This window comes from Rhizobium binxianense, assembly GCF_028994275.1.
Classification (GTDB): Bacteria; Pseudomonadota; Alphaproteobacteria; order Rhizobiales; family Rhizobiaceae; genus Rhizobium; species Rhizobium binxianense.
Window position 1 is genome coordinate 1,799,288 of record NZ_CP118713.1, and the last position, 112,628, is coordinate 1,911,915.

Below are 112,628 nucleotides of genomic sequence, written 5' to 3' on the forward strand. Positions count from 1 at the left end.
AAGCGAGGATTTGCCGGAACCCGAAAGCCCGGTCATGACGATCAGCTTGTTGCGCGGCAGATCGAGATCGATGCCTTTGAGATTATGCTCGCGCGCGCCGCGGATGGAGATCGTCTTCAGTTCGCTCATCGTCTCAGCTTTGGTCCTTTGGGATAACAGCCCTTATTTAGTGATGCCGACCGGCGAGTCGAGGCTGAATGTCGGCAACACTGAAGGTTTTCGATTCTGTTGACAGGATCATAGGGATAAACTAGAACAAAGAAAGAACAAAATTCCTGATGGATGCATGCGGCTTTCTGATGGATAAACATGTGGATTAAATGCCGCCCATGCGCATCGGCGGTCCGTGATGGTTTAAGGTGCGCCGATCGATTGAAACGCCGCCGGGCAGGGCGGCAGGCAGGGTGAGAAGCATGGCTGGTAGCGTGAACAAGGTAATTCTGGTTGGAAACGTGGGTGCAGACCCCGAAATCCGCCGTACTCAGGATGGCCGGCCGATCGCCAATCTTCGTATCGCGACCTCGGAGACCTGGCGCGACCGAAATTCCGGCGAGCGTCGTGAAAAGACCGAATGGCACACTGTCGTCGTCTTCAACGAGGGCCTCTGCAAGGTCGTCGAGCAATATGTGAAGAAGGGCGCCAAGCTCTATATCGAAGGCCAGCTGCAGACCCGCAAGTGGCAAGACCAGCAGGGCCAGGACCGCTATTCGACGGAAGTGGTGCTGCAGGGCTTCAGCTCGACGCTGACCATGCTCGACGGCCGCGGCGATGGCGGCGGGGCGAGCGGCGGCCGTGGCGGCAGCAGCAACAATGATTATGGCGACGACTACGGCGCCCCGGCACCCTCTTCATCGCCGAGCCGTGGCGGTGGCGGCGGCAACTTCTCGCGCGATCTCGACGACGACATCCCGTTCTGATCAACCGCTTTTTCTAGCTTGAAAGACCTGAGAGCATGATGCCGTTGACGGCATCATGCTTTTTTGATCTCGCGGCTGATGCCGCCATTTTCAGTGCGGCGTCGCGCTGATGAGATTGAGCGCCGCTTTCGCGCCGTCGACGACGAATTGCACCGCAAGGGCGGCGAGGATGACGCCGAGGAGGCGTGTCAGGATCGCCCGGCCGGTGACGCCGAGGAAACGGTCGAGCCTGTCGGCGATCAGCAGCATCAGCAGTGTCAGCAACAGATTGGCGGCGATGACGGCGATCAGCTGCGCTTTTCCGACGGAGGTCGCCAGCGTCCCGGCCAGCAGGATCGTCGCCGAGATCGCACCCGGACCGGCAATCAGCGGCAATGCGAGGGGAAAGACGGCGATATTTTCGATATGATCCTTGGTGACAGCCGCCTCGGTGGCCTTCTCCTTGCGTTCCTGCCGCCTCTCGAACACCATCTCGAAGGCGATCCAGAAGAGCAGCAGCCCGCCGGCGATGCGGAAGGCGCCGATCGAGATCCCAAGCACGCCGAGCACGCCGGCGCCGAACAGGGCGAAGACGGCGAGGATGATAAAGGCGATGGTCGAGCCGCGTAGCGCCACCTGCGTGCGCTCGGCCCGGCTCATGCCCGCCGTCAGCCCCAGGAAGATCGGTGCAAGCCCCGGCGGATCGATGGTGACGAGCAGCGTCGTGAACGCGTTGATCAATTGGTCGGCGCTTGCCATCGTCTCTCCGAAACCCCATATGGACAGGTGGTTTTTATGATTGTGAAGCGGGGATTCCGATTTGGCAAATATCCCGCGGCTGCCCCGCGATAGATTTGTCCGGTCCGGCCGCCCAGCTTGTATGTTTTACCCTCTTTAAGCCGCAAAAGCCTGTTCAAAACGCGCTCAGAAATTGGCGTGGGAACAGGCTTTCCGCTATAAATCTTCAAGTGATTCTAGAAGAGATCGTGATCTGTTTTGACTGAGCAAACACCCCCCGGCGGCGGGAAGCTCCCGCCAGGCATCGAGCCCATCTCCATCATGGAGGAAATGCAGCGGTCGTATCTCGATTACGCCATGAGCGTCATCGTCAGCCGCGCGCTGCCCGACGTGCGCGACGGCCTGAAGCCCGTGCACCGGCGCATCCTCTACGGCATGTCCGAGCTCGGCATCGACTGGAACAAGAAATACGTCAAATGCGCCCGCGTCACCGGTGACGTGATGGGTAAATACCACCCGCACGGCAATACCGCGATCTATGATGCGCTCGCCCGTATGGCCCAGCCTTGGTCGCTGCGGCTGCCGCTGATCGACGGCCAGGGCAATTTCGGCTCGGTCGATGGCGATCCGCCGGCGGCTGAACGTTACACCGAATGCCGTCTGGAAAAGGCTGCCCATTCGCTGCTCGATGATCTCGACAAGGAGACTGTCGATTTCCGCGACAACTACGACGGCACGCTCTCCGAGCCGGTGGTGGTGCCCGCCAAGTTCCCGAACCTGCTCGTCAACGGCGCCGGCGGCATCGCCGTCGGCATGGCGACCAACATTCCGCCGCACAATCTTTCTGAAGTCATCGACGGCTGCATCGCGCTGATTAACGATCCGGCCATCGAGCTGCCGGAACTGATGCACATCATTCCTGGCCCCGATTTCCCGACGGGTGCGAAGATCCTCGGGCGTGCCGGCATCCGCTCGGCTTACGAGACCGGCCGCGGTTCGGTCATCATGCGCGGCGTCGCCGCCATCGAGCCGATGCGCGGTGATCGCGAGCAGATCATCATCACCGAGATTCCCTACCAGGTGAACAAGGCGACGATGATCGAGAAGATGGCCGAGCTGGTGCGCGACAAGCGCATCGAGGGCATCTCCGACCTGCGCGACGAATCCGACCGCCAGGGTTATCGCGTCGTCGTCGAGCTGAAGCGCGACGCCAATGCCGAGGTGATTCTCAACCAGCTCTATCGTTACACGCCGCTGCAGACCTCCTTCGGCTGCAACATGGTGGCGCTGAACGGCGGCAAGCCCGAGCAGCTGGCGCTGCTCGACATGCTGCGCGCTTTCGTCTCTTTCCGCGAGGAAGTTGTTAGCCGGAGAACGAAATTCCTCCTGCGCAAGGCGCGTGACCGTGCCCATGTGTTGGTTGGTCTGGCCATTGCCGTCGCCAATATCGACGAAGTCATCCGCGTCATCCGCCAGGCGCCCGATCCGCAGTCGGCCCGCGAAGAGCTGATGACCCGCCGCTGGCCGGCCGAAGATGTCGAGAGCCTGATCCGTCTGATCGATGATCCGCGCCACCGCATCAATGAGGACCTGACCTACAATCTATCCGAAGAGCAGGCCCGCGCCATCCTCGAACTGCGCCTTGCCCGCCTGACGGCCCTCGGCCGCGACGAAATCGGCGACGAACTCAACAAAATCGGCGAAGAGATCAAGGATTACCTCGATATTCTCTCCTCGCGCGTCCGCATCCAGACCATCGTCAAGGACGAGCTCATCGCCGTCCGCGACGAATTCGGCACGCCGCGCCGCACCGAGATTGTCGATGGCGGCCTCGAAATGGACGACGAGGATCTCATCGCCCGCGAGGACATGGTCGTCACCGTCTCGCATCTCGGTTACATCAAGCGCGTGCCGCTGACCACCTACCGCGCCCAGCGCCGCGGCGGCAAGGGTCGCTCCGGCATGACCACCCGCGACGAGGATTTTGTTAGCCGGCTATTCGTTGTCAATACCCATACGCCGGTTCTGTTCTTCTCCTCGCGCGGCATCGTCTACAAGGAGAAGGTCTGGCGCCTGCCGATCGGCACGCCGACCTCACGCGGCAAGGCGCTCATCAACATGCTGCCGCTCGAACCCGGCGAGCGCATCACCACCATCCTGCCCTTGCCTGAGGACGAGGCGAGCTGGGACAATCTCGACGTCATGTTCTCGACCACGCGCGGCACGGTTCGCCGCAACAAGCTGTCGGACTTCGTCCAGGTCAACCGCAACGGCAAGATCGCCATGAAGCTCGAGGAGGAGGGCGACGAAATCCTCTCCGTCGAGACCTGCACCGAGAATGACGACGTGCTTTTGACAACGGCGCTCGGCCAGTGCATCCGCTTCTCCGTAGACGACGTTCGCGTCTTTGCCGGCCGCAACTCGATCGGCGTGCGCGGCATCAATCTCGGCGATGGCGACCGCATCATCTCGATGACGATCGTCGGTCATGTCGATGCCGAGCCGTGGGAGCGCGCCGCCTACCTCAAGCGCTCCGCCGCCGAACGTCGGGCGACGGGCGTGGACGAAGAGGACATCGCGCTGGTCGGTGAAGAAGTCACCGAGGAGGGGCAGCTCTCCGACGAGCGCTACGAAGAGTTGAGGGCACGCGAACAATTCGTGCTGACAGTCTCGGAAAAGGGCTTCGGCAAGCGTTCGTCGTCCTACGACTTCCGCATTTCCGGCCGCGGCGGCAAGGGCATCCGCGCCACCGACACGTCGAAAACTGGCGAGATCGGCGAACTGGTCGCGGCCTTCCCCGTCGATGACGGCGACCAGATCATGCTGGTTTCCGATGGCGGCCAGCTGATTCGCGTGCCGGTCGGCGGCATCCGCATCGCCAGCCGCGCCACCAAGGGCGTCACCATCTTCTCGACGCACAAAGACGAAAAGGTCGTCTCGGTCGAGCGCATCAGCGAGCCGGAGGAGGACGAGACGGAGGAGGCTGTCGAAGGCGCCACAGCCGCCGACGAAGGTGCGACCGGCGAGGGCCCGGTCGCTGATGGCGATCCGGCCGGGTCCACCGAGGAATGATCAAATGAAAGGGGCGGCTTCGAGCCGCCCTTTCTTTTTAAGCCCGAGGACAGCTCTATCCAAAGAAAAAGCCGGACGCTTCGTGCATCCGGCTTTGAATGACCCTGGCGACGGAAGGGTGCCGCTCAAGGGTGGGAAGAGAGGAATGTCAGAACGCTCTATGTTTTTCATTCAGTGCCTTCACCTCTTCACCTTCGCGCCGGAGCGCTGAAATCGTCGAGGTCACAGACACGATGAACATGACGCTGATAAGGGCCGTGAGCACTGTCAAGATCGTGAACATAGGCATTCCTTTCCTGGGGAGTTGCGTTTTCGCCCCTCAGTACTGGCCCAGTACGGCCGTCCGGGCCGAAGCATAGGGACCATAAACCTTTGAGGTATCGACCTTCTGATCATAGAGAGCGACAGTTGCGGTCAGCATGCCCGTGACCATTACCATCCAGAGCACGTTAATCATCGTAATCTTGCCGGGCATTTGTAGTCCTTCCTGCCGCGCTAATCGCATCTATGGGTCGGTTGAATGAACGCATCCGTTTTAAAATGGTTCCGCCGGATGTTGAGGGGGTGTTTACCAACGCCGATCTGAAGCCTCCTTGAATGTCTCGTTCATCTGGCGTTCAGATTCGAAGCTCGGTTTTCGCGCAGCCGGCCTTGGGCGCGCACGATGGCCCCATGCTAGGCAAGCTCCGGCCGCACCCAGGTCACCTCGTAGCGATCGGCGAAATAGCCATAGGCCATCTCGGCGGCGAGGGAGGAAACGACGGCAAGTGCAACAAGCACGATCAGCATGGATGTGGTCTTTCGGGGAGCGCCGGATGCCGGAATGGCATCGGCTGCGTGGATGATTTGAGTTAAGCAGATCCTGTCTGAAACCGCCTTGAACGGGCCATTCATCCGCCATTCAACCGTCCGGGACGATTGGCCAAATCACTTGCGGCAAGGCGGCATCCGTGACAAAAGGCGTCAAACCAACGGTCGGGCCAGATGACGACAGCTTTTTATCCGGGGTCTTTCGACCCGATTACCAACGGGCATGTGGATGTTCTGGTCCAGGCGCTGAACGTCGCCGAAAGGGTGATTGTCGCGATCGGCATCCATCCCGGCAAGGCGCCGCTGTTTTCCTTTGAGGAAAAAGCCGAGCTGATCCGCCGTTCGCTGGCTGAAGCACTGCCCGGCAAAACCGGCGATATCACCGTCGTCGCCTTCGACAATCTGGTCGTCGATGCCGCCCGCACCCATGGCGCCACGCTGTTGATCCGCGGTCTTCGCGACGGCACCGATCTTGATTATGAAATGCAGATGGCCGGCATGAACAGGACGATGGCGCCCGATCTCCAGACCATCTTTTTGCCGGCGGGCACGGCCTCTCGGCCCATTACCGCCACATTGGTCCGCCAGATCGCCGCTATGGGCGGCGATGTCAGCGCTTTCGTGCCGGCCGCCGTCTTGCAAGCCCTCGCATCCAAGCGTCAAAACTAACAAGTACAAAGACTTGCAGGCACAAGACCAGCAAGCGCAAAGACCAGGCGGAACCCGCCGCAATGGAGCCCATATGAAACTCTTTTATCTCGCATTTGCCGGCGTGTTGTATCTTGCCTCCTTCGCCGGGGATGCCTTCGCCCAGTCGGCCGATCATTATCTCACCATCCAGCTGAAGGACGGCCCCGTCGTCGTCCAGCTCATGCCTGAGGTGGCGCCGAAGCATGTCGCCCAGATCGAGGCGTTGGCCAAGAAGGGCGAATACGACAACGTCGCCTTCCACCGCGTCATTGACGGCTTCATGGCCCAGACCGGCGACGTCAAATACGGCAACATGGAAAAGGGCTTCGATGCGAGCCTGGCCGGCACCGGCTCCTCGGATCTTCCTGATATTCCGGCGGAATTCTCCAAGACCCCGTTCGTGCGCGGCACGGTCGGCATGGCCCGTTCGCAGGATCCGAATTCCGCCAATTCGCAGTTCTTCATCATGTTCGCCGACGGCTCCTTCCTGAACGGCCAGTACACCGTCGTCGGCAAGGTCGTGTCCGGCATGGAGAATGTCGACAAGATCAAGCGCGGCGAAGGCCAGAACGGCGAAGTCAAAAGTCCCGACCGGATGATCAAGGTCACCCTGGGCAAGAAGTAAGTTACGAGAGAAACAAGAGGAGAAGACAATGGCCGAGATCAAGGATCCGGAAAACACCATCATTCTGGAAACCACCAAGGGCAAGGTTGTCATTCAGCTTCTGCCGCAGGTTGCCCCCGAGCATGTCGCCCGCATCAAGGAACTCGCCCGCGAGAAGGCCTATGACGGCGTCGTCTTCCACCGCGTCATCCAGGATTTCATGGCCCAGACGGGCGATGTCGAATTCGGCAAGAAGGGTTCGGAAACCTTCAATCCCGGCCGCGCCGGCATGGGCGGCTCTTCGAAGCCGGATCTGAAGGCCGAATTCTCCGCGACGACGCATACGCGCGGCACCTGCTCGATGGCCCGTTCGCAGAACCCGAACTCGGCCAATTCGCAGTTCTTCATCTGCTTCACCGACGCGCCCTGGCTGAACAAGCAGTATTCCGTGTGGGGCCAAGTCATCGAAGGCATGGACAACGTCGACAAGATCAAGCGCGGCGAGCCGGTTTCCGATCCGGACTCGATCGTCTCCATGCGGGTTGCCGCCGACGTCTGATTGTGATTTCTGCTGAAACCCGCCCTTGCGTGACTGCGCGAGGGCGGGTTTCGCTTTGAAAGTGCCCTTATGCGCGTAGACCTTTTCGATTTCGATCTGCCCGATGAACGCATCGCGCTGCGGCCCGCCGAGCCGCGCGACAGTGCGCGCCTGCTCGTCGTCGATCCCAATGCTGCAACCAGCCTTTCGGATCACAGCGTCGGCGACCTGCCGTCCTTCCTGCGGGCGGGCGACGCACTGGTCTTCAACGATACCAAGGTCATCCCGGCCCAGCTCGAGGGCATCCGTCATCGCGACGGCGCCGGCGGCCAGCAGGTTTCCGCAACGCTGCACATGCGCGTCGGCCCCAGCCGCTGGAAGGCGTTTGCCAAGCCCGGCAAACGCATCAAGCAGGGTGATCGCATCGCCTTCGGCCATTCCGGCGAAAGCTGCTTCCTCGGCTCGCTCGATGCCACCGTCGAGGAAAAGGGCGAGGCCGGCGAGGTGACGCTGATGTTTGATCTCTCAGGCCCGGCGCTCGACGAGGCGATCGCCGCCGTCGGCCATATTCCGCTGCCGCCCTATATCGCCGCCAAGCGCCGCGAGGACGAACGCGACCGCGCCGATTACCAGACGATCTATGCCCGCGAGGAGGGCGCCGTCGCCGCGCCCACGGCCGGCCTGCATTTTACGCCTGCGCTGTTCGGGGCGCTCGACAAGGCGGGCATTGAACGCCATTTCGTCACATTGCATGTCGGTGCCGGCACCTTCCTGCCTGTGAAGGCCGACGATACCGACGACCACCGCATGCATCTGGAAAGCGGGTATGTCAGCGCCGAAGTCGCTGCCCGGCTGAACGCCGTCAAGGCAAAGGGCGGGCGCATCGTCTGCGTCGGCACAACCTCGTTGCGGCTGATCGAGAGTGCAGCCGGGGAGAGCGGAGAGATCAAGCCTTGGGCCGGCGCCACCGGCATCTTCATCACGCCCGGTTACCGCTTCAAGGCGGTCGACATTCTGATGACCAATTTCCACCTGCCGCGCTCGACGCTCTTCATGCTGGTCTCGGCCTTTTCAGGCTTCGAGGCCATGCAGGCGGCCTATAAACACGCCATTTCGACAGGCTACCGCTTCTACTCTTACGGCGACGCGAGCCTTCTTTTCCGGAAAGACAAATGACAGAGAACTTCCAATTCACGCTTGACAAGACCGATGCCGGCGCTCGCCTCGGCAAAATCTCGATGCCGCGCGGCGAGATTCGCACACCGGCCTTCATGCCGGTCGGCACCGTCGGCACCGTCAAGGCCATGTATCTCGACCAGGTGCGCGAAACCGGCGCCGACATCATCCTCGGCAATACCTATCACCTGATGCTGCGCCCGACCGCCGAGCGCGTCGCCCGCCTCGGCGGCCTGCACAAGCTGATCCGCTGGGAGCACCCAATCCTGACGGATTCCGGCGGTTTCCAGGTCATGTCGCTCTCCGGCCTGCGCAAGCTCGACGAGCAGGGCGTCACCTTCAAGTCGCATGTCGACGGCAGCCTGCACCATATGTCGCCGGAGCGCTCCATCGAAATCCAGGGCCTGCTCGGCTCCGATATCCAGATGCAGCTCGACGAATGCGTGGCGCTGCCGGCTGAGCCGAGGGAGATCGAGCGCGCCATGGAAATGTCGCTGCGCTGGGCCGAGCGCTGCAGGGTCGCCTTCGGCGAGCAGCCGGGCAAGGCGATGTTCGGCATCGTTCAGGGCGGCGACATCCCGGCGCTGCGCATCCGTTCGGCCGAGGCGCTGAGCCAGCTCGACCTAAAGGGTTATGCGATCGGCGGGCTTGCCGTCGGCGAGCCGCAGGACGTCATGCTGCAGATGCTGGAAACGACGCTGCCTGTGCTGCCTCTGGAAAAGCCGCGTTACCTCATGGGTGTCGGCACGCCGGATGATATCCTGAAATCGGTTGCCCGCGGCATCGACATGTTCGACTGCGTCATGCCGACCCGCTCCGGTCGCCACGGCCTGGCCTTTACCCGCCGCGGCAAGGTCAACATCCGCAATGCCCGCCATGCCGAGGATATGCGCCCGCTCGACGAACAGTCGAATTGCCCGGCCTCACGCGATTATTCGCGTGCCTATCTGCACCATCTCGTCCGCTCCAACGAAGCGCTCGGCGGCATGCTGCTCTCCTGGAACAATCTCGCCTATTACCAGGAACTGATGCAGGGCATCCGCAAGGCGATCGCCGAAGGCCGCTTCGCCGATTTCATGGCGGAAACGCAGGAGGAATGGGCGAGGGGCGATCTCCAACCGGTTTGACCAATCAAATAAGGTTTGATCGATCCAGCGAGGTGTTTGATCAGATCGGGATCAGATGCCCTTGCTGTCCGCATCCGGCATGATCTGCACGCCGTTGATCCGGTAGCTGCCATCCGGCTGGCGGGTGATCTGGTAGATCGCCGTCCAGTCCTTGCCGTCGCGGCCCGAGATCAGCACCTCGTGATAGATCAGCGCACCGTTGTCGATCGAGCGGCTGCGGCCGAAGGCGTAGTTGCCGGGATGATAGACCGGTTCGTAGCTCTTCTTCACCATGGCGAAGAACAGGTTCTTGTCGGGATACATCGCCTTGATGCCGGGGGCGGCGAAGGAGTAGGCGGTCTCGGCGTCGTCCTTGAGGAAGGCCTTGATCTGTTCCTCGATCATCGTTCGCGTCGTGTCGATCGGATCTTCGGCACGGGCCGAGAGAGGAGAGAAGGCGGACGCGGCACACAGAATGAGAACTGCGAGAAAGGCGCGCATGGATTGATCTCCGGCTCCGTCGGGAGCGAGCCCCGATAGAGCGGAAGTGTAAGCGAATTTCAGCGCAAGAAAAGCAGACTTTACGACCAGCGGCGGAAGAGGGCGCTGGCATTCACTCCGCCGAAGCCGAAACCGTTGGTGATGGCATAGTCCATGGTGAGCGGCCGCGCCGTCTTACCGACGATATCGATGCCGTCTGCGGCCGGATCGACCTCATCCAGATTGCGGGTCGGCGGCGCGATCTGGTCACGCAGCGCCAGGATGGTGAAGATCGCCTCCAGCCCGCCGGCCGCCCCGAGCAGATGGCCGGTCGCCGATTTCGTCGCGCTGACGGCAATGCCGCCATTGCGGCCGAAGACTGTGCCGATCGCCGCGATCTCACCCCTGTCGCCGACCGGTGTCGAGGTTGCATGCGCGTTCAGGTGTTTGACCTCGGAGGCGGGGATCTTGGCCTGCCGGAGTGCGGCGTCCATCGCCCTGCGGGCGCCATCGCCGTCTTCGGGGCCCGAGGTCATATGATAGGCATCCGCCGCCGTGCCGTAGCCGACGAGTTCGGCAAGCGGCGTGGCGCCACGGGCAAGCGCGTGTTCGAGTGTTTCAATGACCAGGATGCCGGCGCCTTCGCCCATGACGAAACCGTCGCGCGCCGTGTCAAAAGGCCGGGAGGCAAGCTCCGGCGTCTCGTTGAAACCGGTGGAAAGGGCACGCGCAGCCGCAAAGCCGCCGAGGCTCACCTTGTCGATGCAGGCCTCGGCGCCGCCGCAGATCGCCACATCGGCTTCGCCGGAGCGGATCAGCCGCGCCGCATCGCCGATCGCCTGGACGCTTGCCGCACAGGCCGTTACCGGCGCTCCGAGCGGCCCCTTGAAGCCGTAGCGGATGCTGACCTGGCCGGCCGCGAGATTGACGAGGAAGGAGGGCACGGTGAAGGGCGACAGCCGTCGCACGCCGCGCGTTTCGCCGATCCGCACCGCTTCGGCGATGGCCGGAAAGCCGCCGACCCCTGAGGCGATGATCGTCGCGGTGCGCTCGCGCTCGCCCTCGTCGGTCGGCATCCAGCCGGCCTGCCTGACCGCTTCCTCCGTCGCCGCCATGGCGAACTGGATGAAACGGTCCATCTTCTTCTGGTCCTTGGGCGGGATGTAACGGTCGGGATCGAAGCCGGCTTGCGCGTCCTCGGCGATGCCTGGAACGATGCCGCCGACCTTGGCCGAGAGCTCACCGACGACATCATCAGTCAGCACCCTCAGACCGGAGGCGCCGTCGAGAAGATGTTTCCAGGCCGGCTCGACGCCGGTGCCGAGTGGCGAGACAAGTCCCATGCCGGTGACAACAATGCGGTCCATTCTATTCTCCTTTTAGGCGTCGATGCCGAGATACCAGGCGCGCATCCGGGCGATCCGCTCGTGCACCTCGTCGTCGGCTGCAGGGCCTGCCAGCAGGCTGGTATTTTCGGGTGTCACTTCTTCGCCGGTCCGCGCATCCACAAGCGTTGTCTCGCGCTCTTTGCCCGAAGCGGCATCGCCCAAGAGGAAGGCGAGGTCCTCTTCCGGAATATGCCGGCTTCCCCAGGAAAACAGCGTCATCAGCACCGGAAAGAAATCGCGGCCCTTGTCTGTCAGCACATATTCGTAGCGGGCAGGGCGCTGATGGTAGAGACGCCGTTCGAACAGCCCTTCATCCGTCAGATGTTTCAACCGCCGCGTCAGGATATTCGGCGCCACGCCGAGGCTCTTCTGGAAGTCGTCGAAGCGCGACAGCCCCTGGAAGGCGTCGCGCAGGATCAGGATGCTCCACCAGTCGCCGACGCTGTCGAGGGCGCGTGCCGCCGGGCATTTGAATTGACTGAAGCTTGTTCGCTGCATGGCTATGTCATTATATCAGTGACTATCATCATGCAAGTTACTATCGGGCGTCGCCCTCGAAAATCCGGGCGAGCAGGATGCCGGTGACCAACATGCCGGCGGCGGCGAAGATCGTATCACCCGGCGTGCCGATATAGAGCGGCCCGATATTGGCAAACAGCAGGAAGGCGATGAGGAAATTCACCCAGCCCCAGACGACATTGGCTGTCGGCGAGCCGAGCTTTGCCCGCGGCGCAAAAGGGATGCGGAACGGCCGGCCGCTGACGCCGTTGACGAAATGCGGGATGCCGTTCGTCAGAAAGGCTGCGGCGATGAAATGGGCTATATAGGCGATCCAGGGCAAAGGCTTCTCCGCTGCTGCTCGAGTGGCATCAACGGAAGAATGTGGCGGATATCTGCGGCGGCAAGAGGGGCGCGGGAACGCAGCTGGTGGAAGCGGCCGGAACGGCCGCTATCCCGATCAGAGAAGCTGGAAATCGCTGAAGTGAAGTGCGGGAGACTTGTCGAGGTCGGCGACATGGACTGCGCTGCCCGCGGCACTTCCATCCGCGTCAAAGGAGAGAGTGCCGCCGGTCTGATCGTAGATCAGCCTATCATCGGCCTCGAGCGCTTTCGTTCCCAGAACGAAATTCTCATCCGAAAATTTGGATAGGCTGAGTGCGGCGAAAATCGTATGGTCGAACAACAGCTTGTCGCCCGCAGCAGAAGAGAAATCCCGGATCTTGTCGACGCTGAGATTGTCGGGCTTCACGTCGAAGACGAAGGAATCTGCGCCGCCGCCGCCAGTCAGAATGTCCGCACCGGCTTTCCCGATCAGTTTGTCGTTGCCGAGCCCGCCGGTCAGCTGGTCGGCGCCTTTGCCGCCATTGATCGTGTTGCTTCCGTCGTTGCCTGTGAGAACGTTGGCGGTGTTGTTGCCCGTAGCGCTGAGATTGGCCGTTCCGGTCAAGGTCAGATTCTCGATCGTTCCGGCTGTGCGCTGCAAATCGGCGAGGCTGAAGGAGGTCGCAGCCTTGACAGTGTCCCTGCCGGATGCCCCCGTTTCATCGGCAAAATCGCCCGTATTATCGATCACATAGGTATCATTGCCGGCATGCCCCGACATGCGGTCGGCGCCGGTGCTGCCATCAAGGATATTATTGCCGGAATTGCCGACGAGAACATTGGCCAGCGCATTTCCCGTGCCATTGATATTGGTGGCGCCGGTCAGTGTCAGGTTCTCGATGTTTCCGATCGCATGCGCGGTGTCCTTAAGGCTGAAGCTGATCGATGACATGACGGTATCCGTCCCGCCGCCCTTGCTTTCGTCGACGATTTGCGTGGGGTTGGTTACGGTGAATGTGTCGTTGCCCGCGCCGCCATAGACATGACCGGTTGCCGGCGGCGTGCCGCCGCTGCCTGCGACCTCGATGATAACGGGATGGTCGACGAGCTCAACTGTCAGGGACGAGACATTGCTGAGGCTTTTGATCGCGGTCGACCCGGTCAAGGGATCGAAGACCTTAACAGAACCGAACGAGGTCCCGAGATTGACTTTGACGCCTGTCGTCGCGGCCTGAATCGCCGTGTCGGTGGACTGGTTCCAGATATCGGGCTCGTTCCAGATGATGATCTGGTAGCTTCCATCCGATTTTTCCGTAAGCAGGCTGCGGGCCGAGGACGGCAAGCCGTCGATCGAATAGTTGAGGGTTCCGGCGCTGAAGCTTGCCTTCTGAGCGCCGTCGTCCGCAAGGATTTCGGTCAGGTTGTGGATCGCCGTTGCCGCCGGCTTGGCCGAATAGTCGAGGTGAAAAAGACCGAAATGCTTTTCCTGATTGGTGCCTTGCGGATCGGAATAGGCGTCGAGCAGCTCGTAGAGGAAGGTTTGTTTCGATCCGAGTGCCGCGCCGTCCATCAGCGTATTGAGCAGGAGTTTTGCCTGCGCCGCTTCGTTGACGCCTTCCCAGCCGCCATTGGTGTCGGCGGTGAGCGAGGTATGGTAACCGGTCTCGGTGATCGCAAGCGGCTTGCCCGGATCGGCAGCGCGCTGAACGCCGGATTCTCGGGAGAGCCATGAATATGGCTGGTCGCCATCTTTCGCATAGGTATGGATGGTCGTGTAGTCGGAAGCGGAAGCGACCGTATATCCTGTGAAGCCGAGGACCGGGATATCCTTCAGCAAGGGATCGGCGTTGACGGCGGCAGACAGGTCCTTCTGATAGGCGAGTGCTGCGGCCTGGCCGCTCAGGCCGTGATAGCTGACTGGCCAGTTGTTGACTTCGTTCGGGCCTTCAATGCCGACGACCGAGCCGGGATGGGCTTCGACGAAAGCATGCAGCCGCTGGGCCACGGTGGCGGGGTCGACCTCCCGTTGGGCGCTGAAGACGAATTGCACGCCAGCGTCGGCTGCATTGCCGAGATGGGTTTGTCCGTTGGGGTCGGAAGCAGAGTTGGGAGCGTGATCGCGAACCGTATCGAGGCCAAGATAATCGAGCGCCTTAACGACTTCTCCGACATTGGAATATTTTCCGTCGGTGTAGTCGATGTGCGTATCAATGCCAAAAGAACGGATAATATCATTTATTCTAAGGGCTTGAGCCATAAGCTTTTCTCCCGGTTTGCGAGGGAATGGCGATGGGAATAGATCCCCATTTGTTCAGCCAATTCGATTTAATACACGAGGATGGCTGTGCAGCGCGCCCCGTTAACCATGATATATTGTTCCGAATGTGGTCTGTTTCGGGCCGTATTAATTATGAAATCTGTGCTTGCATTTTTACGATCGGCCGGCCGATCATGCCCCGGCGCCAATTTTCGCTGGGGGATCGAGGTGGATCGGCCTGGCGGTTTCGGGGATGGGCGGGCGCTGACCATGTCGTCACTTGCCGGCGCCTTGCAGACAAGTGCGCGATCCAAGATGGTCTACAATCAATCGCACGACGACTGCGGCAATCGCGAGGGATCGGCGCGAACGTCAGTCATCGCGGTCAATTTCGCGCCGGTTGTCGGCGAGACCAGGGCCAGGCCGATGCAAGATCCAGGTTCGCGGCGGCGATGACGCTGCTGTCGGCCGGAACGCCGATGTTTTTCATGGGCAAGGAAATCGGCGCTCAGAAACCGTGTCGCTACAATGATTTCCTGGAAAACCGGGAGAGTATCCTCGGCGAAGCTGACGGCAACGGGGCAGGGATGATCAGCTGTTATCGCGATCTCATCGCCGTCAGCGTCGGAGAGGCAGCCATTCGCTCCCGCAACATCGCCATCCCCTTGGTGCATGACGAAAATCGGGTCATCGCCTTTCATCGATGGAACAACAGCGAGGATTTCCTCGTCGTGGGATCACTCAACGATGCTCCCTTGATGACGGCTACTGGTTGCACAGCGAACGCCTGGGAAATGACCTTTGGCAGGAGATCTTCAATACCGATGCACGCAAATATGGCGGCTGGAACATCGGCAATCGCGGCGAAAAGACAGAGCCACGGCAGGAGCGCTCAATGTCGTCTGCCGGCGTCAGGCGTGCTGGTCTTTCGCAGGCAATAGCGGGAGGCGGGTGCGGTCAGGCGAAGCCAAGCGGCAGCTTGTCCAGTTTCCTGTCGGCGCCGTAATCGCGCTCGTGCGGCGAGCGGCGGGGGCCGTCGCGGCGGCTGGAAAGGTCGATCCGGTTTTCGGCAAACATCCCATCGGGATAAGTGCCGGTATCATGGCAATCGACGTCGATCTTCGGGGCAAGGATTTTCAGCAGCATAGGGGTTCCTCCGCGGCGCACCACCAACACTCGGAAAGGCCGCTTGGTTCCATTTGTAAACCCTGAATTATTAATAAATTAACCATAATCGCCGGCGAAAACGATCATCGCCTGACGTTGAAATGACTGGCCCATGGAACTCCGGATCTTGATCGCCGTTGATGTGGATGAACACAGGAGGTTCCCATGCAGTTGATCGATACTCGGGTGACACGGACCGGTGACATCTTCACCGTCGAATTCCTGGGCGAAGGGGGCGAATCGATTTCCGTCAAGATCGACAACGCCCATGGCGAACTCGACGATTCCACAGCGGTCGACCACGCCAAGGTCATGATGGTCCATCTGACCGCCTTTTCCGGCCATGAAGCCGACGGCAGCATCAACCGTTACGATGCCTTGAGCAACGGCAATTTCGACGAAGGCAGCAAGGGTTTGCTCGGCCAGCCGAGCGCGCGTTCGGCCCATGATCGCGAAACGCTGGAGGAAGAACTGAACGAAGGCCTTGAGGACTCGTTTCCGGCAAGCGACCCTGTCTCGGCAACGGTATCGTCCATTCCCGCCAACACGCCACGGCATTGATTTCACCGCAGTCTCAATTCCAAATGCAGGCGAAAAGCTGCCCCGGTTCCCGCGGGCGGCTTTTTCTTGCATGACAGATTGATGTCAAAACTGAGAAACAGCTGAAAACCGCGGATGTCTGATTGACATGGGAGCCGTCTAGAGAGGGCCCGGGAAGGGAGCGTCCATGACGCGCTTCCAGGTCTCGGAGACGCGCACCCCATGAAAATGATTCAGGCATGAAAATCATTCAGATTACCGACACGCATTTCAGCCCGAACAAGCCGCATTTCAACGGCAACTGGGCGCCGCTTCTGAGCTGGATCGAAGAGACCGGCGCCGATCTGATCATCCATACCGGTGATCTCACCGTCGACGGCGCCGATAAGGACGAAGATATCACCTTCTCGATGGATCTGATGCGCCAGGTGTCGATCCCGATGCTGATCGTCCCCGGCAATCACGATGTCGGTCACTTCAGGGAAACCGACCAGCCCGTCAACGCCGAACGGCTGGCCCGTTGGCGCAGCCTTGCCGGTGACGATCGCTGGCTGGAGGACGCGGCCGGCTGGCGCTTCATCGGCTTGAATTCGCTGCTTCTCGGCCATGAGGATGACGAGGAAGAGGCCCAGTTCGAATGGCTCGCCAAGGCGTTCGAAGACAGGGCGGGGCGGCGTGTGGCGCTCTTCGCGCATAAGCCTCTGTTCGTCGATGCGCCCGATGAAGGCGATACCGGCTATTGGAGCGTTCGCCCGGCGCAGCGCCGGCGGCTATATGATCTGATATCGGCCCATGACGTGGCGCTTTTTGCCAGCGGCCACCTTCACTGGGCCTGGCAAGGTCGTTTCGACAATACCCAGCTGACCTGGGGCCCGTCGGCTGCCTTCATCATCGACAAGATGGAGCGCGAGATGCCGGGCGAGCGCCTGATCGGCGCCGTCGTTCACGAGTTCGATAAATCGGTCGAAAGCGAGATCGTCGCCGTTCCCGGCATGACCGCACATGTGCTCGATGATGTCGTGCTCGAGGTCTATCCCCAGGCGGTCAAGCCGCGCGAGGCCGTCGAATGAGCGCGCTCTCGCTTCGCGGCATCACCAAGGCCTTCGGCGGCAACCAGATCCTCGATGGCGTCAGCCTCGATGTCGGGGCCGGTGAATTCATCGCGCTGGTCGGCCCCTCCGGCTGCGGCAAGAGCACGCTGCTGCGCGTCCTTGCCGGCCTCGACCACGCCGACCGCGGCGAGATCTCGATCGGCGGACGAGATATGTCCGGTTTGGCAGCCGCCGACCGCAACATCGCCATGGTCTTTCAGTCCTACGCGCTCTATCCGCATCTGACGGCCTCTGAAAATATCGCCGTGCCGCTGGCGATGCGCCGGCTTTCGCGGGTGCAGCGGCTGCCCTTTCTGGGATCGCTGATGCCGGGCCAGCGCGCCACCCGCACGGCGATCGCCCGCGACGTCAGGGAGATGGCGACATCGCTGAAGATCGATCACCTGCTTGACCGCAAGCCCGGCCAGATGTCGGGCGGCCAGCGCCAGCGTGTGGCGCTTGCTCGCGCCATGGTGCGCCAGCCGAGCATCTTCCTGATGGACGAGCCGCTCTCCAACCTCGACGCCAATCTGCGCGTCCACGCCCGCGGCGAAATCGTCGACCTGCATCGTCGCGCCGGCGTGCCGACGCTCTATGTCACCCATGACCAGGCGGAAGCGCTGTCGATGGCGGACCGCGTCGCCGTGATGCTGGGCGGAAAGTTGCTGCAGATCGCCAGCCCTGAGCTCATCTACGACGATCCGGCCCATATCGAGGTCGCCCGCTTTATCGGCCAGCCGCGTATCAACCTGCTTCCGGCCTTTGCCGAAGGCGGCGTCATCCTCTGCGGCGGCCTGCGGCTGATGCTTGAAAATGCGCCCGACAGAAAGATGCCGGTCACGCTCGCCATTCGCCCCGAATTCGTCTTTCTGTCCAAGAACCGGCATGACGGCCTTGCCGCCCGGATCGAACGCGTCGAATTCCTGGGCTCCGAAGTCATCCTCTATTGCCGGCTCGAGGCGATAGGCGAGACCATCATCGCCAAGGTTCAACCTGCCGAAGCCTCCGGCCTTGCTGCCGGCGATCCGGTCGGGCTTCGCTTGTCGCCCGGGCGCACGCTGATCTTTGCCGAGGACGGCAGCCGGCTGGCGGGCAGCGTTGCAACAGGTGATGCCGGGCTCAGCGCTGCTGATGCCGTGCTCAGCTCTGCCGGTACCAGCCCCGCTACCGGCGATTCCCAGCGGGAGAGGGCGCATGGCTAGCGTCACCTCGATGGCCATCCTGGACAATTCTGCCATTGCCCATCGCCGCAGCGAAGCCCGTATCGCCTGGATGCTGGTGCTGCCGGCGATGATCCTGCTTTTTCTTTTCGTGTTGTTGCCGGTCGCGGCTGTCGTCGTACTCGGCTTTACCGACTTCGAACTCGGCTACGGCAAGTTTCGTTTCGTCGGATTCGAGAATTACACGCATCTGATCACCGACCGCACATTCCGCAAGTCGCTGTGGAATACGACGGTCTATACGGCAATCGTCGCTCCAATCTCGATTCTTCTCGGCCTTGGCATCGCCATGCTGATCGAAAGTGAGACCAAAGCGCGCAGCTTCTTCCGCACCGCCTATTTCCTGCCGGTCGCCTCGCTGATCGTCGCCATGGCGACAGTCTGGCAATATATGTTCCACCCGACAATCGGCCCGATCAATGCGCTGCTGGCCCTTGTCGGTCTTCCCGGTCCGAACTGGCTCGGCAGCTCCGGCTCGGTGCTTTACAGCCTGTCGATCATCGGCGTCTGGCAATCGGCCGGATTCAACATGGTGCTATTCCTCGCCGGACTGACCGCGATCCCGCGCGAGCTTTACGCCGCCGCCGAAGTGGACGGCGCCAGGTCCTCTCTCGACCGGTTCCTGCTGGTGACCTGGCCGATGCTCGGGCCGACAACGCTATTCGTCATCACCATCAGCATCACCAATTCAGTCAAGGTCTTCGAGACTGTGAAGACGCTGACCGAGGGCGGCCCGAACAAGGCGTCGGAAGTGCTGCTCTTCACGATCTACCAGGAGGGCTTCGTCTATCTGCGCGTCGGTTATGCCTCGGCGATGACGGTGGTCTTTCTGCTGATCCTGGTGGTGCTGATGTTCCTGCAGTACCGCGTTCTCGATCGCCGGGTGCATTACACATGACGAACGCTTTTTCCCTCGGCAGGATCATCCGTCTCACCTTGCTTTCCCTCGGCGCGATGATCTTCCTGTCGCCCTACGTCTTCATGATCTCGACGGCCGGCAAGGCCCAAAGCGACATCTTCACCTCGTCGCTGTCGCTCATCCCAGCGCACCTGACCTATGTCGAGAATTTCACCAAGGCCTTGAGCCGGGTGCCGATGGCGCAGCTCTTGTGGAACGGTGTCGTCGTCTGCGGGCTGATCTTCTTCTTCCAGGTGCTGGTGGCGATTCCTTGTGCCTACGCCATGGCGAAGCTGCGCTTCGGTGCCGCCCGCGCCATGATGGTGCTGGTGATGCTCGGCCTGCTGGTGCCGATCCATGCGACCGCACTGCCGCTTTATGTCGCCCTCGACCGCGCTACGCTGCTCAACAGCTATGCCGCCCTTGTCGCGCCCTTCACCATTTCGGTCTTCGCGATCTTCATGTTCCTGCAGTTCTTCCGCGCCATGCCTGATGACCTCATCCATGCCGCGCGTCTCGATGGCATGTCGGAACTCGGCATCGTCGCCCGCGTCATCGTGCCGAATGCCTGGCCGGCGGTCACCGCCTTTGCCATCTTTTCGGTCGTCGCACATTGGAACGATCTCTACTGGCCGCTGATCGTCATCAGCAAGCAGGACTACGCCACGCCGCCGCTGGGCCTGATGTATTTCCGCGCCGCCGAGGCCGGCGACGACTACGGCGCGCTGATGGCGGCAACCCTCATCATTACCCTTCCCCTCGTCATCGCCTTCCTGCTTGCGCAGAAGCGCTTCGTCGAGGGCATCACCATGACCGGTCTCAAAGGCTGACCGGTTTCAACCCAGGAGAACGAGCGATGAAACATATCACCCAGCTTCTCGCCGCAGCGGCCGTCACGATGGCAATCGCGCTTCCCGCGCATGCCGAGACGACGCTGACGGTTCATTACCCGATGCCGGGCTTCTTCAAGGACGTGATGGACACGATCTCGAAGAAGTTCATGGAAGAAAACCCCGATATCAAGATCCAGTTCGCCAGCCCCTCGGCGACCTACGAAGAAGGCATCCAGACCGTCCTTCGCCAGGTCGGCACCAGCGAGATGCCTGATATCACCTTCATCGGCCTGAACCGCCTGCGCATGCTCGACGAGCGCAACGTTGCCGTCGACCTCACTCCGCTCGTCCAGAAGGACGGCAACATGGCCGAGCAGGGCTTCTCCGACACGATCCTCAAGCTCGCCCAGGTCAAGGGCAAGCAGGTCGGCCTGGCTTTCGCGACCTCCAACCCGATCATGTATTACAACGCCGATCTCGTGAAGGCGGCCGGCGGCGACCCCGAAAATCCGCCGAAGACCTGGGACGAGGTCATTGCGCTCGGCGGCAAGATCAAGGCGCTCGGCAATGGCGTCGACGGCATCGATTTCCGCTGGCAGGGCGACGACTGGATGTTTTCGGCACTGCTCTTCGGCGCCGGCGGCAAGATGCTGAGCGGTGACGAAAGCAAGGTTGCCTTCAACGGCCCGGAAGGCCAGAAGGCCGTCGAAGTCCTGCATCGCCTGGTCAGCGAAGGCGGCATGCCTGTTTTCACCAAGCCCGCCGGCGAACAGGCTTTCGCAGCCGGCAAGGTCGGTTTCGAGTTCCAGACGACAGGCGCGCTGCGCAACACGATCAAGAATGTCGGTAACAAGTTCGATCTGCGCACGGCAAAGATCCCGCTGATCGATCCGGTGAACGGACATCTGCCGACCGGCGGCAACGCCGTCGTCATCCTGACGCATGATGCCGCCAAGCAGGATGCTGCCTGGAAGTTCGCAAAATTCGCCGCCGGCCCTTACGGCGCCTCCGTCGTCGTGCCCGGCACCGGCTATGTCCCGAACAACGAGCTCGCCGCGAAATCGGCCGACTATCTCGGCGACTTCTACAAGCAGAACCCGCTGTTCCAGGCAGGCCTCAGCCAGATGCCGGTGATGATCCCGTGGTATGCCTTCCCCGGCTCGAACGGCGTCAAGGTCACGCAGACAATCGTCGACAACCTCTCGCGCATCGTCGACCAGTCAGCCGAGCCGAAGGAAGCGCTCGATGACGCAGCCGCCGACGTCGAAGGCATGCTGCCGCGCAGCTGATCAGCCTTATCGAGGCATAGGGCAGGGGCCGCCACGCCGAACGCGTGGCGGCCCCTCCTATTTCGCAGGCTTCAGATAGCGCGCACCGTGCCGCCACGGCGCAGCGTATAGGCGACATCGAGATGGCGGGCAGGGGCGGCGTTCTCCGCCATGTCGAGCAGCAGCGAGGCGGCCGTCGCCCCCATGCTGGCATCCGGCATTTCGATTGTTGTCAGCGGCGGATCGATCAGCCGGCCGATGGCGATGCCGTCGAAACCGGCAACCGAAACATCACTTGGCACCGAAAGCCCCTCGCGCTTCAGCGCGCCGATGACGCCGAGCGCCAGGAGATCGTTGGAGGCGATGATCGCCGTCGGCGCAAGCGCTGTCATCGCGGCGCTGAGATCGAGCTGGTCATAACCGCCGACGAAGGGGATCTGCAGGGCATCGAGCGGTGTCAGCCCGTTCTCGGCCATCGCGTCGAGATAACCCTGATAGCGAAGCCGTGCCCGGTCGGAGGCGGCGAAATTGCCGGAGAGAAACAGAATGCGGCAATGGCCGAGGCCAATCAGAAAGGTCGCGATCTCCCGGCCGGCGCCGCGATTGTCGGCGGTAACGGCCGCCGGAAACTGTGCCGTCGGCAGGTTGTGGAGCAGTACGGTCGGCGGCAGCCTGGCCAGCAGCGCCTCGCTGGTCGAGGGATCGCAGACGGTCAGGATCAGCCCGGTCGGCCGGTCGTTCAGGAGGGCCGCGACGGCATCGGCTTCCCGCGCCGGATCGTAATTCGACTGGGCGATCAAAACGCCATGACCGGCCACCAGCATGCGGTTCTGGATGCTCGACAGCGAGGAGGCAAATACCGGATTGGTGATGCTCGGGATCAGTACGCCGACCACCGGCCTGCGTCCGAGCCGGCCGACGGAGTGATAACCGAGTTCGGCGGCGGCGCGTCGCACCTTGCGTACCATCAGGTCGCTGGCCGGTCCGTTGCGGTTGAGAACGCGGCTTGCGGTCGCGAGCGAACATCCGGCCCGGAACGCGACCTGCTGCAATGTCGCCATCGAAAGCGCCTCGCATGAATCAAATTCGGTGCGACGCGCTTTAGAGGGTTTCGATGACATTGTTCTGACACCTGAGTCCGACAATTGGGGAGGCGGCTTTCGGCTTCTTCCTCATTCACACACATGGAAGTTGAAGCGAAATGCAACCCGTGGAACAGTCGGATCAACATATTCACCCTCCTCATGCGCATCGCCCGGACAAGAATGCCTCACAAACACATGGAATGCTCCGCCACCTGGTGGTTTCTCGCTGCGGTCTCTCTTCTCGCAAACTTCGCCTCGCCGGCCTATGCGGACACCCTGTCCACGCCCTGGCCGCAGACGCAAAGCGATCTTAAAGCCGACCCCAACGTCCATTTCGGCACGCTGGCCAACGGTATGCGGTTTGCGATCATGCGCAATGCCACGCCGCCCGGACAGGCAGCGATCCGCTTTCGCATTGGCTCCGGCTCACTTGAGGAAAACGACAACCAGCAGGGTCTGGCGCATTTTCTCGAGCACATGGCCTTCAAGGGTTCGACACATGTCGCCGAAGGCGAGATGATCCGTATCCTGCAGCGCAAGGGCCTGGCCTTCGGACCTGATACCAACGCCCATACTTCTTATGACGAGACTGTCTACGCACTCGATCTGCCCGAGGTCGATGCCGACACGCTTTCGACCGGCCTGATGCTGATGCGCGAGACGGCGAGCGAGCTGACGCTTGATGCCGGCGCGCTTGATCGCGAACGCGGCGTCATCCTGTCGGAAGAGCGGCTGCGGGATACGCCGCAGTACCGCGCCGGGCTCGGAATCATGAATTCGCTGCTCGCCGGCCGGCGCGCGACCATGCGCCCGCCGATCGGCAAGGCCGATATCATCAGCAATGCGCCGGTGGACCTCGTTCGTGATTATTACCGGGCCAATTACCGCCCCGATCGGGCAACGCTGGTGGTGGTGGGCGATATCGACCCGGCCGCGATGGAACGCGAAATCCGGCAGCGCTTCGGCGACTGGAAGGCCGTGGGTCCGGCGCCGGCACAACCGGATCTCGGCACGCTGGAGACCAAAGGCGAAAGCGCCGACGTCCTCGTCGTTCCCGGCGGCATGACCAACATACAGATCGCCTGGACGCGTCCCTATGACGCCGCGCCCGATATGTTCGCCAAACGCCGCACCCAGCTTATCGAAGATCTCGGCCTTATGGTGCTCAAACGCCGGGTGAGCAACCTTGCCAGCAAGGCGGATGCGCCTTTCATCAGCGCCGGCGTCGGCTCTCAGGATCTTCTCGATTCCGCGCATGTCATCCTGATCGCGGCGAATTCCGAGCCGGACAAATGGCGGGCGGCGCTGACGGCCATTGACCTGGAACAGCGACGTATTCAAAAGTTCGGCGTTTCGCAGGCTGAGATCGATCGCGAAATCCTCGAATATCGCTCGGCCCTGCAGGCGGCCTTGGCCGGAGCCGCGACGCGCACGACCACCGACATCGCCTCCATGCTCGCGAGCAGCGTCGATGACAATCAGGTTTTCACTTCGCCTGCCGAAGACCTCTCGCTGTTCGAAACGATAACGAACGACGTCACTGCGGCCGAGGTCAATCAGGCCCTGCAACACGCTTTCTCCGGCAACGGTCCGCAGGTCGTGTTGCAGACGGCCCAATCGCCGCAGGGCGGAGCCGAGACGGTTCGGCAAGTCTATGATGCTTCGAAAGCCATTGCCGTTTCGGCACCATCCAGTGCAGCCGACGTCGCATGGCCCTACACCCATTTCGGCGAACCGGGCACTGTGGTCGAACGCCGCGCCGTCGACGATCTCGGCTTGACCATGGTGCGCTTTTCCAACGGTGTACGGTTGACCGTCAAGCCGACCAAGCTGCGCGCCAACGAAGTGCTGGTGCGCGAAGATATCGGCCGTGGTCGGCTGGATTTGCCGCGTGACCGTCCGGCCCCGATCTGGGCATCGCCAGCCGTCGCACTGTCCGGCGTCAACGCCATGGATTACCAGGATATACAGAAGGCGCTGACGGCCAACATCGTCGGCATCGACTTCTCGGTTGGCGACGGCTCCTTCAAATTCGACGGTCGTACACGAACGGAAGATCTTGCGACGCAATTGCAGCTGATGACCGCCTATACCTCGGATCCCGCCTACCGCCCCGAGGCGTTCAAGCGTGTGCAGCAGGCCTATCTGAGCGGCATCGATCAGTATCAGGCGACCCCCGGCGGCGTTGTCAGCCGTGATCTCGGAGGTCTCGTGCATTCGGGCGATCCGCGCTGGACCTTCCCTGGTCGCGCCCAGCTGTCCGCCGCCAAGCCGGAAGATTTCGAGGCGCTGTTCCGGCCTATGGTTTCCAGCGGCCCGATTGATATCACCATCGTCGGCGACGTAACGGTGGACGACGCAATCCGACTGACAGCCGAAACCTTCGGCGCTTTGCCGCCGCGCCTGCAGACGGCGCCGAGCAATGATCAGGGCAATGTGCATTTTCCCGCGAACAACAAGCCCGTAGTGCAGACCCATAGCGGCAGGGCAGATAGTGCCGCCGCCATCGTCGGTGCTCCCGTCGGCGATTTGCTCTCCGATCTGCCGCGATCCTTCACCGCCAATATTGCCGTCCAGATTTTCCAAAACAGGCTGATCGACCAGTTTCGTACTGCAGAAGGAGCAAGCTACGTCCTGGAGGGTGATGTTAACCTGTCAAGGGAGCTCCCTGGCTTTGGCTACGCCTATTTCTACGTCGAGACGAACCCGGCAAAGATCGCGCGCTTCTACGCCCTTGTCGACGAGACCGCAGATGATCTCCGGTCGCATGTCGTCTCCACGGACGAGCTCGCCCGCGCCCGCGGACCGATCATCGAGACGTTGAAGCATCAGCGGCAGGGCAACGAATATTGGATTGAATATCTGCGCGGCGCTCAGACGGATTCGCGTCGTCTAGACCGGATACGCGACAATCTCAGCGGCTACGACAAGGTCACGGCCGGGGATATCCGCGCGTTTGCCGCGACCTATTTCGGCCCGGAAAAATTCTGGAAGTTCGAAGTTCTGCCGGCGGCGGTCCGATAGTCGGCAGGGCTGTGTTGCGACAGGGGGCAGGGCGACACCGGGCAAGCCTTGGTCAGGCCTGCCGTCTCCGAGCGATCAGCGATGGAGAGCGTAAGTGTCGTCCTTAAGCTCTTCCAAAAAGTTCTCAAAAACGTCCAAACGGACTAAACAGGTCAGCATCGAATTTTGCTCCGGTCGCGAGCCCTCGCTACTGCAATTTCAGCCGGATATCATCAGGACTATCAGGAATGACCGCCCCACCTTCTTTTCTCGGCCTTCCCCGTCACCTCGCCGATGGGCGTTTGCCCCGTGCGGTGATTATTGCAGCCGCTCACGGCAGCACCTATCCCGGCAAGGACAGCAGCGGCTATGCCCTGGCCGCTGACGCCATCCGCACTGCCAGTCAGGACGATGCCGGGCTCGTCGAACACTGGGATTTTGATCTCGGTGGCCCGCTATTCGATGGCAGGCCGGTCTCATGCATAGACGCCGGAAACATCGAAACCACCATGCATGACAATGCTGGCAACCGGACGCGGATCGAGGTGAAGACACGCGAGGTGCTGGCCCTGCCGGCCGTACCGATCCTGCTCGGCGGCGATTGTTCCGTGACCATTCCTTTCCTCGCCGGCTTTGCGGATCAAGGGCCGCTCTGGATCCTGCAGATCGACGCCCATATCGACTGGCGCGACGAATTGCATGGCGAACGCTACGGCTATTCAAGTCCGATGCGCCGGGCGAGCGAGATGCCGCATGTCGCCGGCATGGTGCAGGTCGGCCTGCGCAGCGTCGGCAGCGCCCGCGCCGCCGACATAGAGGCGGCGCAGCACTATGGCAGCCGCTTCGTGACCGCTCGCGAGGTTCACGCCGAGGGCGCAGAAGCGGCTCTCCGGCATATTCCGGAAGGCGCCCGGGTCGTTGTCACCCTCGATTGCGACAGCATCGATCCCGGCATCCTGCCTGCTGTGGCGGCGCGTACTCCTGGCGGCCTCACCTACACTGAGGTGATCGACCTGATCGCCGGTCTCGGCAGGCGGGCGAGGATTGCGGGATTCGACCTTGTCGAATTCTATCCTCCTGCCGACATTGAAGGCCTGTCGGCCCTGACCGCCGCGCGCCTCCTCGTCAATGCGATCGGCGCCATCGTCCGGCAGGATTGAAACCTGCTTCCTCTTGCAGTTGGTGCTTTTCAAATTCCAAAATAGGCGACCTTGCCCAGACGTGGCTCCGTCCCAGCCAGCAGCCGCCGAATGTTGGCGCGATGGCGCACAATCACGTAAATGCCGCCTGCGATCACCAGCAGCCGATAGGGCAGCGGCTGCTCCAAGACAAAGACAAGAACGAAGGCCGTCAACGCCGCCAGCATCGAACTTAGGGAAACAATCCGAGAAATGGCCAGCGCAAGGCCAAAAGCCGTCGCAGCGCCTAGACCTACTGGCCATGACATCGCCAGCAACACGCCGAGCCCCGTCGCAACGGATTTGCCACCTGTAAAATTCAACCAGATCGAACGGCCATGCCCCAGCATTACGGCAAGCCCCGCCAGGCAAACAGTCCAAGGCACCAAGCTTTGCAGATCAAGTGCCGCCGGTGGCGTGGCTGAGGCCGTCGAAAGCCAGGGATAAAACCAGCGCGCAAAGACGACGGCTCCCACGCCTTTCAGCACATCGACCAGCAGCACCCCCAAGGCAGGCCATTTGCCGAGCGTTCGCAACACGTTCGTCGCTCCGGTGGATTTGGAGCCATGCTCCCGAATATCGATGCCCTTGAGCAGTTTGCCCGCCAGATAGCCCGTCGGTATGGAGCCAAGGAGATAAGCGATCGCCAATCCCACCAAAATCGCTATCCAAAACACCATGGAAGTCACCTCGATGCTATTTTTCAGGGAGTTATTGATGGTCGTTCTCGTCGTCAGCCGTGCTACCGCTTCATAGGCGCCATAAATCAGTCGGCGGCGCGAAGCGAAAAGCTTTGCCGCTACCCGACAAACCATTGATATCAGTGTTGCCCTTCGTCAACATCAGCAACGATCCCGAGCAGGATTCCTTCGCTGATGGGATGGGATCGAATTCGACCCGAGAGGGTCGGGAAGGGCCTCGAACACATTGCCAAGGCCCTCCGGCTGAACCCGTTTCCGGCAAGCTGGTACGAGCCGCCGTCGAGACATTGCGCCGGGACGAGACCAATCGGACGAGCTCCCGCCGTTTCCTGGCAGCAAGCCTTGCCCAACTCGGCCGGCTCGACGAGGCGCGCGGGGAGGCCGAACTCTTCCTCGTCGCCAACCCCCATTTTTCAACCCGCCACTGGGCGACGACCGAACCCTTCCGCGACACCGCGACGCTTGCGCATTTTGTCGAGGGTTACCGCAAGGCCGGCCTTCCCTGACGCGCCATGTCATCGAGCCGAGAAACGATCACGACAATCATGCGCTTCAAACAGCCATATTCGACGCTGCCGACATCACTTCTCGAGGCGCCGGGCCGCCGAACATATGGCGGCCGCCATCCTCGACTTCGGTGAAGCACCAGCGCACGACACCATCGCGATCGAGCAAGAATTCGCCGACAAGCTGGCCGTGGCCGGTAGCAATCATCTGCGTGTCATCCTCGGTGAATTCATAACCATCCGCCTTGTCGAGATAGTCCACCGCCGCCATCACGTCCATCGGCTCGGGGAGTTCACCCGGCATGTCGATGCGCATCGAGGTCACCGTGCTCATGCTGAGCTTGTGCGGCCAGTCATTCTCGTCTTCCGTGAACTGGACATTCGGCAGGCCGAAGGCCCTGTGCGATACCCGTTCCGGATCCGAGGCCGCCAGCAGATTGGGAAGCGGATGGTAGCGGAAATAGAGGCGGGCGCGCTCGATCGGTGTGTTGACGACGGTCAGGCTGTCGATGCCCTTCTCCTGCAATGCATCGGTGAGTTCCGCCATGGCGGCGATCTGTCTGCGGCAGAAGGGGCAATGCAGTCCGCGGAACAAGCCGACGAGCACCGGCTTCTGGCCGCGAAAATCGTCGATGGCGATCTTGCCTTGGCGGGTGATCGCATCCAGCACCACGTTCGGCGCGCGATCTCCAGGCTGCAACGGTCTTTCCGAGTGGTTCTCCTGCATGTTTAGTTCCTCCCTTTATACGATTGAATTGATTGGATTAAGCGATTCAGGCAATCCTCGATACGAGGACGCTCAGTCGAGAAACGGCAAGACGACCAGTGTGCCTGGATCGAGGTTGTGGCGCATGCACACATCCTGTGCCAGCGTGAAATACCGTTCCGCCTCGTCCATATCGTCATGCTCGAGGCTCAGTGTCGCCAAGCCATCATAACACGGAAACAGCAGTTGCGGCTCGTCAATTTCCTTTGCGACCTCAAGAGCTTCCTCGTAATACTTACGGGCTAGCTTTGGCTGTCCGTGGCATTGATGAATCTGCCCGAGGACGATCAGCGGTACGGAGAGATGGTCGCGCTGATCGAGCGCCCGGTCGATTTCGACGGCCTTTTCGGCTGCCGGCACGCCCTCGGCGGCGCAGCGATCGGTGAAGGTACAGCAGGAAACCGCCAGATTGGCGAGAAGGCGCGCCTGAAAGCCGAGATCACCGATACGGGTCGCAACCTCCAGCCCGCGCCGGCAGATCTTGATGGCGCGGGCCGGATCGACGATCGTGTAGAGAACGCCGAGATTGGAATAGGCGCGACAGGCGGCACTTTGCAGATCGGCCTTTTCGGCAACCGAGAGGCTGTGCTCCACTTCCAGCACGGCATCGCGGCGGCGACCGAGCCGTGCAAGAGCTGCACCCTTGGTATTCAGTGCCTCCGCCATCGCGCGCGCCGCCTCCCGTCCGGCCTCGGTCGTTCCGTCGATCGGCAAGGTTTGCAGGCATTGCAGCGCCTGCGTCGCCCAATCGGCGGCGGCCGCCTGATCGCCCATGCGGAAGGCCAGATGGCCGCGCTCCTGCAGGAGATGCGCATGTTCGACCGGCGCATCGATCGCCGCGATCATCACCTCGGCCGCGGCGCAATGTGTCTCGGCCTGGTCACGGCGCCCTGCATCGAGATGCAAGCGGCCGATCTTGCGCAATATCCTCGCTGCGGCGATCCGGTCGTCTCTGGCGCGATGGATTGCGAGCGCCTGCTGATAGTGGTTCAAGGCATCGTCGCGGCGGCCTGCAGGAGCGCAGAGATCGGCAAGACGCTCCAGCAGCGCCAATTGCTCAGCCGTCGCCTCCGGCTCGTTTGCGAAGACCGCAAGGGCCTGGCGGTAGAGGCGCATGGCATCGTCATTGGCGTAGGTCTTGCGCGCCAGGTCGCCCGCCGCCATCAGATAGCTGGCGCCCTTGGCCTTTTCGGCGGTCAGGCTGAAATGATGGCCGAGCTGGGTCAGATGCTCAGGCCGCTCGGGCGTCAGGCCATATTGGCGCTCCAGAACCCGGCCGATCCGAAGATGAAGCTCCATGCGTCGTTGCAGCAGGAGATTGTGGTAGACGACATCGTGCATCAGCGTCTGGCTGAAGCGGTAGCCCGGCGATATCGCGGCATCGGGCCCGCGCAATTCCTCTGTGATATTGGCATCGCAGAGATAATCCAGCGCCGCGTCGACGGCGGACGGGTCGGCAGTGATGGCGCGGAGCAGGGCGGTATCGAACTTCGGGCCGACCACCGCTGCCTCCTGCGCTAAGCGTCTGATCTCCTGCGGCAGACGATCGACACGGGCAAGCAGCAGTGCTTGCAGGTTGACGGGTATATCGACGTCCGTGTCTTCGGCGGCGAGGTGCCAGCGCTGACCATCATTGTGCAATGTGCCCATGTCGATCAGCGCCCGAAGGATTTCTTCGATGAAAAGCGGATTGCCGCCGGCCCGGTCGAGAATGCGTTTGCGCATCGCGACCGGCAACTTGCCATGACCCTCACCGAAAAGGGCGGCAAGCAGCCTCTGCCCATCGGCTGCGGCAAGGGGGCCGAGGCGTTGTACGGTGACGTTGACGCGATGGGAGTCCAGCGGGTCGGTCTGCGATGTCGGCCGGTAGATCGCCAGCAGCATCAGCCGGCTGCGCTCCAGCCGATCCATCATGAAGCGAAGCACCTCAAGCGAGGCGGCGTCAGCCCAGTGCAGATCCTCGATGACAAGCAGCAGCGGACTTTGCGCCAGCCGCCGCTCGAAGACGGTGCGGACCGCATAGAAGATCTGTCGCCGCAGCTGCTCCGGCTCGATGTGCCGCAACGCACCGTCGGGATCACCGAGACCCAGGACGTGCTGAAACAGCGGCAAAAGTCCCTCGACGTCCTCCTGGGTGAGATCGAGCGCACGGAACCCCGTTGCCAGCAGCTGCCGTGTCCGGTCGAGATCATCCCGCTCGCCGATGCCGTAAGCGCTGCGCACGACCGCGGCGAGCGTGCCATAGGATTGTTCTCCGAGCGGGGAGCAGGTTGCCTTGCGGATGGCAAGGCCCTGGAAACGGTCAGCCGTGCCGGCGATCGCGACGAACTCGTTGGCGAGCCGCGACTTGCCGATACCGGCTTCGCCGATCAGACGGACGAGCTGGGCCGCACCGCCGCAGGCGAGATCGAGGCATGTCAGCAGCCGCGACAGCTCCGTATCCCGTCCGATCATCGGCGCCTGAAGGCCGAGACTTTCCAGCCCGCGCGCCGTATGAGGCGCTTCCAGCAGCCCTGTCAACCGATGGACGAGGACATTTCCGCTTTTGCCGCGCAAGGTCTGCGCACCGAGACTGTCGAAGGCAAAGGCATGGCGGGTGAGGCGATAGGTCAGCGGCCCGACCAGGATATCGTTTTCACCGGCCATGGATTGCAGGCGTTGGGCGGTGTTCACCGTGTCGCCGGTCACAGAGTAGGATTTTGTACTGACCGCGCCGAAACCGCCGGTGACAACAGGGCCGCTGTTGATGCCGATATGCAGACGCAGCGGCACGCCGGCGCGTGCGTGCCAGCGCTCGCCGACCTCAGCGGCCCGACGGATCATATCGAGTGCGGCACCGAGCGCCCGTACCGGATCGTCCTCATGGGCGACCGGTGCGCCGAACAGCGCCAGCAGCGCATCGCCGACGAACTTGTCGACGAAGCCGCCATAGGCCTCGACCGCCTGCGTCATCTCTTCGAACAATTCGTTCTGCAGCACCCGCATCACCTCGGGGTCGATCTGCTCGCTCAGCGTCGTGAAGCCACAGAGATCGGCAAAGAGCACCGTGACCGGCCGCCGGTCGGCATCGCCCGCCGATTTGGACGGCACCGCCTCGACGCTGAGCTTCGATACGGATTGGACCTTGCCTTCGATCGATGCGCCGCATCGGGGGCAGAAGGCGAAATCGGGCTGACAGGGATTGCCGCAGGCAGCGCAGGGGACAGGTTGCCTTGTGCCGCATTGCGGACAGAAAGCAAAACCGCTCTGAATATCGACACCGCAGCCGGCGCACTCCATCGCACGCGTCCCACGAAAGCCCGATCCGTCACGGCGTTTTCACCGGTAACCAGCGGACTTTAAACAGAGGCAGCATGAACCTGCTGCCTGGGGCCTGCAAGCACTAAACAAAGCGGCAGAACGACGATCGGCGTTTGAAGTAAGCCCCGTCTGCCGCACCTCGATCATCGTCACGGTGCCGCCAATGTTCACAGAGCCCTTCGACGCGTCTTTTGGAAAGAGGGCCGCGGTCCGGGCGCGATCCAAAATTAAGCCTGAAAACAAGACGTAGTTGCAAAAGAATGAGCCGAAGTTCTAGTCTGCAGGCGTCTGGGGAACTTCAAATGTCAACTTTGTCTCGCGTAGTTTTAGCTGGCGCCCTGTCCACGGCACTTGCTTCCCATTGCTTTGCCGAGGGCCCGACTTCCTCCGGCACCGGTTTCGCTGTAACCGGTGACGGGTGGCTCATGACAAACGCTCACGTCGTCCAAGGCTGTGAGCGGATCGAAGTGAAAGGGAAGGGCGATGCTTCAGATCCTCGCATTGATGCGACGAATGATCTTGCCCTCGTAAAAGTTCAGTCAAACGCTCCACTCAAACCGGTGGTCTTCCGTCAAGCGCCGACTCGTCTTGGAGAAGACATCGTCGCCGTCGGTTATCCGTTGGCGAGCTTGCTCGCGGATTCCGTCAAGGTCACGACCGGCAACGTCAATGCGCTTGCCGGACTTCGAAACGACACACGCTACATTCAGATTTCAACGCCGATTCAGCCAGGTAATTCCGGCGGCCCGATTGTCGATCGCGACGGATTCTTGCTTGGGATAACAAGCGCTACATTCTCGAAGCAAGCCGCTGACGAAATTGGCATCACGGCGCAGAACGTCAACTTTGCGATCCGCGCATCGGTTGCTGATCTCTTCATGCAATCGCAGAGCATAGTTGGTCAATCCGGTGATCGTGCTGCCGACCAGAAAACGATATCGACGGCCGATCTTTCTGAGAAGGTAACGCCTTCGGTATTTCAGATTCTGTGCTATGGAAAACCCGAGGAGCGGGCGTCGAACATGCCTTCGGAAGCGGCGACAAATTTACCTACGCCGACGGTGCCATCCGCTCTCATAGACGCCCGAGGTTACGACGCAATCGGATTCGACTATCGGACCGTCAAGGACGTGACTTTTGCCGGCTGCCATGAAATCTGCGAAAGCGATCGTCGATGCAAAGCGATCACCTATAACACGAAGTACGGCGTCTGCTTCCTTAAAGACAATGTAGTGGCCCTTATCCGAAACGGCGATGCGGTGGCAGCGTATTCGTCGGTGAAGGCAGCCGACGTTATCATGTCTGACTTCACCAGTTACAGCGGCATGGATCTACCGGGTGGCGACTACAAGCGGCTCCGCGAAAGCAACTATCTCCAATGCTTTACGGCCTGCATTGGGGACAATTCATGCAAAGCCTTTTCTTACGTGCCAAAGAAGTCCGAGTGCTGGCTCAAGGATGCGTTAGGACGTCCTAAGGCAACTAAGGGAGTCGAACTTGGTGTCAAGTGACCCGGCCTTGTGCCGTACCGACGCCGCATCAGTTCCATCCGGTCGTCTCCAGATCTCGTTCAAGCCGGGGAGAGTAACATTCCAACTTTGCAGAAACAGGACACTTCAACTTTGCGGCTACAAACCATGCCATGTCAAAATCGCATAAGACAGATTATGGAACATAAGAATGCTATTTGATTACAATGGCATGCCTTCGTCTTCTCCATCGTCCCGCGCCTGGACGTGCCCTTATAGAGTGGCTCGACGCGGCTATTCCTGCGGTGTTGGGATGACTTTTGATGGCCTCTGGAGTTCCGACGCGGCGGCGGTTGCCGCTGCATCCGTGCCGCTGGAGACATGAACCGTCGGAGTTGCGAACTGGATGCCTTTTTCCGCGAATGTCTTCTTGAGCATGGCGAGTGCCTTTCGGCGAACGGCGAATTGTTCGCCGGGTTTCGCCATGAACTTCAGCCGTATCTGCACACCATAGTCCGCCATCTGCTCAATTCCCTGCATTTTCAAGGGCTCGATGATGTTGGGCCCGAGTTCGGCATCCTCCAGAAGCTCGACGCCGATGCGCTTGATGGTCTTGCGGACCTCCTCGAGGTCGCTGTCATAATTCAGGGTAAGCGTAATGATGTCGATCACCCAGTCGCGGCTGAGGTTTTGCACCGCGCCGAGTTCGCCGAACGGAACGATGGTGACCGGACCGCGGTGGTGTCGCAGGCGGATCGATCGCAGCGAGAAACCTTCGACCGTCCCTTTATATTTCGCCGCTTGAATGTACTCACCGATGCGAAAGGCGTCGTCGAACAGATAAAAGACGCCTGAGATGATGTCCTTGACGAGTGTTTGTGCCCCGAAGCCGACGGCTATGCCGACGACACCGGCGCCCGCCAGCAGCGGTCCGATCTGGACGCCAACGGCATCCAGGATCATCAGGAAACCGACAGCTCCGATCGCCAGGAACAACACGTTGCGAAGAATGGGCAGGAGGGTATTCAACCGCTGACGCCGGCGCACCTCGGGGCCGTCCTGATGCCCCGCCTCTGCGCTTCGCGAGGCCACCGCCATCTGGCTGTCGATGAGGGTGCTTGCGAGTTTCCAGATAACGTCGGTCACCAGCAGCACGATCACGATGCGGATTCCTGCGCGGATCAACCGCGTGGTCACCGTTTCGGCTGCGGCGAGGTCACCGAGATTGACGTTCCACGATCGGGCAATCAGGAGCGCGGCAACCACAATGAGGCCGTTACGCAGCGTTTGCATGATGACGACAGACCATCCGACGATGGTGGGATCTTCGACCGCCTGCCCCTCCCCGGATTGTATGATGCGCCGAATGATATCACGCGCCACCGAAACGGTAAGCGGCAGAAGCGTGATGACGAACACCGTCCAGAATGCACCGCGGAGCCCGGACACCCATAGCAGCCACGATAGGATGATGCTCGCGCTGAAGCCGACACAGACCAGCCGGTTCACGGGTGGCCCGTCGGAACGAAAGTGCCGCAGCCAGATCATGACGATCAAAGCGATTGAAACGACACCGAACCATGCCGCAGTAAAGAGATCGACCAGGATGGGCAAAGCCCCGATCGTCCGGATCACCTCGATAATGGCCCAGCCAGCCGCCAGCACTGCGACGATTGCGAGGAGCCAGTAGTACCAGAACCAGGCAAGCGATGTGACAAGCGTCAGCAGCCGCATATGTGGCAGGCGGGCGCCCGGCGCGATGACGACGCGGCCGATAAGAACGCCAAGGCGCAGCATGAGCGCGGCTGATAGCAGGATGAGCGCGATATCGCGGAACACGGCAGGCCATGGAAAGAGGATAAACGCGCCGAGGCTTCCGATCAGGTAACCGACCAGCGCAAGAAGACCCATTGAAAGCCGGGCAACGTGTAGCTTGATCCGCTGCCGCACGGTGTCGGCAGGCGCGGTCAGCACAAAATGGAGAAGCCCTCGCCCGGACCACCAGGCGAGGCGCTGCGCGACGAATCCGCCTGTAACGAAGAGTGCGACCGCCAAGATCAGGCCGACAGGGTCGATATGATTATCTGTTTGGAAGGCGCGGACCGCCGCCTGGATCTGACCCGGGAGGGTCGGTACGGCATTGACGAGTGCGAGTAGCCTCTGGCGCAAATCCTGTAGCGAAGTGGCAATCGATGGTGGCGGCGTCTCTTGCGAGACCGCTACCGGCTGCGCCGGTTCCTGATTGCCGGGAACGATCCGATTGACCAGCGCGCGTCCAGCCTCATCGTTCGGCAATTCGATCATAACCCGGATCGGCGCCGAACTGGTCGTTTCGGCCGCCGGGGCGGGGTTTGCGCCGGCGAGCAGAAGCGTTGAAAATACCACCGTCAGGAATGTGGATACTCTGCCGAAGAAATGACGGTCGTCGTTGATGCGCATGTAGCCGTGATCCCCGCGAAGTTGTCGTCGCTTCTGCTTGGTTGATGGAAGCTTCGGACTTTGTGAAGCGTTGCACCATCAACGTCAATCGACGAACCTGTCCGGGGGATGCAGACCCGACTGCTGCCTCTGAGCAAATCTGCGGTTGCTCATAACCGCACCGACTTGAACCCTGCCCTGATCTCCTGACTGAAGAGTTCCGGCTCCTCCCAAGCCGCGAAGTGGCCGCCCTTGGAGACGCGGTTGTAATAGATGAGCTTCGGATAGGCCTTGGACAGCCAGTGCTTTGGTGGCTTGTAGACCTCTCCGGGGAATATTGTAACGGCGACCGGCACTTTGACGGCGGTGAGCTTGGCGCCGGACATGGCGTTTTCCCAATAGATACGGCCACTCGAGGGGCCGGTGTTCGTCAGCCAGTACAGCGTGATGTTGTCGAGGATGGCATCCTTGCCAAGCGCCTGTTCGGGATCGCCCGGGGTGAACACCCAGTCGGCGATCTTATCGTAGAGCCAGGCGGCGAGGCCGACCGGAGAATCCGCAATGCCGTAGCCGATCGTCTCCGGGCGCGTGCTCATGATCGCGGCGTAGCCGAAGCCGTTGTTGAGAAAGTCCCGCGCCTCATCGAAGACGATCCTCTCATCCGCAGACAGACTATCGGGAGCCAGCCCCCCATTTTTGAGTGCCTGGGCTACGTCCGATGGGAGCGTCGTGGCCCGCTCGATCCTGTTGACGTGGATTGCGAGCAGCCCATCGGGCGCCTGGCGACCCAAGGCATCGCTGATGATCGCGCCCCAGTCGCCGCCTTGCGCGACGTAGCTGTTATAGTCGAGCCGCTTCATCAGCACGTCCCAGGCAGCCGCTATTCGCTGCGGGTTCCAACCCGTTGCCGGCGGTTTTCCGGAGAAACCGAATCCCGGGATCGACGGTATCACCAGGTGGAAAGCATCATCAGCCGTGCCGCCATGCGCCGTCGGGTCCGTGAGCGGCCCGATGACATCCAGCAGCTCGAATACCGACCCTGGCCAGCCGTGGGTCATGATCAGCGGTAGCGCGTTTTGATGGCGCGAGCGAACGTGGATGAAATGGATGTCCAGTCCATCGATATTGGTGAGAAACTGCGGAAGACTGTTCAGCCTGCTCTCCGCGTTCCGCCAGTCGTGGGACGATTGCCAATAGCGCACCAGTTCCTTCAACCTGTCGGGCTGGACGCCCTGCGAACGATTCATGACGGTTTCGCCGTCGGGCCACCGGGTCTCGGCGAGGCGCCGCCTGAGATCTGCCAGCGCCGCCTCAGGGACCTCAACCTTGAACGGTCGGATCTCCTCGGACGCGGCGCCGACGACGTCAGCAGCGTCGGATGTGCGTGGCAGGAGAGCGGCAGACATGCCGGCCGCCGCACCCCCCAACAGCAGTGAGCGTCGTGACATATGCCCGAGCTTCAAGGAGTGGCTATGTTTCAAAGAGGTCAGTGCCATGACACGTGTCCTTTCATGACATCGAGGGTCAACGGACAGATTTTCGACAAGGGAAGCCACAGGTGACCAATCGGTCGCCACTTCGGACGCCCTGCCCTCGCCGACATCCCTGGCCGAGCGCGCCACACGGTCGGGGATAAATAGCGGCTGACGGGAGTTGAACCTGATCGGTTTGCGCTCCTCGTGCTTGTACTCGATGACTATCAGTTCTTCCTTATATTGTCGCGGACGACAGCCGGCCGGCACCTTGGAAAAGTGAGAGGCACCCTCTCGGTTAGATGCCAGCCTTGGGCAGCCGCGGTGCAGCGCTACCGCCATCGAGAGGGTACCTCTCACTTTCTCCGGCTACTGCGCTCCGACGCCGTGCTCAATTATGTCAGGAGACAACCGGCTTTGAGCTTTGGCTGAGCGCCATTCAGGAAAGGACATACTATGTCTAAGGGCAAAATCGTAAAAACGGCTGCATCGGTCGCAGCAACTCCTTCTTCCTATACGTCTGAAATCGTCGCTTCCGGAGAAGCCGCGCACGACGCTGTCGACTTCATCGAGATCGACGAGATCCTGACGCTGAGAAGGATGATTGTTCGAGCCCCGGCGCCAAAAGGCACCGTGCTTTTCCTGCATGGATTTCCGGAAACGCTGACGGTTTGGAAGGGAATCGCGACCGCGCTTGCGCGCGACTACGATGTCCATGCCTTCGATTGGCCGGGCTATGGGCAGTCGTCGCGCCCGGTTTCTGAACGCTTTTCCTATGCACCGAAGGCCTACGCCCAGGTACTGAGAGCCTATATCGAGCGGGCAGGTATCGACCGATCGAAGCTCGTGATCTATGCGACTGATATCGCCGCCCTCCCCGTCCTGCTGCTCGCTCTCGATGAACCGACGATCGCCAGACGGATCATCGTCGGTGACTTCGCGCCGTTCGACCGGCCGCACTACATGTGGGAGAACCTGCAGAACCTCAAAGCCGAGCCGGCCGCCTCCCCGACCCGCGCCTACATGAACAAGACGAGCGACGAGATCCTTCAGAACGTGCACAGGCGCGGCCTATCTCCTACCGCGCAATTCGATCTACCGACAGACGTGCAGCAAGACATGGCCCGCTCCTGGCGCCTCGATGGCGTCACGTCGGCGGATGCTTTCGCCCACTACTACGCGAATTTCACCCGCGACCAGAACTTCCTCGAGGCAAACCTCCACCGCCTGAAGACGCCCGTGAAGGTGATCTGGGGCGAGAAGGACCTCTACATCAGAAGCGAGATGGGCATCGAGTTCGCCGGCAAGATCGGTGCAAAAGTCGATATCCTCTTGGGTGTCGGGCACTTTCCGCACCTTCAGAACCCGAAACAAACGATTGAAGAGATCCGTACATCATTCGGATAATGCTATATTTTGTTGCGCCCGCAACCGCGGCACCGCCCAATCGACGAAAGCCCGTACCTTCAAGGCGAGAAGCCCCTGGCGCGCGTAGACGATATGAATGGGCTGCGGTGCGCCGTCGAAATCGCGCAAGATGGGAACGAGCGCGCCGGACGCCAGTTCGTCAGAAACCTGATAGTCGAACAGCCGCGCGATCCCCGCCCCGCCGACAGCCGCCGCAACACAGTTCGCTGCGGTATTCACTTCCAGCCGGTTGCGGGGCGCCGCCTCCATAGGCGTGCCGTCGACGTCGAATGTCCAGAAGAACGTTCTCTTGTTGAAGATGATTCCGTCGCGATCGATGAGATCGCCGGGACGCTCCGGCATGCCGTGCCGCTCGAGATAGGCGGGGCTCGCACAGGTCAGCAGCCGGAACTCCCCAACCTTGAGGGCATGGAGCGCGCTGTCGGCGAGGTCCCCGAGACGGATCGCGATATCCACCTGCTCGGAGACGAGATCGACCGCGCGGTCGAGCGACAGAAGGTTCAGCGACACTTCCGGGTATTTTTCCATGAAGCTCAGCGCGACAGGAAGAACGTACCGGTTCCCGTATTCGACCGGCATCGTGATCGTGAGCACACCACGGGGTGTCTGGTATTCCCCGGAAGCCCTTCGTTCGGCCTCCTCGAGATCCGCCATGATCTTTCTGGCAGCATCGACATAGTCGCGTCCGGCATCGGTGAGCTGAAGATTGCGGCTGGTGCGGACGATGAGGTTCGCCCCGAGATGTCGCTCAAGTTCGGCCACCTTCCGGCTGACGCTCGGCAGTGGCGCGCTCAGCTTCCTGCTGCCGGCGGAGATGCTCCCGGCATCGACGACCGCCAGCAATATGCGCATCGCTTCAAGACGATCCATCGGCCACCGCCCGTGAGATACCGCTTCTGTTTCGTGTCTTCGAGAGTCCGATGTTCGCAACGTACTTAACCGCACGTCGCTCAGACTATCACCTTGCGCCGGGCCGCGGACAATCGATTCCTAGTCGAGCAGCTTGCGTATCGCCATGATCCCCTTTGCAGCATCCGACCAGGACTGGCGCCAGATCAGAACGCCGACGCTGAGGATGGTCGCAACAATGAACGGGATTGGCCCGATGAACCAGAAGGCGGCCGCGACGGTGAAGTAGTAGGATCGGACGCCGACGCTGAACGAACGAAGCGCCGGGTTCAACACCAGGGTGAGCGCGTTCGTCCAGCCGGCGATGTCCCTGTCTTCATCACGGGAGGGGCTCGCCCCGATCGCCGCCAGGCAGTAGTTGATCTGCCGCACCGCCCATATGAAATCGGATAGGCCGCGCAGCAGCGTCGCCATGATCAGGAGGACCTTGCACTGGAAAAACCAGGCAGGGTCCTGAGCCGCAAACATCGCGATCAGGCCACCCGATCCATAATTCGGCTCCATGAACAGCGCGCCGCTCAGCCCGACGATGACGATGAGATTGGCGGAGCCGAAGAAGGATGCCGAATTGATCGTGTGCCCGAGGATCGCGGCGTCGCCGATGAAATTATTGTCTCGCGTCAGGACCTCCCGCATCCAGGCCGCGCGAACGCGCACCATGTCGACGGAAAGACTGTCGTTCCTTCTCGGCCACCCTGCTGCCATCAAAGGCTCGACCGCCACCCAGACGAGAAGGAAGAAAACGATCGCCGCAACGTTCAGAAAATCCATGGTGCCCCCGAACTGAAACTGGATTTTCCTGAACAGTACTTCGAGCTAACGGCAGCTCCAAGCGTCTGTCGCCGCCCTGCCCTTCAGATCGACACGCCTATATAAGGGCGTTGCATGGATCGCGGACCGCCGCAAGGTAACGGGACATCGTCGCAGCCCGAAGCCGGATGTGCTCGGTCGCCTGCTGCGGCGTCACGGCCAGGAAACCGACATGGTCGCGTGGGCGCAGCTGAACGAAGGCGTCCAGATCTGAATCCACCACCGTTGCGATCTTGGGATAGCCTCCGGTCGTCTGGTGGTCGGCCAGCAGAATGGTGGCGACGCCGTCTCCAGCCACCTGCACCGAGCCCCGCACGATCGCTTCCGATGGCATGTCCAGCGCGACGCTTGGCGCAAGCGACGGACCTTGGAGGCGCACTCCCATGCGGTCATAGGCGTCGCTCAGGCGGAAAGCCGACGACAGGAAATTCGACAAGGTTTCCTTCGAGAAGAACCGATCCTGCGGACCGACCACCACACGCAGCTCGGATCGCGGTCTTGCTATGACCGGACATGTGATCGGACCATGTCGATCATCGCGCACGTCCGGATCGGCTATAGTGAGCGTCTGCCCGGTTGCAAGGCGCCCGCCGCCGAGGCCGGAGAGGCTGTGAGTCGACATGCTGCCCAGCCAGGTCTTTGCCTCGATGTGACCGGCGAAGGCCAGATAGGTCCAGCTTCCCCAGTGTCCCGGGCGGATCGCCAGCCGCTCCCCGGCCCTCAGCGTGGCGACCATCCATGCGCCACGCTTGTCGCCGGCATGCTCTACGATGAAGCCTCCTCCCGCGACAGCAAACGTAACTTCCCCCGATAGGCAGTCGAGAACCAGGCCGCCCATGGAGACTTCGATTGCCGGCTGACTGGTAGGATTGCCGACGGCGGCGTTGGCGGCTGCAAACGAGGTCCTGTCCATCGGACCGGAGGCCGGAACGCCGTACCGCATCAATCCGTGACGTCCTCCGTCCTGGACCGCGACGTGAGGACCCGCGAAGTTGATTGCAAGGACGGCTTCGCTCATGCGAGGCGCCTCGCGTCGAATTCGGCCCTCGATATGCGGCGGAAACGCACCGCGTCGCCGACGTCGAAAAGGAACGGACGATCGTTGGACGCGGCGTCGAGGATCTTCGTCGGCGAGCGGCCGATGACCCACCAACCGGTCGGCATGGCAAGCGTGCTCACCAGGCACTGCGGACCGGCGATCAGCACGCTTCCGGCGGCGATGCCGCGAATAGGCGCCGGCTTCCTCGGCTGCTGAATGGCTTTGGGCACGCCTGCAAGGTAAGCGTAGCCGGGAGCGAAGCCGTACATGAAGACGCTGTAGTCGCCGGAGAGATGGGCGGATATAACGTCTTCCGGCGATAATCCGCTTGCCTCGGCGACGGCGGCAAGGTCGGGCGCAAGATCAGGATCGTAGCAGACTTCGACTTCGCGCATTGCTCCAATCGTCTCTGGAACCTCAGCTCCCAGACGCTCAGCAATGGCCGCCTCCGTCGTGCGATGATCGGCCACGAGCGGATCGAAGCATACGAGAATGCTGGCATAGGCCGGAACGGCTTCGACGAATCCTTGAAAGGGTGCCGTCTTCAAGGCGGCATCCAGCTTGACGACCTGATCGTGGATCCGTTTGTCGATGGTCGTGCCGAATTCGACGAGCACCGCGTGCCCGCCCACCGGGCGGTAGTTCGGAACGCTGCCGGACGATGCGGACGGGTCCTGTGACAAATCAGTCGGCGCCTTCGATCAGAAGGAAGTCCGCATCCGCAGCCCCTGCTCGAGGCGCCGTGGCTTCCAGATCGGCGACGGTAATCTGGGCGATAAGATAGCCTTTGGCCATCACCTGTTTTCCTGTGTCGGTTGGAGGAATGGTGCCACCTCGATGCCTGCCTTTTGCAGCTCCTGGCGCACGTGGACGGCCATGGCGAGCGCTCCCGGGCTGTCCCCGTGAACGCAGATCGAGTGCGCATAGAGAGGGATCGGAACGCCGTCGACCGTCGGCATGAGGCCGCTGGACAGGTACCCGATCAATCTCGATGCCGCCTGTGCTGGATCATCGATCATCGCTCCCGGCAAGTTGCGCGGTACGAGCCGACCCGTGGAGAGGTAGCCGCGGTCGGCAAAAATCTCGCTGAAGACGGTCATCCCGGCATCGCGGGCCGCATGCTCCAGCTCTGTCCCGGAGATCGCCAGTATGGCAAGTTCCGGCGAGACCGCTCGGCTTGCGCGGATGATGGCGTCGGCGACCGGCCGTTCGTCGGCCGCCCAATTGGCGAGTGCGCCGTGCGGTTTGACGTAACGGACGCGGGCGCCCGCCAGAGCTGCAGCGCCCATCAGCGCGCCGGTCTGCGTCGCCACAAGCTGCTCCACCTCCCGGATGTTCAAGGGGATCAGGCGTCGTCCGAAACCCTCGCGATCCGCGAAACCCGGATGGGCTCCCGCGACGACACCCCGCTCAGCTGCCAGGGCAAGCGTCTCCACCATGGTCGCCGGATCTCCGGCGTGCCCGCCACATGCGATGTTCGCACTGGTGACGACGTCAAGGATCGCCTTGTCGTCGCCCATGCGCCAAGGTCCAAACGCCTCCCCCAGATCAGAATTGAGATCGATCTTCGTCATGATTTCCGTCAACCCTTCGCGCCGGTCTTGTCGGCTTCGTCGCATTCTGGAACGTCGAAGCCGAGGTGAAGCACACCTTCGCCGTACGCGTCAAGAAAACGATGCTGCCGGCTGCGCGCGGCGAGCTTGTGTGGCGATCTCGGGCTGCCTTTCGCGTGGGGCTTCGGTGGCAAACTTACCATTCGTTCGGCACCGATCGAACCCATCAAGCATGCATTCCTGCCAAGCGAGGAATCCTCAAATCGATTCCGATTTGAGGAATTATGCAGTAAGATAAACAGCGAAATGGTTGAGCACGTCGTATCCTCTCAAGAGCCAGGGTGACGTGATCGACCGGCAGCGCTGGCGCGCAGTGGGGATGTGGAATGAACACTGTCAGCAGCATTGGAACGTCCGAATTCTCCGTTGCCGAAGAGCCTGGCATTTTTACCTGGGATTTGGCGACCGACACGGTTTATGCGGATTCGGCGCTGGCAAAGCTCTTTGGGCTTGACCCGGAGCAGACCATCGCGGGGCTGCCGATTATAAAATACCTCGACCGGATTCACCCGGACGACAAGCCATCTGTGGCCAAGGCGATTTCAGACTCGGTGATCACAGGAGATCCGTATCGCCATGACTATCGGGTATTTGATCGAAGCGGGCAAATAGTAAACGTGGCTGCCTTCGGCCGGTGCTTCAAGAATGAAGCTGGAAACCCGTCGCAATATGCGGGCATCGTATTTCCGACGAATGATCACGTCCACCAGGACGAATTGTCTGCTCACTGCAGTGCGGCACTGAAAATTGCGCGGTCATCCGGCCTGCAAACGACGGCCGATGCGCTTGAAGCGATTCTCAAAGAGCTTGCCAACCCGATGCCGCCAGACACCGTGCAGGTTCATTGATTTCATACCAACTGCTGGTTGCCGCATCAGGCATTGGGTGATGGCGATGGGTTTGCGAGCCTTGGATATTTGTCACCCGCAGAGGACGCTCTTCTCTGGAAGCGATCGACGTTGCGGCCATCGGCAACACGCCGCGCGCACCGCAGTTAGTGGCAAAGGACAGTGGGCATTTCGAGGCGGGTCAACAGCGACCGTGTGACCCCTCCCAAGATAAATTCGCGCAGCCTCGAATGACCGAACGCGCCGGCGACGAGCAAATCTGCCTTGCGTTCCAGGGCTGCGCCTTGAATGACGCTGGCCGGTGAGTCGCCCTTCGCTTGCACGGCTGCGACATCGACGGCAAGACCAGCCTTCCGAAGCACAGCCGCAAGGTGATCTCGGCTACGCTCGTCAATCTGCTTATCATCGGTGATGGAAATCAGGACGACGCGCGAAACTTGATCCAGCAAGAACCTGGAACCCGCCAGTGTCCGCGCGACAGTGGCTCCTCCATCCCAGGCGACGGCAATAGCATCGATCCGGCCGCTGAAATTATCCGGGGGAAAAAGCAGGAGCGGTCGACCGCTTTCAAACAGCACGCTCTCGATCAGCGGCCTCATCAGTTCAGATGCTTCCAAAATGGAAAGATCATATGTGCGCGACAGCTCGGCAAGAGTTTGGACGACAAACGGCTGCCTCACATCGAATGGCTGGATCTCGATCTCGACCTCGGCTTTATTCGCATAATCACGGAGCGTCTGCCCGAGAACGGTTCCATTGTCTCTACTCAAGCGCTCCGCCGCCGCCCGCATTTTGTCTATGTCAAGGAGTGATGGAAATCGCGGTTGAACGGGTTCGATCCTGACCAGCGGTATACTCGCCGTCAAACCGGCCTTTTGGTGAAGGGAAACATCGACAGCATTCTGAAGGAGCGAGAAGGAGCTTGCGTCTGGATAGGTGGCCAGCGGTAAATGGAATTGCGCTTTCATGGCTGAAGGCCTCCGAATGGTTGGAGGTATCATAGCTTAAAGGTGTCTCCGGCGCTTGACGAAGATCAAGGTCGTTCCACCGCGAAAGCGCGAGCGTGATACTGAACGTCCTCATGAGGAAGGAAGCGGAATTCGTTGGGCGAAGCGGCAAAGATCTATGCTAAGCGATGAAGTGCGATGCGCGATTGAATATCAGCACTTCGCGGAGCAAACGTGTCCGGACGCCGCTGAGCAGCAGCTTGCGGATGAACAGTTATGGCATATACGGCGCAGCTGCCTTCGATGAATCGGCCGGCTTGCCTGGACCCAACGGATGATGACATCATTGGTGACGACAGAAGCATTCCAGCGCCTCAGTCTGGCACTTGCAATCGGCATTCTTGTCGGCATTGAGCGCGGCTGGCAGGATCGTGAGGTTGCTCCAGGCAAGAGAGTAGCCGGTATCCGCACCTATGGACTGTCAAGCTTCCTCGGCGGCTTCTGCGGTTTCCTGCAGCCTGTGACAGGGCCAATTCTGCCGACAGCTATCTTTATATTCTTTTGCATCACGGTTCTCCTCTTCAGTTGCATGCAGGCGGCGCGAGAGGAGGATTACAGCGCCACCGGCACCATTGCGGCCCTGGCGGTCTTTGCGCTGGGCTTTGGCGCGGTCGTGGCGGATATGACGATAACGGCCGCAAGCGCTGTGGCGATAACCGCCCTTCTTGCAGCGCGGGAGCCGCTGCATGGATTTCTTCGCCGATTGACCTGGCTGGAGCTCAGGGCCGCTTTGATCCTGCTGACGATGACGATCGTCATCCTCCCTATCCTTCCCAATAAGGCGATTGATCCTTGGCAGGCAATCAATCCTTTCGAACTTTGGATGCTGACGATCCTGGTGGGAGCCGTTTCCTTTGCCGGCTATATCCTGATCAAGCTGAGCGGCGCCCGCGCCGGAATATTGCTGACCGGAGCCAGCGGCGGCATCGTCTCCTCCACGGCCCTGACGCTTTCATTCGCCCGTCAGTCGAAGCAGATGCCGGTCCTCTCGCCACTCCTCTCTGCGGGTGCAATGCTTGCGGGAGCCGTTTCTCTCGCCCGCGTACTTTTGATTTGCGGTGCCATTGCACCAGTCGTTTTCACGGAGCTTGCTCTATCTCTCGCTCCGGCTGCTGCCATCCTCGCCATAGCAGGCGGCTTCGCCGCGTTGCTGCAACGCCCGGATGACAGCAGCGACTTTTCACCCCGAAACCCCCTCGAGGTGATGGTTGTGCTTCGTTTCGCACTCCTTCTCGCCGTCGTGACAGTCCTTACACGAATGACCTTGATCGTCTTTGGAACTCAGTCACTGATGGCCCTTGCATTCGTCACAGGACTGGGCGATCTCGATGCGATAACACTTGCCGTTGCGAAATTGTCATCCATCCAGGTACCCGCGGATGCGGCCGCTCGCGCCATAGCGGTCGCGGCCTTCGCCAATCTGCTGGCGAAAGCCGTTCTTGCAGCAAGTATGGGGAGCATCGCTTATGCGGTTCGTTTCGCGATCGCAGGCGGTGTCGCGACCTTGGCGGGAATTGCCGGCACGCTGCTGGTATGAGCTTGCCCGACGCAGAGCATCTTGTCGGGATTGGCCTCATGCGGCCCCTCGCCGGCCGCCAACTCAATCCGCTCAGTCAGCGCTTTGTCGACATCGCCATGGAATTGACGTCGCCAACGCAAAGGCTGGAGTCGGAGCCTCCCGCACACAGCGGTTAGATCTATCGTGCGCGCATGCGGCTTCGGACGTCAAGGCCGTTCTCACCGCCGCCTCGCCTGTGACAGATGAGCGACAGATCCGGCAAGCATGAGGTCGAACGGAAGGCGTCGAACCAGTCTGGTTGCGACGAAGGCCGCGCACATCGCCGCAGCAAGCTTTGCCCAAGGATAGTCGCCGAGTTGGACATGGGCGTTTGCATCGACCGAAGTGGCCTTGGATTTCAACGCCGCTTCCGCGTCCTCGCGCAACATGCCGAGCCGGGCGCTGAGCAACCTGACTTCATGCCGCAGGACGTTCAGATCATGGTCGGCCTTTTCCCGCGCGGTCTCTGCGGCGGCATCGGCAAAAGGCGGTTCGCCTTCGGCGACCAGTTCATCGGGATCGAGCGGAAGGACGCCGTCCCGGTTGATGGATGATTGCATGGACATGTCCTCCAACGAAGAGCAAGAGAAATAAGGCCCGGCATTGCGGCCGGGTCAGGGTTTACATCAGTGATCGCGCCGGAAGCTCTGGCTCTGTTGGCCTCCACCTTGCGACTGGCTCTGCGATTGGCGATCGGCGTCGCTCGATGGCGAGCCGGCGCCGGTGAAGCTATAGGCCCGCACTTTGGCGCTTCCATGCGTGGTGTCGCGGGTTACGACCGGGCGCGCGTCGTCGGAAGTCGCAGGCGAATCCCGGCCTTCGAATGCGCTCTCGGACACGGCAAGGTCTTCCGAGGCTTTGCCGCCCTGAGGCGATCCGGCAAAGCCGGTGTTTGACGCGCCTTCAAATGCGCCTTCCGAGGACCACAGATCCGCCCGCTCGTCCATGTCGATGCTGCCCTCGTGTTCCAGGATATCGTGGACGGCCTCATAGAGCGCGTCATCGATGTCATTGACCTGAACAAGGAAGCCGCCTCGCCGCAGTCCTTCCGCGTAGACCGCACGATCCTCGTCGGGGAACAAGAAGTCTGCCAGCGCGTCGAAAAAGCCGCTGCGGTCGTCGCTCATCACGCCGGCATTTTTTCCATCCGCTTCATATCCCGGCATTAGCCTTATTCTCGCAACCGGCACGCCGGCATCCTCCAGACGGGTGATGGCGGATTCAGCTTCCGATCGGCTGTCGAAAAGTGCGGTGAGGCTGCTGCCGCCCGTCGGGCCTGAGAAGGGCGGATTGGTATCGTTGTAAATGTTGCTCACGGGATTCTCCTCTCGATGCATGGAGCCAGCCGTCGACCCGACGTCTGAATCCCTGACCGGAAAACCGGCGGACAAGAGGAATGTTCCAAGCGAATGCGAGCGATAAGCGCGGACATCAGCTGCAACGCCGGCCCGGGCCGTCGATGGCCGGTGCATATCGAATGGAGGAACGGTTTGACGTCAAGGATCGTTGTCCGGCGGCACCGCTGGCGGTTGACGTCAAACCGTCGAGACGCTAGCACGGCTCTTGACGCATTGGGGATATTTCATATGGACATCTTTACGGCAGCCGGTCTGACGGCTCTGCTGCAGGTCATTGCTATCGACCTCGTTCTCGCTGGCGACAACGCCGTGGTTATCGGTCTTGCCGCTGCCGGCCTCGAGGCGACGCAACGCCGCAAGGCGATCATCGTCGGCATTGCCGCCGCGACCATCCTGCGTATTCTCTTTGCCAGCGTCGCGGTCTATCTGCTGGCGATCGTCGGCCTGCTGCTGGCAGGCGGACTTCTGCTCCTGTGGGTCTGCTGGAAGATGTGGCGCGAACTTCGCGCCGGCCATGGCGAAAACCACGACGCGGCGGGCGCCGAAAGCGCGCCGAAAAAGACCTTCTTCCAGGCGGCCACCCAGATCGTCATCGCCGACGTCTCCATGTCGCTCGACAACGTACTCGCCGTTGCCGGTGCCGCGCGCGAACATCCGAGCGTGCTGATCATCGGTCTTGCTCTGTCGATCGCGCTGATGGGCATCGCTGCCAACCTGATCGCCCGGTTGCTCAACAACCATCGCTGGATCGCCTATGTCGGCCTGCTGATCATCCTCTACGTCTCGCTCGACATGATCCATCGCGGCGGCGTCGAAGTGCTGCCCTATGTGCAAGCGAGCGGGTTCAAGCTTTAGGATCTGTGGACAGTTATCTGAGCCATAGGATTTAGAGCCTGACCTCGGTCTCGAAGCTCATCTGGTCATACGCCGGCACCACATGGTCCGGCGTCTCAGCCATCACCACGTCGTAGTCTAGCGGCGTGTGCATATGGGTGAGGATCGCCTGCTTCGGCTTCAGCCGGCCGATCCAGTCGAGCGACTGTTCCAGCGACAGATGGCTCGGATGATAGGCATATTGAAGTGCGTCGATGATCAGCACGTCGAGATTCTGCAGCTTGTCGACGGTCTGCGGCGGGAAATCGCTGATATCGCTGCAATAAGCCACATCGCCGATCCGGAAGCCGAGCGAGTGAATATCACCGTGCTGCTGGAGATGCGGATAGAAGGCGATCGTGCCTCCCGGACCGCGGATTTCGACGGGGTCGTCGAGATTTTCGATGACAACAGGCAGCACGATCGGCGGATAATTGCTGCCCGGCGGCGTTTCCAGGCAATAGCCGAAGGCGTCCCGCAGCCGGTCCATGGTAAATTGGTCGGCGAAGATCGGCACCCGGCGGCGGGTATTGTGAAAATAACCGCGCAGATCGTCGATGCCATGGATATGATCCGCATGCGGATGGCTGTAGAGCACGGCATCGACATGGTCGGCCCCTGCCCTGATCATCTGTTCGCGAAAATCCGGCCCGGTGTCGATGACGACGGTGGTGACGCCGCCATCCCCCGCAAATTGCTGCACCATGAAGGCGGCGCGCGTGCGCCGGTTCTTCGGATTGTCGGGATTGCAGGCGCCCCAGTCGCCGGTAATGCGCGGCACGCCGGGTGACGACGAACAGCCGAGAATGGTGAAGCGCCGTCGGTAGAGCACGCCGCTAGACCCTCGGCATCTTCGAGAACAGCCGGAAGGCATTCTCTGTCGTGATCCGTGCGACCTCAGCATAGGAAAGGCCGATCGTCTCGGCGAGCACCTCGGCGGTGTTGACGACATAGGACGGTTCATTGCGCTTGCCGCGCCAGCGCTTCGGCGCCAGATACGGCGCGTCCGTTTCCACCAGCAGCCGATCCTGCGGGATCGTCTTGGCGATCTCGCGCAGCTCTTCCGACTTCGGAAAGGTCAGGATTCCCGAAAAGGAGACATAGCCGCCGAGCGCGACGCCGGTCTTCGCCAGTTCCGGGCCGGCCGAGAAGCAGTGGAGGATGAACGGGAAAGCCCCCTTCCCGGTTTCCTCGGTCAGGATCGCAGCCATGTCCTCGTCGGCGCTGCGGCTGTGGATGACGAGCGGCAACCGGGTCTCGCGCGCCGCGGCAATATGGCGGCGAAAACCGGTCTGCTGGTCCTCAGGCTTTTGCGTGTCATAGAAATAGTCGAGACCGGCCTCGCCGATGGCGACGATCTTCTCATGGGCATTGGCGAGACGTACCAGCTCTTCCGTTGGGATATCCAGCTCTTCGTCGGCATTGTTCGGATGCGTGCCGACCGAGCAGAACACCGAGGGATATTTCTCGGTGATGGCAAGTAGCGCGCCGAGCTTGCGCACCCGCGTCGAGATCGTCACCATCTGCGCAACGCCGGCCTGATGGGCGCGCGTGACGATCTCGTCGCGCTCCGCCTCGAAATCGGCGAAATCAAGATGGCAATGCGTATCGATCAGCACGGCTTCAAGCCTCCGGAGCCACGTAGCGCGGGAAGATCGGCGTCGGCGCTTCGAGCGGCGTTCCGGCAACGAGACGGCCGGCTTCACCGAGAGCGGCGAAGTCGCGCTTGCCAGCGGGTGCGGCAACCAGATCGAGCAGCTTGCTGGATGATTCCGGCATGAAGGGCTGCAGCAGGATGGCGATCTGGCGCACGACTTCGGCAGTCACATAGAGCACCGTGCCCATACGCTCCGGATCCGTCTTCTTCAGCGCCCATGGCGCCTGGCCGGCGAAATAACGGTCGGTCTCGGAGACAACAGCGATGATCGAAGCGAGCGCCCGGTGGATCTGCTGCTTGCCCATGTCCTCGCGCGTCGAGGCATGCAGCGCGTCGGCTTGGGCGAGCATCGCCTTGTCCTCGTCGCTGAGCGCCCCGCATTCCGGGATCTTGCCGTCGCAGTTCTTGACGATCATCGACAGCGAGCGGCTGGCGAGATTGCCGATGCCGTTGGCGAGGTCGGAATTGATGCGAATGCCGATCGCCTCTTCGCTATAGCTGCCGTCCTGGCCGAAAGAGACTTCGCGCAGGAAGAAGTAGCGCACTTGGTCGAGGCCGAAATGGTTCACCAGGTTGACGGGATCGACGACGTTGCCGAGCGACTTCGACATCTTCTCGCCCTTGTTGAGCAGGAAGCCATGGGCAAAGACCCGCTTTGGCAGCGGCAGCTTTGCCGACATCAGGAAGGCCGGCCAATAGACGGCATGGAAGCGGATGATGTCCTTGCCGATGATGTGGACGTCGGCCGGCCAGTATTTCGCCCGCGGGCCGTTCCGGTCCTCGATATAGCCGGTCGCGGTGATATAGTTGGTCAGCGCATCGACCCAGACATACATGACGTGGGCGGGATCGTTCGGCACTTTGATGCCCCAGTCGAAGGTCGTGCGCGAGACCGAGAGGTCCTTGAGGCCTGACTTGACGAAGGAGATCACCTCGTTGCGGCGCTCGGCCGGACCGATGAAATCGGGGTTCGCCTCGTAATGGGCCAGCAGCTTCTCCTGGTATTCGGAGAGCTTGAAGAAATAGCTTGCCTCTTCCACCCATTCGACGGGCGTGCCCTGCGGCCCGTAGCGCACGCCGTCGGCGCGCAGCTCCGTCTCGTTTTCCTGGTAATAGGCCTCGTCGCGCACCGAGTACCAGCCGGCATAGCTGTCCTTGTAGATGTCGCCGTTCTCGGCCATCAGGTTCCAGATGTTGCGCGATGTCTCGTGATGGCGCTCCTGCGTGGTGCGGATGAAGTCATCGTTGGAGGCGTTCAGCAGCTTGGCCATCGCCTGGAATTCGCCGGAGTTGCGATCGGCAAGCGCCTGCGCAGTGATCCCCTCGCCGCGCGCCGTCTGCTGCATTTTCTGGCCGTGTTCGTCGGTGCCGGTCAGGAAGAACACATCCTTGCCGTCGAGGCGCTGATAGCGCGCCATCGCATCCGTCGCGATCAGCTCATAGGCATGGCCGATATGCGGCTTGCCGTTGGGATAGGAAATCGCGGTGGTGATGTAGAAGGGTGTCTTGTCTGTCATGGCGGCCAATGTCCGGCTAACTCTATAAAAATGGTCAGCCGCTCTTAGCGCATGTCACCGTCAAGCGAAACATCAAGTTTCACCGCCGCCAATGATTTCCGGGAGGTTAGCACGGTGAACTTTACTCAGCTTCTGCCGCAATCTACCCGTCATGGAAAAGAGGGCGGAACAGAACCAAGTGCCAGTTCTCGTCTACCGGATTTGTCGTGACCGTGCGCCGTCAGGGGCGCTAGTTTGACGTTCGAGCCGCTCTATTCGCTTTCCGGCCTGTCGCAGGCAAGTCGGTGACCGGCTGATCAGAGGCCTGGCTGCTTGATATCGGCGAGAATGCTGATGATCGTCTGCTTGCGGTCGAGGTTGTAGGCATCGGAAATCGTCAGCCGCTCGGTGATCTCCGAATAGAGCCGTGCCAGCCGTTCCGCAGCGGTGATCTGCCCCTCGCCTGCCGCTACGCGCGCGCGGTTCATGATGTCGTCGCCGACATGGCTGACGAAGAAATCGAAGATCGTGTCGCTTTCCCGGCCGGAAAGCGCGTCGGCCAGCCGATGCATGGCCTTGCGGGCGGTCGGCCCCTCGGCCGACAGCATCTCGTCATAGGCGGCAATGATCTCGCCGCCGCCGTAGTTCAACAGTTTCAGCGCCTCGCCGACGCTGCCCTTGGCGGCCGAAAGCACCGCCCCGCCCTCGCCTGATATGCCGAGATGGTCAAGGGCCGCGACCAGCGCGTCGTCGGCAAGCGGTGCCAGTTTCAGCGGCAGGCAGCGCGAGCGGATGGTCGGCAGCAGCTGTCCCGGTGCATGCGAGAGCACCAGGAACAGCGCCCGCTTCGGCGGTTCCTCCAGGATCTTCAGGATGGCGTTGGCCGCATTGCGGTTCATGTCGTCGGCCGGATCGATGATGACGATCCGCCAGTTGCCGGTGCCCGAAGTCTGCGAGAAGAACTTGCCGGCGCGGCGCACCTCGTCGACTGTTATCGCCGATTTCACCTTGCCGGTCTTTTCATCCACCGGCCGGGCCAGATGCAGGAGATTGTGCGAGGCGCCGGAGGCGATCTGCCGGCTGACGGCAGAGGCCGGATCCGGATCGCCGATCGTTTCCGGCGCCCCGTCGGGATCGGGATGCGAAAGCACATGATTGGCGAAGCGGAAGGCGAGCGTCGCCTTGCCGATGCCCTCCGGCCCCTCGATCAGGATGGCGTGGTGGCCCTTGCCGGACCGGTAGGATTGCGCCAGGAAGGCTTCTGCCTCCTCATGGCCGAACAGCCTGGTATTTTCGCCTGGCCAGATAGCGCCGTCGAGCAGTCCGGGCCTCTCTTCACTCATAATGGGCCTCACTCATGATGAGCGGCTTCCGGCATTCGGGCACGGCCTGCAGGCGATAGCAACTGTTTGACGATCGCCAGGATCTCGGCGGAAATCGCCTCCTCGGTCTGCATGGCGTTGACCACGTGGCAGCGCTCCGGCTCGCGGGCGGCGATATCGAGAAAGGCCTCGCGCCGTTTCTCGTGGGTTTCGAGCCGCTCCTTCTCGAAGCGATCGGGAGCGTCGGCGCCGGCGCGCTTCTGCGCCCGCTCCAGCCCGATCTTGGCCGGGATGTCGAGGATCACGGTGCAATCCGGCATGACGCCGTTGATGGCGACGCGCTGCAGCGTCTCGATGAAATCGGGTTCGAGATTGCCGGTGATGCCCTGATAGACGCGGGAGGAATCCATGAAGCGGTCGCAGAGCACGATCTTGCCGGCGCCAAGCGCCGGCCGGATCACCTCTTCGACATGGTCGTTGCGGGCGGCCGCAAAGAGGATCGCCTCCATCCGCGTGCCGAAGGCTTCGGCAGCTCCCGACAACAGCACGTGACGCACGGCCTCCGCGCCCGGCGATCCACCCGGTTCGCGCGTCACCAGCACGTCGTGACCTTCGCCCTTCAGCGCCGCGGCGAGGCGACGGATCTGCGTGGATTTACCAGCGCCTTCCCCGCCTTCAAATGTAACGAACAATCCCATACCGGATGACAATGCCAACTTCCCGCATTCCAGGCGCCCCGCGTGCGCCCCACCTCTTCTATCTATCCGAAGATATCGGGGAGGAAAACCTTTCGCCGCGGCGACATATTCACCTTTCCCAGCAAAACGCATGGGAAGGCCGGCCGTTCAGCCGGGCGCCGACTTGTCCCAGAGCCAGGAGAAAAACAGCGATTCGCCGAGCTCCAGCATGGCGTCCACCGCCCGGCTGCTGAGCGAGCCCTCGCCGACCGCCTGCACGGTATAGAGCGGCACCTCCCTGAGAAGACGGGACCCTGCGAAAATCCTGAGTGTGCCTGCCTGGGTGTCCGGCTCTACCGGCGCCGTCAGCGGCCAGCGATAGACGATGCGCGCCGACAGCCGGTCGGGGTTGCTGATCGGGATATAGACGCTGACCGGCGCCTTGGCGACGAGATCGACGGTGCGCGCCGTGCCGCCATAGACGCTGGCGGCGCCGATCACTTCCTTGTCGGCGAAGATCTGCCGGTTTTCGAAGGCCGTCAGCCCCCACTCGAGCACCCGCTTGGCCTCCTCCGTCCGCTCCTTGTCGGAGGCGATGCCGGCCAGCGCCAGAAACAGCCGCCGGCCGTCGCGCTCAACCGAAGCGACGATCGAATAGCCCTCGCCCTCGGTAAAGCCGGTTGCCAGCCCGTCGGCACCGAGATCGAGCCCGAGCAGCGGGTTGCGGTTGCGCTGGAAGATCTTGTTCCACTCGAAATCCGGCAGGGCGAAATAGGGATAGAGATTGGGATAGGACTGGTGCAGGGCGGTGGCGAGCGTCACCATCTCGCGCGCCGTCACCTTGCTCTTTCCGTCGGGAAGGCCGGTGGAATTGCCGAACTCGGCCTTCTCCATGCCGAGCTCGCGGGCGCGTCGCGTCATCGACACGGCAAATTGCTGCTCGGTTCCGGCCATGCCCTCGGCGAGGATGATGCAGCTGTCATTGGCGCCCTGGACGGCGACACCCTTGATCAGGTCATCGACGCGCACCCGCGATTTGAGGCTGGCAAACATCGTTGCCGTCCGCGATGGCGCGCCGCCGGTTCGCCAGGCATATTCGGAAACCGGATATTCGGTATCGAGGGTGATCTGGCCCTTCGTCAACGCTTCGAAGACGAGATCCATCGTCATCAGCTTGGCGAGCGAGGCCGGCGAAAAACCCTGATCCTCGTTCTTGGCGAGAAGCACGGTGCCGGTGGCGGCCTCGATCATATAGGCCTGCGCCGCCTTGGTGGCGAAGCCGGCGGTACCGCTATCGGCTGCGAATGCGCCGGTGGCGAGCGGCATGATGCATGCAAACAGGCGAAGCAAAGGCTTCAGCATCAAGAATTCCCATCGATCAGGGGGGCGTATTTCAGGAGGTTAGAGCGAGAGGAAATCCGATGCAATTGCCACGCTCAGCGCGCGGCGGTTTTTGCCTGATGACGCTTGGCCGCGGCAAGGATCGACTCCTGCGTCAGCCCGTCATTGCGCACCATCACCGCGTCGAAGGCGAGATCGACGGTCACCGTCTTCACGTCCTCGTCCTGGTAGCCGAGCGCGAGAGAGCCCAGCGGCCGTTCGTAGGGCATCGGACCGATCTCCGGCAGCACGACCATCTGGTCGAAGGACGGCGCGGCATTGTTGATGGACGGGGCTGACGGCGCCACCAGAACATGGGCGGGTGCTGCCAGGGCGGGCGTTGCGGCGGGTGCCGCATTGTAGCGCGCGCTCGGCGTCGAACCGGCATAGGACGTGGCCGACATCGGCACCGGCACGCTGGCCGGCGTCTCATAGTCTTCGGCACTCTGCAGCTGATCGCGGGTGATCTTGCGGCTGTTGGAGGCGACCATCACGCCGGTTGCGATCTGGCCTTCCGGATTGACGCCGGGAATGCGGCTGCCCTTCGGCACGTAGGAGGCCATCAGATAGGGCATGTCGTGGCCGTCCATGCGGGCGCGGCCGACATATTGCACGCGCACCTTGCCGGTGCCGCTGTGCTGCAGATCCAGCATGTCGGCCGTCTTGTTGGACAGGTCGATGATGCGGCCTTCGTGATAGGGGCCGCGATCGTTGACGCGCACGATGACGGAGGAGCCGCTTTCGAGATTGGTGACGCGCGCATAGCTCGGCAGCGGGAAGGTCGGATGCGCGGCGGAAAGATGCATCTGGTCGTAGACTTCGCCATTCGCCGTCAGGCGGCCGTGAAAGGCCGAGCCATACCAGGAGGCGACGCCGACCTTGTTATAGGAGAAGTCCTCCTTCGGATAATACCACTTGCCCTTCACCTCGTAAGGATTGCCGACCATGTAGCGGCCGCCGCCCTTGGGGATGTTGTTGCCGGTGGCGACCCGCGGGCTCGCCTTCACGCCATATTCGGATTCGGAGAAATATTCTTTGCCGTGGGATTTCTTCTTCGGCACCGCCTGTGTCGTGCCGCACGCCGCAACCGTCGCACACATCGCCGAGATTGCCAGCCACCGTGCTGTCGTTGCGAAAGACGCCGCCCCGTATCCCAATTTCATATGCCCCACGCCGCTCAAAGATCGTTATGGTTAAGGAACTCTGCCCCATCTTGGGCCATTACGCCTTATCCCCGCCCGCCTAACGAGACTTTAATCTTGTTAAGTTCGTGGCAAATTTACGAAGGATTTCGCAGCGATAGCGACAAATCTAATGATTATGGTTTATAAATCACTAACGTGAGCCTTGCCGCCCTGCTCATTCCGCCGCCGCAATAAGGCCCTGACGCCTCGTGCCGATGCGGGGCATATGGTAAATCTGAACTCGCTTTCGAATGGCCGAAAAGCCCAAATTGGCACAGGCCGGAGCGGGTTCCCAAGCGGGGCGACGTCCCCTTGCCCCGCCTGGCCAAATGACGCTAAGCATTCTCTGCGCAGGGTTGGGGGATTGCCATGGGCGGAATTTTTAAAAGCTTGATTTTGCTTGTTATAATGACCGTCTCATCGGCCGTCGGCGCCGCCGCGGAAGATTTCCCCGCCTATTGGCGCAAGACGATGACCAATGATCCCACCACGAATTACTATCTTGCCCAGGCCCTGAAGCCCTTACCGAACAAGGATGCCGAAACCATCAGAGTGCTCAGGCTGTCGCTGATCGCCGGCAATTTGTGTCTCGGCGCCACCATCAATACGAGGACAGGCGAGACCTTTCTGCAGCAGGCCGGATATCACCGCCTGCGCGGAAAGGCCTGGGACGAAGCCGCCTTCCTTGCGAACGATTGGTTCAAATACTTCAATTACCGCTCCCTCGCCCATCTCTGCGCCGGCATCGACTACATGTTCGGGCCGGAGGGAAAACTGGCGCCCAATCTGGTAAAACCGGAAAGGGTGAACCAAAGGGATCCTACGACCCTCTGGATTCCTACTACATGCGGCTTCCGCCCTTGCGCAAACCGAACGGGTAAGTCACGTCACCGATTGCATGTGATGCAGTGCGGATCGCGGATTTGACAGCTTCGTGGCTGTATGGGAACGAAATGTCCGCCGCGAGCTTTAAAGGTCTATGCCTTTGGAGGATCACCATGAACGACGAAACCATGACGCAGCTCGACACGATCAGCCAGAAGTTGCATGCCCGATCTCGCCAGCTTTCCCAGCCGGATAACGACAACGACACCGCAATCCTGATGTCGGCACTGGCCGTGACGATGGAGGCAGTTCGCTCTCTCTGCGAGGACATGAACCAACTCAACGGTCCGAAGGGCCTCGGATCTGACGGACACTAAATCTCTGATGTCTCCGGCGCACCCAGACAGCCTGCGCCGAGAACGAGGGAAGCACTGATCTTCAGTGGCCCGCCACCTACGCTGCCGGTGGCCGATACCGAACCGACTTGGCCTTCTTCAAGGCTTCGATCGTATCCTCGACGCTGAGGAGGACAGTGGTCTCCATGGATCTGAGCGCGCCGCCTGCACCGATAGCCAACGCGACCGCCGCCATCGATACGTTGTCGGGCGCCTCCCACAGATTCCAACCGTCATGCTCGCCGAAGGCGTACCAGAACCCATGCAGCTTCCCGCCCACCGATTCAATGTACGTCCGCGCCGCCTCCCGGCGATCTTCGGGGTTTTCGATCATGCGCGCCCACGTCTCGGGCGTGTAGCTGAAGCGCGTGAGATACATGGCCATGTCTCGTCCTCCGCCGAAACAAAACAGTAAACGCCCAAGCCGGGGAGAACGCCAGTTATTTCCATTGTACGAAACGGGCCTGCCGCCCCGGTTTCATTCGCAAAACGGCGAACATCGAAGATGTCGGCAAATGCTGCAGAGTACGTTGACGCTGCGAACAAAGCTGCTAAAAAGCCAGCCATCGAGTGATTGGGTAGCAAATCGGCAGCAAGCGCCGATTTCAGGTAGTCAACAAAATGTTGATTACTCAACCTTTTCAATCAGATGGAAGAGTGTCCGAGTGGTTTAAGGAACCGGTCTTGAAAACCGGCGTGCGGGAAACCGTACCGTGGGTTCGAATCCCACCTCTTCCGCCAGTTCCCATATTTTCGCGAGAACAGGAAGCAGCTCACTGCTGGCAATTCAGCCCTCCAGTTGACCGGGGTTCTCCGTGCGAATCTTGACCAGATGTTCCTTCACGATCTGCACCTTCGGTATCCGGCCAGCCTGATCCTGCCTCGGTAACAAACCCACGCGCTACCAATGCGGCCTCGTGAAACCGGATGCGCTGGTCGAAATCGCGACGTCGCTCAATAGGGTAGGCGGGAGATTGGCGCGTGAGAGCTCTCACGAGAAGTAAGAATATATCAGGAGGCCGACAGAGCCCCAGAAAATAACCGGCGTAAGTATCATTCCCGCAAAGAAAATCTTTGTCACCGCAAACTCCGCAACTGCATTCACGCCGCAAAACCTATTGCAGTGACGTTGGTTTGCTATGGGCATAAAGTCCCGGATAGATCTGACTTTGGTCTGAGTGTTGCGGTAATTCCGAAATGCGATAGCGTCGTTCGTATGGCGGCGATCATTGAACTCCGCCGCAACCGATAGACCTTTCCGCTATGTCTCCGCCTATTTCGCGCGAGAAAGGCTAACCGAAAGCGGCCAGCCGCTCGACGAAGCGCTCCTTCTGAGCATGGCGTTCGCGGATCGAATGCAGGCGGTGGGTGAAATCGGCCGTGCCGCATTTTGTTCGGCGATCGTCTTCAAGTCGGCGAGGCGGCCGGCTGCCGCGTTATAGCCGGAAGCGTTTGCGCCGCACGGTCTCGGTTTCGACCTCGCGCCAGACAGCATCGCCCGGTTGTATGATCGCGTTGAGCCGTGCGCGGCGGGCGCTGCCTCTTTCTCCTCCTGCCTTCTGCCGCCAGCCGCTCGTTCTCCTTGTGTTGGCGGATATCGCGAATCGCGCCGGCACGGGCTCGCAGGTCCGCGGTCGTATGCGTGGCGGCTGCAGAACTCGCGCTCGGAAGGCTCCGGGCCGCCTTGATCAGACCGGATGCAGCACGCCGTCAGTTTCGAGGATTCGCAGCGTCTCGGCAAGCGTTACCCCGGACTGAAGGCGCCACCATTTGCCTGTTGCCGCAATAATACCGGCCGCAGCCCATGACCGTCCGATCCGATCCCAATGGTTGACTATGCCGTGTCGCCATGATTTCCCGTCCGGGATCATCAAAAGAGGACATCATGGCCGACGACATCATCGTAAAGGACAGCAACGGAAGCCAGCTTCATGACGGCGATTCCGTAACCCTGATCAAGGACCTCAAGGTCAAGGGAACCTCGGAGACGCTGAAGCGTGGAACGCTGGTGAAGGGCATTCGCCTGACCGACAATCCCGGTGAGATCGAGTGCAACACCAAGCAGGTCAAAGGCCTGGTGCTGAAAACCGAGTTTTTGAAGAAGGCATAGGGCCACCTCGCCGCATCAATCGCCCTCTTGCGGCACTTCTTCGGTGATCACCTCGAAGCGGGCGAGCGTTGCCGGGCCGAAAGCCGTCGACATTGCGACATCGGTGGCGTCGCGGCCGGTCGCCATCAATATTCTGCCGATGCGCGGCGTGTTGTGGCGGGCATCGACCGTATGCCAGTGGCCGCCGAGAAAGACCTCGAACCAGGCGCTGAAATCCATCGGATTGGGATCGATCGGAACGCCGATATCGCCGAGATAGCCGGTGCAATATCGCGCCGGGATATTCATGCATCGGCAAAGCGCGATGGCGAGATGGGCAAAGTCGCGGCAGACTCCTGCTTTGTCGATGAAGCCGCCATGCGCGGTCCGCAGGAGGTCGGCCTTCAGGTAATCGAAAGTGATGTGGTCATGGACGAAATCGCAAATCGCCTGAACGCGCGCCCAACCGAGCGGCGTCGACGAGAAGGTTGCCCAGGCAAAATCGGCAAGCCTGTCGGTGTCGCAATAGCGGCTGCCGAGCAGGAAGACCAGCACCTCGTCCGGCAGGTCGTTGATCGCGTGCTGGACGGCATCTTCGGGAACGACGTCGGGCTGGCCGCTGTCGTAGATCTCGAACTCCGTAGAGATCGTCGTCACTCCCGCCGGTGCGACGATCCGGCTGCAGGCATTGCCGAAACCATCGGTATATTCCCAGGCCTCGATTGCCCGGTCGAATGTCAGGACCTGCTCGCTGAGAAGATCGGCACGACGGGAGGGGTGGATATTGAGGACGAGCAGCATCGGCGTTGGCTGCACGCATTCGTAGCCCAGATGAAACCCGGCGCGTATCTTCATTGTGGCTTCCTTGTCGCGTCTGCGCTTTGGCAGCGGTGAGTAGAGAACGCTGATCGCGCTACCCGGTTCCCGCAAGACCGGGACTGTCACCGCGTGGCTAGCCAGATTGCCTTGTGGTGACGTTCACCTGCACTGTCATGCTGTCGAAATCCTTCCCATCCCCGTCATAGCTGCCGCTCAATGGGACTGCCTGGCGCGGATCGCGGGCCACCGCGACACGAATGAGATCGCGGTTGCCGACGATCCCATTGGTCGGATCGAACTCCGCCCAGCCGGCGCCTGGAAGATAGATCTGGCACCATGCATGGGTGGAACCGCCGCCGAGCACGGTGGAGCCGTCCCGGTCGGGAACATAGACGTAGCCGGTGACGAAGCGCGCCGCGAGGCCGAGGACGCGTGCCGCCTCCATCATCAGCAGGGCGAAATCCCGGCAGGTGCCGGAACGAAGCTGCAAGGTCTGGACCGGCGTCTGCGTCCCATGTTCCTGGCGCCGCGCATAGACGAAGCTTTCCCGAATGGCGTAACACAGCGTCATCAGCAGATGGCCGGTCTCCGTCGGACGCCCAAGGCGCAAGAACTGGCGCGCCCAGCGTCCGACCTCGTCGTTGGGATCGGGATAATGGCGCTGCATCGCCGGCGTCAGATCGGCAATCTCATCCTTGTCGTAGGAGAATGGATAGATCAGGGCCTCTTCGTCCACCTTGAGATCCAGGGCAACCTGCGGCGTATGATCGAGGGTGATCCAGGTTTCGAAGCGAAGCTCAGCCGACGGTCGTGAAATATCGACGAGCGCCACGCAATTGCCGAAAACATCGTGGATCCAGCGGACATGACTTTCCTCAGGATAGGTCGTCAACGACGCTTCGATCAACCGCTGGTCGAAACTGTCGCGCGGCCGGAACATCAACCGATGCTCGCCGAAATCGACCTCCCTGACGTAGCGATAGGACGTGATGTGGCGGACGGAGAAAATCGTCATCGGCGGCCCTCCGATAATCTGTTCACTGTGCTTCTCCAAGGCGGCGGCGCCGCCTCTCCTCTGCGGAAGCGCCCTGCCCGCTTCCCCGCTCATCCCGATTTCTTGTCATATAAGCACATTCGAAAGATTGCTATTGTACCTTCACCGATCGACGGCAGAGCCGTCCAACCTAAGAGGATAACATGCATATCATCTGGGACGTTCTGACACTTCTGCTGACAATCGGCTCGCTCTATGGCGGGCGCGAATACCGGATTATTCGCGCCCGTGCCCGCGCTCAGAACTGGGGCAATTTCTGATTCGATTCCGATAGACTGGTCGCATCGTCTCGCTGCCGGAAGGGCGCCGGCCGCGGATACGTCGAATGACGTAAAGCCATGTGCTTCAGCAAGTGCTTCATTAGCCGAGACGGCGTCAATCCGTCCATTCTCCTGTGATTGCAAGCCCGCCTCACCCCAGGCGGGCTTTTTTCACGGTAATTCTTCTATCGCGCATATCTTCCTGGCGCCTGCCTCACTTCTTGGCGCCTGCCGAAAGCACCCGATGTGTCGCATTGTCCATTGCGTGGCTCGCCTCCTGTCCATCCTTCTTCAGCCCGTATGCGGTATTGCCGCAGCCGGACAGGGTGAGCAGGCAGATACAGGCGATGGCGATTGTAGCTTTTGACATCAGTGTTCCCTCGGATCGAATGGCTTCTGAATAAAATGATGCGCTTCGCGCCAAAATCAATCCGTCGAAGCCGGCATGAATCGAATGAGCGACGGATTAATCCGCTGAAAACATGCCGCAAACTCTTGAAGTGTAGTCACCCCCATCGCGCCTTCGGTCACCGCTTTTCAAGGTACGAAAAACGTTCTCAAGTCATCTCTCCCGTGATCTGCGGCAGTTATTCGAGTATATATTCTTCCATCCCGCAAAAGAACACATGTACCATTTCGATACTTTAAGTTTACTCAAATGCGGCGCTTAACTATTTATTAGTAATAACCTTGCGAAGCGGAAGCTTAAGTTTATTCTTTTCTCAAAGGGGAGAGAAAAGAATGTTTAGCAAAAGCCTGATCATGCCTTTAGGCTTCGCAATGCTCGCCATATCAGGCCTCCTGTTCCAGCTGGCTATGTACGCGCTGGAGACTCCGGTCACCCAGTTGCACCCGTAAGCCGCTTTAAATTCTGCCAGGAGTGGAATTTCCTTCCGTTTCATGCATTGTTTCGAGTCGGTTTACCAGGAGGGAGCTAACCATGGAAAACGCAGGTGTAGGTTGGATTGCAGCCATCATTATCGGTGGCATCGCCGGATGGCTGGCGGAAAAGGCCATGAGCAGCAACATGGGCTTGCTCATGAACATATTGCTCGGCATTGTCGGCGCCATTGTCGCCAACTGGATCCTGGGTTTCTTGCACATCCAGCCGCTTGCCGGTTGGCTGGGTTATCTGATCACCGGTTTCGTCGGCGCCTGCATTCTGATTTTCGTCGGCCGCCTCATCCGCCGCTGACCCCGGTAAGCGTTAGCTGACCCGGTCGCGGTAGCTGGCCATCGAAACACCAGAAGCCGGGCAATCATGGCGCCCGGCTTTTCATTGTCCTGAAGTCTCTTTCAGCGACGGCTCAGCAGGCCGAAAACATAGGCGATGCCTGCCGTCACGGCGAGGGCGATGAGCGGTTCTTCGCGAACCTTGTCGCGCAGCTGTTCCGTCATCAGCGACGCCTCGTCGGTCACCGCCGACTTTGCCCCCTGCCCGAGCGCGACCACGCTTTCCGTCAGCCGGGAGAGATCGTTGCGAAGGGCTGCGACCTGCGCCGACAGGTCGTCTGCTGCCATATCAGCCTTGACGCGCGCAGCGGTGGATTCGGCGGAAGCGGTTTTCAATTCTGCCATGGTCTGCTCCTGTTTCATGGGATGCCGGTTCAACGAAATGGCGGCCCGAAAGGTTCCGTCGCAACCGATCTTTTGTTGGCCGCAAAGCCGCCTCGGCCGAGCGGCGGCCTTGTGCAGCTTTTCGCGCGACAAACCCTTCATTTCCTGTCGGGTTTGTTTTAAGGAACGTCGAATGTCCGCCCGCGCGCGGCTCTAATGAATACTGCGAGGTTTGCGTTTCGATGTTCCATATCCTGAGAAGAGCTGCTCAGACCTGGGTTGCCAAGCTGCTCCTGCTTCTGCTCGTCGTCTCCTTCGGCGCCTGGGGCGTGTCGCATCAGCTGTTAACGGGCGGCAACAGCACCACGGTTGTGACCGTCGGCGATCAGCATGTGGACGTCAACGAATTCCACCTCGCCTATCAGCGCCAGGTGGCAAGCCTCGGCCAGCAGTTCGGCATGCGCCTCACCCCGGAACAGGCCCGCGCCTTCGGCGTCGAACAGCAGGTGCTCGCCCAACTCGTTGCCGGCGCCTCGCTCGACCAGCTCGCCGAAGATATGAATCTCGGCCTGTCCGAGGATCGCCTCGCCCAGTTGATCGCCGACGATCCGGCTTTCAAGGCCGTCAACGGCAAGTTCGACCGTGAGCTCTTCATCTCGCGCCTGCGCAATGCCAATATCCGCCAGGACGATTACATCAAGGAGCGCAGCAAGGTCGCCGTCCGCAGCCAGGTCGTCGATGCCATCTCGAACGGTTTCACCGCCCCGAAGACGCTGGTCGACGCCCTGAAGCTCTATGGCGATGAAAGCCGCAGCATCGACTATCTCCTGCTCACCAACGCCAATATCGAGCCGATCAAGGCGCCTGCCGACGACGTGCTGGCGACGTGGTTCGACGGCGTCAAGCAGCGCTACCAGGCGCCTGAATACCGCAAGCTCGTCTATCTCAAGCTGCAGCCCGCCGATATCGCTGACGCCGCGACCGTCACCGACGACCAGATCCACGAAGCCTTCGACAAGAGCAAGGATACTTACCGCACGCCGGAGAGCCGCACCATCGAACAGCTGACCTTTGCCAGCAAGGATCTTGCCGCCGCCGCCGAAACAGCGCTGAAGGGCGGCACCAGCTTCGATCAGTTGGTCTCCGACCAGGGCAAAACGGCAAGCGATGTACTGCTCGGCGAATTCACCAAGGACAAGGTTCCCGACCAGGCCGTTGCCGATGCGGCCTTCGCAGTGTCGCGCGATGGCGGCACGACGCCTGTCGTCGAAGGCTCCTTTGGCTCCGTCATCCTGCGCATCACCAACATCAAGCCGGAAACGGTGAAGAATTTCGACGAGGTGAAGGAGGACATCCGCAAGCAGCTGGCGCTGTCCAATGCCTCTCAGGAAGTGATCAACGTTCATGACCGCATCGAGGATCTGCGCGCCGGAGGTTCCACGCTCGAGGATATCGCCGGCCAGCTGAAGCTCCAGGCCGTCACCGTCGGCGCCGTCGACATGACCGGCGCCGACAAGGGCGGCAAAGAGGTCAAGGATATCCCCGTCAAGCAGCAACTGCTCGGCGAAGCCTTCAAGACCGAGGTTGGCGTCGATGCGCCACCGCTGCCGATCGGCAATGACGGTTATGTCTGGTTCAACGTCCGGGAAATCACGCCGACCCGCGAGCGCCCGGTCGCCGAGGTGCGCGAAAAGGCGGTCGAGGACTGGACGGCGGAACAGCAGAAAGCCGAACTCGCCAAGAAGGCCGACGAATTGAAGGCCGCGGCAGCCAAGGGCACCGCGCTTGCCGATATCGCAACGCCGCTCGGCATCGCCGTCGAAAGCAAGAGCGGCCTTACCCGCTCCACCGATGATCCGGTGCTTGGCCGTGCCGCCGTCACCGCCGCCTTCTCCGGGCCCATCGATACGGTTGCGAGCGCCGTCGGCGCCGATCCCTCGACGCAGATCCTGATGAAGGTCACCGAGGTCAACAGTCAGCCGACCGGCGACGTGCTGAACAACCGCGATGCCCAGATCACCGCCATGGCCAATGCCGCCGGCGACGATATTCTCGATCAGATGGTCAACCTGCTGCAGACGCAGTATGGCGCTCAGATCAACCAGACGCTCGCCGAACAGGCAACGACCCGCTAGGAGGCTTTATGACCGATCTGAAGCCGTTCCTGGCCAAGGCCGCAAGCCGTGACCCGCTGACGCGTGACGAGGCTCGCGCCGCCTTCGACATCCTGATGTCGGGCCAGGCGACGCCCTCGCAGATCGGCGGCTTCCTGATGGCGCTGCGCGTGCGCGGTGAAACCGTCGATGAGATCGTCGGCGCCGTCACCGCGATGCGCGCCAAGATGCTGACCGTCGAGGCGCCGGCCGATGCGATCGACATCGTCGGCACCGGCGGCGATGCCAGCGGCACCTACAATATCTCGACGCTGGCGGCGCTGATCGTCGCCGGCGCCGGTGTCCCCGTCGCCAAGCACGGCAACCGTGCGCTGAGTTCGAAATCGGGCGCAGCAGACAATCTGGCCGCCCTCGGCGTCAAGCTTGACGTTGGTCCCGAAATCATCTCCCGCTGCATCGCGGAGGCCGGTGTCGGCTTCATGTTCGCGCAGATGCATCATTCCGCCATGCGCCATGTCAACCCGTCGCGGGTCGAGCTCGGCACGCGCACGATCTTCAATCTGCTCGGGCCGCTTTCCAATCCGGCCGGTGTCCGCCGCCAGTTGCTCGGCGTCTTCTCGCCGCAATGGCTGGTGCCGCTTGCCGAAGTCATGCGCGATCTCGGCTCCGAATGTGTCTGGGTGGTCCATGGCGACGGTCTCGACGAGATCACCACCACCGGCATCACGAAAGTCGCCGCACTCGAAGACGGCAAGATCCGCACCTTCGAACTGTCGCCAGCCGATTTCGGTGTCAGCCCCTGCGTGCTCGCCGACATCAAGGGCGGTGATGGTGTCGCCAACGCCGCAGCGCTTCGCGAGGTCCTCAGCGGCGCAAAGAATGCCTATCGCGATGTCTCGCTCGCCAATGCCGCCGCCTCGCTGGTCATTGCGGGCAAGGCGGAGACGATACGCGACGGCATGACGCTGGCCGCGCAGTCGCTGGATAGCGGCGCCACCGCGCTCGCCCTCGACAAACTCATCGCCGTCTCCAACGATATCGACTAGGATTGGCCGATGACCGATATCCTGAAGAAGATCGAACTTTATAAGCGCGAGGAAATCGCCGCCGCCAAGGCTGCTGTGTCGCTTGGCGATCTGAAGGCGATGCAGGCCGGCCAGTCCGCCCCGCGCGGTTTTCACAAGGCGCTCGTTGCCAAGCGGGAGGCCGGCCATTTCGGTCTGATCGCCGAGATCAAGAAGGCGAGCCCGTCGAAGGGGCTGATCCGCCCGGATTTTGATCCGCCGGCGCTGGCAAGGGCCTATGAAGCCGGTGGCGCGGCATGCCTTTCCGTGTTGACCGACACGCCGAGTTTTCAGGGTGCGCCGGAATTCCTGACGACGGCGCGGGCCGCCTGCGCGCTGCCCGCCCTGCGCAAGGACTTCATGTTCGAGACCTATCAGGTCCATGAGGCGCGCGCCTGGGGTGCTGACTGCATTCTGCTGATCATGGCGTCGCTGAGCGATGACGATGCAGAGCGGCTGCAGGACGAAGCTTTCGCGCTCGGCATGGACGTGCTCGTCGAGGTTCACGACGCGCCTGAGATGGACCGTGCGCTGAAGCTCTCCTCGCCGCTCGTCGGCATCAACAACCGCAATCTTCGCACATTCGAGGTCAGCCTGACGGTCAGCGAGACGCTGGCTGCGATGGTTCCGACGGACCGGTTGCTCATCGGTGAAAGCGGCATCTTCACCCATGCCGATTGCAAACGCCTGCAGGCCGTCGACATCAACACCTTCCTTGTCGGCGAGAGCCTGATGCGCAAGGACGACGTCGCCGCCGCCACCCGTGCGCTGCTCTTTGGCGAAGCCGCCATCGCGGCCGAATGATATGAGTGGCGCAAAGCCCGGCCTGACCCATATCGATGCCTCCGGCGAGGCGCATATGGTCGATGTCTCCGACAAGGCCGAGACGGTGCGCATCGCCACCGCCGAGGGCCATGTGAAGATGGCGCCGCAAACGCTCGCCCTCATCCGTCAAGGCAATGCCAAGAAGGGTGATGTGATCGGCACCGCGCGCCTTGCCGGCATCATGGCGGCAAAACGCACCGCCGATCTCATCCCGCTCTGCCATCCGCTGATGCTGACGAAGGTCACGGTCGAGATCGAGGAGGATGCCGCCCTGCCCGGCCTGCGCGTCACGGCAACCGCCAAGCTGACCGGCAAGACCGGTGTGGAGATGGAGGCGCTGACCGCCGTCTCGGTCGCTTGTCTGACGATATACGACATGGCCAAGGCGGCCGATAAGGCAATGGAGATCGGCGGCATCAGACTTCTTGAAAAGTCCGGCGGAAAATCCGGCGATTTCCGTCATCCGGAGGCAAGATGAACCTTCTCCCGGTCGCCGAGGCCCTGAACCGCTTGCTCTCGCGCGCAAAGCCTGTCGCGGCGTCCGAGACGCTGCCGCTTGCCGAGGCTGAGGGCCGCGTCCTCGCCGTCGATCTGACGGCCGGTCTGACCCAACCGCCCTTCAATGCCTCCGCCATGGATGGTTATGCGCTGCGCCGCGAAGACGCGCCGGAGCCGGGCGCCGTGTTGAAGGTCATCGGCACATCTGCCGCCGGCCACGGCTTCGAGGCAAGCGTTAACAAGGGAGAGGCCGTCCGCATCTTCACCGGCGCGCCTGTCCCGCTGGGCGCCGATAGCGTCCTGCTGCAGGAAGATGCGGAGAAGATCGAAGGCGGCATCCGAACCAATTTCCCCGTCCGGCAGGGCCAGCATATTCGTCCCCGCGGCCAGGATTTCGTCCAGGGCGAAGCTGTGCTCTCTGCCGGCACGGTGCTCGATTTCTCGCGGCTGACGGTCGCTGCCGCCATGAACCGACCTGAGGTCGAGATTTTCCGGCGTCCGCGGATCGCCATCCTCGCAACCGGCGACGAACTGCTGCCGCCCGGAAGCACGCCCGGCCCTTCGCAGATCATTGCCTCCAATACGTTTGGTATTGCAGCCCTTGCCCGCAAAGCCGGCGCCAATGTGCTCGATCTTGGCATCGTGCCGGACGATAAGCCCAGGATCACCGCGGCGATCGACACGGCGCGCGACGCCAAGGTCGATGTCATCGTCACGCTCGGCGGCGCGTCGGTCGGCGACCATGACCTGGTGCAGGCGACGCTTGTTGAGGCCGGCATGCAGCTCGATTTCTGGCGCATCGCCATGCGTCCCGGCAAACCGCTGATGGTCGGCAGCTTCGGCGAAACGCATGTGCTCGGCCTGCCCGGCAATCCGGTCTCGAGCCTCGTCTGCTCGCTGCTGTTCCTCGAGCCGCTGATCCGCAGGCTCGCCTCCCTGCCGCCGGTGCAGCGCGAGACAGTGGTGGAGGCGGCCGTCGCATTGCGCGCCAACGATCACCGGCAGGACTATATCAGGGCGAAACTTTCGAAATCCACGACCGGAAACTGGCTGGCCGAGCCCTTCGGCAAGCAGGATTCCTCGATGATGAAGGTCTTTGCCGAAGCCGACTGCCTCATCGTCCGCCCGCCGCAGGCGCCGGAACTGCCAGCCGGAGCGCCCTGCCCAGTCATGCTGCTGCGGCCGGACCTTCTCGTTTAGCTGCCTCTCCAGCTGTTGCGGAGAGCGAAAAGACACCCGCCTGCACCGCTCCGCCACTCGTGCCCGTGCCGAAATCTGCAACCGCATGGGTCGCGATTCGCCTGAGTTCTCTTTGCGGGAGATAGGCGCGCTCGGGATCGCCGATCAGCACCTCGATGCCGGCGGCCCGGCAACGCCGCAGGAACGCCATCACCCGCAAGGCAAGGGCGGGATGATAGAACAGGTCGCCGACGAGCAGGAGATCCGACACAGGCGGCGGCCCATCGATGATGTCTGCGGCAATGGCCGCAATGTTCACCCCGTTAATTTCTGCGTTAAGGCCGATTGCGGTGATGGCATTGGCATCGATATCGACCGCCGTCACCATGGCTGCTCCGGCCTTTGCCGCCGCGATGGCGACGAGCCCGGAGCCGGCGCCGAGATCGAGGACGTGGCGACCGGCGACCGTTTCCGGCCGATCGAGCAGATGGCGGGCCAGCACGGCGCCGCCGGCCCAGGGATAGGCCCAGTAGGGCGCCGGATCGGCGTCTCCGCGGCCTGCAAGTCGCCAGAGCCCGCTCGCAGGTCCGGCCTGATGAAGCAGGATTTCGGGAATGGAGGCAACCGGCGATATCGGCAGATTGGCCTTGATGAAGGCGGCCGGATCGGGTTGCGGCTGGCTCGCGCGTTTCATCGTCGCCTGCTCCTGCCCGCGCCGAAGCTCAATAATTCTTCATGGCACGATGCACCGCAGCCGGAAGGCCTCGTTGCAGAGCGTACTGAAAACCGGAACGCTGAGGATCGCCGTCTCCGCCATCACCTTTGCCTCCCCGAGAAATACGAGCCACAGCCCCACGCCGGATCGGCGAAGGGCTGCTGGCGAAATCAGCCGGGCTTCTTCTTTGAAAATTTGTTCTTCGGCCCGGCGCCGCCCTTGCCCTCAGATCTGGGACCGTCGAACTTGGCACCTTCGAATTTCGGCTTATCGTATTTGGGCTTGTCCGATTTCGGGCCGTCGAAACCGGGCTTGCCTGGTTTCTTGCTCCAGGGCTTGCTATCCCGTCTCTCCCCGCCGCTATTGTCGGCTGCAGCATATCCGCCGCCTGGACCCTTGCCGAACTTGTTCTTCGGCCGCTCGCCACGGGAGGAGTCATCCGGCCGCTCGTCACGCGATGGCTTGCCGGCATAAGGCTTCGGCGACGGCGCCCGGCTGAAATCCGGTGTGCCGGAAAGCCGGGTCACGCGGATACCGCGTTCGAGCGCCTTGTTCGGCCCGATCGCCGCCTGGAAGCTTTCGGCACTTGCAGCCGCGATCTCCACGAAGGTTTCCTCAGGCTGCATCTTGATGGCGCCGATCTCCCGCTTCGTCACATTGCCGTTGCGGCAGAGCATCGGGATCAGCCAGCGCGGCTCGGCATTCTGCTTGCGCCCGACCGAGACGGAGAACCAGACGCTGGCGCCGAAATCCTCGCGCGGTCCCTTCTGCGCCGGCTCGTAGGGCTCGGCATTGTCGCGGCGCTTGCGGCTGCGATCGTCCTGCACGGTGACCTCGATCAGATCCTCCGGCGCCGAATGATTGGTGCGGTAGAGACGCAGGAAGGCGGCGGCGAGCTTTTCGGCGCCGTGGCTGGAAAGAAGCTGCTGCACCAGTCCCTGTTCTTCTTCCTGCGGTGTTTCGTTGAAGATCGGGTCGGCGAGCAGCCGCTCGTCGTCGCGCTCGTTCACCTCTTCGGCAGACGGCGGCCGCGCCCAGGCGGCCGAAATACCGGCATTCTCGAGCAGGCGCTCTGCCTTGCGCCGTGCATTCAACGGCACGATCATGGCGCTGATGCCTTTGCGCCCGGCCCGGCCGGTGCGGCCGCTGCGGTGCAGCAGCGTTTCCGGATTGGTCGGCAGGTCGGCATGGATGACGAGATCAAGGCCCGGCAGGTCGATGCCGCGGGCGGCGACATCGGTCGCGATGCAGACCCGGGCGCGGCCGTCGCGCATTGCCTGCAGCGCATGGCTGCGCTCGTTCTGCGTCAGTTCGCCGGAAAGCGCCACCACGGCGAAATTGCGGTTGTTGAACCGCGCGGTCAGATGATTGACGGCGGCGCGCGTCGAACAGAAGACGATGGCGTTGGTCGCCTCGTAATAGCGCAGCACGTTGATAATAGCGTTCTCGCGGTCGCTCGGCGCCACCATCAGCGCGCGATATTCGATATCGACATGCTGCTTCTCCTCGGCCGCGGTGCTGATGCGCACGGCGTCGCGCTGGTAGCTTTTGGCCAGCTTGGCGATGGCCGCCGGCACAGTTGCCGAAAACATCAGCGTGCGGCGCTCGTCCGGCGCCGAATCGAGAATGAATTCCAGGTCCTCGCGAAAGCCGAGATCGAGCATCTCGTCGGCCTCGTCGAGCACGGCGGCCTTCAGTTCCGACATATCGAGCGCCCGGCGGCGGATATGGTCGCAGAGCCGGCCGGGGGTGCCGACGACGATATGGGCGCCGCGTTCGAGCGACCGCCGCTCGCTGCGGATGTCCATGCCGCCGACGCAGCTTGATATCACCGCGCCGGTCATTTCGTAGAGCCATTCGAGTTCGCGCTTCACCTGCAGGGCAAGCTCGCGCGTCGGGGCGATGACGAGGGCGAGCGGGGCGCCGGCATTGCCGAAGCGTTCCCTGCCCTCAAGCAGCGTCGGCGCCAGCGCCAGCCCGAAGGCGACGGTCTTGCCGGAACCGGTCTGGGCCGAGACCAGCGCGTCGGAAGCGGCAAGCGCCGGATCGAGCATCGATTTCTGCACCGGGGTGAGTTCGGCGTAACCGCGCTTCTGCAACGCCTTGGCGATCGCCGGAACGACGCCGTTGAATTCTGTCATGAGTTCGATCTTTCGGAGCTGTCAGGCGCGAAATGCGCCATGGCCGGAGCCAGCCGGCGGGGTATTTGCGCCGTTCCTAGCCGCTCCCGCGGCGATTGTCAAAGCGTGCGACTGCGCCACAGCCAGGCGTCGATATGGCTTGCCCGGCCGCGCAGCGTTGTTTCCAGCGGACCCTCCATCCGTCCTGACTGCGTCAGCACGCTATCAGGGCCTGCGGCGCGGACGATTTCGGCGCTCAGCGCCAGCTCGACGCCATGGCGGGCGGCGACCTCCATCAGGCGGCTGCCGACATTGATGGTGTCGCCTGCCGCGGTGATCTGCTGCCGGTCGCCGGTGCCAAGACGCGAGGCGACGATGGGGCCGTAATGGGCGCCGACCTTGAAGCCGATCTTCTTTTGGGCGAAGCCCGCATGGGCGCCAAGCCAGCCGCGTGTCCGCTCGCAGAGGCTGACCGCGCAGGCGGCGGCGCGGGCGGCATCGTCATCGGCGGGCTCCGGCAGTCCGAACAGGATCATCGCCCCGTCGCCCATGAAGCTGGTGATGGCGCCGCCATGGGCGCGCGCCTCCTCGTCGATCAGTTCGAAGAAACCGCTCAGCACTTCGCTCACCTTGACCGGTCCGAGGTTTTCGCTGAGACCGGTGAAACCCGAGAGATCGATGAAGATGACGGCAGCGTTCTGGCGCACCGGCTCAGCCAGGAAATTCGGATCGCGCGCCAGCCATTCGCCGAGGCCGGGCGCCTCGATGCGCTGCAGCAGCGCGCTCTGCTCGGCGAAATGGCGGGCGCGGCCGCGGTCGAGCCAGAGTTCGGCCGCGCCGAGGATCAGCGCCGGCGGCAGCGCGGCTGCGATCGGCAGTGCTGCACTCAGCCAGTAGCCGTGCGCAAAGGCCGATAGATTGAGCATCGCCCAGACGATCAGCGTCAGCACGATGATGACATAGCCTGCCGCACTCCGGCGCCAGGCGATCAGCGACACCAGCACGAGCGTCAGACCGATGGCGATGCCGGCATCGATCAGCCTGATCCTGCGGTCGCGCACCATGCCGTCGCCGGTGACGAGATGGGTGATCGCCGTCGACATCACCTCGACGCCGGGCATGACGGGATCGAACGGCGTCGGGAAGACGTCGCCGCCGCCGGTGACCGTCGAGCCGATGACGACGATGCGACCAGTGACTGCATCCGCCGCCAGCTTGCCGTCGAGCGCATCGGCGGCGCTGAAGGTGGCGATACTGCCGTGCCCACCATAGAAGGTCACCGGCAGGCGCTGGCCGATATCGGTGGGAATGCGCAGCTTGCCGAGCGTGATGGCATCGGGTTCGATGCTGGGATTGACACCGAGCGCCACCGAAGCGGCCCGCAGCGGAAAGGCCGGATCCAGCCGGTCCGCCGCCCGCGAGATCAGCGGTATATAGCGTGGCGTGCCGGTCTGATCGGTTGCGACATTGACGATGCCGACCGCGGCCGCCTCGGCAAAGCGGGGAAGCGGCAAGAGAAGCTGGCTTGCCTCGGGAATGGCGGCAAGCGGATCGCTCGCCGCATCGCTGACCTGCTGGCGGCTTTGCGCGAAAGTGGCGGCCGCGGCAATCACGCTCGGCCCCTGGGCAAGGGCGGTGGCCAACGCCGCATCGCCCTCCTCCGGCCCCGGATCGACCAGCAGAATATCGAGTGCCAGGGCCTTCGGCTTCAGCGCGGCGATCGCGCCGACGAGCCGCGCGAGTGTGGCCCGGTCGAGCGGATAGCCGTGGGCGGCGGCTGTGCGATCGTCGATGGCGACGATCGAGACGACGGGAGGCGGTGTTTTTGCCCCGACGATGGCGCTGCGGATATCGGCAAGCGAAGCCTCCATCCGATCGAGAAGGCCGCTTCCGCCATTGAGATTGGCATAGCCGAGTGCTGCCGCCCAAAGACCGGCGAGCAGCAGCGCGATCACAGTCTGCAGGCGATGGTTCATGGGACTTATTGGCCGAGACGGGCAAGAAGCGCGGCAACGCGCGGCGCCGGCCAGCGACGCACGACGAGCGGCTCGGTTCCGCCTGAGACGTCGACGCCCTCGCCCGGCGACAGCACCACTTGCTCGCCGGCCGGCCGGCGCACCGCGACGCTGCCTCTGACGACCAGCACCGAGGTCTTGCTGCCGGCGACATCGACCGCCCATTGCGTGCCGCGCACGGCAGCGATCGCCTGCGGCGTCACCACCTGGAAACCGCCCGCGTGCTGGCTGCTGTCGACATCGACGAGGATGGCCTTGCGCCGCAGCGATGCCGAATCGGGACTGCCGTCACGATTGCGGTCGGCAAGGCGGAAGGATGCGCCGGCCTCCGCCGTCACCTTGACGCCGCCCGGACAACTGAACACCTGGCGGGCGCCGGCGTCGCGCGAAATCGTGCAGCCGGCAGACTGCGCAAAGGCCGCCCCTTCAGCGAATAGGCCGACCGCGAGTGCGCCGGCAAACAGGCAGCGAAGCGTGATATTCATGGAAAGCCCCCATGACCGTGCGGAGCGGCTCATTTCGAAAGCGCCCGCCAACCGTCTTCTTCCATGCCGGGCATGATAGCCGAATTCGAATATTTCCCTAGGCAAAAAAGCAGGCCGGCTCATCGCAAGCCGATTCTCAAGGAGCGCCTCTTGTTTCGGGCGTCGGCCCGGCATAACGCGCCCGCGGTCGGATCAACTCTCCGCTCCCGATCTGCTCCATCGCATGCGCAAGCCAGCCGGCGGAACGGGCAAGCGAAAAAATAATAATCGGCGCCTCCCGCGGCAGATCGAAGGCGACCGCCATCGCGGCAAGTGCGAAATCGACATTGACCTTTTCGCCGACCATCGCTTCGCCGGCGTCACGGAGGTTTGCAAATTCCGGCGGCAGGGGGAAATGCGAAAGCAGTGCCTGAGCCCTGATATCGCCATCGGGATAGAGAAGATGGCCGAAGGCTGAGAGGTGATTGCCCTGGACAAGCGAGCGGCGGATCGCTTGCTCCGCCCCGAGCGCTGAAGCTGCCTCGATCAGGGCGTCGACACCCTGCCAGGCGGCGCCGTGCAGCGGCCCTGTCAGCGTCGCCAGACCGGACAGCACGGCGGCCGAAAGGGCAGCACCTGCCGATGCCGTGACCCGTGCCGCAAAAGCCGAGGCGTTGAGTTCGTGATCGGCAAGCAGCACCAGAGCGCGGCGCAGGCAATCGGCGGCATCCGGCCGTTCCCAGCTTGCGGCCAGCCGCAGATGCAGCGGCTGCTCCGAAGGCCCCGGCGCCAGCGCATCGGCGATGGTGGAGAGAACGCCGTACGCTTCACGCCGCAGGGCTGCCTGCGATCGGCCGAGTGACGGCAGATCCGTCGTCACCCGCCCCGCAAGCGCCAGGAACGCAGCCTGAAGCGACGGAGCGGCATGCCCGGCCTCGGCGTTGGAGGGCAGCGCTTCAGCACCATTCCAGAGCAGTGCTGCCGTCTGCTCCAGCGTCGCGACCTCGGCAAAATCGGCCACGTCCCGTCCGCGATAGAAAAGCCGTCCATCAATGATGGTGGAGATTGCCGAAGACAGAACCGGATCGCCCCAGCGGATCGTCTCGGCGGCAACCGTTTCGGCTTTACGCCGGCCGGCATGGCGTTCGGCAAGCCGCTTGACGTCGGCAGACTGGTAGAGGCTGCGGCGCGGGTCGGCGGGATCCGGCTTGGCGCGGATGCGCCCGCGGCTGACATTGGCATAGAGCGTCTGCGGCTTGGTTTTCAGCGCTTGCAGCGCCTCCTCGGCAGTGAGCCACGACATCGGATCCTCATATTGATCAATTGCATCAAGATTGACGTCAATGAGACTAGGTCGGATCATTCAAGCCGTAAAGGAGAAAACCACATGAAAAATGGCTTGGAAGACGTCATTGCCGCCGAAACGCAGCTCTCGGATGTCGATGGCGAAGCAGGTCGACTGATCATCCGCGGCGTATCGCTGGATCATCTGGTCGCTGACGCCACCTATGAAGGCGTCGCCGCACTATTGCTCGACGGGCTGATGGAGCGAAGCTTTGGCGAAGCGGAATTGCGCGACTGGCTGGCCAAAGCGCGAACCGGGGTGTTCGACCATATCAAGGCTGCCGATGCCACGCTGCTCGCTTTGCCTCCGGTCGATGCGATGCGGGCGCTGATTGCCCGTCTGCCCGACGGCGAGGATTTCGATACCGCGCTTCGCCTGCTGGCCGCGCCGGCAGTCTTCCTGCCGGCGGTTCTGCGCATGCAGCGCGGCGAAAAACCGATCGCGCCCGACGCCTCGCTGCCGCAGGCGGCCGATATCCTGCGCATGCTGACCGGAAAAGTGCCGACCAGGGGGCAGACGGCCGCACTCGACACCTACCTCGTGACGATATCCGACCACGGCCTCAACGCCTCAACCTTCGCATCGCGCGTCATCGCCTCGACGCAGGCCGGTCTCACCTCCTCGGTGCTCGCAGCGCTGAGCGCGCTGAAGGGACCGCTGCATGGTGGTGCGCCCGGTCCGGTGCTCGACATGCTGGACGCGATCGGAACAGCGGAGAATGCCGGGCCTTGGCTCGGCGAAGCGCTCGACCGCGGCGAAAGGCTGATGGGCTTCGGCCACCGCATCTACCGTGTCCGCGATCCCCGTGCCGATGCGCTGAAAGGCGCGCTGAAGCCGTTGATCGTGTCAGGACAGGTCGACAGCGCCCGTAGCGCCCTGGCAGAGGCCGTGGAGGTCGCGGCATTGGCGATCCTCAAGCTGCGCAAGCCGGACCGGCCGCTCGACGTCAATGTCGAATTCTATACGGCGCTGCTGCTCGAAACGCTCGGCTTCCCGCGCCGGGCCTTCACCGGCGTCTTCGCGATCGGCCGCACCGTCGGATGGCTGGCGCATGCGCGCGAACAGGCACTCGACGGCCGGTTGATTCGCCCGCGCTCGGTCTATATCGGGCCGCTGCCGGCCGCTGCTTGAAGGTTGATCCGGCAGAGCATCCAGATCGCGCATAGCCGCGCGATCTGGTGTCGGCATTCGTCAGACAAGGCGGCTCTGTTCCGTCGCCGCTTCGATGAAGCTGGCAAATAGCGGATGCGGGTCGAGCGGCCGGCTCTTCAGTTCCGGGTGATACTGCACACCGATGAACCAGGGATGATCGGGATATTCGATCGTTTCCGGCAGAACGCCATCCGGCGACATGCCGGAGAAGATGAGGCCGCAGCTCTCGAGCCGATCCTTGTAGTCGACATTGACCTCGTAGCGATGGCGGTGACGCTCGGAAATATCGGTCGAGCCGTAAATCTCCGAGATCTTCGTGCCCTTCTTCAGCGCCGCCTTGTAAGCGCCGAGGCGCATCGTGCCGCCGAGGTCGCCGGCTGCCGTGCGCTTCTGCAACTCGTTGCCCTTGACCCATTCGGTCATCAGGCCGACCACCGGCTCCTTGGTCGGGCCGAATTCGGTCGAGGAGGCGCCGGAGACGTCGGCGAGATTGCGCGCCGCTTCGATGACGGCCATCTGCATGCCGAAGCAGATGCCGAAATACGGCACCTTGCGTTCGCGGGCGAAACGGGCTGCATGGATCTTGCCTTCCGAACCGCGTTCGCCGAAGCCGCCGGGCACGAGGATGCCGTGCACCTTTTCGAGATAGGGCGCCGGATCTTCCTTTTCGAAGACCTCGGACTCGATCCATTCGAGCTTGACCTTGACGCGATTGGCGATGCCGCCGTGATGCAGCGCCTCGATCAGCGATTTATAGGCATCCTTGAGGCCGGTATATTTGCCGACGATCGCGATCGTCACCTCGCCTTCCGGCGTGCGGATGCGGTTGCAGACCTCTTCCCACGGGTCGAGACGCGGCTTCGGCGCCGGCTCGATGCCGAAGGCGGCAAGCACTTCGTCATCAAGGCCTTCCTTGTGGTAGGCGATCGGCACGTCGTAGATGTTGGCGACATCGAGCGCCTGGATGACGGCGGACGGGCGCACGTTGCAGAACAGCGACAGCTTGCGGCGCTCGGCCTCCGGAATTTCGCGGTCGGCGCGCACCAGCAGGATATCGGGATGAATGCCGAGTGCCTGCAACTCCTTGACCGAATGCTGGGTCGGCTTGGTCTTCAGCTCGCCGGCCGCCGGAATATAGGGCATCAGCGTCAGGTGGACGTAGACGGCGGTGCCACGCGGCAGATCGTTGCCGAGCTGGCGGATCGCCTCCATGAACGGCATCGCTTCGATATCGCCGACCGTGCCGCCGATCTCGCAGATGACGAAGTCGTAGTCGTCATTGCCCTCGATAACGAAATCCTTGATCTCGTTGGTGACGTGCGGAATGACCTGCACCGTCGCGCCGAGATAGTCGCCGCGCCGCTCCTTGTCGATGATGTTCTTGTAGATGCGGCCGGTGGTGATATTGTCGGTCTTGGTCGCCGAACGCCCCGTGAAGCGTTCGTAATGACCGAGATCGAGATCGGTTTCCGCGCCGTCGTCGGTGACGAAGACCTCGCCGTGCTGGGTCGGGCTCATCGTGCCCGGGTCCACGTTCAGATAGGGATCGAGCTTGCGAAGCCGGACCCGATATCCACGGGCCTGCAGCAACGCTCCGAGAGCCGCGGCCGCAATTCCTTTTCCGAGAGAGGAAACCACGCCGCCAGTGATGAATACGTATCGCGCCATGGGATTCACCGGATACCTTTTCAAAAACGATTCCACCAGCCCCAAAAATTCTTTTCCGGAACTTTCGGAGCGTGGCGCAGGAATCTGAACAAAAGAAAACCGGCAGACCCTGGGGCCTGCCGGCGGTTTATGTCGAAGCCCGGTTTATTGTCCCGTCGGGACGCCGGAAGGCTGAGCCGGCGCCGGCGTGGCCGGAGCTGCAGGCGCAGTCGTGGCCGGTGCGATCGTTGCCGGTGCGGTGGCAGCAGGCGCCTGAGTGGCCGGAGCAGCCGCTGCCGGCGCTTGAGCGGCGGGAGCCTGCGGTGCGGGCGTTGCCGCCCCGCTGCTCGGAACGCCGTTGCCGGCCGGCTGGGTTGCCGGAGCCTGCGCGCCGCCGCCAAGCGAATCGAGAATGCCGTTGCCCTGGCCGCCTGTTGCCGGAATGCGGTCGAGAATGTCGCTTGGACGGCCCTCGTAACGCGTCAGTATGCCGAGGCCGAGCGAGGTCAGGAAGAACAGCGTCGCAAGGATCGCGGTGGTGCGCGTCAGCGCGTTGGCCGTGCCGCGGGCCGACATGAAGCCCGAACCGCCGCCGATACCAAGGCCGCCGCCTTCAGAGCGCTGGATGAGCACGACGCCAACAAGGGCGAGCACGATCATGAGATGGATGACAATCAATACTGTCTGCATGGGTCCAGTCCTGCCCGCCTGAAGACGGACATAAATAAGAATTCTGGCGGCTCTTTACATGAGGCTTTCATCTATTCCAAGCCCTTCGGCCCGGAATAAACCGAGGAATAAACAATGCCTCAGGCGAGCAGCGCCTCATAGGCCCGGTAGATGGCGAGGAAGTCGGCCGCTTTCAAGCTCGCTCCGCCGATCAGCGCGCCGTCGACATTGGCGATGCCCATCAGTTCATGGGCATTGGCAGGCTTGACCGAGCCGCCGTAGAGTAGACGCATCTTGCGGCCTTCATCGCCAAAGCGGGCCACAAGCTCTGCCCGCATGAAGGCATGCGCCTTTTCGACATCACCTGCCGTCGGCGTCACTCCGGTGCCGATCGCCCAGATCGGCTCATAAGCGACAACGGTATTTTCGGCCGTCGCGCCATCGGGAACGGAGGCGGAAAGCTGACGTTTGATGACGTCAAGCGCCTGGCCTGTCCGGCGTTCATCCGCCGTCTCGCCGATGCAGATGATCGCCGTCAGCTCTGCGGCGAAGGCCGCCTCCGCCTTGGCGCGCACCAGATGATCCGTTTCGGCATGGTCGGTGCGCCGCTCGGAATGGCCGACGATGACATAGGTGCCGAAACAATCGGCAAGCATCTCGGCCGAGATGTCGCCAGTATGCGCACCGGACGGGTTCTGATGGCAGTCCTGAGCACCGATCGCCAGCGGGCTGTCGGTGCACAGCGCCGTCGCCACGTAGAGCAGCGTCGTCGGCGGGCAGATCAGCGCTTCGACCTTGTCGGCCAGCGGCGAGCGAATACCCTCGGCGATCGCCTTGATCTGATCCAGGGAGGCACGCATGCCATTCATTTTCCAGTTTCCCGCCACAAGCGGGCGCACATCAGGTGTCATGCCGGCCTTCCACAATCTGCTTATGCCTTGGGCAATATCAAAAGCTTGCAGCAAAGAAAAGCATCATGCCCTTGACGTAAGGGGAATCTATGCGATCCCGAGCATATTTCTGCCGAATATCATCCGCTCCAGCACCGCGCGTCCTTTTAGACACGTAAAGGTAGCATTTTGAATTCATGCATCGTGCTTTTCGATTTTCCGGCCGATGCGCTAGCCCGCAAGAATCCAGTTCACCACCCTGCGCCAGTCGATCATCCGGATCGGTGTCCCGTGATTGCCGGTCTGAAACAGCGTGAAACGCGCCGGATATTTTGCCTTGTGCAGGCTTTCGAACAGCGCCTGCTGGTCGGAGGCGGCATAGACCGGGTCACGGCTGCCATGGGCGAACCAGAGCGGCAGCTTCGCCCTGTAGAAGGCGCTCTTGATGAAATCCGGATCGGTGACCCCGCTCATAACAAGCATGCCCTTCAGCCGCTTGACGCTGTCACCATCGCGCGCGATGCCCCAGCAGACCTGGCTGCCCATCGAGGCGCAGGAAAGGATGATCGGCCGGCCGGGCGATTGCGCGTTGGCATAGCGGATCAGACCGGCGATCGCCGCAACACCGCTGCTGTCAAAGCTTTTGACGGTGGGTGAATAATATACGCCGCCATTGCCGGCGACAAGGTTCTTCAGCCGGTTGAAATTGCCGCCGAAGCTGTAGTCGTTGGCGCCGAGCCGCCGGTCACCGTCGCGGCCATGGATGAAAATCACCGTGAAAGCGGCACTCTGAGCCGGTCCCACCCTGGTGACATCGAGCTTGATGCCGTCGAGAGACAGTGTTTCGTCCGCCTGGGTCTTGCGGATGCCGAGCGCCACATATTTCTGCTGCACCCGCTTTTGCGGGATCTGGTCGCGGCCGTTGATATCGCGCATTTCGTCATAGCCGATGACCTCGAAGGCGCCGTCATCGCCCGTCTGCAAGATGGTCTGCTTCGAAAACAGATCGTCTTTGAAAGGCGGCAGCGCATCGGCGGCCCGCGCCGGGGCGGCAGCAGAGAGGACGGCTGCGGACAAGAAAAACGCCGCAATTGCGGTGATGATGGTGCAATGACTTGTGGACATTCGCATTCGGATGGTTCCTGAGGCCTGCCGCCGCTTGCCATTCGGCGCCCGGCAACGCAAATCATTTGGGAAAAGCCCGCCAAGTCAGGCGGTGTCGCGTATAGAGGTGCTTTCTGGCAAAATCTGCCTGATTCGCAAACGTGGCATGAAATGCGGTGATTTTGGGTCGGCGGCGGATACCCGCCCAAACCAGACCCAAGACAGGATGAAGATCTGAACGGCCCCATGGACGATAGCAACGACCTCTTTTCCGGAATGCCCCTCTCTGAAAAACGCGAGGAGGCGCAGAAGCCTGCCGCTGCGGCCGAGCGGCCGCCGATGACAGCTGCGCCCGTCGCCGCCGCAGCACCCCCTGCCGGAGCCTCTGCGCGCCCGGCGCCGGCCGCGTCGAACTCCGATGATTATGGCGCCTCGTCGATCCGCGTCCTCGAAGGCCTCGAGCCGGTGCGCATGCGGCCGGGCATGTATATCGGCGGCACCGATGAAAAGGCGCTGCATCACCTCTTTGCCGAAGTCATCGACAATGCGATGGACGAGGCGGTCGCCGGACACGCCAATTTCATCGAGGTCTATCTCGATCTCGCAGGTTATCTCACCGTCTCCGACAACGGCCGCGGCATCCCGGTAGAGAACCATCCGCAGGTGCCGGGCAAATCGACGCTCGAAGTCATCATGACCAAGCTGCATGCCGGCGGCAAATTCGACGGCAAGGCCTACGAGACCTCCGGCGGCCTGCACGGCGTCGGCGTCTCGGTCGTCAATGCGCTTTCCGACGACCTCGAGGTCGAGGTAGCGCGCAACCGCAAGCTATACCGCCAGCGTTTCTCCCGCGGCCTGCCGCAAGGCGGCCTCGAAGAGCTGGGCGACGTGCACAATCGCCGCGGCACCCGCGTGCGCTTCCATCCCGATCCCCAGATCTTTGGGGATCACATGAAGTTCGATGCCGCCCGCGTCTTCCGCATGGCGCGCTCGAAAGCCTATCTGTTCGGCGGCGTCGAAATCCGCTGGAGCTGCGAGGCGGGCGTGCTGCCCGAAGGCTCCGAGGTGCCTGACAAGGCTGTCTTCCACTTCCCCGGCGGCCTGAAGGACTATCTCCAGGCGACGATGGGCAAGGAGTTCACCGTCACCCGCGAGATCTTCGCCGGCAAGACCGAGAAGGTGAGCGGCCACGGCTCGATGGAATGGGCGATCACCTGGTACGGCGGCGATCCGCAGGTGCATTCCTATTGCAACACCATCCCGACCCCCGAAGGCGGCACGCATGAGGCCGGCCTGCGCATCGCGCTGACCAAGGGCCTGAAGGCCTATGCCGAGCTGACGCAGAACAAGCGCGCCGCCCAGATCACCACCGACGACGTGATGATCTCGGCCGTCGGCATGCTGTCGGTTTTCATCCGCGAGCCGGAATTCGTCGGCCAGACCAAGGACAAGCTCGCAACCGTCGAAGCCCAGCGCATCGTCGAGAATGCGCTCCGCGATCCCTTCGATCACTACCTTGCCGACAATCCGAACGAGTCGGCCAAGCTGCTCGACTGGGTGATCGAGCGCGCCGAGGAGCGCCTGCGCCGCCGCAAGGAAAAGGAAGTCAACCGCAAGACGGCGGTGCGCAAATTGCGCCTGCCCGGCAAGCTCGCCGATTGTTCGCAGAACACCGCCGAAGGCGCCGAACTCTTCATCGTCGAGGGCGATTCGGCAGGCGGTTCGGCCAAGCAGGCGCGCAACCGCGCCAACCAGGCCATTCTGCCGCTGCGCGGCAAGATCCTCAACGTTGCCAGCGCCGGCCGTGAAAAGCTCGGCGCCAACCAGCAGCTCGCCGATCTCATCCAGGCGCTCGGCTGCGGCACGCGCTCGAAATACCGCGACGAAGACCTGCGCTACGAGCGCATCATCGTCATGACCGATGCCGACGTCGACGGCGCCCACATCGCCTCGCTGCTCATCACCTTCTTCTATCAGGAGATGCCGGAGCTGGTGCGCGGCGGCCATCTCTTCCTCGCCGTGCCGCCGCTCTATAAGATCACTCAAGGCTCGAAATCCGCCTATGCCCGCGACGACAACCATCGCGCCGAGCTGATGCAGACGGAGTTCAAGGGCAAGGCCAAGGTCGAGATCAGCCGCTTCAAAGGTCTCGGCGAGATGATGCCCGCCCAGCTCAAGGAAACCACCATGGATCCGTCCAAGCGCACCCTGCTCAAGGTGCTGATCGACGAGGTGGATTTCGAAGGCACCCGCAGCGCCGTCGACGATCTGATGGGCACCAAGCCGGAAGCCCGCTTCCGCTTCATCCAGGAACGCGCGGCCTTTGCGGAGAATCTCGATATTTGACAGATGCTGCGGCGGCGCGCCGACCGGTCTAATGGACATGGGTTGGCGCTCCGCATTTTAGCATTTGCGATTTCACGGAACTGACGAAGAACCGTAACAACTCCGTCAAACAACCGGCGCATGACACGGTCGGCGCGCCTTCCCCTTGAGGGAGGGGCGGCGCCGGTTCGAACCGTTTTCAACCCCACGCCGGATTTTGCCATGACCAAGCGTTTTCTCGCGACTGCCGCTTTCGTTCTCCTGTCCAGCACCGTCACCGTCAGCGCCACGGAAATCGGCGCCAAGTTCGAGACCGCCTGCCCTTTCGGCGATTGCGCCGCCGGCATTTCGCTCTCTTACCTCGGTGAATTCGTCATCCCCACAGGCCACATGGAAAACGGCGTCGAGTTCGGCGGCATATCAGGCCTCGATTTCGATGCCGCCACCGGCCACTATATCGCCATCAGCGACGACCGCTCCGAAAGGGCGCCGGCCCGCTTCTATGAACTCGACGTCGATGTCGACGCGTCGGGTCTCAAGGGGGTTTCGGTCGTCAAGCAGGTCACGCTGAAGGATAAGAACGGCGAGCCCTTCGCCGCCAGGACCGTCGATCCGGAATCGATCCGCCTCGGCAAGGACGGCATCTATTGGGGCAGTGAAGGCGATGGCAAGGCGTTGCTTGCGCCCTTCATCCGCGTCGCTTCGCCGGACGGTTCCTTCGTCCGCGAATTCAAGCTGCCAGAGGGCTATGCGCCGACCGCCGACAAGTCGACCGGCATCCGCGACAATCTCGCCTTCGAGGACCTCGCCGTCGCGCCCTCGGGTGATGTTTTCGTCGGTGTCGAAGCCGCCCTCTATCAGGATGGTCCGAAGCCGTCGCTGGCGACGGGCAGCCTGTCGCGCATCATCCGTTATGATGGCGCCACCGGCGAGCCGAAGGCGCAGTATGTCTATCCGGTCTCGCCGATCCCGCAGGCCGCCGCCAAGGCCGACGGCGGCAACGACAACGGCATGTCGGAAATGCTGGCCCTCGACGATCACCGCCTGCTCGCCGTCGAGCGCAGCTACGCCGAAGGCTTCGGCAATAACGTCAAGATCATGATGATGGATCTCGCAGACGCGACCGACATATCCGCCATCGCCTCACTCGCCAAGAACGACCAGCGCGTCGTCCCCGCCCGCAAGAGCCAGATCCTCGATCTTAGGGCGATCGGCCTCGTCCCCGACAATATCGAGGCCATGTCGCTCGGCAAGGCCAAGGACGGCAGCGACGTTCTCATCCTTGGCTCCGACAACAACTTCTCGCCCGCTCAGAAGACGCAGTTCTACGCCTTCAAGATTCTCAGCCGTCCGCAATCGTAAGACGCTGCATCTGACGGTCGAATAGCGACGCTTTGTATACGCTTTCGGGCTACGCACCTTGAAACCGCGGGGGTGATGGCCCATAACCAGAGTACAAGAAAAAGAAGAGGCGCGCGTGGGTGTATTCGACCGTCAGAAAAGCAATCATGAACCGCGATGGCTCGGATCGTCGGCGCAAACGCGCACGCCGCTGATTCCCTCCATCTCGGCGGCGCGCTGGCTGCTGGTCCTGATCGTCGCGGCCGGCGTCTATTTCTTCTACGGCTTCCTCGTGCCGGTGCTCGCCGCCCTCGTCATCGGTTTTGCCAGCTGGCCGCTCTACCGCCAGCTTCTGGCACGCGTCGGCGGCAATACGACGATCGCCGCGACCATCGCCATCCTCATGATCATCACCTTCCTGGTCATCCCGATCGGGCTTGCGATCACCTATACGACGGGCGAAGTGCGCAACTGGGTTGCCTGGGCAATCCATGCCAACCGCGCCGGCGCCCCGACGCCCGACTGGATCGTCGCCCTGCCTTGGGCAGGCGCCTATCTCGATGAAGTCTGGACAAAATATATCGGCAGCCCCGGCGCTCTCGGCGAGGTCATCCAGGCGGTCAGCGGCGCCAATATCGGCAATATCTACCGTGCCGTGCTTGCGGCCGGCGGCGGCGCCTTCCACCTGCTGCTGACGCTGCTCTTCATGCTGATCGCGCTGTTCTTCGTCTATCGCGACGGCTTCTCCTTCTCCAAGCAGATCGACATGCTCGGAGAGCGCATCCTGCCGAACCGCTGGGAGCGTATTTCCCGCGTCGTGCCGGCGACGATCAGCTCCACCGTCATGGGCATGACGCTGATCGCCATCGGCGAAGGCATCGTGCTCGGGGTCGCCTACTGGATCGCCGGCGTGCCCTCGCCCGTCACCCTCGGCGTGCTCACAGGCGTGATGGCGCTGATCCCGGGCGGCGCGCCGCTCTCCTTCACGCTGGTCTCCGTTTATCTGCTGGCCAGCGGCTCGCATGTCGCCGGCATCGGTCTTTTCGTCTGGGGTACGGTCGAACTCTTCATCGTCGATAAGACGCTGCGGCCGAAGCTCGTCGGCGGGCCGATCAAGCTGCCCTTCCTGCCGACTTTTTTCGGCCTCGTCGGCGGCGTCAAGACGATGGGTTTCCTCGGCCTCTTCATCGGCCCGGTGCTGATGGCGCTGATCGTCGCCATCTGGCGCGAATGGATCCACGAAGCCCGCAACGCCGACAAGAGCGAGACGGGCCCGCAGGCACTTATCGACGAACTGGCACCGCCGACTGTCCCCGGACCACCAAAAACGATCCCGCGCGTTGCCGAAGGCTGAACCGGCCTTCGCGGATCGTCACCCCAGCCGCTTTTCCATGAACAGGCTCAGCGGATCCGGCAGATAAGCGCCGAAGGGCTCGATGTCCTGGTAACCGTATTTGCGGTAGAGAGCGATCGCCTCGGGCTGGTAGATGCCGGTTTCGAGCCGGATCGCCGTCAGCCGCTTTTCCCCTGCGATCGCTTCGAGCGCATTCATCAGGCTGCTGGCGATCCTCAGCCCCCTTGCCTCGGGATCGACGAACATCCGCTTGATCTCAGCCGTGCCGTCGCCGGCTTCGACCAGCGCGCAACAGCCGACGATCGTGCCGTCGTTGCGGGCAACCAAGAAGCTCACCGAAGGTTTCTCCAGCACGGAGAGGTCGACCAGATGGTTGCTTTCCGCGGGATAGAGCGACTGCGCATAGGCGTCGGAAAGATCGAGAAGGCGGATGACGCCGTCCTGGCGCGGCGGCTCCTGGGCGATGATGACGGACATGATGATTCCCAATGCTTGCGAAAGGCGCAAATTTTTCCCGAGGTGACGAAGAGTTAATGCCTTCGCCTTCTTTCGGTTGGAATTGCGCCGTCTAAGGCGATGTCAGGTTCCATAGCCAAGGAGACAGAATATGCAAGCGGTGCTCATCGCCATGACCATTCTCGGTTGCGACGATTCCATCAGCCAGTGCAGCTATGTCGCGACGGTCGATAAGCGCTGGGAAACCGTTGCCGCTTGTGATGCCGAAGCCGAACGTCAGCTAAAAACCTATGCCAATGTCAGCTATCCCTCGGTAATTGCGGTGTGCGAGGCGCCGAAGGCCCTCGCTGCCGCCGAGCCGCCGAAGCCGGCGCCTGCTCCCCCGGCTGTCGCTGAAGTGGCCGAACAGCGCCCGCAGGGGCTGCTTGGTTTCGCCGACGACATTGCCCAGCAGGTGCGCGACCATCTGCCCTCCGGCAGGAGCGTCAAGGACACGGTCGCCAAGCCGGTGCATTTCGTCTCCACCAGTTATTCCTGGGTGGTGACGCGGCTCGCCGATTAGGCGGCCGCAAGAGCCGCATAAACGCGGGCCGATTGCCGCTGTTCGGCGACACCAAGCTTTTCCACCATGTCGAGCAGCTCGCCGACGGCACCATGCACCTCGTGATGGCGGAATTTATCGAGAAGACGGCCGCAGATGGTGCCGGTCATGCTGCCCGGTGCTTTTCTGGCGGCGTCACGCCACAGCATCGTCGCCTCGACGAAGATGACGCTGATATCCCTCGGCAGGCCGGCGGATTCGTAGAGCGCGCGCACCGCATGCATGCGCCCGGTTGCCAGGATCGAACGCACCCGGCGCTCGCTGCAGCCTGTGAGATCGACAATCGCGCCGGCGAAGAAATCCACCTTGCCGGCGCAAAGCGCGTGCATCAGGAAAGATGGCGTCAGCCGGCCGTTGAGGCGCAGATGCTGGACGAGGTCGGGTATTTCACGCGGCGCAATGTCGCCGGCAATCGAGACGATCGCAGCCTCGGTCGCCTCGCGGCTGATGCGCTGGAGCCGCTGCAGGCCAATCGCCGCCTGTGCCAGCGGCAGGCCGATCAGCGCATTGCTGACATGCTGGGTCAGCAGCTGGCGGGCGTCGGCGGGAAGATCGCTGCGGTCGAGAAGCAGGTTGCGAATATCGCAGCAGTCACCGAGCCGTTCGGCGATGCGTTTGAGAGATAGGCTGGAGATCACCGCACCGTCATTCTCGAGCAGGCAGAGGAGTTCCTCTTCGTCGCCAACCTCCGCAAGGGCGGCGGAGACAGGGCGCGTCACATGCGCCCTCGCCGCGATCAGCATGCGGGTGGCACCGTTGCCGCGGGCGGCAAGGTCGACGAGATCGGCATCGCTCAAAAGCGGCGAACAGGTCACCGCGTGGCAGGCGACTTCGGGCTGGTCTTCGGCAAGCGAAAGGATCAGGCTGCGCGGCGCATCCGGTGACCAGGCGATCGCCTCGGCCAGCGCCAGCCGCACGCGCGGCGACGGATCGTCGAGCAGGAAGGTCATCGCCATCTCGGCCGCCGCGCGCTCGTCCGCCGTCATCTCGGATTGCAGATAAGCTCGCCCCAGTGCATTTGCGGCCCGGGCCCGGTCACCGGTCTTGGCGGTTTCGATCCAACGAAGGAAAGCTTCTACGATCACGCGACGCCCCAGCACTTGAACGCGATTCCCTCGCGTTTCATTCAATGCTGCGACGGTAGCGGCAAAAGGTTTAAGATTGGTTCACCATGTTTCTTAAGCCTTTGTGCGCCTTGCTCGTTCGCCTCAGCCTTGTTGCGGCTTCGGCCGAAACATCTCGAAGACCTCGCTGGCTTCGCTGTAATCCATATAGCCGAGACGCGCGACCGGCCGGGCGAGCGACATGTCGAGGCGGCCGTCCCGGACGATCGCCTCGTCGATGTGAATGCCGACCACTTCGCCGAAGACGAAGACGTTTTCGGACGGTTCGCCCGACAGCGTCTTCGGCTCGATGATCTCGGTGACCTTGCATTCGAGCACCGCGAAAGCCTCGCCGACATAGGGCGCGTCGATCAGTTCGGCCTGCTTCGCAGTCAGGCCAGCGAAGACGAATTCACTGTCGCCATAGGGCAGCGCCGCCGAGGAAAGGTTCATCTTCTCGGCGAGATTGCGGCTGACGAAACTGCAGGTGAAGACGCCGGTTTCGGCCGCATTGCGCTGGCTGTCCTTGCGACCGCTGGAGGAAAACATCACCAGCTTCGGCCGATCGGAAACGGCATTGAAGAAGGAATAGGGCGCCAGATTGATCGAACCGTCCCTGCCCTTGCTGCCGATCCAGCCGATCGGACGCGGCGAGACGATTGCCTTGAAGGGGTCATGCGCGAGCCCGTGCCGATTGCTGCCGGTGGTGTAGAACATCAGTCCTCTCCGCCGACCCAGGTCACGGTGTCGGCAAGCTCCGGCCGCGGCCGCTCGATCGCCGGAAATGTCGTCGAGCCGATATGGATGAAGCCCGCCACCTTTTCATCCGGCCCGACTCCGAGCAGCGGATAGGCGCGTTCGTCATAGGCGAACCACTCCGTCAGCCAGTTGGCGACATAACCGCTGGCATTGGCGGCGAGGATGACGTTGAGGCAGAGCGCGCCGGCCGACATCAGCTGCTCCCACTCCGGGATCTTGATGTGCGGCCCCGCCTTGCTGACGACGGCGACAACCACGGGCGCGCGGGTGAAACGGGCGCGCTCGACCTCGATCATCTCCTCGGAAAGCTCGGGCTTTGCCTCGAGCGCCAACTTCAGAAGCGCCTCGCCGAGATGGGCGCGGTGCTGTCCGCGATAGACGATGAAGCGCCATGGCGCGATCTTGCCGTGATCGGGGACACGCGAGGCAAGCCGCAATATTTCCTCGATCTCGGCCCTCTCGGGGCCTGGTTCGCACATCTGGAAAGCGGGGATGGAGCGGCGCACGGCGAGGTAGTCGATCAGCTTAATATCGGATTTCATGCGGGAGAAACTCTCATTTTTATGCGGCTGCAAAGGCTGGGTCTTGAATTTGCCATCGCGTTGGTCTTGAAGTGGCCTTTGCGATTTCAGAAGTCAATCGGTTCACGAAACAGATGTTTGGCATTTCGCCCTTTGCACGCATCGGCCTTGCCATCGCCCTGATGATACTGACGCCCTTGGGCGCCGGCGCTCAGGATGCCTTCAAGGAATTCAAACAGCTCGACTCAACGTCGAAGATGCCCAAGCTGAATGCTTTCATCGCGCCCGGCGCGGCGCCCGAAGGCGTCAAGCTGCGTGATGTCCCGCTGGAAGCCAAGCTGACCGCGGACGGCACACCGGTCGAGGAAGGCCTCTCCTGGTACGTCTTCAGCCCGATCGCCGGAACCGACGGCAAGCTGCCGCTGATCGCCAGCGCCAAGGGCGGAACCGCCGCCTTCCAGCTCGCTCCCGGCGATTATTTCGTCAATGTCTCCTTCGGCCGCGCCGGCGTCACCAAGAAACTGACCGTGCCCGCTGATGGCGAAGTCGGCAAACAGGTGATGGTGCTCGATGCCGGCGGCCTGCTGCTCAACGCCGTCTCCGGCACCGATGCCCGCATCCGCCCCGACCAGTTGAGCTTCTCGATCTATTCCTCGGAGGTGCGCGACGACGGCGAGCGCGGCCTCGTCGTGGCCGATGTCTCGCCGAACACCGTCGTCCGCCTCAATGCCGGCACCTATCACATCGTTTCCGAATATGGCAGCGTCAACGCCGTCATTCGCGCCGACATCCAGGTCGAAGCCGGCAAGCTGACCGAGGCGACGATCCAGCATCGCGCCGCGCAGGTTACCTTCAAGCTGGTCTCCGATGCCGGCGGCGAGGCGATCGCCGATACGGCATGGTCGATCCTGACGGCGGCCGGCGACAGCGTCGGCGAAAGCGTCAGCGCCTTCCCGACTATGGTTCTTGCCGAAGGCGGATATTCCGCCGTCGCCCGCAACAAGGACAAGATCTACCAGCGCGATTTCACCGTCGTCGCTGGCAGGAATACCGATGTCGAGGTTCTGATGAAGGACCAGCAGCCGCAGCCGCCGGTGAACGACGCGGCCCGCACGGTGCAGCAGGTGCCTGTGGGCACGCCGCCGCCGCCAGGCGTCCAGCCGGCTCCGGTGGCACCGCTCCCCTCTTACGAACAACTCGCACCGCAGGGCGGCGACGACACCAGCCTCGATTGATTTAGAGTAAGCGGTTTCGGTTTATTTGGAGAAGTGCGCTTCGCCGTCACTGAGAAGACCGCTGGAAAGCCCCTGACGACGCAGATCGGGAACCCTTCAACGCTCGGGATGACGAGTTCCCGTCGTCACAACGACATTGTGATTGTAGATTGGATTTCCGACAGCGCCGAATCCGGCGCTGTCGGAGCCCGGTGGTTTTCAGGCCGCCTTGGCTTTCTTTGCTTCGGCCTTGCGGCGGATGTCGGGAGGCGTCGCCTCGAGGGTAAGGCTCTCGACCGCGGCGTCGAGCCCCATCGAAACCTGGTCCTGGCTGCCGAGGCGCCGGATGTTGACCGTGCGCTCCTCGGCCTCCTTCCTGCCGCAGACGATGATGACGGGAACCTTGGTGACCGAGTGTTCGCGGACCTTGTAGTTGATCTTCTCGTTGCGGAAATCGGTCTCGACGTTGAGACCGGCTTCGCGCAGCGCTTCGGCCACCTCAAGCCCGTAGGCGTCGGCTTCCGAGGTGATCGTTGCTACCACGATCTGCAGCGGCGATACCCAGAGCGGCATGTGGCCGGCGAAGTTCTCGATCAGAATACCGAGGAAGCGCTCCATCGAGCCGCAGATGGCCCGGTGGATCATCACCGGCTGCGTCTTTTCGGAGTTGCTGTCGATGTAGAAGGCGCCGAAACGTTCCGGCAGGTTGAAGTCGACCTGCGTCGTCCCGCACTGCCATTCGCGGCCGATCGCATCCTTCAGCGTATATTCGAACTTCGGCCCGTAGAAGGCGCCCTCGCCCGGCAGGATGCCGGTCTTGATGCGGCCCTCGGATTGCGCCTCGATCGTCTTCAGCACGTCGGTCATGACGGCTTCCGCCCGATCCCAGAGCGCGTCGGAGCCGACACGCTTTTCCGGACGAGTGGAAAGCTTGACGACGATTTCCTTGAAACCGAAGTCTTCATAGACCGACAGGATCAGGTCGTTGATCTTCAGGCACTCGGCGGCCATCTGTTCGTCCGTGCAGAAGATGTGCGCGTCGTCCTGCGTGAAGCCGCGCACGCGCATCAGGCCATGCAGCGCGCCTGAAGGCTCGTAGCGATGCACCAGGCCGAATTCGGCAAGGCGGATCGGCAGTTCGCGATAGGATTTCAGGCCATGCTTGAAGATCTGCACGTGGCCCGGGCAATTCATCGGCTTCAGCGCGAAGACGCGATTATCCGCTTCCTTGTCGTCGGGATGCGTCATCGCATGCGCCGATTTCACGGCGAACATGTTTTCCTGATACCAGCCCCAGTGACCCGAGGTCTCCCAGAGCGAGGTGTCGAGCACCTGCGGCGCGTTGACTTCTTCATAGTCGACGGCAAGCCGGCGGCGCATATAGGCAACGAGCGTCTGGAAGATGCGCCAGCCCTTGCCGTGCCAGAAGACGACACCGGGGCCTTCTTCCTGGAAATGGAACAGGTCCATTTCGCGGCCGAGCTTGCGATGGTCGCGCTTTTCCGCTTCGGCCAGCATATGCAGATAGTTGTCGAGATCAGCTTGATCAGCCCATGCCGTGCCGTAAATGCGCGAGAGCATGGCGTTGTTGCTGTCGCCGCGCCAATAGGCGCCGGCAACCTTCATCAACTTGAAGGCCGTACCGATCTGGCCGGTGGAGGCCATATGCGGGCCGCGGCAGAGATCGAACCAATCGCCCTGATTGTAGATCTTTAGATCCTGCCCTTCGGGAATCGCATCGACGAGCTCGACCTTGTACTGCTCGCCCTTGGCTGCAAAAACCTCCTTGGCCTTCTCGCGCGACCACACCTGCTTGGTGAAAGGCGCATTGCGGGCGATGATCTCCTTCATCTTCTTTTCGATCTTCGGCAGATCGTCGGGCGTGAAGGGCTCGTTCTTGGCGAAGTCGTAATAGAAGCCGTTTTCGATGACCGGGCCGATCGTCACCTGCGTGCCGGGCCAGAGCTCCTGCACCGCTTCGGCCATGACGTGCGCGGCGTCATGGCGGATGAGTTCCAGTGCACGGCCGTCCTTGCGGGTGATGATCTCGATCTTCCCATCGGTGACGGGATCGGAAAGGTCCTGCACGGCGCCGTCAAGCGCAATGGCGACCGCGCTCTTGGCGAGCGACTTGGAAATGGATTCGGCGACATCCCTGCCGGTCGCGCCAGCCTGAAAGCTGCGCACGGAACCATCGGGAAATGTCAGGGAAATAGCGTCAGACATTGAAATTTCTCCTTGTCCAGTCCCGCCAACGAATGCGGGTGGTTGAAATGGAAGCGCCTCCGTTCTTTGGATGCGCCGCCGCCTGATAGCCAGATTTGGTGTGTGAGTAAAGAAGAAGCCGACCTACATGATCATTTCCGCAAGGCCGCACACGGTGTTCCAGTTGCGCATCGTGCCGACGCCGAGCCGCTTGGTCGTCAGCGCCGAAAGCAGTTTGGATTGGCTCGGCTTGCCGGCGAAATCGATCCAGAGATCGCCGCCGACGACGGCGATGCGCTGTCCCTCCGCCATCAGCGGTTTCAGCGCCTCCACCTTCTTCGGGTCGACCGGCAGGCGCATCACTCGGACGATGACCTGGTCACCATCGCCGTCCTTGAAGGGATTGGTGCTGCAAAGCGCCATCCACGTGCAGTCGCTGCGCACGACGATATCGACATGTTTGCCGAACTTTTCTTCAAAGCCCTCTTCCAGCATGACCTCGAGTTCGTGCGGCCGCATATCGTCGGCCTCGAAAACCAGATTGCCGGTGGAAACCAGCGTGCGCGGCTCGCGAAATCCGAGCTCTTCGGCCAGTGTTCGCAAATCCTGCATGATGACGCGGCGATCGGGCGTCAGGACGATGCTGTGCAGAAGGGCGACGAACATGCTCATGACTGCCAGACCTCCTCGGTTGCCCTGGATCCGAGACCACGGTCACCGAATGGTGACCGCACCTTACGCATCGTCGCTGCCCGGCTCTCCGACACGCATGCGTATTCGCAAGGCGTCGTCATGGCGTTTACCCTCTCTTGCGTCCGAGGGAGAGATACCGCCACGGCGTCCACCAGCGGAAGTGTTCGCCGAGTATTTCCGGCACCGGGTCGAGGCCGCTGGTGCCGCCCGGGCCGCAGCGGCCGACGCGAAACAGCGTCATCCAGCCGCCGGCCCACAGGCCGTGGCGGGCGATCGACTCGTAGCCGTATTCGGAACAGGTCGGGATATGCCGGCAGGAATTGCCGACAAAGCCGGAAAGCGTCAGCTGATAGAGGCGGATGACCCCCATGCCGAGCAGGCGGTCCGGGGACTTGCGGAATGGGCCGGTATAATTGCGGGAAGTGCGTGCAGCCTTTTCACGCGGCTTTTCAGGTCCGGCGGCGCCGCCGTCTTCCTCATCGCCTGCCTGCAGGGCGCAGAACTCGCACATGTCAGTTACGCCTCGACAACTTCCGCCCGTTTCGCCTCGATCTGCCCGATCGCATCGACGACGGCGTCGAAGGTCAGCATCGTCGAGGCATGGCGGGCCTTGTAGTCCCGGACCGGCCGGAGATAACGCATGTCTTCGAAACGGCCTTCAGGCCCCGCCCCATCCGCCTTCAGCATGGCAAGCATGTCCTGGCGTGCCTGGCGCAATTCGCCCGATGTGGCGCCGACGACGTGGCGCGCCATGATCGAGGACGAGGCCTGGCCGAGCGCGCAGGCCTTCACGTCATGGGCAAAACCGGTCACGATATTGCCGTCCATCTTCAACCAGATCCTGACCTTCGAGCCGCAAAGCTTCGAATAGGCCTGGGCGCTCGCATCGGCATCATCAAGCGTGCCGGTCAACGGAATATTGCCGGCGAATTCGAGGATCTTGCTGTTGTAGATATCGTCCATGTTGGATTTCCGCTCCCAAATCGCTGCGGATCGGCCTCAATAGGGGCTGTTATTGTTGTTGAAACAAAAAACACACCGTGTCATCTGAGGATACTTACATACGATGGCCGTCTTCCTATATGTATGTCGTTCGAAGGCCATAAAAATGCAATGGCCTCGTGTAAGTTTGATTGGGAAACCGTGCCGGACGGGCGTTGAATGCGCCTTGAAAGCCCCGGAGCCTGCCAAAGGTGCATGAATTCCCGCATGGGATTGACCAGTGGCGATTCCGACAGATCGGTCCGCGGTGCGGACCAGGAGACCATTGTTCATGGACGCCATCGTAAAAAACTTTCCGCAGACGACCCGCGACTCCGATCGTCCCTCCCAGCAGGAGGCGGAGGAAGCCGTTCGCGTCCTGTTGCGCTGGGTCGGTGACGACCCGACGCGCGAAGGCCTGCTCGAAACGCCGGCCCGTGTCGTCAAATCCTACCGCGAGCTTTTTTCCGGTTACGACATGGCGGCGGAAGACGTGCTCGGCCGTACCTTCGAGGAGGTCGCCGGCTACGACGACATGGTCCTCGTCAAGGACATCCCGTTCTTCTCGCATTGCGAACACCACATGGTGCCGATCATCGGCAAGGCCCACGTCGCCTACATGCCGGACGGGCGAGTGCTCGGCCTGTCGAAGATTGCCCGTGTGGTCGAGATCTATGGCCGCCGCCTGCAGACGCAGGAAACGATGACCGCGCAGATCGCCCGGGCCATTGACGATACGCTGAATCCGCGCGGCGTCGCTGTGATGATCGAGGCCGAACATATGTGCATGGCGATGCGCGGCGTTCAGAAGCAGGGCTCGACCACGCTGACGACGACGTTTACGGGTACGTTCAAGACCGAGCCGGCCGATCAGGCCCGTTTCATGAGCATGGTGCGGAGCCGCTGATACCGGCTCCCTCAGGAGGGCCGCGATGAACCAACTGATCTTCAATCAACCATCCGAGGACAAGTCGGCGTTGGAAGACGCCGGCGATTTCACGCCGCGTTTCGATGACCGCGGCCTGATCACCGCCATCGTCACCGACGCCGGCGACGGCGAGTTGCTGATGGTGGCGCATATGAATGCTCAGGCGCTGGCGCTGACCATCCAGACCGGCACGGCCCATTATTTCAGCCGTTCGCGCGGCAAGATCTGGAAGAAGGGCGAGACCTCGGGCAATCTCCAGACGGTGAAGGAAATTCGCACCGATTGCGATCAGGACGCCATCTGGCTGAAGGTCGAGGTCGCCGGCCACGACGCCACCTGTCACACCGGCCGTCGCTCCTGCTTCTATCGGACGATCACGCTTCGGGACGGAAAGCCGATGCTGGATATCGTCGACGACGAGCTACATTTCGATCCACAGGATGTCTACGGAAAATAGCCCGAATTTCTCCGGCATTTGCTCCTTATTGCGCCAGAAATCGCTTCTATATACCATTTGGAAACTGATCGGGCACACTATCGGGAACCAAGTGTTCTGCTGGGAGGGGAGAGCGCCATGCTGAGCTGGAGTCTGCATCGTCAAAGCTCTGAAGGCGAAGGTGCTGGTTCCGGCATGTCGACCACCCTCGAGACGATCCCGCCTCCCGCGCCTGTCAAGAAAATCAAGATTGCGCTTGCGCTCGGCGGCGGCGCTGCCCGCGGCTGGGCCCATATAGGCGTGCTGCGTGCGCTCGACGAGGCAAAGATCGAGATCGGCATGATTGCCGGCACTTCGATCGGCGCGCTGGTCGGCGGCTGCTATCTCGCCGGCAAACTCGATGAACTTGAAAGCTTCGCCCGCTCGCTGACGATGCGCCGGATCGCCAGTCTCCTCGATCTCACCATCGGCGGCAGCGGCCTGTTCGGCGGCATGCGGCTGACCAAGCGCATGCAGGAACATCTCGAAGGCCTGAATGTCGAGGATCTCGACCGGCCGTTCGTGGCGGTCGCCGCCGAGGTCAATACCGGTCACGAGGTCTGGATCGCCAATGGTTCGCTGATTACGGCGTTGCGCGCCTCCTATGCCCTTCCCGGCATCTTCGAGCCGGTGCGCAGCAACCATCGCACGCTGGTCGACGGCGCGCTGGTCAATCCGGTGCCCGTCTCCGTCTGCCGCGCCTATGAGCAGCCGCTGGTCGTCGCCGTCAATCTCAACTACGATCTCTACGGCCGCTCGGCCGTCGTCCGGCACAATGCCAGCCTCTCGCCGCAGGAAGTGCAAAAGCAGGAAGAGGCGCCCTATGCCCGTCTCGGCATGACCGGCGTCATGGTGCAGGCCTTCAACATCATCCAGGACAGGATCGCCCGCGCCCGTCTTGCCGGCGACCCGCCGGACATTTCGCTGCAGCCGCGTCTCAGCTATATCGGCCTTTCCGAATTCCACCGGGCCGGCGAGGCGATCGAACGCGGCTACGAGGAAGCCAGAGCCCGGCTCCCCGAGATCAAACGCATGCAGGAAGTCTATGCCACCCACCCCTGATGCCAGCCACCCCTGATACATGCCGTCCAAAGGCGTGTCGTGGTTTTGCGACGACGTCGGTCAACCCAAACAGACGAAAACCTCAGCCGGCGATATAGGCCTTGATTTCCTCGGTCTCGCGCTCGACTTCGGCGATGCGCGATTTCACCACGTCGCCGATCGAGATGATGCCGGCAAGCTTGCCGTTGCTTTCGACAGGTACGTGCCGGAAACGGCGGCTGGTCATCAGCTCCATCAGCTCGTTGACGGTCGTTTCCTCGTGGCAGCGGTAGACCTTTGCGGTCATAACCTGGGCCAGCGACTGGTCGAGGCCGTCCTTGCCATGTTTGGCGATGGCATGCACGAGATCGCGCTCGGTGAACATTCCGGAAATCCGGTTTTCCATGCCGACGACGACGATGGCGCCGATCTTCTTCTTGCTCAGGATAACGGCCGCCTCGGCGACCGTGGTATTCGGCCCGGCGGTGACGACGTCCCTGCCCTTCAGGTCGAGAATTGCTTTGACTGAACTGGTCATTCGAACCTCCTATGTCCGTGAAACACTTGTCACAGGCATCCGCGGCGGTTTCTCCCCCCAGCGCGGATAGGTCAATCGTGCACTGCCCGGCTCAGGATTGCAACAAATCCTTCTCCGTTCCGGCAGGTTCCGTCACGGGCGGGCGCGGCGCCCGGTCGAACAGCGAAAAGAGGAGGAAGCCGAAGACGAAACCGCCGATATGCGCGTCCCAGGCAATCGCCTGGTCGCTGTCGCCGACGAGCGGAATGCCGATGGCGATCAAGGCGTTGCCGACCAGCCAGAGCAGCATGAAGATGACGACGGTGCGGCTCTTCAGCGCCTCCACGATGGAAAGCCGGGGATTGAGATGGGCCGGCAGCATCGGCCGCCGTTCGGCCGGAAAGGCGAATCGGCAGGCAGCGCCCATCAGCCCGGAGATGACGCCCGACGCACCGATCAGCAGCGTCACATCCCCCCAGTTCAACACCGCGTGCAGGGCGGCGGACGCGACCGCCGAAAAAAGCCAGAAGAGCACGAAACGCAGCGTCCCGATGCGGCGCACGACCGGGGCGCCGAAGGCCATCAGCCAGAAGGCGTTGAAGACGATATGCTGGACGCTGCCGTGCAGCAGAGAATAGGTGACGGGCGTCCAGAACAGCTCCGGCCCTTGTTGCGACAGCGGAATCACATAGCGGGCGGGAACGAAGCCGAAGGTGAAGAGCAGCCAGCTCATCGCATCGTTGGAAAGCACGAGTTCCTGCACCGCATAGATGAGAACCAGCAGGCAAAGGCTGAAGAACAGCGCCGGCGGGAGGTTGAAGACCGGCACGCGCGGCGGCTTTGCCGGCGGCTGGACCTCGGGAGGTTCGGGCGCCTTATGCGGCTCGGCCGTCTGCTCATTCATTTCAATATCGCCTCGTTGAGGCCACAGCCATACAGGAGCACCTGTCAAAAAAAAAGCCGTCCGAAGTGCCGGACGGCGTGACCGGGAGCTCCTGGAAAGACCTGGACCCCGCAGGTTGTGCTGAACTTCGAAAGTCGAAGCGATGAAAGGACAGTGTCACGACAGGCGCCGCACCTCAACCGAAACCGTTTCTTAACCTTAACAGCCTCGGTTTGGCATGAAATCCGCAAGGTAGAGCCTGTACGGGCAATGACTGCCCGAAAATGATCCGGAATGGGACAGGTTGGTGTAAAATGCGTGTGCAAACGACCATCGAAATTTTTGACTACTGGAACCGTATCCGCGGCGCTGCCGATGCGCCGCTGAAATCGCAGGTCGAACCCTCCGCCGTACCCCACCTGCTGCAAAGCCTCTTCATCCTCGAGACGCGCGACGCAGGAAATATCGGCTTCCGGCTCGCCGGCACCCGTATCTGCGATCTGTTCGGGCGGGATCTGCGCGGCGAACGGTTCTCCTCACTCTGGGGAAACGGCCAGCACGCGGATATCGAACGCACGGCGATGGGCGTGATGGACCATACCATGCCGGCCCTGTTCAATGCGACCGGCTACAGCACCGTCGGTCATCAGGCCTCCTTCGAGATCATCATGATGCCGCTGCGCTCGCCGCACGGCGCCTGCGACCGGCTGCTCGGCGCGATCGCACCCACGGCGGCTGCGAGCTGGCTGGAGGTTGTACCGCTCGAATTCCTGGCGCTCGACCGAAGCCGCCTTCTGCCCGGAAAATTCGCCCCCCCCGCGCCGGCCGAACTGCGCCCCATCAATGAAATCGTCGCCGGAAAAAGCGCCGGGTTCGGCCAGGTCATGCGCCGCATGGTGTCGCAGCTGCTGAGTGTGGAGGCGCACTGATCGTTTCGTTTCGGGACATCGGACATACTCGTTTTCGGCTATGTCCGATTGAGGCAAAACAACCTTCTGTTAATGGATTGCGGGTAAAGATCGGTCTCTGCGATTTTGATGAAGAAGCCCCTTGATGCACTCGTTCCAGCCAGCTCAGACGCAACGACCTGCGCCGCGCCCTGAACACGGCGTTTTTCAGCGTGTGCCCATCAATATGCAGGGCCGGCTGATGCTTGCGAACTACGAGGAATTCGAATGCATGGTGATCGACATGTCGCCTGGCGACATGTACGTCACCTGCCCCGGCCGGCCGCGCGCCAACGAACGCGTCGTCGCCTATATCGACCATCTCGGCCGTGTCGAAGGTTATGTCCAGACGCTCGATGGCCGCGGCTTCACCATGTCGATCAATGCCACCGAGCGGAAGCGCGAGAAGCTCGCCGCCCAGCTCACCTGGCTTGCCAACAAGCACGAACTCGGCCTGCCGGAAGATCGTCGCCATGACCGTCTGACGCCGCGCGACACGAAGACCGAGCTGACCCTCGAAGACGGTACACGTTATTCCTGCCGCATCATGGACCTTTCGCTGTCGGGCGCTGCCGTCGACGTCGAGATGCGCCCCTCGATCGGAACGGCGGTGCGCCTCGGCAACATGCGCGGCCGCGTCGTGCGCCATTTCGTCGAAGGTGTGGCGATCGAATTCCTGTCGATCCAGTCCCGCGAGACGCTGCGCGAATTCCTCTGACAGGCTGCTGATCCTGCCGCGCTTGCCGGGTCCGGTGCGCACCCGGTCAGGTCGCGTTGACAGGGCTTGAGCTTCACGGCAAGAGATCTGCAAGCGGCAAGGAATCTGGCTTCGGAAAGCAGGCTCGAAATCCTGTCGCAAGTCGTTCCAACCAGTCGATGGTAACATTATGAGTGGAACGACCTGCGCCACCGATCGGTTTCGCAGCAGCTCGCGCAAACTGCACCGTGGACTTACGGCCGGGCTTGCCGCCCGTCATCCGTCTTCCATTCGTCATGGATATGATGGATAAGGTCCGCCTCGACCGCAGGCGCACCGATGTCAGCTCTCTATCCGGAAATCGCCCCCTATGATCATGGCCTGCTCGACACGGGCGACGGCAATTTGATCTATTGGGAGACCTGCGGCAATCCGGCGGGCCGGCCGGCACTGGTGCTGCATGGCGGGCCGGGCTCCGGCTGTTCGACGACGGCGCGACGCCATTTCGATCCCGATGCCTACCGAATCATTCTGTTCGATCAGCGCAATTGCGGCCGCAGTCTGCCGAGCGCCGCCGATCCGGAAACCGACCTCTCCCTCAACACCACCTGGCATCTCGTTGCCGATATCGAGCGGCTACGGCTCCTTTTCGGTATCGACACCTGGCTCGTCTTCGGCAATTCCTGGGGCTCGACCCTGGCGCTCGCCTATGCCGAAACCCATCCTCAGCACGTCTCCGCGATCGTCATCGCAGGGGTGACCACCACCAGGCGCTCGGAAGTCGACTGGCTCTATCGCGGCATGGCGCCGCTTTTTCCGGAAGAATGGCACCGTTTCCAACAGGCGGTTCCCGCAGGTCACCGGGAACGCGATCAGAACATGGTGGCAGCCTATCATCGTCTGCTCAACGACCCCAGCCCGGACACGCGGCTGAAGGCGTCGCGTGACTGGCATGACTGGGAGGCGGCCTCGATCCTGCTCGCCGATCCCGAGGGGCTGCCGCGCCGCTGGGCCAATCCGACCTATCTGCTTGCCCGCGCCCGCATCATCACCCATTATTTTATCCATGGCGCCTGGCTGAAAGACGGCCAGCTTTTGAAGAACGCCGCGCGCCTGACAGGCATTCCCGCCGTCCTGCTGCAGGGAAGGCTCGACATCGAGGCGCCGCTTGTCACCGCCTGGGAACTTGCGCGCGCCTGGCCACAAAGCGAACTCAAAATCCTCCCGCATGCCGCCCATTCCACTGAAAATCCCGATATGAGTGCGGCGATCGTCGCCGCCACCGATCGGTTTCGCAATTTTCCTCAAAAATAATTTGCCGCCGGAAACGCGGATCTAAGCGAAATTCTGCTTTTGAAGCGGTCGAATCGACCGAGCCCGGCCTGCATCGCCGGCTTTCCCAGCGCAACCCCAAGACATCGGATCTTACCCGGCTCAACGAAAACCCTTAACGCCGGCACGGCAACGCAACCTTTTTGCGGCCGAAAGCCTTGTTGCGCCAATTACATTTTTAATCGATTTCGAGACAAATCCGCTTCAAGTTTTAGTCGCATTCGACTTGGTTTTTAGCCAGATTTTACCGGCATTTGAATCAACTAAGCCTTTAATTCTATTGCGTAATTTTGCGCGGGATAAAAACGTCTGTGCCATTGTCGCCTCAACTTACGGGGAGACGGCAATGACAAGTGCGAACATCCTGAAAGGCGGCCTGCTGGCCGGTGTCCTCATGATGGCAATGGCGGGTTCGGGACAGGCGACGCCCGCCAGCATGGCGCTGGCAGGCAATGCCAGCCCGCCGATCGGACATTATGAATTCTGCAAGGCAAATCCGAAGGAATGCGTCGAGGTCGGCGGCGATGCCGGACCGGCTATCCTCACCGAGGATCGCTGGAAGGAAATTCTCAAGGTCAATTACACGGTCAATTCGACGATTCAGCCGGAGACGGATGAACAGATCTACGGCGTCGAGGAGCGCTGGGCCTATCCCACAACCGTCGGTGACTGTGAGGACTATGCCCTGCTCAAGCGCAAGATGCTGATCGAGGACGGCTTCTCGCCGTCAGACACGCTGATAACAGTCGTGTTGCAGCCGAACGGCGAAGGCCATGCCGTACTGACGGTCCGCACCGATCACGGCGACTTCATCCTCGACAATATGCGCAACAAGGTGCTGCTGTGGTCGGATACCGAATACACCTATCTGAAACGCCAGTCCGCCGACGATCCGGCCCGCTGGTCGAAGCTTCAGGACGGCCGCGCTGTCGCGGTCGGTAGCGTCAAGTAAGAAATACTGCCGGCTCCATGCCGGCTGCAGCCTGCGGCCCGGTCAGTCCCCGCATCCCGTCCCCGACCGGCGCCTCAAGAGCCGTTCCCGCTGTCCCGGGAACGGCTCGTTTTCTTTTGGGACAAGCATTCGTTCCTTCCCCGACATGCTTTAGCGAATTATTAACCATGCCGGTCTGATCCTGCCGATCAGATTCATCATCGGCACCGGCGATTCATGTTTTCCCGCGGCCGAAACGCGAAGAACCGCCATGAGCCATGCCGTGCACAGCGCATCCCAAGAGCAGCCGCTTTTCTCCATGGGGTTTCTCCTTCGCACGATGGCGGTGATTGCGGTCCTTGCAGTGCTGACCGTCGCCATCAGCATCGGCGGGCGCTGGTTCGGCCGGCATATCTCGCTTGCCGGCAACACGGACAGCACTGCCGAGATCTTGCTGACGATCGGCCGCGACAGCGTGAAATTCCCCGAGAATGCCATCCGCTTCCCGAGCCAAAGGCATGAAGGCGCGGCCGAGCGCGTCGATCTCTACCTCGCCTGGCCCGAAATGCAGGGTTACGGCAAGGAAAACCATCTTCGATTCGACGATGTCACCCAATCCTCCGGCCTGCTCTTTCTGCAGATCACCCAGAGCACCATGTCGCGCGACATGTCCGGCCGGCTGGAGCCGATCTATTCGCATCTGCTCGAAGGACCGGCCGAGACTTTCGGCAACGGCCTGACGCTGCATCGTCTTCGCGCCGACGCCGGTTACGGCGACGAGGTGCTGTTGACGGCGCCCGTCAAAGACGGCCCGGATTACGTCGTACGCTGCGTATTGCCTTCAGCCCCGGACAAGGCGACGAGCGGAGATTGCCAGCGCGATATCAAAGTCGGCAACGATCTCAGCGTTCTCTACCGCTTCTCCAGCAGCCATCTCGACGACTGGGAACATATTGATGCCGCTATCCGCACCTTTGTGGAAGCGCGTCTTATGAACCGTTCTGCAACAAGTCCCTAAAATGCTCCCCGGACAGCGAAATAAACGATTCATCATAAACGGATTGGTAACGCCCAATCGGTAGATTTGAAAGACGAGCTGTGCGGCGGGAGGTGTGCGGTTCCGGCCGAATATCTGAAGTGCCAAATATCTGAAATGCAAAGCGAAGAGTGGAATAGTGTCAAGGTCAGTCTCCTCCGTATCATCGTCCCGATCCGGTAGTTTTTTCGCAAAGCTGCTGGCGATCCTTTCGGTGGCCGTCACGATCGTCCTGGTCGATTCGGTAAGTGCCGAAGCGGAAGCGGCGAATTCGAAATATGCAGGCATCGTCGTCGACGCCAAGACCGGCAATGTTCTCTACAGTGAGAATGCCGACCGGCTGCAATATCCCGCCTCCCTGACCAAGATGATGACCCTCTACATGACCTTCGAGGCGCTGGAACAGGGTCGCATCCGTCTCGATACGCCGGTTCCCTTCTCCGCCCATGCGGCAGCCCAGGCGCCGACCAAGCTCGGCGTTCGCGCCGGCGGCACGATCACCGTCGAGCAAGGCATTCTCGGGCTCGTCACCCTGTCGGCCAATGATGCCGCCACCGCGCTCGGCGAAATGCTCGGCGGCGGCAGCGAGGATCGTTTTGCCCAGCTGATGACCGCCAAGGCGCATGCGCTCGGCATGACGCGCACCACCTATCGCAACGCCAACGGCCTGCCGAATACGGCGCAGATGACAACGGCGCGCGATCAGGCCCGCCTCGGTATCGCTCTTCGTCAGCATTTCCCGCAATATTACGGCTATTTCTCCACCCGCGCCTTCAAGTTCGGCAGTCGCACGATCCGCAGCCACAACCGCCTGGTCGGTTCGGTACGCGGCGTCGACGGCATCAAGACCGGCTACACCAGAGCTGCCGGTTTCAACCTGGTGAGCTCGGTGCAGTTGGACGGCAAGTCGATCGTTGGTGTCGTGCTCGGCGGCGCCTCGACGCCTGCCCGCGATGCCCAGATGCGCAATCTGATCGCCACCTATCTTCCCAAGGCATCGAGCCGTGGTGGATCGTCGGCGCTGATCGCCCAGGCGGCCCCTGCCCCCGCCTCTGCAATGATTGAGACACCTGCGCCGGTCCAGCCGCAGAAGGTCCAGCCGCAAATGGCAAAGACCATCACCGCGGCGCAGCCGCCGGTTTCGGCAGCAGTTGCCGATCTCAGCCTTCCGCACAAAGGCCCGCTGCCGGATGCGCGCGAGGTGGCCGAGACCGAAGTCGCCTATGCCGAGACATCAGCACCGAAATCCGACAATCCGCTGGTCGCGCAGCCGATGCCGTCGCCGACCAAAGTCAAGACCATGACCTTCAAGCAGCAGGCATCGGTCCCCGCACCGAAGCCGGCGCCCGCATCCATGCCGTCGGAAAGCGATACCGGCGTCGACAACGTCACGACGGCCTCGACCAGCCCTGCCTCTGCCAGCCCCGTTTCTGCCAACAATGGCCCCGCCGGCTGGGTCGTGCAGGTCGGCGTCTCGCCGAGCCGGCAGATGGCCATGGACCTTCTCGAGAACGCTAAGGGCAAGGGCGGCAAGGCATTGGCCTCGGCAAAGCCTTTCGCCGTCGCCTACGGCGCTGGTGGTGACCAGCTCTATCGCGCCCGCTTCGGTGGTTTCGATGACCAGCGTGATGCGGTCAACGCCTGCAAGGCCTTGAAGAAGGCCGGCATCAAGTGCTGGGCGGCTGCCCAATGAGCTATTCGATGCTGCCTGCAAAATGGCCGGCGGCATCGGTGACGGCCGGAATCGGTGTTTGCGTTTCCGGCCACTTTTCTTGAACTCGATCAGTATTGCGTACGGGGAAAACAATGGCGATCAATGAGAATGTTCCGGGAATGCCTTCAGACCGCCGTACGACGGCCAAAGGCCGCTCTTCCCTGCATCCGTTGCACGAGGCGGCCATGCGCCTGGCCGAGATCGGCCTGCAGCGACCGAAGCCGAAGTCTCCGAAGACCCGAGATCTCATCAATCTGCTGCTTTGCCATGGCGCCCGCGCCTGGCGTTATTCGCAGCCCGAAGCTCGCATTCACCTGCATGTGACTTCGCCCGACGGTAGCGCGCCGGTGCAACTGCGCCTACGCTGAACGGCAGACATCCGCCTGCAGAAAACCGGTTCTGATTTTCGGGATTAGAGCATGTCGCGCAAAAGTGTGCAGCGGTTTTGCGATAACCGCATGCGTAAAAACAAGGATCTAAAGCGCGAGGAGCGAATCTGAAAGATCGCGACGCGCTTTAGAGCAGGCCAAGCTCGGTCAGCTCGCGGCGAAGGTCCGCAGGCATTTCGACAATACCGGCCCCAAGGCTTGTCAGGTCGCGCGGCACGTCGTCCTCAGTGTAATAACGCCAGCCTTGGAAGGGGCGCTTCGGCTGCGCAGCCGTCTCGATGACCTCCGGGCCGAGCATCAGCCGGCAGCGCGAAATGCCCTCGCCGTCGGTGAAGGTCTGGATGCCGAGCAGTTTCTGCCGCGCCTGCACCTGTCCCTTGATCACCCAGTAGAGCGAGCCGCCATCCAGCAGCTCCTCGATGCGTTTCGGCACCATTCGCGTCGTGTGCACCGAGTGCGGCTCAAGTCCGGCGGCGATGGCGCTGAGCGAGCGTTCCGCCACCCATTCGCGCAGATCGTCTATCGAGTCGGCGCCGACACAGAGTTTGATGAGATGCAATGCCATGCCGCCGTTGAAATCCTTTTGGCAGCGAGCGTCAAGCGTCTAAAGCAATTCCACAAAAAGTGTGAAGCGGTTTTCCCAGGCAAAGCGCGCAGCGCTTTTGCCGGGCAAAGCGCAGCGGTTTTGCCAAGCAAAGCGCTGTCTAGCGCAGGGCGTCCACAAACTCAGCATTCCACGACATTGACGGCAAGACCACCCGTCGAGGTTTCCTTGTATTTTTCGCTCATGTCGTGACCGGTCTGGCGCATCGTCTCGATGCAGGCGTCGAGCGGCACGAAATGCTGGCCGTCGCCCTTGACGGCGAGGGATGCCGCAGTGACCGCTTTGACGGCGCCGAGCGCGTTGCGCTCGATGCAGGGAACCTGCACCAGCCCCGCGACCGGGTCGCAGGTCATGCCGAGATGATGTTCGAGGGCGATCTCGGCGGCGTTCTCGATTTGCTCCGGCGTGCCGCCCATGACCGCGGCAAGGCCGGCGGCCGCCATCGCCGCCGCCGATCCGACCTCGCCCTGACAGCCGACCTCGGCGCCCGAGATCGAGGCATTATGCTTGATGATGCCGCCGATGGCCGCGGCCGTCAGCAGATAATCGCGGATGCCGTTCTGGTCCCAGTCCTCGTGGAAATGCTCGTAATAGCGGATCGTCGCCGGAATGACGCCAGCCGCACCATTGGTCGGTGCGGTGACGACGCGCCCGCCGGCTGCATTCTCCTCGTTGACAGCCATCGCATAGACGGAGAGCCAGTCGTTGGCGAGCAGCGGGTTGACGCGGTTGCTGCGCCACTCCTCCTCCAGCTTGTCGTGAATCCTGCGGGCGCGGCGCTTGACGTTGAGTCCACCCGGCATGATGCCGTCGACCTTGAGGCCACGCTCGATGCAGGAGCGCATCGCTTCCCAGATGCGGTCGAGTCCCTGATCGAGCTCCTCCCGGCTGCGCTGGCTCTCCTCGTTCGCCCGCTTCATCTGCGCGATCGACAGCCCCGAGCGCTCCGCCATATCGAGCATCTGTTTTGCCGTCGAGAACGGATAGGGCACGCGCGTCCCGCTGGCCGCGTTCTTCTTCGCACGCATCTGTTCCAACTCGGTGTCGGTGACGACGAAGCCGCCGCCGACCGAATAGTAGATGCGCTTAAGCAGCAGCCGGCCATCCCTGTCAAAGGCGGAAAAGGACATGCCGTTGGCATGGCCGGGCAACGGCTGCTTCTTGTCGAAGACCAGATCGGTCTTTGGCTGGAACTGGTAGGCGGGATGACCCTCCGGCGTGATGCGCCCGGTGCGCTCGACCATATCGACGATGCCGTCCATCTTGTCGGGATCGACGCTGTCGGGCGCCTCGCCCATCAGGCCGAGAATGACCGCCCTGCCCGTGCCATGGCCGATACCGGTATGGGCAAGCGAGCCGTGCAGGCTGACCTTGATCGCGACGACCTCAGCGCCCGACGATGGGCGCGGCCATTCGTTCGACAGGATCAGTGCGAGAAACCGGTTGGCGGCCGACATCGGACCCATCGTGTGCGAACTCGACGGCCCAACACCGATTTTGAAGACATCGAATACCGAGAGAAACATGGATGCGCCTTCTGATTACGAGGATGCAAGCTTAAGCGACGCCGGTCTTCAATCCGTGCGGCGCACCGACATCGCATGGAGCCGGTGCGACATTGGTAGAACGCCATGCGTCCGATGACGCGCTGAAAGACGCTCCGGCAGCTTGAGTTTGCGCATAATCCCTTTCGAAAATCGAATCCGATTTTCGCGGGTCGGCGCTAAAACCAAGCGGCCGACCTTACCAGTCATTGCAGCATTTCAATGCATATGTAAGGTGGCCGCACTTCACGTGGAGACTGAATCACTGATGACGACGGCGGACTATATCGCTCTGGCCTTCTTTGCCTGTGTCTGGATGGGCTATTCCTGGCTGCTGCATGGCCGCACCTTCTTCGGACGCACCAGCCTCACCCATGCGATGATCGAACGGCGGCGGGAATGGATCTACAATTCGCTGCGCCGCGACCTGAAGATGATCGATACGCAGATCATGGCAGGCCTGCAGAACGGCACCGCCTTCTTCGCTTCGACCTCGATCTTCGCGATCGGCAGTTGCTTCGCGCTGCTCGGGGCAACCGAGAAGGTCGACGCGGTCTTCGCCGACCTGCCCTTCGTCTTCCATAGCGGCCATGCCGTCTTCGAGATGAAGGTCGGCGGGCTGGCAGCGCTTTTCGGTTATGCCTTCTTCAAGTTCGGCTGGTCCTACCGGCTGTTCAACTACTGCACCATCCTGTTCGGCTCGATTCCGATGCTGCGCGATACCGAACGCGACGTCATCGCCGCCGAACGGGCCGCTGAACGCGTCATCCGCATGAACGTCATTGCCGGCAGCAATTTCAACGAAGGGCTGAGGGCGATCTTCCTGTCGATCGGTTATCTCGGCTGGTTCATCAATCCATATGTCTTCATGCTGACGACGGCGACCGTCATCTTCGTGCTGGCGCGGCGGCAATTCTTCTCGCAGGCGCGGCTGGCGATCATGGACGCCGGCCCGCCATCAAATCTCCACCTTTCTGCTATTGGCCGCGACATGCCGTCGAGCGACGGACGTGATTTGCCCGAGGGACTTTGATGACACTGCCGGCAATGCAAGCCGATGCGGCGGCAAGACCGCCGCGCATCGGCCTATTGGACACGGCGCGCGGTCTCGCGCTGATCGCCATGGCGAGCTACCATTTCAGCTGGGATATGGAGTTCATGGGCTATCTCGCGCCGGGCACGGCCGAGACCGGCTGGCTGAAGATCTATGCCCGGGCGATCGCCACGACCTTTCTGTTCATCGTCGGCATCAGCCTGGTGCTCTCAAGCACGCCCGAGATCCGCTGGCCCTCCTTCTGGAAGCGTTTCGGCATGATTGCCGCGGCAGCCGCCGTCATTTCGATCGCCACGCGCATCGCGATGCCGAACGAGTGGATCTATTTCGGCATCCTGCATTGCATCGCGGTGCTGACGCTGATCGGCGTCGTTTTTTTGAGGTTGCCGCTCGCCGTCACGCTCATCACCACGCTGGCACTTTTTGCCGCCTGGATAACCGATAATTTCGGCCCACCCGGCCTGCTTCGGTCATCCTTCTTCGATCCCAGATATCTGGCCTGGATCGGCCTTGCCGCGATGCCGGAACGGTCCAACGACTATGTGCCGCTGTTTCCCTGGGCAACGCCGTTTTTCGCCGGGTTAAGTTTCGCTTCGATCGCGATCAGAACCAGGCTTCTGCATCGGCTTGCCGCTGTCGGCACCGGTTCCTGGTGGCCGGCTAGGCTCGGCCGCCACAGCCTTGCCTTCTACCTCATTCACCAGCCGGTGTTGATCGGCATTGCCTACGGACTTTCCCTCGTCGTGCCGCCACAGGCGCCGGACCCGGTCGCGACTTACCTAAGGCAATGCAACTCCGCTTGCGTCATGCAGCAAGGCGAAGCGCTCTGCCGCAGCTTCTGCCAGTGCACGTTGGAGAAATTGCAGGCTCAAGCCCTGTTCACACCGTTGCAGGCGGGCGCCATCAATATAGAGACGGACGAGCGGGTCCAGACGATTGCCGCCGAATGCAGCGCCGAGGCGCAATAAGCCTAGAGCAATTCCAGGAAAAGTGTGAAGCGGTTTTCCCAGGCAAAGCGCCAAGCGCTTTTGCCGGGAATTGCGTAAAAACAAAGGCTCTCGCCTCAGGTGGTGACGCCGATTTCGGCGAGGCGGCCGAGGCAGGCCTCCTCGATATTGTCGAGTTCCGTCAGCGTGTCGTCGATATCCTTGCGCTTCTGGCGCAGGTCCTCGCGCTTCTCGTCGACGCGCTTCATCAGCAGCTTCAGCTGGCCGAGTTCACCCGGCGGCTCCTTGTAGACCTGAATGATCTCGCGAATCTCCGCGATGGTGAAGCCAATGCGCCGGCCGCGGAGAATTTCGCCGATGAGCCGTCGGTCGGCTTGGCGGAAGAGACGGGTCCGCCCCCGCCGCTCCGGATGGATCAGCCCCTCGTCCTCGTAGAAGCGCAGCGTGCGCGTGGAAACACCGAATTCGCGCGTCAGCTCCGTTATGCTATAAAATTTGTTCACCGGCATGCCTTCCCCGTCTTGAACCGGTGATAATATTGACTTTTACGTAATAGTCAATTTCGTCGGTCAGATGCCGAACCACCATGTGGCGATGCCGAGAAAGGCAAAGAAGCCGGTACAGTCCGTCACCGTCGTAACGAACACCGAGGAGGCGATCGCCGGGTCGGCCCCCACCTTGTCGAGCAGCAGCGGCAGCAGGATGCCGGCAAGGGCTGCCGCCACCAGATTGATGATCATCGCCGCCGCGATCACCCCGCCGAGCTGGTAGTCGTGGAACCACGTGCCGGCGATCAAGCCCATGATCGTCGCGAAGACGACACCGTTGAGGATGCCGACGCCCGCCTCCCTGCGGATGATGCGGCCGGCATTGTAGATGTCGATGTCGCGGGTGGCGAGCGCGCGCACCGTCACCGTCATCGTCTGCGTGCCGGCATTGCCGCCCATCGAGGCGACGATCGGCATCAGCACGGCAAGTGCGATCATCTTCTCGATCGAAGCGTCGAACAGGCCGATGACGCTTGCCGAGAGCATCGCCGTGCCCAGATTGATCAAAAGCCAGAGGAAACGTGAACGCGCCGTCGAGAGCACATTGTCGGACAGTTCTTCGTCGCCGACGCCGCCGAGGCGCTTGATGTCCTCGTCCGCTTCCTCGTGGATGACGTCGACGACGTCGTCAATGGTCAGCACGCCCACAAGCCGGCCGTTCTCGTCGACGACGGCGGCCGAGAGAAGGTCGTACTGCTCGAAGAGCTGGGCCGCCTCCTCCTGGTCCATCTCGGCCGGGACCGGATGGTTGGTCTCGCGCATGATCTGCTCGATCTTCGTCTGCCGCTTGGTGCGCAGGATCTGGTCGAGATCGACGGCGCCGAGCAGCTTGAAGGTCGGATCGATGACGAATATCTGCGAGAAGGAATAGGGCAGATCCTCCTCGTCGCGCATGTAGTCGATCGTCTGTCCCACAGTCCAGAACGGCGGCACGGCGACGAATTCCGTCTGCATGCGGCGCCCGGCCGAACTTTCGGGATAATCGAGCGCCCGGCGCAGTCGCACCCGCTCGGTGAACGGCAGCTGAGCGAGGATTTCTTCCCGATCCTCCTGGTCGAGGTCTTCGAGAATGTAGACCGCGTCGTCCGAATCGAGCTCGCCGATCGCCGCGGCGATCTGCTCGTTCGGCATCTGATCGACGATCTCGCGGCGGATCGCCTCGTCGACCTCGGTCAGCGCCGTCATATCGAAATCTTCGCCGAGCAGCCGCACCAGCGCCAAGCGCTGATCCGGCTGGATCGATTCCAGCAGGTCGCCTATTTCGGATTCATGCAGGCGGGCAACGTTCTGGCGCAGGAACAGCGTATCGCGATCGGCGATCGCGGCGCCGACAAGCGCCAGGAAATCGCTGCGGACATTGCCGTCCTCATCGTAGATATCGGCTTCCTCGTCATCGCGCCTGCGAATGCGGTCTTCCCCGTCGGTCGTCGTCATCTGCCGCCCTCGCATCTGGTTCGAATTTCAACGACTACAGCGCCGCACTCGCAGTGTCGGCGAAAACACATTGTCAACAAGCAGATAAGCAAATCCCGCGCGAGGCTCCCGCGATGGGATTCATGCTTCTGCTAGCCCAAAGCATCCTTGCCGTAAAGCAGCAAACCTGCCGCTTGATGACAATGCCTGCGGCCGGCGATAGTTTCGCCACCCGTCCAAGCAGAACCCGTTCAAGCAGAAAGCTGCCCCATGCCCATCCGTCCGATTCTGCGCTATCCGCATCCTGCCCTGAAGACCATCTGCGCGCCGGTGACGGCCTTCGATTCGTCGCTCGCCGAGCTTGCTGACGACTTGCTGGCGACGATGCGCGCCGCCCCCGGCGTCGGCATCACCGCCGCCCATATTGGCGTCCTCAGCCGCGTGACGGTGCTGGAGCTCGACAAGACCGACGGCGTGCGCCTCTACGTCAACCCGGAGATCACCTGGTTCTCGCAGGAGACGATGAACCACGCCGAAGGCAGCGTCTCCATGCCCGGCGCCACCGACGAGGTCAAACGCCCGCGGGCAATTCGCTTCCGGTACCAGGATGCCGAGGGCATCGTG

The 112,628-nt window shown here is 61.9% G+C and carries 108 protein-coding genes, 1 tRNA gene and 4 pseudogenes (2 of these 113 running past the window's edge); 52 read left to right on the forward strand and 61 right to left on the reverse strand.

Annotation, left to right across the window (positions count from 1 at the left end; genetic code table 11):
• Positions 1-129: the 5' end (the start) of an excinuclease ABC subunit UvrA gene (uvrA, locus tag PO860_RS08975; protein WP_183607349.1), read on the reverse strand. 2,793 nt of this gene lie to the left of the window's left edge; 129 of the gene's 2,922 nt are visible here — the first part of the coding sequence; its start codon is at positions 127-129; its stop codon lies beyond the left edge, outside the window.
• Between the two features lie 284 nt (positions 130-413).
• Between uvrA and PO860_RS08980 the strand changes: the two genes are divergently transcribed.
• On the forward strand, positions 414-917 hold the full coding sequence (locus PO860_RS08980; RefSeq protein WP_183607348.1) for a single-stranded DNA-binding protein: 504 nt from the start codon (positions 414-416) through the stop codon (positions 915-917).
• Positions 918-1,007: 90 nt separating this feature from the next.
• On the opposite strand, the gene PO860_RS08985 is transcribed toward PO860_RS08980, so the two are convergent.
• On the reverse strand, positions 1,008-1,655 hold the full coding sequence (locus tag PO860_RS08985; protein ID WP_097619757.1) for a MarC family protein: 648 nt from the start codon (positions 1,653-1,655) through the stop codon (positions 1,008-1,010).
• A 237-nt stretch (positions 1,656-1,892) separates the two neighbouring features.
• Between PO860_RS08985 and gyrA the strand changes: the two genes are divergently transcribed.
• Positions 1,893-4,706 carry a DNA gyrase subunit A gene (gene gyrA / locus PO860_RS08990; RefSeq protein ID WP_275038249.1) on the forward strand — a complete coding sequence of 938 codons (2,814 nt, stop codon included), beginning with the start codon at positions 1,893-1,895 and terminating at the stop codon, positions 4,704-4,706.
• A 319-nt stretch (positions 4,707-5,025) separates the two neighbouring features.
• On the opposite strand, the gene PO860_RS08995 is transcribed toward gyrA, so the two are convergent.
• The gene (locus PO860_RS08995; protein ID WP_003539654.1) at positions 5,026-5,181 is read right to left on the reverse strand and encodes a hypothetical protein; all 156 of its coding nucleotides are present in this window, start codon (positions 5,179-5,181) and stop codon (positions 5,026-5,028) included.
• A 203-nt stretch (positions 5,182-5,384) separates the two neighbouring features.
• Positions 5,385-5,600: pseudogene (locus PO860_RS09000) on the reverse strand (hypothetical protein); the annotation flags it as partial.
• Positions 5,601-5,690: 90 nt separating this feature from the next.
• Here PO860_RS09000 and coaD point away from each other — a divergent pair.
• The 5 genes from coaD (at position 5,691) to tgt (ending at position 9,651) form a co-directional block, all read left to right on the forward strand.
• Positions 5,691-6,185, forward strand: a complete 495-nt coding sequence (coaD, locus tag PO860_RS09005) for a pantetheine-phosphate adenylyltransferase (RefSeq protein ID WP_183607344.1) — start codon at positions 5,691-5,693, stop codon at positions 6,183-6,185.
• A gap of 73 nt (positions 6,186-6,258) precedes the next feature.
• The gene (locus tag PO860_RS09010; protein WP_183607343.1) at positions 6,259-6,831 is read left to right on the forward strand and encodes a peptidylprolyl isomerase; all 573 of its coding nucleotides are present in this window, start codon (positions 6,259-6,261) and stop codon (positions 6,829-6,831) included.
• Between the two features lie 28 nt (positions 6,832-6,859).
• Positions 6,860-7,369: a peptidylprolyl isomerase gene (locus PO860_RS09015; RefSeq protein WP_003573154.1), complete on the forward strand. Its 510-nt coding sequence runs from the start codon at positions 6,860-6,862 to the stop codon at positions 7,367-7,369.
• Positions 7,370-7,438: 69 nt separating this feature from the next.
• The gene (queA, locus tag PO860_RS09020) at positions 7,439-8,524 is read left to right on the forward strand and encodes a tRNA preQ1(34) S-adenosylmethionine ribosyltransferase-isomerase QueA (RefSeq protein WP_272782580.1); all 1,086 of its coding nucleotides are present in this window, start codon (positions 7,439-7,441) and stop codon (positions 8,522-8,524) included.
• On the forward strand, positions 8,521-9,651 hold the full coding sequence (gene tgt / locus PO860_RS09025) for a tRNA guanosine(34) transglycosylase Tgt (protein WP_273885647.1): 1,131 nt from the start codon (positions 8,521-8,523) through the stop codon (positions 9,649-9,651). Before queA ends, tgt begins: the two co-directional genes overlap by 4 nt.
• Positions 9,652-9,702: 51 nt before the next feature.
• Here the strand turns inward: tgt and PO860_RS09030 are convergent, their stop codons facing one another.
• The 5 genes from PO860_RS09030 to PO860_RS09050 form a co-directional block, all read right to left on the reverse strand.
• The gene (locus PO860_RS09030; protein ID WP_097619750.1) at positions 9,703-10,131 is read right to left on the reverse strand and encodes a DUF4864 domain-containing protein; all 429 of its coding nucleotides are present in this window, start codon (positions 10,129-10,131) and stop codon (positions 9,703-9,705) included.
• Positions 10,132-10,211: 80 nt separating this feature from the next.
• Positions 10,212-11,477: a beta-ketoacyl-ACP synthase II gene (fabF, locus tag PO860_RS09035; protein ID WP_272782578.1), complete on the reverse strand. Its 1,266-nt coding sequence runs from the start codon at positions 11,475-11,477 to the stop codon at positions 10,212-10,214.
• Positions 11,478-11,489: 12 nt separating this feature from the next.
• Positions 11,490-11,996, reverse strand: coding sequence for a winged helix-turn-helix transcriptional regulator (locus PO860_RS09040; protein ID WP_183607339.1), 507 nt, complete (start codon positions 11,994-11,996; stop codon positions 11,490-11,492).
• A 40-nt stretch (positions 11,997-12,036) separates the two neighbouring features.
• Entirely contained in the window at positions 12,037-12,339 is a 303-nt protein-coding gene (locus tag PO860_RS09045; RefSeq protein ID WP_272782577.1) for a hypothetical protein, read from the reverse strand.
• 117 nt (positions 12,340-12,456) lie between these two features.
• Positions 12,457-14,577: a calcium-binding protein gene (locus PO860_RS09050; RefSeq protein WP_272782576.1), complete on the reverse strand. Its 2,121-nt coding sequence runs from the start codon at positions 14,575-14,577 to the stop codon at positions 12,457-12,459.
• Positions 14,578-14,820: 243 nt separating this feature from the next.
• Here PO860_RS09050 and PO860_RS09055 point away from each other — a divergent pair.
• A pseudogene (locus PO860_RS09055) lies at positions 14,821-15,518 on the forward strand (alpha amylase C-terminal domain-containing protein); the annotation flags it as partial.
• A 16-nt stretch (positions 15,519-15,534) separates the two neighbouring features.
• Here the strand turns inward: PO860_RS09055 and PO860_RS09060 are convergent.
• Positions 15,535-15,723 carry a hypothetical protein gene (locus PO860_RS09060; RefSeq protein WP_183607336.1) on the reverse strand — a complete coding sequence of 63 codons (189 nt, stop codon included), beginning with the start codon at positions 15,721-15,723 and terminating at the stop codon, positions 15,535-15,537.
• A gap of 186 nt (positions 15,724-15,909) precedes the next feature.
• On the opposite strand from PO860_RS09060, the gene PO860_RS09065 reads away from it, so the two are divergent.
• From PO860_RS09065 to PO860_RS09090, 6 genes are all read left to right on the forward strand, one after another.
• Positions 15,910-16,305, forward strand: a complete 396-nt coding sequence (locus PO860_RS09065) for a hypothetical protein (protein WP_273885644.1) — start codon at positions 15,910-15,912, stop codon at positions 16,303-16,305.
• Between the two features lie 218 nt (positions 16,306-16,523).
• Positions 16,524-17,354 carry a metallophosphoesterase family protein gene (locus PO860_RS09070; RefSeq protein ID WP_272782573.1) on the forward strand — a complete coding sequence of 277 codons (831 nt, stop codon included), beginning with the start codon at positions 16,524-16,526 and terminating at the stop codon, positions 17,352-17,354.
• Entirely contained in the window at positions 17,351-18,577 is a 1,227-nt protein-coding gene (locus PO860_RS09075) for an ABC transporter ATP-binding protein (protein ID WP_272782572.1), read from the forward strand. The genes PO860_RS09070 and PO860_RS09075 overlap by 4 nt, the downstream gene beginning before the upstream one ends.
• A complete protein-coding gene (locus PO860_RS09080) occupies positions 18,570-19,493 on the forward strand; it encodes a carbohydrate ABC transporter permease (protein WP_272782571.1) in 924 nt (307 codons plus the stop codon). The genes PO860_RS09075 and PO860_RS09080 overlap by 8 nt, the downstream gene beginning before the upstream one ends.
• On the forward strand, positions 19,490-20,323 hold the full coding sequence (locus PO860_RS09085) for a carbohydrate ABC transporter permease (RefSeq protein WP_272782570.1): 834 nt from the start codon (positions 19,490-19,492) through the stop codon (positions 20,321-20,323). The genes PO860_RS09080 and PO860_RS09085 overlap by 4 nt, the downstream gene beginning before the upstream one ends.
• A 26-nt stretch (positions 20,324-20,349) precedes the next feature.
• A complete protein-coding gene (locus PO860_RS09090; protein WP_272782569.1) occupies positions 20,350-21,615 on the forward strand; it encodes an ABC transporter substrate-binding protein in 1,266 nt (421 codons plus the stop codon).
• A 71-nt stretch (positions 21,616-21,686) separates the two neighbouring features.
• Here PO860_RS09090 and PO860_RS09095 read toward each other — a convergent pair whose 3' ends face one another.
• Positions 21,687-22,655 (reverse strand): substrate-binding domain-containing protein, encoded by a 969-nt coding sequence (locus tag PO860_RS09095; RefSeq protein WP_272782568.1) that lies wholly within the window; start codon positions 22,653-22,655, stop codon positions 21,687-21,689.
• Between the two features lie 204 nt (positions 22,656-22,859).
• On the opposite strand from PO860_RS09095, the gene PO860_RS09100 reads away from it, so the two are divergent.
• Both PO860_RS09100 and PO860_RS09105 read left to right on the forward strand, forming a co-directional pair.
• The gene (locus PO860_RS09100) at positions 22,860-25,703 is read left to right on the forward strand and encodes a M16 family metallopeptidase (protein ID WP_275035401.1); all 2,844 of its coding nucleotides are present in this window, start codon (positions 22,860-22,862) and stop codon (positions 25,701-25,703) included.
• Between the two features lie 227 nt (positions 25,704-25,930).
• On the forward strand, positions 25,931-26,842 hold the full coding sequence (locus PO860_RS09105) for an agmatinase (RefSeq protein ID WP_273885640.1): 912 nt from the start codon (positions 25,931-25,933) through the stop codon (positions 26,840-26,842).
• A 29-nt stretch (positions 26,843-26,871) separates the two neighbouring features.
• On the opposite strand, the gene plsY is transcribed toward PO860_RS09105, so the two are convergent.
• Complete coding sequence (gene plsY / locus PO860_RS09110; RefSeq protein ID WP_275038329.1) at positions 26,872-27,540, reverse strand: glycerol-3-phosphate 1-O-acyltransferase PlsY; 669 nt, start codon at positions 27,538-27,540, stop codon at positions 26,872-26,874.
• A 222-nt stretch (positions 27,541-27,762) separates the two neighbouring features.
• On the opposite strand from plsY, the pseudogene PO860_RS09115 reads away from it, so the two are divergent.
• Positions 27,763-28,067 (forward strand): annotated as a pseudogene (locus PO860_RS09115) (adenylate cyclase); the annotation flags it as partial.
• A 46-nt stretch (positions 28,068-28,113) separates the two neighbouring features.
• Here the strand turns inward: PO860_RS09115 and PO860_RS09120 are convergent.
• Together PO860_RS09120 and PO860_RS09125 are read right to left on the reverse strand one after the other, a co-directional pair.
• Entirely contained in the window at positions 28,114-28,794 is a 681-nt protein-coding gene (locus PO860_RS09120; protein ID WP_183607327.1) for a peroxiredoxin-like family protein, read from the reverse strand.
• Between the two features lie 72 nt (positions 28,795-28,866).
• A complete protein-coding gene (locus PO860_RS09125; protein ID WP_272782565.1) occupies positions 28,867-32,112 on the reverse strand; it encodes an adenylate/guanylate cyclase domain-containing protein in 3,246 nt (1,081 codons plus the stop codon).
• 323 nt (positions 32,113-32,435) lie between these two features.
• On the opposite strand from PO860_RS09125, the gene PO860_RS09130 reads away from it, so the two are divergent.
• Complete coding sequence (locus PO860_RS09130; protein ID WP_272782564.1) at positions 32,436-33,644, forward strand: trypsin-like peptidase domain-containing protein; 1,209 nt, start codon at positions 32,436-32,438, stop codon at positions 33,642-33,644.
• Positions 33,645-33,896: 252 nt separating this feature from the next.
• Here the strand turns inward: PO860_RS09130 and PO860_RS09135 are convergent, their stop codons facing one another.
• Together PO860_RS09135 and PO860_RS09140 are read right to left on the reverse strand one after the other, a co-directional pair.
• Positions 33,897-36,041 carry a mechanosensitive ion channel family protein gene (locus tag PO860_RS09135; protein WP_273885638.1) on the reverse strand — a complete coding sequence of 715 codons (2,145 nt, stop codon included), beginning with the start codon at positions 36,039-36,041 and terminating at the stop codon, positions 33,897-33,899.
• A gap of 149 nt (positions 36,042-36,190) precedes the next feature.
• Positions 36,191-37,516, reverse strand: a complete 1,326-nt coding sequence (locus PO860_RS09140) for an epoxide hydrolase family protein (protein WP_272782711.1) — start codon at positions 37,514-37,516, stop codon at positions 36,191-36,193.
• 432 nt (positions 37,517-37,948) lie between these two features.
• Here PO860_RS09140 and PO860_RS09145 point away from each other — a divergent pair, with 432 nt between their 5' ends.
• A complete protein-coding gene (locus tag PO860_RS09145) occupies positions 37,949-38,899 on the forward strand; it encodes an alpha/beta fold hydrolase (RefSeq protein WP_272782562.1) in 951 nt (316 codons plus the stop codon).
• Here the strand turns inward: PO860_RS09145 and PO860_RS09150 are convergent.
• The 6 genes from PO860_RS09150 to PO860_RS09175 all read right to left on the reverse strand — a co-directional run bounded on the left by PO860_RS09150 (position 38,888) and on the right by PO860_RS09175 (position 43,458).
• Positions 38,888-39,790, reverse strand: a complete 903-nt coding sequence (locus PO860_RS09150; protein ID WP_273885636.1) for a LysR family transcriptional regulator — start codon at positions 39,788-39,790, stop codon at positions 38,888-38,890. The genes PO860_RS09145 and PO860_RS09150 overlap by 12 nt on opposite strands.
• 120 nt (positions 39,791-39,910) lie before the next feature.
• Positions 39,911-40,600 (reverse strand): DUF599 domain-containing protein, encoded by a 690-nt coding sequence (locus PO860_RS09155; protein ID WP_272782560.1) that lies wholly within the window; start codon positions 40,598-40,600, stop codon positions 39,911-39,913.
• A gap of 97 nt (positions 40,601-40,697) precedes the next feature.
• Entirely contained in the window at positions 40,698-41,657 is a 960-nt protein-coding gene (locus tag PO860_RS09160) for a 5-oxoprolinase subunit C family protein (RefSeq protein ID WP_273885635.1), read from the reverse strand.
• Positions 41,654-42,361: a 5-oxoprolinase subunit B family protein gene (locus tag PO860_RS09165; protein ID WP_273882730.1), complete on the reverse strand. Its 708-nt coding sequence runs from the start codon at positions 42,359-42,361 to the stop codon at positions 41,654-41,656. The genes PO860_RS09160 and PO860_RS09165 overlap by 4 nt, the downstream gene beginning before the upstream one ends.
• A 111-nt stretch (positions 42,362-42,472) precedes the next feature.
• Positions 42,473-43,252 (reverse strand): LamB/YcsF family protein, encoded by a 780-nt coding sequence (locus PO860_RS09170; protein WP_272782558.1) that lies wholly within the window; start codon positions 43,250-43,252, stop codon positions 42,473-42,475.
• An 8-nt stretch (positions 43,253-43,260) separates the two neighbouring features.
• Entirely contained in the window at positions 43,261-43,458 is a 198-nt protein-coding gene (locus tag PO860_RS09175) for a hypothetical protein (RefSeq protein WP_272782557.1), read from the reverse strand.
• Positions 43,459-43,617: 159 nt separating this feature from the next.
• On the opposite strand from PO860_RS09175, the gene PO860_RS09180 reads away from it, so the two are divergent.
• On the forward strand, positions 43,618-44,139 hold the full coding sequence (locus PO860_RS09180) for a PAS domain-containing protein (RefSeq protein WP_272782556.1): 522 nt from the start codon (positions 43,618-43,620) through the stop codon (positions 44,137-44,139).
• A gap of 146 nt (positions 44,140-44,285) precedes the next feature.
• Here the strand turns inward: PO860_RS09180 and PO860_RS09185 are convergent, their stop codons facing one another.
• The gene (locus tag PO860_RS09185) at positions 44,286-45,107 is read right to left on the reverse strand and encodes a universal stress protein (RefSeq protein WP_273885634.1); all 822 of its coding nucleotides are present in this window, start codon (positions 45,105-45,107) and stop codon (positions 44,286-44,288) included.
• A gap of 313 nt (positions 45,108-45,420) precedes the next feature.
• On the opposite strand from PO860_RS09185, the gene PO860_RS09190 reads away from it, so the two are divergent.
• Positions 45,421-46,683: an MgtC/SapB family protein gene (locus tag PO860_RS09190; RefSeq protein WP_183607309.1), complete on the forward strand. Its 1,263-nt coding sequence runs from the start codon at positions 45,421-45,423 to the stop codon at positions 46,681-46,683.
• Between the two features lie 200 nt (positions 46,684-46,883).
• On the opposite strand, the gene PO860_RS09195 is transcribed toward PO860_RS09190, so the two are convergent.
• Both PO860_RS09195 and PO860_RS09200 read right to left on the reverse strand, forming a co-directional pair.
• On the reverse strand, positions 46,884-47,264 hold the full coding sequence (locus tag PO860_RS09195; protein WP_183607308.1) for a hypothetical protein: 381 nt from the start codon (positions 47,262-47,264) through the stop codon (positions 46,884-46,886).
• A 66-nt stretch (positions 47,265-47,330) separates the two neighbouring features.
• Positions 47,331-48,020, reverse strand: a complete 690-nt coding sequence (locus PO860_RS09200; protein WP_275035405.1) for a hypothetical protein — start codon at positions 48,018-48,020, stop codon at positions 47,331-47,333.
• Positions 48,021-48,290: 270 nt separating this feature from the next.
• Here PO860_RS09200 and PO860_RS09205 point away from each other — a divergent pair, with 270 nt between their 5' ends.
• Positions 48,291-48,917: a TerC family protein gene (locus tag PO860_RS09205; protein ID WP_183607306.1), complete on the forward strand. Its 627-nt coding sequence runs from the start codon at positions 48,291-48,293 to the stop codon at positions 48,915-48,917.
• 31 nt (positions 48,918-48,948) lie between these two features.
• Here PO860_RS09205 and PO860_RS09210 read toward each other — a convergent pair whose 3' ends face one another.
• The 7 genes from PO860_RS09210 to PO860_RS09240 form a co-directional block, all read right to left on the reverse strand.
• Positions 48,949-49,767, reverse strand: coding sequence for an MBL fold metallo-hydrolase (locus tag PO860_RS09210; RefSeq protein ID WP_183607305.1), 819 nt, complete (start codon positions 49,765-49,767; stop codon positions 48,949-48,951).
• A gap of 4 nt (positions 49,768-49,771) precedes the next feature.
• A complete protein-coding gene (locus PO860_RS09215; RefSeq protein ID WP_183607304.1) occupies positions 49,772-50,554 on the reverse strand; it encodes a TatD family hydrolase in 783 nt (260 codons plus the stop codon).
• A gap of 4 nt (positions 50,555-50,558) precedes the next feature.
• Positions 50,559-52,109: a methionine--tRNA ligase gene (metG, locus tag PO860_RS09220; protein ID WP_273885632.1), complete on the reverse strand. Its 1,551-nt coding sequence runs from the start codon at positions 52,107-52,109 to the stop codon at positions 50,559-50,561.
• 296 nt (positions 52,110-52,405) lie between these two features.
• Positions 52,406-53,431 carry a DNA polymerase III subunit delta' gene (locus tag PO860_RS09225; RefSeq protein WP_272782551.1) on the reverse strand — a complete coding sequence of 342 codons (1,026 nt, stop codon included), beginning with the start codon at positions 53,429-53,431 and terminating at the stop codon, positions 52,406-52,408.
• 8 nt (positions 53,432-53,439) lie between these two features.
• Complete coding sequence (gene tmk / locus PO860_RS09230; protein WP_183607301.1) at positions 53,440-54,120, reverse strand: dTMP kinase; 681 nt, start codon at positions 54,118-54,120, stop codon at positions 53,440-53,442.
• A 135-nt stretch (positions 54,121-54,255) separates the two neighbouring features.
• Positions 54,256-55,449 (reverse strand): D-alanyl-D-alanine carboxypeptidase family protein, encoded by a 1,194-nt coding sequence (locus PO860_RS09235; RefSeq protein ID WP_273885630.1) that lies wholly within the window; start codon positions 55,447-55,449, stop codon positions 54,256-54,258.
• Positions 55,450-55,523: 74 nt separating this feature from the next.
• Complete coding sequence (locus PO860_RS09240; RefSeq protein WP_272782550.1) at positions 55,524-56,630, reverse strand: septal ring lytic transglycosylase RlpA family protein; 1,107 nt, start codon at positions 56,628-56,630, stop codon at positions 55,524-55,526.
• Positions 56,631-57,020: 390 nt separating this feature from the next.
• Here PO860_RS09240 and PO860_RS09245 point away from each other — a divergent pair, with 390 nt between their 5' ends.
• Together PO860_RS09245 and PO860_RS09250 are read left to right on the forward strand one after the other, a co-directional pair.
• Entirely contained in the window at positions 57,021-57,578 is a 558-nt protein-coding gene (locus PO860_RS09245; RefSeq protein ID WP_275035408.1) for a hypothetical protein, read from the forward strand.
• 71 nt (positions 57,579-57,649) lie between these two features.
• On the forward strand, positions 57,650-57,853 hold the full coding sequence (locus tag PO860_RS09250; protein WP_183607297.1) for a hypothetical protein: 204 nt from the start codon (positions 57,650-57,652) through the stop codon (positions 57,851-57,853).
• A 76-nt stretch (positions 57,854-57,929) separates the two neighbouring features.
• Here the strand turns inward: PO860_RS09250 and PO860_RS09255 are convergent, their stop codons facing one another.
• Entirely contained in the window at positions 57,930-58,256 is a 327-nt protein-coding gene (locus PO860_RS09255) for a GYD domain-containing protein (RefSeq protein WP_272782549.1), read from the reverse strand.
• Positions 58,257-58,522: 266 nt separating this feature from the next.
• On the opposite strand from PO860_RS09255, the gene PO860_RS09260 reads away from it, so the two are divergent.
• A tRNA-Ser gene (locus PO860_RS09260) sits at positions 58,523-58,612 on the forward strand.
• Between the two features lie 1,144 nt (positions 58,613-59,756).
• On the forward strand, positions 59,757-59,981 hold the full coding sequence (locus PO860_RS09265; protein WP_010035073.1) for an alkylphosphonate utilization protein: 225 nt from the start codon (positions 59,757-59,759) through the stop codon (positions 59,979-59,981).
• A gap of 15 nt (positions 59,982-59,996) precedes the next feature.
• Here the strand turns inward: PO860_RS09265 and PO860_RS09270 are convergent, their stop codons facing one another.
• From PO860_RS09270 to PO860_RS09280, 3 genes are all read right to left on the reverse strand, one after another.
• Complete coding sequence (locus tag PO860_RS09270; RefSeq protein WP_183607295.1) at positions 59,997-60,815, reverse strand: transglutaminase-like domain-containing protein; 819 nt, start codon at positions 60,813-60,815, stop codon at positions 59,997-59,999.
• A gap of 97 nt (positions 60,816-60,912) precedes the next feature.
• On the reverse strand, positions 60,913-61,794 hold the full coding sequence (locus PO860_RS09275; RefSeq protein WP_183607698.1) for a transglutaminase family protein: 882 nt from the start codon (positions 61,792-61,794) through the stop codon (positions 60,913-60,915).
• 513 nt (positions 61,795-62,307) lie between these two features.
• Positions 62,308-62,463 carry an entericidin gene (locus PO860_RS09280; protein ID WP_183607294.1) on the reverse strand — a complete coding sequence of 52 codons (156 nt, stop codon included), beginning with the start codon at positions 62,461-62,463 and terminating at the stop codon, positions 62,308-62,310.
• 570 nt (positions 62,464-63,033) lie between these two features.
• Here PO860_RS09280 and PO860_RS09285 point away from each other — a divergent pair.
• Positions 63,034-63,288 carry a GlsB/YeaQ/YmgE family stress response membrane protein gene (locus PO860_RS09285; RefSeq protein WP_097619707.1) on the forward strand — a complete coding sequence of 85 codons (255 nt, stop codon included), beginning with the start codon at positions 63,034-63,036 and terminating at the stop codon, positions 63,286-63,288.
• Positions 63,289-63,389: 101 nt separating this feature from the next.
• On the opposite strand, the gene PO860_RS09290 is transcribed toward PO860_RS09285, so the two are convergent.
• Positions 63,390-63,671: a hypothetical protein gene (locus PO860_RS09290; RefSeq protein ID WP_097619829.1), complete on the reverse strand. Its 282-nt coding sequence runs from the start codon at positions 63,669-63,671 to the stop codon at positions 63,390-63,392.
• A 221-nt stretch (positions 63,672-63,892) separates the two neighbouring features.
• On the opposite strand from PO860_RS09290, the gene PO860_RS09295 reads away from it, so the two are divergent.
• The 5 genes from PO860_RS09295 to PO860_RS09315 are packed head-to-tail and all read left to right on the forward strand — an operon-like array spanning position 63,893 to position 69,351.
• Positions 63,893-65,785, forward strand: coding sequence for a SurA N-terminal domain-containing protein (locus PO860_RS09295; protein ID WP_273885627.1), 1,893 nt, complete (start codon positions 63,893-63,895; stop codon positions 65,783-65,785).
• Between the two features lie 8 nt (positions 65,786-65,793).
• Entirely contained in the window at positions 65,794-66,810 is a 1,017-nt protein-coding gene (gene trpD, locus PO860_RS09300; protein WP_273885626.1) for an anthranilate phosphoribosyltransferase, read from the forward strand.
• Positions 66,811-66,819: 9 nt separating this feature from the next.
• Entirely contained in the window at positions 66,820-67,632 is an 813-nt protein-coding gene (trpC, locus tag PO860_RS09305) for an indole-3-glycerol phosphate synthase TrpC (RefSeq protein ID WP_273882746.1), read from the forward strand.
• A 1-nt stretch (position 67,633) separates the two neighbouring features.
• Positions 67,634-68,131 carry a cyclic pyranopterin monophosphate synthase MoaC gene (gene moaC, locus PO860_RS09310; RefSeq protein WP_273885625.1) on the forward strand — a complete coding sequence of 166 codons (498 nt, stop codon included), beginning with the start codon at positions 67,634-67,636 and terminating at the stop codon, positions 68,129-68,131.
• Positions 68,128-69,351 carry a molybdopterin molybdotransferase MoeA gene (locus tag PO860_RS09315; protein WP_273885623.1) on the forward strand — a complete coding sequence of 408 codons (1,224 nt, stop codon included), beginning with the start codon at positions 68,128-68,130 and terminating at the stop codon, positions 69,349-69,351. Before moaC ends, PO860_RS09315 begins: the two co-directional genes overlap by 4 nt.
• Here PO860_RS09315 and PO860_RS09320 read toward each other — a convergent pair.
• The 6 genes and pseudogenes from PO860_RS09320 to PO860_RS09345 form a co-directional block, all read right to left on the reverse strand.
• On the reverse strand, positions 69,320-70,024 hold the full coding sequence (locus PO860_RS09320; RefSeq protein ID WP_273885622.1) for a class I SAM-dependent methyltransferase: 705 nt from the start codon (positions 70,022-70,024) through the stop codon (positions 69,320-69,322). The two genes, PO860_RS09315 and PO860_RS09320, sit on opposite strands and share 32 nt — an antisense overlap.
• A 54-nt stretch (positions 70,025-70,078) precedes the next feature.
• Positions 70,079-70,150, reverse strand: a pseudogene (locus PO860_RS09325) (GNAT family N-acetyltransferase); the annotation flags it as partial.
• 65 nt (positions 70,151-70,215) lie between these two features.
• Complete coding sequence (locus tag PO860_RS09330) at positions 70,216-72,186, reverse strand: DEAD/DEAH box helicase (protein WP_183607288.1); 1,971 nt, start codon at positions 72,184-72,186, stop codon at positions 70,216-70,218.
• A gap of 98 nt (positions 72,187-72,284) precedes the next feature.
• A complete protein-coding gene (locus tag PO860_RS09335; protein ID WP_273885620.1) occupies positions 72,285-74,141 on the reverse strand; it encodes a CHASE2 domain-containing protein in 1,857 nt (618 codons plus the stop codon).
• Positions 74,142-74,146: 5 nt separating this feature from the next.
• A complete protein-coding gene (locus PO860_RS09340; protein WP_272782543.1) occupies positions 74,147-74,665 on the reverse strand; it encodes a FecR domain-containing protein in 519 nt (172 codons plus the stop codon).
• Between the two features lie 136 nt (positions 74,666-74,801).
• Positions 74,802-75,947: a citrate synthase gene (locus PO860_RS09345; RefSeq protein WP_273885618.1), complete on the reverse strand. Its 1,146-nt coding sequence runs from the start codon at positions 75,945-75,947 to the stop codon at positions 74,802-74,804.
• A gap of 84 nt (positions 75,948-76,031) precedes the next feature.
• Between PO860_RS09345 and PO860_RS09350 the strand changes: the two genes are divergently transcribed.
• A complete protein-coding gene (locus PO860_RS09350) occupies positions 76,032-77,120 on the forward strand; it encodes a citrate synthase/methylcitrate synthase (protein WP_275038251.1) in 1,089 nt (362 codons plus the stop codon).
• 60 nt (positions 77,121-77,180) lie between these two features.
• Here PO860_RS09350 and pyrG read toward each other — a convergent pair whose 3' ends face one another.
• From pyrG to tpiA, 3 genes are all read right to left on the reverse strand, one after another.
• Positions 77,181-78,809 (reverse strand): CTP synthase, encoded by a 1,629-nt coding sequence (gene pyrG, locus PO860_RS09355; protein ID WP_183607283.1) that lies wholly within the window; start codon positions 78,807-78,809, stop codon positions 77,181-77,183.
• A 144-nt stretch (positions 78,810-78,953) separates the two neighbouring features.
• The gene (gene secG, locus PO860_RS09360; protein ID WP_273882757.1) at positions 78,954-79,478 is read right to left on the reverse strand and encodes a preprotein translocase subunit SecG; all 525 of its coding nucleotides are present in this window, start codon (positions 79,476-79,478) and stop codon (positions 78,954-78,956) included.
• A 119-nt stretch (positions 79,479-79,597) separates the two neighbouring features.
• Positions 79,598-80,368 (reverse strand): triose-phosphate isomerase, encoded by a 771-nt coding sequence (tpiA, locus tag PO860_RS09365; RefSeq protein ID WP_273885616.1) that lies wholly within the window; start codon positions 80,366-80,368, stop codon positions 79,598-79,600.
• Between tpiA and PO860_RS09370 the strand changes: the two genes are divergently transcribed.
• On the forward strand, positions 80,316-80,540 hold the full coding sequence (locus PO860_RS09370) for a hypothetical protein (RefSeq protein ID WP_275038360.1): 225 nt from the start codon (positions 80,316-80,318) through the stop codon (positions 80,538-80,540). The genes tpiA and PO860_RS09370 overlap by 53 nt on opposite strands.
• 38 nt (positions 80,541-80,578) lie before the next feature.
• On the opposite strand, the gene PO860_RS09375 is transcribed toward PO860_RS09370, so the two are convergent.
• Positions 80,579-81,478: an alpha/beta hydrolase gene (locus PO860_RS09375; protein ID WP_273885615.1), complete on the reverse strand. Its 900-nt coding sequence runs from the start codon at positions 81,476-81,478 to the stop codon at positions 80,579-80,581.
• 219 nt (positions 81,479-81,697) lie between these two features.
• Here PO860_RS09375 and parE point away from each other — a divergent pair, with 219 nt between their 5' ends.
• The 3 genes from parE to PO860_RS09390 all read left to right on the forward strand — a co-directional run bounded on the left by parE (position 81,698) and on the right by PO860_RS09390 (position 86,471).
• Positions 81,698-83,797 (forward strand): DNA topoisomerase IV subunit B, encoded by a 2,100-nt coding sequence (gene parE / locus PO860_RS09380; protein WP_273885614.1) that lies wholly within the window; start codon positions 81,698-81,700, stop codon positions 83,795-83,797.
• A 201-nt stretch (positions 83,798-83,998) separates the two neighbouring features.
• Positions 83,999-85,138, forward strand: a complete 1,140-nt coding sequence (locus PO860_RS09385) for an esterase-like activity of phytase family protein (protein WP_273885613.1) — start codon at positions 83,999-84,001, stop codon at positions 85,136-85,138.
• 115 nt (positions 85,139-85,253) lie between these two features.
• Complete coding sequence (locus PO860_RS09390) at positions 85,254-86,471, forward strand: AI-2E family transporter (RefSeq protein WP_273885612.1); 1,218 nt, start codon at positions 85,254-85,256, stop codon at positions 86,469-86,471.
• Between the two features lie 18 nt (positions 86,472-86,489).
• Here the strand turns inward: PO860_RS09390 and PO860_RS09395 are convergent, their stop codons facing one another.
• Positions 86,490-86,948: a GNAT family N-acetyltransferase gene (locus tag PO860_RS09395; protein WP_273885611.1), complete on the reverse strand. Its 459-nt coding sequence runs from the start codon at positions 86,946-86,948 to the stop codon at positions 86,490-86,492.
• Between the two features lie 130 nt (positions 86,949-87,078).
• On the opposite strand from PO860_RS09395, the gene PO860_RS09400 reads away from it, so the two are divergent.
• Positions 87,079-87,489 carry a hypothetical protein gene (locus tag PO860_RS09400; protein ID WP_183607270.1) on the forward strand — a complete coding sequence of 137 codons (411 nt, stop codon included), beginning with the start codon at positions 87,079-87,081 and terminating at the stop codon, positions 87,487-87,489.
• Here PO860_RS09400 and PO860_RS09405 read toward each other — a convergent pair.
• From PO860_RS09405 to PO860_RS09415, 3 genes are all read right to left on the reverse strand, one after another.
• Positions 87,486-88,628 (reverse strand): DUF2336 domain-containing protein, encoded by a 1,143-nt coding sequence (locus PO860_RS09405; RefSeq protein ID WP_273885610.1) that lies wholly within the window; start codon positions 88,626-88,628, stop codon positions 87,486-87,488. The genes PO860_RS09400 and PO860_RS09405 overlap by 4 nt on opposite strands.
• A 108-nt stretch (positions 88,629-88,736) precedes the next feature.
• The gene (locus PO860_RS09410; RefSeq protein ID WP_273885609.1) at positions 88,737-89,348 is read right to left on the reverse strand and encodes a flavin reductase family protein; all 612 of its coding nucleotides are present in this window, start codon (positions 89,346-89,348) and stop codon (positions 88,737-88,739) included.
• Entirely contained in the window at positions 89,348-89,932 is a 585-nt protein-coding gene (locus PO860_RS09415) for a nitroreductase family protein (RefSeq protein WP_183607267.1), read from the reverse strand. Before PO860_RS09415 ends, PO860_RS09410 begins: the two co-directional genes overlap by 1 nt.
• Before the next feature lie 113 nt (positions 89,933-90,045).
• Between PO860_RS09415 and PO860_RS09420 the strand changes: the two genes are divergently transcribed.
• Entirely contained in the window at positions 90,046-91,146 is a 1,101-nt protein-coding gene (locus PO860_RS09420) for a hypothetical protein (RefSeq protein ID WP_275038252.1), read from the forward strand.
• A gap of 198 nt (positions 91,147-91,344) precedes the next feature.
• On the opposite strand, the gene thrS is transcribed toward PO860_RS09420, so the two are convergent.
• From thrS to PO860_RS09440, 4 genes are all read right to left on the reverse strand, one after another.
• A complete protein-coding gene (thrS, locus tag PO860_RS09425) occupies positions 91,345-93,351 on the reverse strand; it encodes a threonine--tRNA ligase (protein WP_097619681.1) in 2,007 nt (668 codons plus the stop codon).
• 123 nt (positions 93,352-93,474) lie between these two features.
• Complete coding sequence (locus PO860_RS09430) at positions 93,475-94,002, reverse strand: DUF1697 domain-containing protein (RefSeq protein WP_183607265.1); 528 nt, start codon at positions 94,000-94,002, stop codon at positions 93,475-93,477.
• A gap of 127 nt (positions 94,003-94,129) precedes the next feature.
• Positions 94,130-94,534 carry a membrane protein insertion efficiency factor YidD gene (gene yidD, locus PO860_RS09435; protein ID WP_183607264.1) on the reverse strand — a complete coding sequence of 135 codons (405 nt, stop codon included), beginning with the start codon at positions 94,532-94,534 and terminating at the stop codon, positions 94,130-94,132.
• A 5-nt stretch (positions 94,535-94,539) separates the two neighbouring features.
• Positions 94,540-94,986, reverse strand: a complete 447-nt coding sequence (locus PO860_RS09440) for an iron-sulfur cluster assembly scaffold protein (protein WP_273885605.1) — start codon at positions 94,984-94,986, stop codon at positions 94,540-94,542.
• 310 nt (positions 94,987-95,296) lie between these two features.
• Between PO860_RS09440 and folE the strand changes: the two genes are divergently transcribed.
• The 3 genes from folE (at position 95,297) to PO860_RS09455 (ending at position 97,469) form a co-directional block, all read left to right on the forward strand.
• Positions 95,297-95,911, forward strand: coding sequence for a GTP cyclohydrolase I FolE (gene folE, locus PO860_RS09445; RefSeq protein WP_183607262.1), 615 nt, complete (start codon positions 95,297-95,299; stop codon positions 95,909-95,911).
• Between the two features lie 25 nt (positions 95,912-95,936).
• Positions 95,937-96,389 (forward strand): phosphoribosyl-AMP cyclohydrolase, encoded by a 453-nt coding sequence (hisI, locus tag PO860_RS09450; RefSeq protein ID WP_097612728.1) that lies wholly within the window; start codon positions 95,937-95,939, stop codon positions 96,387-96,389.
• 117 nt (positions 96,390-96,506) lie between these two features.
• Complete coding sequence (locus tag PO860_RS09455) at positions 96,507-97,469, forward strand: patatin-like phospholipase family protein (RefSeq protein WP_183607261.1); 963 nt, start codon at positions 96,507-96,509, stop codon at positions 97,467-97,469.
• Between the two features lie 82 nt (positions 97,470-97,551).
• Here PO860_RS09455 and PO860_RS09460 read toward each other — a convergent pair whose 3' ends face one another.
• Positions 97,552-97,986 (reverse strand): CBS domain-containing protein, encoded by a 435-nt coding sequence (locus tag PO860_RS09460; RefSeq protein WP_273882765.1) that lies wholly within the window; start codon positions 97,984-97,986, stop codon positions 97,552-97,554.
• Between the two features lie 91 nt (positions 97,987-98,077).
• Positions 98,078-98,869, reverse strand: coding sequence for a rhomboid family intramembrane serine protease (locus tag PO860_RS09465; protein WP_275038253.1), 792 nt, complete (start codon positions 98,867-98,869; stop codon positions 98,078-98,080).
• A 263-nt stretch (positions 98,870-99,132) separates the two neighbouring features.
• Here PO860_RS09465 and PO860_RS09470 point away from each other — a divergent pair, with 263 nt between their 5' ends.
• From PO860_RS09470 to PO860_RS09500, 7 genes are all read left to right on the forward strand, one after another.
• Positions 99,133-99,777 carry a PAS domain-containing protein gene (locus PO860_RS09470; RefSeq protein ID WP_275038254.1) on the forward strand — a complete coding sequence of 215 codons (645 nt, stop codon included), beginning with the start codon at positions 99,133-99,135 and terminating at the stop codon, positions 99,775-99,777.
• A 124-nt stretch (positions 99,778-99,901) separates the two neighbouring features.
• Positions 99,902-100,513: a PilZ domain-containing protein gene (locus PO860_RS09475; protein ID WP_183607257.1), complete on the forward strand. Its 612-nt coding sequence runs from the start codon at positions 99,902-99,904 to the stop codon at positions 100,511-100,513.
• Positions 100,514-100,831: 318 nt separating this feature from the next.
• A complete protein-coding gene (gene pip, locus PO860_RS09480) occupies positions 100,832-101,806 on the forward strand; it encodes a prolyl aminopeptidase (RefSeq protein ID WP_275038255.1) in 975 nt (324 codons plus the stop codon).
• Between the two features lie 364 nt (positions 101,807-102,170).
• Positions 102,171-102,776 carry a transglutaminase-like cysteine peptidase gene (locus PO860_RS09485; RefSeq protein WP_272782529.1) on the forward strand — a complete coding sequence of 202 codons (606 nt, stop codon included), beginning with the start codon at positions 102,171-102,173 and terminating at the stop codon, positions 102,774-102,776.
• 250 nt (positions 102,777-103,026) lie between these two features.
• Positions 103,027-103,773: a hypothetical protein gene (locus tag PO860_RS09490; RefSeq protein ID WP_275038256.1), complete on the forward strand. Its 747-nt coding sequence runs from the start codon at positions 103,027-103,029 to the stop codon at positions 103,771-103,773.
• 157 nt (positions 103,774-103,930) lie between these two features.
• The gene (locus PO860_RS09495; protein WP_275038257.1) at positions 103,931-105,484 is read left to right on the forward strand and encodes a serine hydrolase; all 1,554 of its coding nucleotides are present in this window, start codon (positions 103,931-103,933) and stop codon (positions 105,482-105,484) included.
• A gap of 113 nt (positions 105,485-105,597) precedes the next feature.
• Positions 105,598-105,873 carry a hypothetical protein gene (locus PO860_RS09500; protein WP_183607253.1) on the forward strand — a complete coding sequence of 92 codons (276 nt, stop codon included), beginning with the start codon at positions 105,598-105,600 and terminating at the stop codon, positions 105,871-105,873.
• Positions 105,874-106,021: 148 nt separating this feature from the next.
• On the opposite strand, the gene PO860_RS09505 is transcribed toward PO860_RS09500, so the two are convergent.
• Entirely contained in the window at positions 106,022-106,459 is a 438-nt protein-coding gene (locus tag PO860_RS09505) for a DUF1489 family protein (protein WP_275038258.1), read from the reverse strand.
• Between the two features lie 161 nt (positions 106,460-106,620).
• Positions 106,621-108,024: an L-serine ammonia-lyase gene (locus PO860_RS09510; RefSeq protein ID WP_273885595.1), complete on the reverse strand. Its 1,404-nt coding sequence runs from the start codon at positions 108,022-108,024 to the stop codon at positions 106,621-106,623.
• Positions 108,025-108,310: 286 nt separating this feature from the next.
• Here PO860_RS09510 and PO860_RS09515 point away from each other — a divergent pair, with 286 nt between their 5' ends.
• On the forward strand, positions 108,311-109,075 hold the full coding sequence (locus tag PO860_RS09515; protein WP_183607250.1) for a DUF599 domain-containing protein: 765 nt from the start codon (positions 108,311-108,313) through the stop codon (positions 109,073-109,075).
• A complete protein-coding gene (locus PO860_RS09520; RefSeq protein ID WP_272782525.1) occupies positions 109,075-110,064 on the forward strand; it encodes a heparan-alpha-glucosaminide N-acetyltransferase in 990 nt (329 codons plus the stop codon). Before PO860_RS09515 ends, PO860_RS09520 begins: the two co-directional genes overlap by 1 nt.
• Positions 110,065-110,159: 95 nt before the next feature.
• On the opposite strand, the gene PO860_RS09525 is transcribed toward PO860_RS09520, so the two are convergent.
• Both PO860_RS09525 and mgtE read right to left on the reverse strand, forming a co-directional pair.
• A complete protein-coding gene (locus PO860_RS09525) occupies positions 110,160-110,552 on the reverse strand; it encodes a MerR family transcriptional regulator (protein WP_085737334.1) in 393 nt (130 codons plus the stop codon).
• A gap of 60 nt (positions 110,553-110,612) precedes the next feature.
• Positions 110,613-112,025: a magnesium transporter gene (gene mgtE, locus PO860_RS09530; RefSeq protein WP_183607248.1), complete on the reverse strand. Its 1,413-nt coding sequence runs from the start codon at positions 112,023-112,025 to the stop codon at positions 110,613-110,615.
• Between the two features lie 249 nt (positions 112,026-112,274).
• Here mgtE and PO860_RS09535 point away from each other — a divergent pair, with 249 nt between their 5' ends.
• A protein-coding gene (locus PO860_RS09535) for a peptide deformylase (RefSeq protein WP_272782524.1) crosses the window boundary here: on the forward strand, positions 112,275-112,628 show its 5' portion. Its footprint extends 141 nt past the window's final position; the window shows 354 of its 495 coding nt (coding positions 1-354); its start codon is at positions 112,275-112,277; its stop codon lies beyond the right edge, outside the window.

Bases quoted from the DNA above. Each gene is read 5' to 3' on its own strand.
- PO860_RS08980 (WP_183607348.1), top strand. From the start codon at position 414: ATGGCTGGTAGCGTGAACAAGGTAATTCTGGTTGGAAACGTGGGTGCA.
- PO860_RS08985 (WP_097619757.1), bottom strand. From the start codon at position 1,655: ATGGCAAGCGCCGACCAATTGATCAACGCGTTCACGACGCTGCTCGTC.
- PO860_RS08995 (WP_003539654.1), bottom strand. From the start codon at position 5,181: ATGCCCGGCAAGATTACGATGATTAACGTGCTCTGGATGGTAATGGTC.
- coaD (WP_183607344.1), top strand. From the start codon at position 5,691: ATGACGACAGCTTTTTATCCGGGGTCTTTCGACCCGATTACCAACGGG.
- PO860_RS09010 (WP_183607343.1), top strand. From the start codon at position 6,259: ATGAAACTCTTTTATCTCGCATTTGCCGGCGTGTTGTATCTTGCCTCC.
- PO860_RS09015 (WP_003573154.1), top strand. From the start codon at position 6,860: ATGGCCGAGATCAAGGATCCGGAAAACACCATCATTCTGGAAACCACC.
- queA (WP_272782580.1), top strand. From the start codon at position 7,439: ATGCGCGTAGACCTTTTCGATTTCGATCTGCCCGATGAACGCATCGCG.
- tgt (WP_273885647.1), top strand. From the start codon at position 8,521: ATGACAGAGAACTTCCAATTCACGCTTGACAAGACCGATGCCGGCGCT.
- PO860_RS09030 (WP_097619750.1), bottom strand. From the start codon at position 10,131: ATGCGCGCCTTTCTCGCAGTTCTCATTCTGTGTGCCGCGTCCGCCTTC.
- fabF (WP_272782578.1), bottom strand. From the start codon at position 11,477: ATGGACCGCATTGTTGTCACCGGCATGGGACTTGTCTCGCCACTCGGC.
- PO860_RS09040 (WP_183607339.1), bottom strand. From the start codon at position 11,996: ATGCAGCGAACAAGCTTCAGTCAATTCAAATGCCCGGCGGCACGCGCC.
- PO860_RS09050 (WP_272782576.1), bottom strand. From the start codon at position 14,577: ATGGCTCAAGCCCTTAGAATAAATGATATTATCCGTTCTTTTGGCATT.
- PO860_RS09060 (WP_183607336.1), bottom strand. From the start codon at position 15,723: ATGCTGCTGAAAATCCTTGCCCCGAAGATCGACGTCGATTGCCATGAT.
- PO860_RS09065 (WP_273885644.1), top strand. From the start codon at position 15,910: ATGCAGTTGATCGATACTCGGGTGACACGGACCGGTGACATCTTCACC.
- PO860_RS09070 (WP_272782573.1), top strand. From the start codon at position 16,524: ATGAAAATCATTCAGATTACCGACACGCATTTCAGCCCGAACAAGCCG.
- PO860_RS09075 (WP_272782572.1), top strand. From the start codon at position 17,351: ATGAGCGCGCTCTCGCTTCGCGGCATCACCAAGGCCTTCGGCGGCAAC.
- PO860_RS09080 (WP_272782571.1), top strand. From the start codon at position 18,570: ATGGCTAGCGTCACCTCGATGGCCATCCTGGACAATTCTGCCATTGCC.
- PO860_RS09085 (WP_272782570.1), top strand. From the start codon at position 19,490: ATGACGAACGCTTTTTCCCTCGGCAGGATCATCCGTCTCACCTTGCTT.
- PO860_RS09090 (WP_272782569.1), top strand. From the start codon at position 20,350: ATGAAACATATCACCCAGCTTCTCGCCGCAGCGGCCGTCACGATGGCA.
- PO860_RS09095 (WP_272782568.1), bottom strand. From the start codon at position 22,655: ATGGCGACATTGCAGCAGGTCGCGTTCCGGGCCGGATGTTCGCTCGCG.
- PO860_RS09100 (WP_275035401.1), top strand. From the start codon at position 22,860: ATGCCTCACAAACACATGGAATGCTCCGCCACCTGGTGGTTTCTCGCT.
- PO860_RS09105 (WP_273885640.1), top strand. From the start codon at position 25,931: ATGACCGCCCCACCTTCTTTTCTCGGCCTTCCCCGTCACCTCGCCGAT.
- plsY (WP_275038329.1), bottom strand. From the start codon at position 27,540: ATGGTGTTTTGGATAGCGATTTTGGTGGGATTGGCGATCGCTTATCTC.
- PO860_RS09120 (WP_183607327.1), bottom strand. From the start codon at position 28,794: ATGCAGGAGAACCACTCGGAAAGACCGTTGCAGCCTGGAGATCGCGCG.
- PO860_RS09125 (WP_272782565.1), bottom strand. From the start codon at position 32,112: ATGGAGTGCGCCGGCTGCGGTGTCGATATTCAGAGCGGTTTTGCTTTC.
- PO860_RS09130 (WP_272782564.1), top strand. From the start codon at position 32,436: ATGTCAACTTTGTCTCGCGTAGTTTTAGCTGGCGCCCTGTCCACGGCA.
- PO860_RS09135 (WP_273885638.1), bottom strand. From the start codon at position 36,041: ATGCGCATCAACGACGACCGTCATTTCTTCGGCAGAGTATCCACATTC.
- PO860_RS09140 (WP_272782711.1), bottom strand. From the start codon at position 37,516: ATGGCACTGACCTCTTTGAAACATAGCCACTCCTTGAAGCTCGGGCAT.
- PO860_RS09145 (WP_272782562.1), top strand. From the start codon at position 37,949: ATGTCTAAGGGCAAAATCGTAAAAACGGCTGCATCGGTCGCAGCAACT.
- PO860_RS09150 (WP_273885636.1), bottom strand. From the start codon at position 39,790: ATGGATCGTCTTGAAGCGATGCGCATATTGCTGGCGGTCGTCGATGCC.
- PO860_RS09155 (WP_272782560.1), bottom strand. From the start codon at position 40,600: ATGGATTTTCTGAACGTTGCGGCGATCGTTTTCTTCCTTCTCGTCTGG.
- PO860_RS09160 (WP_273885635.1), bottom strand. From the start codon at position 41,657: ATGAGCGAAGCCGTCCTTGCAATCAACTTCGCGGGTCCTCACGTCGCG.
- PO860_RS09170 (WP_272782558.1), bottom strand. From the start codon at position 43,252: ATGACGAAGATCGATCTCAATTCTGATCTGGGGGAGGCGTTTGGACCT.
- PO860_RS09175 (WP_272782557.1), bottom strand. From the start codon at position 43,458: ATGGGTTCGATCGGTGCCGAACGAATGGTAAGTTTGCCACCGAAGCCC.
- PO860_RS09180 (WP_272782556.1), top strand. From the start codon at position 43,618: ATGAACACTGTCAGCAGCATTGGAACGTCCGAATTCTCCGTTGCCGAA.
- PO860_RS09185 (WP_273885634.1), bottom strand. From the start codon at position 45,107: ATGAAAGCGCAATTCCATTTACCGCTGGCCACCTATCCAGACGCAAGC.
- PO860_RS09190 (WP_183607309.1), top strand. From the start codon at position 45,421: ATGATGACATCATTGGTGACGACAGAAGCATTCCAGCGCCTCAGTCTG.
- PO860_RS09195 (WP_183607308.1), bottom strand. From the start codon at position 47,264: ATGCAATCATCCATCAACCGGGACGGCGTCCTTCCGCTCGATCCCGAT.
- PO860_RS09205 (WP_183607306.1), top strand. From the start codon at position 48,291: ATGGACATCTTTACGGCAGCCGGTCTGACGGCTCTGCTGCAGGTCATT.
- metG (WP_273885632.1), bottom strand. From the start codon at position 52,109: ATGACAGACAAGACACCCTTCTACATCACCACCGCGATTTCCTATCCC.
- PO860_RS09225 (WP_272782551.1), bottom strand. From the start codon at position 53,431: ATGAGTGAAGAGAGGCCCGGACTGCTCGACGGCGCTATCTGGCCAGGC.
- PO860_RS09235 (WP_273885630.1), bottom strand. From the start codon at position 55,449: ATGCTGAAGCCTTTGCTTCGCCTGTTTGCATGCATCATGCCGCTCGCC.
- PO860_RS09240 (WP_272782550.1), bottom strand. From the start codon at position 56,630: ATGAAATTGGGATACGGGGCGGCGTCTTTCGCAACGACAGCACGGTGG.
- PO860_RS09245 (WP_275035408.1), top strand. From the start codon at position 57,021: ATGGGCGGAATTTTTAAAAGCTTGATTTTGCTTGTTATAATGACCGTC.
- PO860_RS09250 (WP_183607297.1), top strand. From the start codon at position 57,650: ATGAACGACGAAACCATGACGCAGCTCGACACGATCAGCCAGAAGTTG.
- PO860_RS09255 (WP_272782549.1), bottom strand. From the start codon at position 58,256: ATGGCCATGTATCTCACGCGCTTCAGCTACACGCCCGAGACGTGGGCG.
- PO860_RS09265 (WP_010035073.1), top strand. From the start codon at position 59,757: ATGGCCGACGACATCATCGTAAAGGACAGCAACGGAAGCCAGCTTCAT.
- PO860_RS09270 (WP_183607295.1), bottom strand. From the start codon at position 60,815: ATGAAGATACGCGCCGGGTTTCATCTGGGCTACGAATGCGTGCAGCCA.
- PO860_RS09275 (WP_183607698.1), bottom strand. From the start codon at position 61,794: ATGACGATTTTCTCCGTCCGCCACATCACGTCCTATCGCTACGTCAGG.
- PO860_RS09280 (WP_183607294.1), bottom strand. From the start codon at position 62,463: ATGTCAAAAGCTACAATCGCCATCGCCTGTATCTGCCTGCTCACCCTG.
- PO860_RS09285 (WP_097619707.1), top strand. From the start codon at position 63,034: ATGGAAAACGCAGGTGTAGGTTGGATTGCAGCCATCATTATCGGTGGC.
- PO860_RS09290 (WP_097619829.1), bottom strand. From the start codon at position 63,671: ATGGCAGAATTGAAAACCGCTTCCGCCGAATCCACCGCTGCGCGCGTC.
- PO860_RS09295 (WP_273885627.1), top strand. From the start codon at position 63,893: ATGTTCCATATCCTGAGAAGAGCTGCTCAGACCTGGGTTGCCAAGCTG.
- trpD (WP_273885626.1), top strand. From the start codon at position 65,794: ATGACCGATCTGAAGCCGTTCCTGGCCAAGGCCGCAAGCCGTGACCCG.
- trpC (WP_273882746.1), top strand. From the start codon at position 66,820: ATGACCGATATCCTGAAGAAGATCGAACTTTATAAGCGCGAGGAAATC.
- moaC (WP_273885625.1), top strand. From the start codon at position 67,634: ATGAGTGGCGCAAAGCCCGGCCTGACCCATATCGATGCCTCCGGCGAG.
- PO860_RS09315 (WP_273885623.1), top strand. From the start codon at position 68,128: ATGAACCTTCTCCCGGTCGCCGAGGCCCTGAACCGCTTGCTCTCGCGC.
- PO860_RS09320 (WP_273885622.1), bottom strand. From the start codon at position 70,024: ATGAAACGCGCGAGCCAGCCGCAACCCGATCCGGCCGCCTTCATCAAG.
- PO860_RS09330 (WP_183607288.1), bottom strand. From the start codon at position 72,186: ATGACAGAATTCAACGGCGTCGTTCCGGCGATCGCCAAGGCGTTGCAG.
- PO860_RS09335 (WP_273885620.1), bottom strand. From the start codon at position 74,141: ATGAACCATCGCCTGCAGACTGTGATCGCGCTGCTGCTCGCCGGTCTT.
- PO860_RS09340 (WP_272782543.1), bottom strand. From the start codon at position 74,665: ATGAATATCACGCTTCGCTGCCTGTTTGCCGGCGCACTCGCGGTCGGC.
- PO860_RS09345 (WP_273885618.1), bottom strand. From the start codon at position 75,947: ATGTCGTGGCTCACTGCCGAGGAGGCGCTGCAAGCGCTGAAAACCAAG.
- PO860_RS09350 (WP_275038251.1), top strand. From the start codon at position 76,032: ATGAAAAATGGCTTGGAAGACGTCATTGCCGCCGAAACGCAGCTCTCG.
- pyrG (WP_183607283.1), bottom strand. From the start codon at position 78,809: ATGGCGCGATACGTATTCATCACTGGCGGCGTGGTTTCCTCTCTCGGA.
- secG (WP_273882757.1), bottom strand. From the start codon at position 79,478: ATGCAGACAGTATTGATTGTCATCCATCTCATGATCGTGCTCGCCCTT.
- PO860_RS09370 (WP_275038360.1), top strand. From the start codon at position 80,316: ATGCCATTCATTTTCCAGTTTCCCGCCACAAGCGGGCGCACATCAGGT.
- tpiA (WP_273885616.1), bottom strand. From the start codon at position 80,368: ATGACACCTGATGTGCGCCCGCTTGTGGCGGGAAACTGGAAAATGAAT.
- PO860_RS09375 (WP_273885615.1), bottom strand. From the start codon at position 81,478: ATGCGAATGTCCACAAGTCATTGCACCATCATCACCGCAATTGCGGCG.
- parE (WP_273885614.1), top strand. From the start codon at position 81,698: ATGGACGATAGCAACGACCTCTTTTCCGGAATGCCCCTCTCTGAAAAA.
- PO860_RS09385 (WP_273885613.1), top strand. From the start codon at position 83,999: ATGACCAAGCGTTTTCTCGCGACTGCCGCTTTCGTTCTCCTGTCCAGC.
- PO860_RS09395 (WP_273885611.1), bottom strand. From the start codon at position 86,948: ATGTCCGTCATCATCGCCCAGGAGCCGCCGCGCCAGGACGGCGTCATC.
- PO860_RS09400 (WP_183607270.1), top strand. From the start codon at position 87,079: ATGCAAGCGGTGCTCATCGCCATGACCATTCTCGGTTGCGACGATTCC.
- PO860_RS09410 (WP_273885609.1), bottom strand. From the start codon at position 89,348: ATGTTCTACACCACCGGCAGCAATCGGCACGGGCTCGCGCATGACCCC.
- PO860_RS09415 (WP_183607267.1), bottom strand. From the start codon at position 89,932: ATGAAATCCGATATTAAGCTGATCGACTACCTCGCCGTGCGCCGCTCC.
- PO860_RS09420 (WP_275038252.1), top strand. From the start codon at position 90,046: ATGTTTGGCATTTCGCCCTTTGCACGCATCGGCCTTGCCATCGCCCTG.
- thrS (WP_097619681.1), bottom strand. From the start codon at position 93,351: ATGTCTGACGCTATTTCCCTGACATTTCCCGATGGTTCCGTGCGCAGC.
- PO860_RS09430 (WP_183607265.1), bottom strand. From the start codon at position 94,002: ATGAGCATGTTCGTCGCCCTTCTGCACAGCATCGTCCTGACGCCCGAT.
- yidD (WP_183607264.1), bottom strand. From the start codon at position 94,534: ATGTGCGAGTTCTGCGCCCTGCAGGCAGGCGATGAGGAAGACGGCGGC.
- PO860_RS09440 (WP_273885605.1), bottom strand. From the start codon at position 94,986: ATGGACGATATCTACAACAGCAAGATCCTCGAATTCGCCGGCAATATT.
- folE (WP_183607262.1), top strand. From the start codon at position 95,297: ATGGACGCCATCGTAAAAAACTTTCCGCAGACGACCCGCGACTCCGAT.
- hisI (WP_097612728.1), top strand. From the start codon at position 95,937: ATGAACCAACTGATCTTCAATCAACCATCCGAGGACAAGTCGGCGTTG.
- PO860_RS09455 (WP_183607261.1), top strand. From the start codon at position 96,507: ATGCTGAGCTGGAGTCTGCATCGTCAAAGCTCTGAAGGCGAAGGTGCT.
- PO860_RS09460 (WP_273882765.1), bottom strand. From the start codon at position 97,986: ATGACCAGTTCAGTCAAAGCAATTCTCGACCTGAAGGGCAGGGACGTC.
- PO860_RS09465 (WP_275038253.1), bottom strand. From the start codon at position 98,869: ATGAATGAGCAGACGGCCGAGCCGCATAAGGCGCCCGAACCTCCCGAG.
- PO860_RS09470 (WP_275038254.1), top strand. From the start codon at position 99,133: ATGATCCGGAATGGGACAGGTTGGTGTAAAATGCGTGTGCAAACGACC.
- PO860_RS09475 (WP_183607257.1), top strand. From the start codon at position 99,902: ATGCACTCGTTCCAGCCAGCTCAGACGCAACGACCTGCGCCGCGCCCT.
- pip (WP_275038255.1), top strand. From the start codon at position 100,832: ATGTCAGCTCTCTATCCGGAAATCGCCCCCTATGATCATGGCCTGCTC.
- PO860_RS09485 (WP_272782529.1), top strand. From the start codon at position 102,171: ATGACAAGTGCGAACATCCTGAAAGGCGGCCTGCTGGCCGGTGTCCTC.
- PO860_RS09490 (WP_275038256.1), top strand. From the start codon at position 103,027: ATGAGCCATGCCGTGCACAGCGCATCCCAAGAGCAGCCGCTTTTCTCC.
- PO860_RS09500 (WP_183607253.1), top strand. From the start codon at position 105,598: ATGGCGATCAATGAGAATGTTCCGGGAATGCCTTCAGACCGCCGTACG.
- PO860_RS09505 (WP_275038258.1), bottom strand. From the start codon at position 106,459: ATGGCATTGCATCTCATCAAACTCTGTGTCGGCGCCGACTCGATAGAC.
- PO860_RS09510 (WP_273885595.1), bottom strand. From the start codon at position 108,024: ATGTTTCTCTCGGTATTCGATGTCTTCAAAATCGGTGTTGGGCCGTCG.
- PO860_RS09515 (WP_183607250.1), top strand. From the start codon at position 108,311: ATGACGACGGCGGACTATATCGCTCTGGCCTTCTTTGCCTGTGTCTGG.
- PO860_RS09520 (WP_272782525.1), top strand. From the start codon at position 109,075: ATGACACTGCCGGCAATGCAAGCCGATGCGGCGGCAAGACCGCCGCGC.
- PO860_RS09525 (WP_085737334.1), bottom strand. From the start codon at position 110,552: ATGCCGGTGAACAAATTTTATAGCATAACGGAGCTGACGCGCGAATTC.
- mgtE (WP_183607248.1), bottom strand. From the start codon at position 112,025: ATGACGACGACCGACGGGGAAGACCGCATTCGCAGGCGCGATGACGAG.